The organism is Serratia sp. TSA_198.1 (genome assembly GCF_052686505.1).
This window is the reverse complement of record NZ_JBQZFP010000005.1, coordinates 112,692-228,034: the sequence shown is the minus strand read 5'-3', so window position 1 is coordinate 228,034 and position 115,343 is coordinate 112,692. Positions and strand designations below refer to the sequence as shown.

Below are 115,343 nucleotides of genomic sequence, written 5' to 3'. Positions count from 1 at the left end.
CTGCATCAGCACCGAGATGTCGTCGATCGCGAAGTGGTAATTGAGTTTGAAGCAGGGAGAGCGTGGCTGGGTGACCTGAATCAAGGCCTCGCCCCAGCGGAAGATATCACCCATAAACACGTTGTGTTCGGTCAGCCCCAGCGTGGAAATATTCTCGCCGAAAGCCGGCGCGCAGAACTGTTCCGCCTGTGCAGGAAACTGTTCCCGCCAGTGGGCGTAATGTTCGCGCGGATAGTGGCACAAAGCGCGGTCCGGCCCGCCGTGATAGCTTTTTTCCGCCTGCTCGTCGCCTTCCAGGCCGAGCGGGGTCAGCTTGATGGCGCCCTCCACCAGGCGTTTGGCGATGCCGCTGGGCCGCCCGCCGTCATAAGGCTGGATGGTGCCGATATAAACCTCAGGGTGATGCATATGCGCCTCCGTTCTTTGCGTCAGAGGTTCAGCATAGCCTGAGTTGATCGGGAGGGACAGAACATCCCGCCCGAAAATAACCGGGCGGGGAGGTGCATCAGAACGTGGTCCAGTTGTCTTGCGCTGCTGCTGACCGCGCTTTAATCACCGGGGCTTTTGGCGTGCTGGCTTTCGCCACGGCGGCGGGGGCTTTCTGCTCCGCCAGGCGGAATACCGAGACGCTTTGCAGCAGCATGTCAGCCTGCTCTTCCAGCGAGTCGGCGGCGGCGGCGGATTCCTCCACCAGTGCGGCGTTCTGCTGGGTGGTATGATCCATTTCGACAATCGCCTGGCCGATCTGGGCGATACCGCGGGTTTGCTCGTCGGAGGCGGCGGCGATCTCCGCCATGATGTCGCGCACGTGGGTCACCGAGAGGACGATTTGCACCCGGCTGACCGATTCGGCGATCAGCCCTTCGATCTCTTTTGCCGCCTGGGCACTGCGTTGTGCCAGATTGCGTACTTCGCTGGCCACCACAGAAAAGCCGCGCCTGTCATTTATAGAAATAAAAGAGATTTTATAGGAATTAATGCGACTAGAGCGGAAATTGAAAAGTGTCATCACCAAGAGTACCGAGGTTTCAAAGGTATCTATTTGAAGAAATTGGGTTAAGGAATATACTGAAGGTCATATATTCAAACCCTGTCATCAAAATGACTACCCGCTCAGCGCGAAACAATACTTCTGGCAACGTCATTGTGTACATCCGCGGCCCGAATGGCGGTCCTCGAACGGTAAGCCGCCGTTCAATCGCAGAATCAGCCATGAACAATGCGAAGACCTCCCTTGAGATTGAAGGACATCGTTACAGTGATTCCGATTGGTCAAAAATCATGAAAATCGCTGATCAGCTTGAAAATGTCATCTAAAAGCGGATTTACCCCTTAGTTCACTGAAGAACCAGAAACACTACATTGAATACAGCGACTTACTAACCCATAAGTTACGTCTTACAGATTGCCGACTTTGCAAATACATCATCATCTCGGCACGCATTCTTTATTGCATTAATTTCATTACCATTATCAAGTGGAGTCCAATAATTTTCAACGACCAGATATTTTTTCCTTTTCTTAGCATCTCTGAGATTAAAAACCGTCAGAATAGATTCTATCTTTGCCATATAATTATTTTCTGATTTCGTACTGTAATCTGCAAATACTACTATAGACTCAGGAACCATATAATCCCTTGCGACAAGAGGAGGGACACGGAAACTCACTTCGGATTTCGCATGTAATACATAACCATCCATTTCTTTGTATTCAAAAGCTGGCATATAAGTAGAGTTACCACCAGGCAATGTAACTCCATTTTCAGTAAACTCACCATATACTGACTTATTAATTTTAAATAGCAACTTCTGACTAAAATCGGGAGATATCCTAAACTTTTCTACAACTTGAGCAGTCGAGCTATCGTTAACAAGTTTGAATTCATAGCCTCTTCCCGAAGACTTAACATACTCAACTTGTACATCTCCCGTAAAAAAATCGAAGATGAAACCACCTATTACAGTAAGAATACCGGTTGCTGCTAACCATAGAATGATTCCATTCACTCTCTTACGCAGTGGATTATGTACAACTTCCATTGTTTTTTTACTTCTTCTCTGTACACGCCCCTGACCTTTTCGGCCTGTTTTTTTTACCTTTCCCATTTGATTCAACAGCCATCCTGTTCTTGTACAATTTATAACAACATCTGTCTTCGGCACTTGCCAGTGCCGCGGGAAATGTCCCTGTCGCCTTGTCATTTATAGGTATGAATTACATTTCATAAGAATTAATGCTACTGTCTCCGAAATTAAAAAACGTCATCGCCAAGAATACAGAGATGCCAAAGATATTTATTTGAAGAAACATCCCAGTGGTGGACAGTCAACTTACCATGCACCCCTTGTTGATAAAGTGTACCTAGGCGGAGCACTAAAGAAGCTTGGGCGGATATAAACAAATGAACTTCATCAGCATTTTTATTAAGCTGAGCGATAATGTTACTAATTTCAGAGGCAACCCTAGCTTGCTCCTCTTCATTTGGAAGGTTATCAAACCTGTAGCCTCCATCCAGTTTTAAGTGAAGAGTGTGGTTTCTTAATTCCTCGGGTATATCAGCATCATTAATTTTTAAGCTGAATGAAATGGCAACGCCAATTTTCCCATTTGCATCTGCTGTGATTACCGTAAAATCGGTGAGCACACTTCCCCTGAAAGAGGAAACCAATGCTCTTTTTGTAGGAAAATCGTCCAGTCTATGGTATTTATTTTTCGTTCTTTCGTGTTCAAAATGAGTTATCGGAAGGTGACCATCACGAAAACATGTACCGAGAGCGAATAGGTATGGCACACTACCTATAGCACAAATGTAGGCGTATTTAGTCTCCTTATGATAGACCCTTTCCTGAATTGTTCTCTGATAAAATGAAATATCTCTTAGAACAGAATTTCTCTGCCGTGAGTCAATTGTTGGGAATGTGATTGGGACAGTTTTAATCTTTTCATTTGAAGATAACGAGTCTACTGCAGCCGTTGGATTAAAGTTTGTAAAACCACTCGCGCTAATCAGTGCAATGTCTCTATTTTTCCCTTCCTTGATTATAAGATAAACAGCAAGCAGGCCCAATATAAAACCAGAAGCTATGAGTAAAATACCAATCCAGAAGACAAATTCTGAAAGAGTTTGGTAACCAAAAGATAGTGTGTCTATGAATGGGGCATATTTCTCAAGGAAACTCTTTGATACTTCCGCTTTAAACGATACTCCACCCACAGTAAGGACTACACCAAACCCTACGAACTTTATAGAAAGTTGAGCTATCCAATTCTTGGGTCTGATAAAATAATTTATAATTATTTTCACAATATGAAGAAGTTTACTCATCATTATATTCACCAAAGATTAAGAGGAGATGAAATAAACTTTCTATCCCACAGGAAAAACAACTTAATTTCTTTCTTTCCAACGATCACAAAAAACGTTTTTCTATCCTGATTACGACCAGAACAGGAGATCCAATCACGGAGGTCAACAGATGAAGGGGTTGGGTAGTTCTCAGGGTGTGTATGCCATGTCCCCATGTATCCAAGACGCCCTTCAGACTGCCAGTATGCATTATTGACCACCTCCTGATGCCCTTGATCCTTCATCGTGAAACTAACTCTAGTATGCTGGTCATCAGGCATAGGGGTTGTAATATCATCAAGCCAAAAAACCTCAGCGTCCAGACTTTTACTCCCAATAAGAACTCCAAACGCTTCGTGTGAATGGGGGCTAATCTGTCGATACGACTGCCAAATTTCTATCACACGATTGGAAACATATAACTCAAAATTTTCCGTAGAAAAAACACCAGGGTAATCAGTCATTGCATCTATCGCAAAAATCGTTATAAAGCGGTAAAAACTCCAATGAACGCATAAATGCGTAATACCGATCCGTCATTTCAAATCCTTCTGAAATTGCATCGGTCGCATCACCTTTCCAACTGATCCTCGATGACTCATTTAAATTACCTTGTAGATAACGTGTCGCTATCATCGAAGCTATGAGTGCTGTTTGTGTTGAAGATATGTAATTGTATGGTAAGAATGCCGTGCCACAGCCAGCATGATTTTTTGCTATATTTTGATTATCTTTCAAAAAATTAAGGTTAGAAGACAACCCTCTAGACATATTCTCTATATCAACATACGCACAGCTCATACATCCACGGCTTGAAGGGATGTCAATCGTGGCATGCCCCCCCACACCATAGCCTTCAACCCAAGTGTTAATTACAGGAGTTCGAACACCTTCTTTGCACATAAAGTCATGAAAAATACGTTCATGAGTTGGGGAGCCAATAGCAACAATAATGAGGTCGTATTCCTCAAGGCGAGCCTTATCTCGGAATTTCAGCAAAGGTACTGAAAAAATCCCTTTAGTCTCAAGCCAAGGATATTTTCGGCTAAGCTGAAATGCCAGTCCGGAAGTTTTGTGATAACCGACATAATCCAACGATAGTGAGTGTCTAAACATATTATCTAAAGAGAACATGTCTGGATCGCTTAAATCAAGTCTTCCAATACCTGTTGCAGCCATTTTATCTGCGATTTCACAACCTACAGAGCCACACCCCACAAGCAGCACTTTCTTATCTTTCAAAGCGTAATTAGCTCCACTTCTGGGCATCAAACGCTCTTTATTGAAAAGTGAGACGTCGATGGGAGCCAAATCCCAAAAGAGGAGTTCTTCTATCGTCAAGGGAAGTCTCTTTTTCCCTGATTGGTTGTTTTTCAAGGATAAGTAGATGCAGAACCACGTTTTTCCCGAGGGTGTATCTGCGTTGAATACAAGCCAAAACTCTTGTGCTCGCCATTGGCCATTTTTCTGAAGTAGGTCATTCTTAGTCTGCTCAGGTAAATGATGAATACACTGGGCATACCAATCGGCAAGCTCCTCCTTACACCAAGGAGCTGGATCCAATGTTGTCAGAGGAATAACATAACCCCTACCAGATGAGCTTTCTCGTATGGTAACTTGCGTATTGATAAACGAATAATTTTCCTTATCTTGTACAGCCTCGTCAGAACACCCAAAGTAGAATGTGTTTATCCCTGTATGTGCCATTCTGACTGGTTTCAGTATCCTCAGTATTTCTAATCTACCCTCGTTGGAAAAACATAAGAGCCTTTTGTTGGAATCATCAGTGATGCGGGCCCATCCAGCCTGGAACTCACGTAACAATTCGGAGTGATTCCATTCAGGATCTGTAACACAACGGTATAATAATGCTTCGTTACGCTTAAGTGACTCGATGAACGCCAATTCCGGACATTCGAAATTAACTGAGACTGAATCAGCAACATTGACACAAATATATCCGAAACTGGGGGCTGCATCGTCAACCATCAGATGAGCCAAGCGACCGTACTCGAGCGGGTCTTCTAGGAAGAATGCAGGGAGCATTTCCAGTTCTTGTACTTGGAAATGGATCAGCACAAACTCCCGCCCAGCAATAGTTAGGGGAATCCTAAGTGCATTGTAATTATTGATTTTTACGTCAGATACTTCGTATCCATTTGACTGTAAATAGTTAACAACCTCGGAGTAATTCATGCGCCTTGTGATGTTCCTACTGCACCTGCTGTAGAGTAGACGGCCTTACTGCCATTTGACGATGAACTACTCGAATTTGAACTTGTAGGAAAATCATCGCCGAAAATCTTTCTTAGCATGTTGCATTGCTCGGATTCGCTCTCTTCATCCTGAACCTGACGCAGTTTATCCCTCAAGCTAACAAGCTTGTTACGTAACTGGGTCCCAGTATTCATGCTACTACCATCAAAGATATCGCGGTACGACAATACAGGTAAATGGACCGAAACCTTGTAGTCTCCATCTCCATAATTTAAGAAGTATGTCGAGTTAATTACGGCAGATACTGTCGCTTCAAGAGCATCTAGATCGTTCGGAATGCCTTCATCGTTGACCCGGTTAGAAAGCTGTTCTTTGAACATGACGCAAAGACCGATAGAAAAAATTTTCCGGCTAACATCATCACTAAAGGTTACGTTTCTCCAGCGCTTGATGTAGCGCACGAGACGGCGGAACTGATACAGTTTCTTATCGCTGTGAGTCCCATAGTTAGCTGATTTATTTACCCAATCGATCAGTTCCTTGGGGGCACAAGGATTCCAAACTTTGTTCTGCTCACTTGAGTTATTTTTACCCACGGCTAGATCATAACTACCAAACACAGAGACTCGATAAACGGGGATATCGATGTGCAGGTCTTCGCTACTGTAATCAGCAGTCACACAGGGTTTCTTTATTTTGGCGTTTTTGAACCCACGCTTTTCAAGCAATTGCTGTATGACGCGCTTGGGAATCAGTGGATCTTCCGGAGCATCATCTTTGTCGATAACAATAGCTCTATCGATGTCAAAATCTTTCCCTTTTTCCTTGATGGCAGTGTAGGTAGCGAAAGAGCCTTGGACAAAATCATCAACCACGGGATAACCATTATCCTTAAATTCCTTGCGAATGGCATCGGTGATACTGTCATCTTTAGCCCTAGCCGCGGCATAGGCTTCGTCCTTTCTTCCCAATCGGATTTTGTCATCAAAATCGTTAAATTTACGCTGAATGCTCATTCTTTTCTCTGCATAGATTATGGTTTTCCTAATGACGTATATTTGGGCTAAAAACTCACTTTCAATAGGGATCGTCTGATTTTTATCACACTTGGAAATTGTGTAAAAAACAAGCAACTATGTGCTCTTAACTTGGAACTACGCTCTGAATTTTGGAATGGGAAATCCGCCAGCATACAGTCCGACATTGTTCGCGATTTTTTATGCCTCAAACTGACGTAATGATATCGATACTACATGACATCCTGGCTCTATAGTCTGGTGCTATAGTTACTACGAATAAAATACATTTCATTTAGGTATTCACAATGCCAAAGAGAACAGATAACAAATTGATTAAAAATGAAATTTCCCCCACTCGCTTAACGCTTAACCTACGCATTAGACCAGAGGATAAAGTCCTAATTGACAGGGCTGCGAGGGCTGCAGGTAAAAACAGAACAGAGTTTGTATTGGAAGCAGCACGCCGGGCAGCAGAAGAGATGCTGGCAGACTTCCGCGTCGTCAATGTAAGCCCAGACGTATATCAGCAATTTCTCGATAAATTGGATATACCCCCCCAAACTAATGAAATGCTCATAAAAACCATGCAGTCACAGCCTCCGTGGGAGAGTTAACCTTTGAAATTGAATACTCCAGAAAAACCACTTCAAAGCCATTGCTTTAATAATTCATAATAAAAATATATCTCAGACGAGATATTACCAGCTAGTATGGTTCAGAAGCCACCAAACCTCTTCTACTCTTGGGGACTATAATCAAGAGTAATAATAATACAGCTAACGATATCAATTTGATACATTCAGAAAGCAACCTTCAGTTATTAATGGGTGTTTAAGTTATTTTAGATCGACTTTGTTTTCATACAAAAAACAGTTGGATTAATCTTTTATTTTTAACCAACTCGGGATTTAATCCTAATTTAACCTGATTACGGTAAATAATACTCTCAGATTGTACTATTCAGATATAGTTGAGACTAATCAACAAAAAAAATACCTCTATACTCCAGAAAAAGTTATTGATATACATTCATCATTCTATATTAATAACTGCAAACAAGAGGTTGTTATGTCGGGTTCTGGTGGTGGTAGCTATGGCGGTCAGTTTAGTGATGATTTTGAAGTAACCTGTGAAAAGCTCGCGTTTACTGCCCAGTTGAGCTCACCGGTTGCTGCCATCGTTTCGCAGCTTAATCCTGGAGACATTCTCAATATCACCCAGCAAACTCAGTCAGGACTTTCGGTCATTGCCGTTTTTTACCATAGCCAGTTTGTGGGTGGTATAGCCTCTCCACAAACCCTGCGTATGCGTGACTGTCTGAATTTGGGAACACAGTATGTTGCGCAAGTTCTTACCGTTAACAACGGACAGGTTCAAATCAGAGTATATGCGATATGAGTAGTAAAAATGTGGCTCATGACGATGAACTCACAATTGTCGGGGGCGTATACCACGAACATTGCCTTCATCCAGGTTATCGAAACTTTTACGGGTCTGCTGGCCGTGCCGCGTCAGCACTCGCCCATTTGGCAGTCCCAGTACTCCTGCACACTTACGCCAATGATCGCAATGCTCAGTTAATTCGTGAACGGGCTCATTTTGACAAGTTCAAAGTGGACATCCAGAAATCTGATAGACCCATTTTTTTTCAGTACGATCACGGACTGGCAGAACCCCGAATTTATGGGCTCCCTGACAAACCGTCCCCAGAACTTAATGTCAGAGCAACAAACGTATTACGCTACGGGATGCTGGAAGGTACCGCTGTCGTGAATGCCGAGTTTGCCGTGTATGACCCTCAGAATGTCTCAGCTCCGGAATCCTTTCATGCAAATGGTTCAACGGCGAAGCATCTGGCGCTAGTTCTCAACAACTATGAAGCTTCTACTTTAAGTGAAAAAAGGGGATTACCAGCTGCTGAGCAAGCTATAGAACTTTCCAGGCAGAATAACGCACAGGTTATTATTATTAAGCAAGGACCAGCCGGAGCGCTGGTCTATGATAATGGTAAAATATCAACCGTTCCGGCTTATGAAACTGAACGGGTATTCAAAATTGGTTCAGGTGATGTTTTTGCCGCATACTTCTCGAACGCTTGGATGATCGAAAAACTCTCAGCCCATGAGGCCGCAAATAAAGCTTCCCGTGCCACTGCGTACTATTGTGAAAATAACCACTTTCCCTCTCCCGACCTTTTAAAGGAATTCACGCCAGCAGCGATTACGCTATCAGAAACCTTTATCGCCGATGGACAGCGTTCTGTGTATCTTGCAGGACCATTTTTCTCTCTTGCTCAGCTATGGCTGATTGAGCAAGCACGGCGAAACCTGACGGATTTGGGTCTGAAAGTATTCTCCCCTTACCACGATGTCGGGCATGGCAGTGCGGATGACGTCGTTCAAAAAGACCTAGACGGGATCCGCAATGCGGATATTATTTTTGCTGTAGGAGATGGGTTGGATTCCGGAACCATCTATGAAGTGGGTTTCGCATGCGCCAATAATATCCCGGTCATTTTTTATTCCGAGAATGAAAGTGCGGAAGATAAGAAAATGATGGAGGGTTCAGGGTGCATTCTGTGCGATGACTATGTAACTGCAATCTATAAAACACTCTGGGTGGTTTCTCAAAAATGAAAACAGCTTTGTTGCTATCAGGTGGAATGGACTCAGTTGCTATTGCATGGTGGAAACGTCCTGAAATTGCCATAACACTAGACTACGGTCAGCGTGCTGCACAGGCCGAAATCAGTGCAGCCACCGAGACGTGTAAAGCCCTCAACATTGAGCATCACATCATCAGAGTTGATTGCAGTTCCTTAGGTTCTGGAGATATGGCTGGTAAAATAGCAGATGCCAATGCACCTGCCAGTGACTGGTGGCCCTACCGTAACCAAATGCTCATCTCGTTGGCTGCAATGAAGGCCATCACGCTGAGTGTAACTCACCTGTGGATTGGAACGGTTAAATCAGACGGATTACATTTGGATGGCACGACCGGTTTCGTTAGGAGAATGAGTGACCTAATGTCATATCAGGAAGGTTCCCTTGTTGTAGAGGCACCAGCCATTGAATATTCAACTGTAGAACTGATCAGAGAGTCGGGGATTTCACCTGGCTCTCTTGCCTGGGCGCACAGCTGTCACAAATCAAATATACCCTGCGGTTCATGCCGGGGATGCAACAAGTATTTTCAGGTATTGGATGAAGTTGGTTATGACTTGGACAGACCTCGGTAATCCTTTACCCTATGTGGAACCAGTAGCTTACGAGCCCGTTAAATGGCGAACAAGTGATATCCTTTATCTGATGCCTCCATCGGAAGGATTTTCTTTGCCACCAATTGATGCAGTTATTGAAGCCCGTAGAACGAGACGACGCTTTGGCCCACCAACCCAATACACCCTCTCTCATTGGCTCTGGTTGGTAGGTAGAGAAATGGCAGTGGGACATTCCAACCTCGGTTTCCCCCTAGCCAGAAGGCCTGTGCCTTCAGCTGGTGCGATTCATCCCATTCATATTGCTATTTCACTTCCGGATAGAGATGGCTGGCAGCTGTATTTACCGGAACGTCATGCCCTGGCTCAGCTAAAAACACCCTATGAAAACAGGGTGTTCGTAAGGGAACATCTGATGCCGGTGATTGATGTTCAGAAAGGTGTCGTCGTTAGGCTGCTCGCGGAACATGGCAAGACGGCAGCCAAATACGAGCATTCAGCAAGCCTTGTTTGGCGGGACGCTGGCGTGCTAATTGGACAAATGGCACTGGTTGCAGAGGCATTAACGTGCAATTTCTGCCCGTTGGGTATCACCGGGCATGAATGGATCTCGGGATTAGAACTGCAAAACCGTTTGGCCGGAGTCGGACTTGCGATTCTTGGAGCGCGCTGAGCGTGGTTTCAATTTGCTCAGTGGCTGCCCTCGTAAGGATTCAATCAAACCAAATACCGTATCTGAGGATCCCTGCATTTCATACCAAATGACCGCATCAAGCTCCGAGGCTTTTACGCCCATTGCTTCACTCAACTGTATGAAGCAGCTTTCAAGCTCCAAGTAGTCACGCTCAACAGTCAGGTTTTCCGGAAAGAAACCACCCAGCAGGCCAGCCCGAAGGATATGGATGTCGAGGATGGCAACATCATCTGCCTTCAACCAGTTGCGAGCCACCCAAGATGCTGTTTTATAGCCAATTCCTGGGGATAATAGCAGCCAGTCACGTAATTGACGGCCAGAGCCCAACGGTGTGTCTTCAGATGTCAGCCTGCTCAGCGCTGCAGCCAGATAATGTGATTTCTGTCGTGCGAATCGATAGCGTACCGATTTGGTCCCGATATCAATTGGTTCAGATAACCACTCGTACAGTTGTTCTTCTGGAGGTACTTCCTGTTCAAATGCACCGAGCCGTTTCAGCTTATTGAAGGCCGCAATACCAATAGCTGCTGGAATACCATGACCGCCCAGCAAACAGGCCCCCACTTCTTCCTTCAGTGTCCGCCCCAACTTATAGTTAACGGCGTTAATCTCCAGTCGCCGGGCAAGGACTTGATATGCCCAGTAAGCTGGTGACGGAAATGCGCTGATCGCTCCCCATTGAACACCTGGAATAATATCCTGATCTGGACCTGGGAAATCGAAACTAGCCACCGTAGGTCCTATAAATACAGCTCCACGTTGTGTCATACAGCCTCCAGACCATATTTGGAATTTATCCATTGAATTAGTTCGCTACGCTCTGTCGGTTCCATTTGGTCAATGCGGTCGTACAGACGGGTACGACGACGTGCAAAGGTCTGACGTTCGCGATAGGTACGCCCTTGATAGCGCGAATCATGTAATTTTTGTGGGGGATCAAAATTCATCCACACACACTCTTCCCGGATGCCTGAGTGCGTTTTTGCGTTGAAGCTCTCCCGACGCCACCCCTTCAACAACTGATCATAAAGAGGATTTTCATAACCGGAAATCATGACGTAACACGGAAGTTTGATGAGCAGTGCCAGAAACTGGTGATGATCGTCATCCGAATATTCATGTCGATATATCCGGCTTCTTTTTCGGGAGCTCAAAACATAGGGTGGGTCAGCGTAGATAAGCTCTCCACCCTGAAACCTAAATTCATCAAGAACGGTTAAAGCATCGGCCTGAATAAGCTCACAAAGGCCATTTTTCTCATCGCGCCAGTGCTGGATTACCAAGCTGTCGAGATCGATACCGATATTCCTTTCTGCCGGTAACTTATTACGCATGACAGCGCCGCCACCTAAGTGGGTCTCAATGTAAGTGTGATGCTGAGGCATCATATTAATGATGCGCTGGAAGCATTTGCCTTTTCCGCCTGGATATCTCATATGCGAATCATCGTCATTTTTGACGATGATGTCAATATCTAGTCCTCCAAATATAACGCCATTTAGGGCTAATTTCGGCTCATCGCCGCCACCGCATTCAGCAACTGGCCCAGCTCGTCGCGGCGGGTACTGGTTTGCGCCAGTTCGTCCTGCATAAAGGCGTTGACCAGCGTACCGACCTCCTGGGCGCTGTCCCCCAGCCGTTGGCTGATCTGCCGTTCCTGTTCATAAGCCGGCAGGTAAGCTTCGATTCGGTTTTTGTAGTCGTCGAGCGCGCTCAACAGCGGTTGCAGCAGGGGGCGCTGGGCATCGCTAAGCCGTCGGCTGAGGGCGTTTGCCGTGCTGCGCGCGTCATCAATCGCCGCTAACAGCGGCGCTTCGGATTCGCGGTTCAGGCTCAGCAACAGGCCGCGCGCGCCGTAGCGCACCAGGGTCAGCTTCTGATTCAGCTGCACAAAAGCCAGTTGCAGGTCGCCATTGGTCAACTGGCGCTCTACCTGATTCAGGCTGTCTTGCACTTCCGACATGTTCCAGCTTTGGCGTACCGCATCTTTTGCCGCCACCGCCTTTTCGAAGGCGTTTTGCTGCTGCTGGTATTCGCCGATCAAGACCATCAGCCGCTGCAGGTCTTGCCGGTTTTTGGCATCCCAGTCCAACGCCTGGCCCTGTTTGATCAAGCGTACCGCGTTTTCTATATTGGCGCGGTTATTCTTCAGGTACTCCGGCCGGTAGGTCTGGCCGAACAGCGCCCGGTTATATTTGGCCTGATTGATTTCGTCATTCAGCCGGTTGCTGAAATCGATGCGGTCGGCGCGGGATTCGATGATATTCAGGTATTGTGCGCCGGTGCCGGCGATGATCGCCGTCAGCAGTAGCATCAGACCAAATCCGAGGCCGAGTTTTTTACCCACGGTGAGATGAACGAACTTTCCTGCCAGTGTTTGCAATGCCGCCATATTATTTTTCCTTTGCGGGCGAACGTCTATTGAACAAACCATCGGCAAAGGGCGGTCAAACTTTAGCGGATTTTGGGTAAAAAAATGCCCGCTTCACGCGGGCATCATCAGTGTTGGGGGCGAATTACTTCTTCGCAGCGAAGCGTGCTGCCGCTTCGTCCCAGTTAACCACGTTCCAGAATGCTTTGATGTAGTCTGGGCGTTTGTTCTGATATTTCAGGTAGTAAGCGTGTTCCCACACGTCCAGGCCCAGGATTGGGAAGCCTGAAGCGCCGGCAACGGCTTCGCCCATCAGCGGGCTGTCCTGGTTAGCGGTAGACACCACGGCCAGTTTGTCGCCTTTCAGCACCAGCCAGGCCCAACCTGAACCGAAGCGGGTCGCTGCGGCTTTCTCGAACTCTTCCTGGAATTTCTCGACGCTGCCGAAATCGCGCTCGATAGCAGCTTTCAGATCGCCACCCAGCGTGGTACCGATTTTCAGGCCTTTCCAGAACAGGCTGTGGTTAGCGTGGCCGCCGGCGTTGTTACGCATGAAAGTGCGCTTGTCGGCTGGCACTTTATCCAGATCCTGGATCAGCGCTTCAACGCTCAGCGAAGCCAGCTCAGGGTACGCTTCCAGCACGGTGTTCGCGTTGTTGACGTAAGTCTGGTGGTGTTTGGTGTGATGGATTTCCATCGTCTGCTTGTCGAAATGCGGTTCCAGTGCGTCGTAGGCGTACGGCAGGGATGGCAGTGAATAACTCATAATCATCATCTCCAGTGGGGTATGGGCGGCGCAAGGTGCGAGCACCGCGTAAGCAGTCGGATCATTATAGTTAATTAAATGATCTTGAAAATGATTATCAATGCCCTACTTAGTGTAGGGGATTAAATTAATCCTCAATGCGCTGCGGGTGAGTAAACACCGTGGCGCGGCCGGGTTTGCTGAAACCGACCAGCGTCAGGTTGCTGCGCTCGGCGATTTCCACCGCCAACGAGGTGGCAGCGGAAACCACGAACAGGATCTCGACGCCGCACATCGCGGATTTTTGTACCATTTCATAGCTGGCGCGGCTGGAGACCAGGATCGCGCCCTGTTGCCAATCTTGCTTCGCGCGCACGCCGAGCAACTTGTCGAGCGCTACGTGGCGGCCGACGTCTTCGCAGCCGCCCAGCAGGTCACCCTGCGGCGAAATCCAGCTGGCGGCGTGGGTACAGCCGGTGAGCTGCCCGACGCTCTGCACCTGCTTGAGCTGCCTCAGCGCGTGGTCGAGGTTGGCGAGAGAAAAGCGTTGGGTGAACGGCAGCGCAGGCAGCGGGCGGAAGATGTCCGCCAACTGTTCGATGCCGCACACGCCGCAGCCGGTGCGGCCCGCCATGGCGCGGCGGCGCTCCTTCAACCCGGCAAAGCGGCGGCTGGAGAGCTCAATTTGCACCTCCAGCCCGTTACAGGTTTGGTTAATCTCTATACTGTAGATATCGCGCGGTGACTCGATAATGCCTTCGGACAGCGAAAAGCCGAGGGCGAATGCCTCCAGATCTTTTGGCGTGCACATCATCACCACGTGAGAGATGCCGTTATAGACCAGGGCGACCGGCACTTCTTCCGCCAGCCAGTCCGGCTGTGCGGTGGCGAGCTGCCCGCGCTGATAAACCTGGGCCTGGGTCACCCCTGTGAGCGGGGTCTCATTTATGTGCTGCTCTGGGTTTATAGTGTTCACTTAACTGGCACCTGTTTGTAACAACCCCATATACGCTGTGGTAATATTGCCGCGTAAAAACAAGATGGATTTTAGCGCTTCCCGCTTCAAGGGGGAAAGCGCCATTTGAAACAATGTGACAATCGAGAGTGAAAGGAGACCCCCATGCAGGTCAGCAGAAGGCAGTTCTTTAAGATCTGCGCTGGCGGTATGGCAGGAACGACGGTAGCCGCACTGGGCTTTGCCCCGGAAGTGGCGTTAGCGGAGACCCGGCAGTACAAACTGCTGCGCGCCCGTGAAACCCGTAATACCTGTACGTATTGTTCCGTCGGCTGTGGGCTGTTGATGTACAGCCTTGGTGATGGCGCCAAAAACGCCAAAGAAAGCATATTCCACATTGAAGGGGACCCGGATCACCCGGTAAACCGCGGCGCGCTTTGCCCGAAAGGCGCGGGGCTGGTCGACTTCATCCACAGTGCAAGCCGTCTCCAGTTCCCGGAGTATCGTGCGCCAGGGTCAGATAAATGGCAGCGCATTACCTGGGACGATGCCTTTACCCGCATCGCCAAGCTGATGAAGGAAGACCGCGACGCCAACTTCGTGAAAACCAACGAACAGGGCGTCACCGTCAACCGCTGGCTGAGCACCGGCATGCTGTGTGCCTCCGCTTCCAGTAACGAAACCGGTTATTTGTCGCAAAAATTTAGTCGCGCTCTCGGCATGCTTGCCGTAGACAACCAGGCGCGTGTCTGACACGGACCAACGGTAGCAAGTCTTGCTCCAACATTTGGTCGCGGTGCGATGACCAACCACTGGGTTGATATCAAGAACGCGAATTTGATTATCGTCATGGGCGGTAATGCGGCGGAAGCGCATCCGGTGGGGTTCCGCTGGGCGATGGAAGCCAAAATTCACAATAAAGCCAAGCTGATCGTCATCGATCCGCGCTTTACCCGTACCGCATCGGTGGCGGATTTCTACACGCCGATCCGTTCCGGGACCGACATCGCTTTCCTGTCGGGCGTCCTGCTGTACCTGATGACCAACGACAAAATCAACCGCGAATACGTCGAGGCCTACACCAACGCCAGCCTGCTGGTGCGGGAAGACTTTACCTTCGACGACGGCCTGTTCAGCGGCTATGACGCGGAAAACCGCAAATACGATAAAACCACCTGGAATTACCAGCTGGATGAAAACGGCTTCGCCAAGCGCGACGTCACGCTGCAGGATCCGCGTTGCGTGTGGAACCTGCTGAAACAGCACGTCAGCCGCTATACGCCGGAGGTGGTGACCAACGTGTGCGGCACGCCGAAGGAAGATTTCCTCCAGGTGTGTGAATACATCGCCGAAACCTGCGTGGCGGATAAAACCGCATCGTTCTTGTACGCCCTGGGCTGGACCCAACATTCGGTCGGCGCGCAGAACATTCGCACCATGGCGATGATCCAGCTGCTGCTCGGCAACATGGGCATGGCGGGCGGCGGCGTCAACGCGCTGCGCGGCCACTCCAATATCCAGGGTCTGACCGATCTGGGCCTGCTGTCGCAAAGCCTGCCGGGCTATATGACGCTGCCGTCGGAAAAACAGCCGGATCTCGACACCTACCTGAAGGCCAATACGCCGAAGGCGCTGCTGCCGGGCCAGGTGAACTACTGGAGCAACTACCCGAAATTCTTCGTCAGCTTGATGAAGAGCTTCTACGGCGACAAGGCGCAGAAAGACAACGGCTGGGGCTTTGATTGGTTGCCGAAGTGGGACAAAGGTTACGACGTGCTGCAGTACTTCGAGATGATGTCGCAAGGGAAGGTCAATGGCTATTTCTGCCAGGGCTTTAACCCGGTCGCGTCGTTCCCGAACAAAAACAAGGTTGTGGCCTCGCTGTCGAAGCTGAAATTCCTGGTGACGATAGACCCGCTCAACACCGAGACCTCCAACTTCTGGCAGAACCACGGCGAGTTCAACGACGTCGATCCGTCGAAGATTCAGACTGAAGTGTTCCGCCTGCCGTCCAGCTGCTTTGCCGAAGAAAACGGCTCGATCGTCAACTCCGGCCGCTGGCTGCAGTGGCACTGGAAGGGCGCGGATGCCCCGGGCGAAGCGCTGAACGACGGGGAAATCCTGGCGGGCATTTTCATCCGCCTGCGCGAGATGTACGCACGTGAAGGCGGCGCGGTGCCTGAACAGGTGCTGAACATGACCTGGGATTACCTGACGCCGGAAAACCCGGCTTCGGAAGAAGTGGCGATGGAAAGCAACGGCAAGGCGCTGGCGGACATTCTCGACGCCGACGGCAAAGTGCTGGCGAAGAAGGGCGAACAGCTCAGTACCTTCGCTCACCTGCGCGACGACGGCACCACCGCCAGCGGCTGTTGGATCTTCGCCGGCAGCTGGACGCCGGCCGGCAACCAGATGGCGCGGCGCGATAACGCCGATCCGTCCGGCCTCGGCAACACGCTGGGTTGGGCCTGGGCCTGGCCGCTCAACCGCCGCATTCTGTATAACCGCGCTTCGGCCGACCCGCAGGGGAAACCCTGGGATCCGAAACGTCAGTTGCTGGAGTGGGACGGCGCCAAGTGGGGCGGGGTGGATATCCCGGACTACAGCGCCGCCGCGCCGGGCAGCGACGTCGGGCCGTTTATCATGCAGCCGGAAGGCATGGGCCGTCTGTTCGCCACCGACAAAATGGCGGAAGGGCCGTTCCCGGAACACTACGAGCCGTTCGAAACGCCGCTCGGCACCAACCCGCTGCACCCGAACGTGGTGTCCAACCCGGCGGCGCGCGTGTTCAAGGACGATCTGGCGGCGATGGGCAAATCCGACAAGTTCCCGTATGTCGGCACCACCTATCGTCTGACCGAGCACTTCCACTACTGGACCAAGCACGCGCAGCTCAATGCCATCGCGCAGCCGGAGCAGTTTGTGGAGATCGGCGAGAAGCTGGCGGAGAAAAAAGGCATCAAGCACGGCGATACGGTGAAAGTCAGCTCCAACCGCGGCTATATCAAGGCCAAGGCGGTGGTGACCAAGCGTATCCGTACTTTGCAGGTGAACGGCCAGGAAGTCGACACCATCGGCATCCCGATCCACTGGGGTTACGAAGGGGTGGCGAAGAAAGGCTTTATCGCCAACACGCTGACGCCGTTTGTCGGCGATGCCAACACGCAAACGCCGGAGTTCAAGGCGTTCCTGGTTAACGTGGAAAAGGTGTAACGGAGACGAATTATGGCAATGCAATCTCAGGACATCATTCGTAAATCCGCCACCAATGGTTTCACGCCGGCCCCGCGCGCCCGTGACCACCAGGAAGAAGTGGCCAAACTTATCGATGTCACCACCTGTATCGGCTGCAAGGCCTGTCAGGTGGCCTGTTCCGAATGGAACGACATCCGCGATGAAATCGGCAGCAACGTCGGGGTTTACGATAACCCCGCCGATCTGACCGCCAAGTCGTGGACGGTCATGCGCTTCTCCGAAGTGGAGGAAAACGGCAAGCTGGAATGGTTGATCCGCAAGGACGGCTGCATGCACTGCGCCGATCCGGGTTGCCTGAAGGCTTGCCCGTCGGAAGGCGCAATCATTCAGTACGCCAACGGCATCGTCGACTTCCAGTCCGAGCACTGCATCGGCTGCGGCTACTGCATCGCCGGCTGCCCGTTCGACGTGCCGCGCATGAACAAGGACGACAACCGGGTGTACAAATGCACCCTGTGCGTCGACCGCGTTGATGTCGGCCAGGAACCGGCCTGCGTGAAGACCTGCCCGACCGGCGCGATTCATTTCGGCACCAAGGACGCGATGAAGCAGATTGCCGCCGAACGCGTCGGCGAGCTGAACTCCCGGGGGTATCAGAACGCCGGTCTGTACGATCCGGCGGGCGTGGGCGGCACCCACGTGATGTACGTGCTGCACCACGCCGACAAACCGCAGCTGTACCACGGTTTGCCGAATAACCCGACCATCAGCCCGGCGATCACGTTCTGGAAAGGCGTGTGGAAACCCCTGGCGGCCATCGGCTTTGCCGCCACCTTTGCAGCCAGCGTGTTCCACTATGTCGGCGTCGGGCCAAACCGCGTCGAAGAGGAAGACAACGACGAGCTGCACGATGAGGAGACGCGCAAATGAAGAAGGAAAAGCGGATTCAGCGCTACAGCGCGCCGGAGCGGATCAACCACTGGATTGTGGCGTTCTGCTTTGTGTTCGCGGCCATCAGCGGGCTGGGGTTCTTTTTCCCTTCCTTCAATTGGCTGATGAACATCTTAGGTACGCCGCAGCTGGCGCGCATCCTGCACCCCTTTGTCGGGGTGATCATGTTTGCGGCCTTCCTGCTGATGTTCCTGCGCTACTGGAAGCATAATCTGATCAACCGCGAAGACATCGTCTGGGCCAAAAACATCCACAAAATCGCCATGAACGAGGAAGTGGGCGACACCGGGCGTTATAATTTCGGTCAGAAGTGCGTATTCTGGGCAGCTATCATCAGCCTGGTGCTGCTGCTGGCCAGCGGTGTGGTGATCTGGCGGCCGTACTTTGCGCCGTCGTTCCCGATACCGCTGATCCGCATCGCGCTGCTGGTGCATTCGCTGGCGGCGGTCGGCCTGATCATCGTGATAATGGTGCACATTTACGCCGCGCTGTGGGTAAAAGGCACTATCACCGCGATGGTCGAAGGCTGGGTGCCTGCGGCCTGGGCTAAAAAACATCATCCGCGCTGGTACCGAGAGGTCCGCGAGAAACAACAGGAAGACAAACCCTGATGAGCATCCGCATCGTTCCTAAAGAGCAGTTAGGGGCACAGCGCGAGAAGTCCACAACGGCGGAGACAATTCCGCCGTTACTTTTCGCCAATTTGAAAAGCCTCTACAGCCGCCGCGCCGAACGCCTGCGCAAGCTGGCGACGGACAACCCGCTGGGCGACTACCTGAACTTCGCCGCCCAACTGGCCGAGGCGCAGCACCATGCGCTGCACGACAACCCGTTGCAGTTGGATCTGACCGAAGCGCTGCAGCAGGGCGCGGCCAGCGGCAAGCCGCCGCTGGATTTGAGCGTCTATCCGCGCAGCGAGCATTGGCACCGGCTGCTGGGTTCGCTGATCGCCGAGCTGCGTCCGCAGGCGCCGGAACACATTCTGGCGGTGCTGGATAACCTGGAAAAGGCGTCAGCGCATGAGCTGGAGCTGATGGCCGACGCCTTGCTCAACCGCGAGTTCGGCAAGATCGGCAGCGAGAAAGCGCCGTTCATCTGGGCTGCGCTGTCGCTTTACTGGGCGCAAATGGCAAGCCTGATCCCCGGCAAGGCGCGCGCGGAATATGGCGAGCATCGTCAGTTCTGCCCGGTGTGCGGCAGCATTCCGGTCTCCAGCGTGGTGCATATCGGCACCGTCAGCGGCCTGCGCTATTTGCACTGCAACCTGTGCGAAAGCGAGTGGCACGTGGTGCGGATAAAATGCAGCAACTGCGAGCAAACCCGCGATCTGAATTACTGGTCGCTGGACAGCGAGCTGGCGGCGGTGAAAGCGGAAAGCTGTGGCGACTGCGGCACTTACCTGAAGATTTTGTATCAGGAAAAAGATCCGCATATTGAAGCGGTGGCCGACGATCTGGCCTCGCTGGTGCTGGACGCCAAGCTGGAAGATGAAGGTTTTGCCCGCAGCAGCATTAACCCGTTCCTGTTCCCGGGGGAGTAAATCGCAAAACGCCGGTATTTGCCCCTTACGAGTGGTCAGATGATTAATTTCAGACTGTGCATCTGGCATTCACGGGGGCGAGTTGCTACGTTTACGCAATGACGCGCAACGCGAAAGAAAAGGGACGGACGATGTTGAAGACCATTGCGAAACTCACGGCGATCGCCGTTCTGGCGATCGGGCTGTCGGCCTGTGACAACAAGGAAGACACCAAACCGGCAGTACCTAAGCCGGACCCCAAGCCGATCGTGACGCAGCCCATTGCGCCGCCACCGCCACCGGTGGAAAGCGAACCTGTGGGGCTGAAGGTATCGCTGCAAAGGGGTAACGTGACCTTTTTACTGCCGGCGGGGTTTAGCGATCAGACCCAGAACAGCGGCATCGTCAACGACAGCAAATCCACCATTCAGCGTTTCCTCGACGGCAAGACACGCCAGAGCACCGTCTCTTCTGAAGTGGTCCCTCCTGATGACATGAAGCTCAACACCAGCGATAAAATGCTGAAAGATCTGACGCAAAGCATCATCACCGAGCTGGCCGACCGCTATCAGAATATCAAGACCACCAAAGAAGAGAACTTCAGCGTCGGCAAGCAGAAGTTTCATCGGCTGGATACCGAGCAAAGCGTCAATGGGCAAAAGGTACTCTCCACCTTTGTGCTGACGGTATTGAATAAAAGGGTGGTGACGTTGCAAATGCTGTCACCGGCCAAAACGCCGGAGGCGCACCAGGCGCTGGTTCAGCGGATTATCGACACGCTGGTGGTGAAATAACAACGCTGTGATTCGACAGCTCGGGGGGAAGACGGATGAAGCTGATTGGCAGTTATACCAGCCCTTTTGTACGCAAGATTTCCGTGATGTTGCTGGAAAAGGGGATCGCGTTCGAATTCGTTAACGATCCGCCGTATGAGCCGGGCAGCCGGGTGGTGGAGCTGAATCCGCTCGCCAAGGTGCCGGTGCTGGTGGCCGATGACGGCGTAGCTTATTACGACTCGCGCGTCATTGCCGAATACCTCGAACTGCTTCCCGCCGGCCCGGCATTTTTGCCCGCCGATCGCACGGCTGCGCTGCGCATTCGCCAGGTGGAAGCGCTGGCCGACGGCGTAACCGAAGCCGCCGCCACGCTGTTTCGCGAGAGCAAACGCGCGCCGGAAAAACAGGACGAAAACTGGATACTGCGCCAGCGCGACAAGCTGACGCACGGGCTGGACGCGCTGGAGAGGCTGGCGCAGGAAAAGGCGCTGCTGAACGCCGCCGAGCTGACGTTGGCGGACATCGCTACTGGCTGTGCGCTGGGCTACCTCAATTTCCGCCGCATCATGCCCAACTGGTGCGTCGAACGGCCTGCGTTGATCAAACTGGCCGAGCGGCTGTTTGCCCGCGAAAGTTTTGCCCGCACTTCACCCCCCTGAATTCCCTCACCCCGCTTTGGCGGGGGGTTGTTTTATGCCGCATCCTCACACAAAAAAACCGAGCGACCATGAGCACTGAATCCCACCTTCTTTACAGCCAGTTACCCGCCATCGACCGCCTGCTGCACGATCCCGCTATCGAACCGCTGGTGGCCCAATACGGCCAGACGCTGATTAGCGATCTGCTGCGCGAATTGCAGTTGCAGGCGCGTGAGACGATCAAGCAGCAGCAGCGGCTGCCCGATTGGTGCAGCGACTGGCCGCAGGCGCTCAGCGCCGGTTTGGCGCAACGGCAGCGTTCGGCGCTGACGCCGGTCTTCAATCTCAGCGGCACCGTGCTGCACACCAACCTTGGCCGCGCCCTGCTGGCGCAACCGGCTATCGAGGCGGTGAGCCATTCGATGGGGGCGGCGGTGACGCTGGAATACGATCTGGACGGCGCCGGGCGCGGGCATCGCGATCGCGCCGTGGCGGATTTACTGTGCCGCCTGACCGGTGCGGAAGATGCTTGCATCGTCAATAACAATGCGGCGGCCGTGTTGCTGATGCTGGCGGCGATTGCGCCCGGCAAGGAAGTGGTGGTGTCGCGCGGTGAGCTGGTGGAAATCGGCGGCGCGTTCCGCATCCCCGACGTGATGCGCCAGGCGGGCTGCCGGCTGGTTGAGGTCGGCACCACTAACCGTACCCACCTGAAAGATTACCGCAACGCCATCAACGAACAAACCGGGCTGCTGATGAAGGTGCATACCAGCAATTACAGCATTCAGGGCTTTACCGCCGCGGTGGATGAAGCCGAACTGGCGCAGCTTGGCACTGAATATGGCGTGCCGACCGCCACCGATCTGGGCAGCGGTTCGCTGATTGATATGGCGCAGTACGGCCTGCCGGCCGAGCCGATGCCGCAGCGGCTGCTGGCCGCCGGGGTGGATCTGGTGACTTTCTCCGGCGACAAGCTGCTGGGCGGCCCGCAGGCCGGGATTATCGTCGGCAAAAAGGCGCTGATCGCCCGGTTGCAGCAGCATCCGCTTAAACGCGCGCTGCGTGTCGGCAAGCTGACGCTGGCGGCGCTGGAAGCCACGCTGCGTCTCTACCAGCAGCCTGAATGGTTGGTGGAGCGACTGCCGACGCTGCGGCTGCTGACCCGCCCGCAGCAGGCGATGCAGGCCGCAGCCGAACGCTTGCTGCACGCGCTGGAACCGCAGTTTGGCGAACGCTTCCAACTGCGCGCCGAACCGTGCTGGTCGCAGATTGGCAGTGGCTCGCTGCCGGTGGACAGGTTGCCCAGCTACGCATTGACCTTTACGCCGCTCGACGGCCGTGGGGCGACGCTGGAAGCGCTGGCAGAACGCTGGCGCCGCCTGCCGCAGCCGGTGATCGGCCGGATTAACGACGGCCGGCTGTGGCTGGATCTGCGCTGCCTTGAGCAGGAACAGGCGCTGATTGAGGCGTTGAACGCATGATTATCGCCACCGCCGGCCATGTCGATCATGGCAAAACCACCCTGTTACAGGCGATCTCCGGGATCAACGCCGATCGCCTGCCGGAAGAAAAGCGCCGCGGCATGACCATAGATCTGGGCTATGCCTACTGGCCGCAGCCCGACGGCCGGGTGCTGGGTTTTATCGACGTGCCCGGCCATGAAAAATTCCTCGCCAATATGCTGGCGGGCATCGGCGGCATCGATCATGCGCTGCTGGTGGTGGCCTGCGACGACGGCGTGATGGCGCAAACCCGTGAACATCTGGCGATCCTGCGGCTGAGTGGGCGTCCGGCGCTGACGGTGGTATTGACCAAGGCCGATCGGGTGGACGAAGCACGGGTTGACGAGGTGCGGCGGCAGGTTAGCGATGAACTGGCGCGGCAGGGCTGGCCCGATGCGCCGCTGTTTGTCACCGCTGCGGTGCGGGATCGGGGGATTGACGCCCTGCGCGCACATCTGCTGGCGTTACGGCCTGATGAGCATGCGCTGACGCGCCGTTTCCGGTTGGCGGTAGACCGCGCCTTCAGCGTGAAAGGGGCGGGTCTGGTGGTAACAGGCACCGCGCTGGGTGGGCAGGTGGCGGTAGGGGATACGCTGTGGCTGACCGGTGCGGACGTTCCGGTGCGGGTACGCGGTCTGCACGCGCAGAATCAACAGGTTGAGCAGGCGCAGGCCGGGCAGCGCATCGCACTGAACATCAGCGGTGACGTCAGCAAAGAGCAGGTGGCTCGCGGTGACTGGCTGTTGGCGAAAAAGCCGTTGCAGGCGGCAGAACGCATTCTGGTGGCGCTGGATGCCGACCAGCCGATAAAGCATTGGCAACCGCTGCATCTGCATCACGCCGCCAGCCATATCACCGGCCGGATTGCGTTATTGAATGAACACCTGGCGGAACTGATCCTCGATCGCCCGTTGTGGCTGGCGGACAACGATCGGCTGGTGCTGCGCGATATCGGCGCCCGCCAGACCCTGGGCGGCGCACGGGTGCTGAGTTTGACGACGCCGAAACGCGGTAAACGCCAGCCGGATTACCTTGCCTGGTTGGCGGCATTGGCGCAGGCCGGCGACGATCGCCAGGCGCTGGCGCTGCACCTGCCCAATGGGCCGCTGGATCTGGCGATGTTCGCCTGGGCGCGGCAACTGACCGAAGGCGGTCTGGCCGAGCTGTTGGCGGACCATGAATGGCTGATTGCCGGCGAGTGGGCGTTGGCGCAGGAGAATGCACAGCAGGGCCAACAGCGCTTGCTGCAAGTCCTGTTCGAGTATCACCAGCAGCATGCCGATCAGCTTGGGCTGGGGCGAGCGCGTCTGCGGCGTATGGCGTTGCCTTCGTTGCCTGAAGCGCTGGTATTTATGATGATCGATCGGTTGCTGGCCGCCGGCAGCGTGCGTAATACGCGCGGCTGGCTGCACTTGCCGGAGCATGGCCTGGCGTTCAGCGCGGAAGAACAGAGTCTGTGGAGCCGTATTGCGCCGCTGTTCGGTGACGAAGCCTGGTGGGTGCGCGATTTGGCCGCGGAATTGGGCGAAGAAGAGGCCCCCGTGCGGGCGACGCTGCGTAAAGCGGCGCAGTTGGGTCACATCGCGGCGGTGGTGGTGGACCGTTACTATCTCAGCCGGCGTATCGAACAGTTCGCTGCGCTTATCCGCGAGTTGGATGCGACGCAGGGCAGCGCCAACGCCGCCGATTTCCGCGACAGGCTCGGCGTCGGCCGCAAGCTGGCGATTCAGGTGCTGGAGTTTTTCGATCGCAGCGGCTTTACCCGCCGCAAGGGCAATCAACACCTGCTGCGCGATAGCGGGCTGTATACCCGTCATACTTGAAGTTGCCTCTGTGTTGGCTGCGAGCACTCACCCCAGTCACTTACTTGAGTAAGCTCCTGGGGACTCATGCTCTTGCCGCGTTACTCGGCAAAGCCTCGCCCCGTTGGGGCCAGCCCAAGCGCTGTTCAACAAAGCCGTGGCTTTGTTGTGATGCAACTCCAATTATTTTGGGTATAGCCGTGTATTTTGATTAAGTCTCGAGGTCATCAGGATGAATACTGAAGGTTTATCGCCACTGTCCGTAGGAAAAGATGATGAAAAGTATGACGGGCCTGTGCGAGAGAAAGAACAGAGGTGCTTGACGCTAGAGGCACTTAGTGATGTTGAACAGATGAATATTATTAGCCATGAGGCGGTACTGGCATGGGCTATGAGTTTGAGAACTGATTCACCAGACTGATAGTGTTAAATCCTGTGTAAATCTTGAAACACGGAAAGAGATATTGTCTCTTCCCGTGTCGTTAACCCGGCGCTTGTTACAGCGCTTGGTTAGGCGCAGGCGTTGCGTCGCCGCTGCGGCGTTTGCTGAGGAACAGCGCCACCAGCGCCAGCCAGCACAGGCCGCTGATCAGGTTAAACAGGTTGAACAACCCGCTGCCGCCCCAGACATAAGCCACTTTCGCCAGCTCGATGCCGACGGTAAACACCAGCATGCTCAACATGCCCATGGTGGCGGAGACCGTCCCTTTGCTGACGGCGCTTGAGAACAGCGTCAAGCGGTACAGCCCGGCGTTGGCCAGCCCGATACCGAAGGCGTACAGGCTCAACCCGGCGGTCATCCACAGATAGGCATGGCTGGAGAACAGCGTAGCCAGCGCCGCGATCAGCAGCCCCAGCATCATAGGTAGCGCGCCCAGCTTGATCAGGCGCTCTACGCTGTTTTTGCCGGTCAGGCGTGCCAGCGTCAGGTTGCCGAGGATCAGCGCGCCGAACACCGGGATCTGCAACAGGCCGTAATCCAGCGTCGACAACGATTCGCCGCTGATCAGGATCACCGGCGACTGGGCAATCCAGGCCAGCAACGGCAGGCTGGCGAAGCCGATGGCCAGCGCCCCGCAAACAAAGCGGCGGTTGCTCAGTACCTGGCGATAGTCGCGCCACAGGTTGGCGGCCGAGAATTTATCGCCCTGCAGCGAGGCGGTTTCCGGCATCGCCTTCCACAGGCCGTAAAAGGCGATCGCCGCCAGCGCCGCGAACAGCACGAACATGCTCTGCCACGGCGCGACGTGGATCAGCGCTGCCCCGGCCAGCGGCCCGAGCAGCGGGGCGATCAGCGCCACGTTGGCCATCAGCGCGGTGATTTTTATGCACACCGATTCCTCGAAGGATTCCTGTATCGTGGCGTAGCCGACCGCGCCGATAAAGCACAGGCCAATGCCCTGCAGGAAACGCATAAAGATAAACTGCTCGATGTTGGTCACCAGCAAAATGGCCAGACAGGCGACGATAAAGAACGCCACGCCAGCCAGCATCACCGGGCGGCGGCCACGTCGGTCCGACAGCGGGCCGAGCAGCCATTGCAAGAAAATGCCGCCGGCCAGATAGGCGGTCATGGATGTCGGCACCCACTCTTCGCCGGCGTTGAACTCCGCCACCACCGCCAGCATACCGGGCTGGATCATATCGTTGGCGATATAGGTGGCAAATTCGAACAGCACCAGACAAAGAGGGAATAAAAGCGCCTGTCGGCCCAAGCGTGCCGCAGGTGGTAATGTCGTTTTCATATTTATAGTACTGATAGTGAAGAAGAAAAAAGGAACTGCCAGGGCGGGAAGCGCAAACTGAGCGAGTTATGGCGGCTATTTTGCCGCCAATTGTTCACCTTAGCAACGATAAGGTGTTGTTTCAGCACATTCTGATATTTCGCTTTTGGGTTGTCGCCGCGCCCTGCGCTCTATAACCTCTTATTAACAGATCAATATGACACAACGTCGGGCACCGTTTTGAGCACTAAAATTGGCTGGATAGATAACCTGCGCGCGGTGGCGTGCATGATGGTGGTGATGATCCACGCCACCACCTATTACGTCACCAACGGCTTGGCGGTGGGGGAACATAACTGGGACATCGCCAACGTGCTGAACGGCATGTCGCGCGTGTCGGTGCCGCTGTTTTTCATGATTTCCGGCTATCTGTTTTTCGGCGAGAAAAGCGCCGGCAAAAAACATTTCATCCGTATCGGCTGCTGCATCCTGTTCTACAGCCTCATTGCGCTTGCCTATATTGCGGCCTTCACCAAAATCGGCTTCTGGCCGTCGCTGCGCGGCATGCTGCAAAAACCGGTGTTTTATCACCTGTGGTTCTTCTATGCGATTGCGGTGATTTACCTGCTCTCGCCGCTGATCAGCGTCAAACCGGTCTCGCGCCGTTATCTGGCCGGGGTACTGGTGATCCTGGCGGTGATTGCCAACCCTAATACCGGTGCGGTGACCGTCGGCAACGCTCACCTGCTGCCGGTCAATCTGTATATCTACGGCGATACCTTCTATTACCTGCTGTACGCGCTGGCCGGGCGGGCGATTGGCATGATGGACACCGGGCGGCGTGGCATCAGCTGGCTGGCGGCGCTGGGTTTTGCACTCAGCGTGGCGTTGATCGTTCGCGGCACCAAAAGCCAGATGTTCATCAACGGCAGCTTTGCCGATACCTTTTACATCTACTGCGGCCCGCTGGTGTTTATCGCGGCGGTGTCGCTGCTGGTGTGGTTTAAGAACTGCCTGCCGGATCCGATCGGCTGGCTGGGCATTTTTTCCCGCCATTCGCTGGCGATCTACGGTTTTCACGCCATTATCGTCAACTTTATGCGCAGCCGGCATCTTGAACTCACCGCCCATCCGCTGTTGGATATCTTCTGGGTATTCGGTGTGGCGCTGGCGCTCAGCCTGCTGCTGTCGATGGGGCTGCAAAAGCTGGACGTTCGAAGGCTGGTGTCATAACGGGTTTTGCCCGCGCTGTTGCGCACGCCGCAGCTGGCGGCCGGACGAGAACCCGGCAGCCAGCGCCGCTTTTTCAAGCCCGTAGCCTTGTTGCAGCCGCTGTTGCGCCACGGCCAGCCGCAGCTGTTCATGATATTCCCGCACGCTGATGCCGATATGGCTGCGGAACAGCCGCGCCAGATGGCGGCTGCTGACGTGGGCTTTTTCCGCCACCTGCGGCACCGACCATTCGGCCTCCGGCTCGGCGGCCATCACGTCCTGGGCGCGGTGGACCGCCGGGTGCAAATGATTGCGATAGCGCAACCACGGCGAAAGCTGCGGGTCGTCGCCGGAACGGCGGAAATACACCACCATTTCGCGGGCGACTTCCGTTGCCCGGGTTGCGCCGCACTGGCGGTTAATCAGGTGCAGCGCCAGATCGATACCGGCGGTAATGCCGGCGCTGGTGTAGACGCTGCGGTCTTCGACAAAAATGCGGTTTTCTTTCACCAGCGCCGCCGGTGCCTGCAGGCGCATGCGTTCGAGCACGTCATGGTGAGTGGTGCACTGGTAGCCGTCGAGCAAGCCTGCCTGCGCCGCCAGCAACGCGCCGGAACACACGCAGACCAGCGTGATGCGCTGGCTTTGCAGATCGGGTTGCAGCGCCGCCAGCCAGCGGCGAGCCTGCTCGGCTTGCGGATTGGCAAAGTAGCGCGCCGAATCGCTGACTCCCGGCACCACCAAAATCGCGCCGTCTTCCAATCGGGCAGGCAGCGGCTCCAGCCGGCTCAGCGTCATGCCGATGGAGCAGGTTATCTGCGGCTCCGGGCCGATGTAATGCAGGCTGAACGTTCCGGCCAGGCGCAGGGTTTCGGCCGGGCCGCTGACGTCCAGCGACAGCACCTGGGGCAGCATCAGAAAGTAGACGGCCTGCGGCATTATGACTCCTGTGACAGTTGCGCCAGCACCTCATCCACGCTGGCGAGCTGGGCGAAACGGTCGACCAGCACCGTCTCAGTATGCCGCTTGAGCTGTTCGGTGGTAAAGATCTGGCCGTCGGGGTGTTGCATCGGGAATGTCAGGGTCGCCTCGGTGACGAAGGTCACCCGATAGCCGAGATCGCTTGCCACGCGGGTGGTGGTTTCGCAGCATTGCTCGGTACGAATGCCGGAGATAATCAGGTGATTGATCTCCCGTTCACGTAGCCAGGCGTCCAACCCGGATTCGGTCAGCGCGTTATGCACCTGCTTGTGCACGGTAACGTCCGCCTGGTGGTTGAGGAACGGCAGACGTTGCACAAAGCCGGACGCCAGCGAGAATGGCCCCTGCGGGGACACGTGGAACACGTCGACCAGCGCCACGCCCTGCCGACGGCAGCCTTCAATTAATGTTGTGATCGCCTGCTGGAAAGCGGGCAGATCGTCCTCTTGCCAGAAAGGGCGATGCTGGAATGATTGCTGAACATCGATGATCAATAATGCGCTATGTGACATTTTCGGCCTCCGCCTGTGGGGTGTAACGCCATACTGCGCCGTTATCCTGCAGGGAAGAAGGCCAAAAACGGCCATCATGATGGCATCAGCGGACCAGCATCAGGCTTTGCTGACCTGGCCGGCGACCAGACGCCCCCGATGGAAGGTAGCGCGGCGTGCAGGCAGGCGGGCCACCGCCTCGGCGGAGCAACTGGCGTCGATCAACACGAACTCCGCGCTGTCGCCGGCTTTGGGCCATGCGCGTTGGCCTTTGTCGTTCAGCGGCAGCACGCCGCCGGTGGAAATGGCCAGGGCGCGCGACAGATGGAACTCATCCGAACCGCGATACAGCTGGGCGTAGAGATTGGCTTTTTCCAGAATGTCGCCGGTGCCGAACGGTGACCAATGGTCGATCACGCTGTCGGTTCCGGTCATCACAAATACCCCTTTTTCGCTGAGCTGCGGCAGCGGCATCATCAGCCCGCCGATCGGCACCGTGGAGGCGATGGTGATTTGCTGCGCCGCCAGGCGGGTGGCGGTTTCCGCCAGCTCATTCGGGTTCAGCGTGGTCAGGGCGAACGCGTGGCTGATGGTGACCTTACCGCGCAGCGCCGGGTTTTTTTCTACGGTGGCGATCATGTAGTTAATCGCCGCTACCCCGGCGGGGCTGGTTTCATGCAGGTGGATATCGACGCCTTTGCCGGTGTCGAGCGCAATCTGGAACATCGCGTCCAGCGACGCCTCCATTGCGCCGTCGACGTTGGTCGGATCCAGCCCGCCGACGTATTGCACGCCCATCTGCATGGCCTCGCGCATCAAGCCGTCGACCTTAGAATGCAACAGGCCGTGCTGCGGGAAGGCGACGATTTCGCAGCTGAAATCCGCCTGGTGGTTTTCCAGCGCACGTTGCAGGTGCTCCAGGCTTTTCAACCCGCTGACCGGATCGATATTGCAGTGGCTGCGCGCTACGGTGCTGCCTTTGGATTGCAACAGGGCGATCAGGTTTTCCGCGCGCTGTTGCGAGGTCGGCAGCAGTTTGGGGATCAGCGTTTGTTCCAGCGCGATCATGTCCATGATGGTTTTGCCCTGGCGTGGGCGCGGTGCCTGCCACGGGCCGCTGTAGAAGGTTTTGTCCAAATGGATGTGCATGTCGCGAAACGCCGGCAGCAGCAACTGACCCTGGGCCTGATAGCGCGGCACGCCCGCGATCGGCGCCGTATCCGCCGCGTGGATGGCGGCGATTTTGCCGTCTTTGATTTCCAGCTGGTAGAGCGCGGTACGGGTGCCGATCACCGTATCGCCATCGTATTCGAAACCCTCCTCCAGCCGTACGTCGCTCAGCACGTAGTGATGGTCGGTCAGGGTCATGGGTTTGGCCTCCGGCGCACAGTGGCCGCCAGCCTGCGGTGCAGCCTGCGCCACGCCGCCGGTCAGCCCGATTACCGCGCAGGCGGTGGTTAGCTTGCCGGTTTGGCTGAGGAAAGCTCTGCGGCTTTGTTGTTGGTTTTTTTCCACGTTCAGTTCCTTAATCCAGAGGTGAGGTATGTCAAAAAACACCCACCAATTTAGGAGAGGAACCCGCAGGTTGGCAGCGACATTTGCCACTGGCGACTATTCGATTTGGTAATAATGAGGGGGCAGGGTTACTGCCCCCAGGGCGTTACATCAGCGGCAACAAACAGGTATACAACTCGCGGAAGGTGCTGCGCCGCGCGGCGTAGTGCCGATGGCGTTCGGCATCCGGTTCGTGCAGCTGTTCCAGCGGCAATTCGGGCAGCAGGTCGCTCAGCGGGCGCTGCGGATTCAGGGCGATCTGCGCCAGACGCGCGGCCCCCAGCGCCGGGCCGACGTCGCCGCCGGTGCGGTATTCCAGCCGTTGGCCGCTGATATCCGCCAGCATCTGCCGCCAGAACGGGCTGCGTGCGCCACCGCCGATCAAGGTGATGCTCGAAGGTTGCAGGCCGCTGGCGTGCAGCACGTCCATGCCGTCCGCCAGGGCAAAACCGACGCCTTCCAGCACCGCCCGCGCCAGATCGTTCGGCCCGTGCTGGTGAGTGAGCCCCCAGAACGCCCCTTTGGCGTTGGGATTGTTGTGTGGCGTGCGTTCGCCGGAAAGGTAAGGCAAAAACCACAGCGGGGCTTCCGCCGGAGGGGCTTGTTCGACGTTGCGCAGCAGGGTGGTGACGCTGTCGACGTTGGTCAGTTTGCAGACCCAGTCCAGGCAGGAGGCGGCGCTGAGCGTCACCGACATCAGGTGCCAGGTGTCGGGCAGCGCATGGCAGAAGCTGTGCACCGCGCTGGCCGGGTTGCTGAGAAAGCCGTCGCTGACCGCAAAGTAAACGCCCGAGGTGCCGAGCGACAGCATGGCTTGCCCGGCCTGATACAGCCCAACGCCGATCGCCCCGGCGGCATTGTCGCCACCACCGGCCACCACCGGCACCGGCGGCATGCCCCAGCGCCTGGCCAGCTCGATGTGGGTCTGGCCGGTGATTTGATTGCCTTCGAACAGCTGCGGCATGTGGCGGCGCGACAGGCCGCAGGCAGCCAGCATCTCGTCGCTCCAGTCGCGCTGCGCTACGTTAAGCCACCCGGTGCCTGCGGCGTCCGACATATCGCCGGCGAATTCGCCGGTCATGCACCAGCGCAGATAATCTTTGGGTAACAGCACCTTATCGATCTGGCTGAACAGGTGCGGTTCGTGCTGTTGCACCCACAGCAGCTTGGGTGCGGTAAAGCCGGGCATCATCAGGTTGCCGGTAATTTGCCGCGATTGCGGCACCGCCCGCTCCAGCGCCTGGCACTGCGCGGCGCTTCTGCCGTCGTTCCACAGAATGGCCGGGCGCAGCACCCGTTGGCGGTCATCCAGCAGCGTGGCGCCGTGCATCTGGCCGCTGAGGCCAATGGCCTTCACCTGTTGCAGACTGTGCTGCTTGCCCAGCGCCAGCATGGCGCGATCGGTGGCGTGCCACCAGTCCTGCGGCGCCTGTTCTGACCACAGGGGATGGGGGCGGGAGATGGGCAGCGGTTCACTCTGGCTGGCGAGCAGTTGGCCCTGCTCACCGAGCAAAATGATTTTTACGCCGGAGGTGCCGAGATCGATGCCGATGTACATGATTGAGATCCTTTAAGGCGCGGCGGACGGTACGCCGCGCGGGTCAGTTAACCGAACAGGTAGCGGTTCATCAGGTTCTCAAGCTGTTCCTGACGGCCGCTGGCGTGCTGCGGCGCCAGTGCATGCTGTTCAGCGTACTGCGCCAGGGCTTCCAGCGACAGTTTGCCCTGCAAAATTTGCTGGCCCAGCTCACCGTTCCAGCCGGCGTAACGTCGGGCGACCTGCTGAGGAAGCCGGCCGTCGGCAGTCATTTTGGCCGCCACTTTCAGCGCCAGCGCCATCGTGTCCATCGCACCGATATGGCCGTAGAACAGATCGTATTTGTCGGTGCTTTGGCGGCGGACCTTGGCGTCGAAGTTCAGGCCACCGGTGGTGAAACCGCCGGCCTTGAGGATTTCGAACATCACCAGAGCGTTCTCCTCCACGCTGTTGGGGAACTGGTCGGTATCCCAGCCCAACTGCGGATCGCCGCGGTTGGCGTCGACCGAGCCGAAGATACCGAGCGCGATGGCGGTGGCGATTTCATGGTGGAAGGAGTGCCCGGCCAGGGTGGCGTGGTTGGCCTCGATATTGACCTTGATCTCCTTCTCCAGCCCGAACTGCTTCAGGAAGCCGTACACCGTGGCGACGTCGTAGTCGTACTGGTGCTTGGTGGGTTCCTGCGGTTTGGGTTCGATCAGCAACGTGCCCTGGAAACCGGTTTTGTGTTTGTGCTCCACCACCATTTGCATAAAGCGGCCAATCTGCTCGCGCTCCTGGCGCAGATCGGTATTCAGCAGGGTTTCGTAACCTTCGCGCCCGCCCCACAGCACGTAGTTCTCGCCGCCCAGTCGATGAGTGGCGTTCATGGCGGTGAATACCTGCGTGGCCGCCCAACTGAACACTTCCGGATCCGGGTTGGTGGCCGCGCCTGCGCCGTAGCGCGGATGGGTAAAGCAGTTGGCGGTGCCCCACAGCAGCTTCACGCCGCTGCTTTGCTGCTTTTCCGCCAGCACGTCGGTCATCACCGCAAAGTTATTCAGATACTCTTTCAACGAAGCGCCTTCCGGCGACACGTCGACGTCGTGGAAGCAATAGTAAGGCACGTTCAGCTTGTGGAAGAATTCGAACGCCACGTCGGCCTTGCGTTTTGCCAACGCCAGCGCATCGCCCGGCTGCTGCCAGGGCCGATCAAAGGCCCCGACACCGAACATGTCCGCACCGTTCCAGCAGAAGGTGTGCCAGTAACAGGCGGCGAAGCGCAGGTGATCGGCCATACGTTTGCCGAGCACCAACTCATCGGGATTATAGTGGCGGAAAGCCAGCGGGTTATTGCTGTCGGGGCCTTCGTAGCGAACTTGCTCAAGCTGATCAAAATAGGATTGCATTTTCGACTCCTGGGTAGCGATGCCCGGTTTACGGGATGCATTTATCTTCGGAGTTAGAACCCTGTGGCTCAATTACGTTATTTCACTCTTAAATTCACAGAATTATTAAATGTGCGGTAGATCTCATAATAGGGCGTTTAAGCGCGTTTCATTTGAATTTTATGGCGCGCGAAGGTTTTTTTCAGGGGGAAAGCATGACCGCCATCATAAAAATAACATTAAACCAAAAAACATAATTCGCCGGTAAAAATCTGTAATTGCCGAATAGTAAATAACCGACAACAATCCGCTCTAAGCTGATTCACCGGCCCGTTTCAATTACCTTCCTTATACGTTGAATAACAAAGGTATATAAAATGAAATTAAAACCCCTGTTCCTTTCGGTCTGCGCGCTGCTGGCACTGGCCAGCCAACCGGCCCTGAGCAAAGAAATCAAAATCGGCATGGCGATCGACGATCTGCGCCTGGAGCGCTGGCAAAAAGACCGCGATATTTTCGTCAGCAAAGCCAAAACATTGGGGGCGGACGTTTTCGTTCAATCGGCCAACGGCAATGAAGAAACCCAGATGGCGCAGATAGAAAACATGATCAACCGCGGCGTCGACGTGTTGGTGATCATTCCCTATAACGGCCAGGTGCTGAGCAACGTCATCAGCGAGGCCAAGCGGGAAGGCATTAAGGTATTGGCCTACGATCGCATGATCAATAATGCCGATATCGATTTCTATATCTCCTTCGATAACGAAAAGGTCGGTGAACTGCAGGCGCAAAGCCTGGTGCAACGGGTGCCGCAGGGGAATTATTTCCTGATGGGCGGTTCACCGGTGGATAACAACGCCAAACTGTTCCGTCAGGGCCAGATGAAGGTGCTGCAACCCTTGATCGACAGCGGGAAAATCAAGGTGGTGGGCGATCAGTGGGTTGATGGTTGGCTGCCGGAAAACGCATTGAAAATCATGGAAAATGCGCTGACCGCCAACAGCAATCATATCGACGCCGTGGTGGCCTCCAACGACGCGACCGCCGGCGGGGCGATCCAGGCGCTGGCCGCACAGGGGTTGGCGGGCAAGGTGGCCATCACCGGCCAGGACGCCGATCTGGCGGCGGTGAAACGCATCATGGCCGGTACCCAGACCATGACGGTCTACAAGCCGATCAGCAAGTTGGCCGATGAGGCGGCGAGCATTGCCGTGCAACTGGGCAAAGGCGAAAACCCCAAATCCAATGCGACCTTGAATAACGGCGTCAAACCGGTGCCGGCCTGGTTATTGACGCCGATCCCGGTGGATAAATCGAATATCGACAGCACTATTATTGCCGACGGTTTCCATAAAAAAGCCGATCTTAATTAATACCGATATCCGGTGACGCGGAGGGAATAATGCCCTGCCTATTGGAAATGAAAAATATCACCATGCAATTCGGCGCAGTCAAGGCCGTGGATAATGTCAGCCTGCAACTGGAGGCTGGCCAGGTATTATCGTTATGCGGTGAAAACGGGTCGGGAAAATCCACGCTGATGAAAGTGCTGTGCGGAATATATCCGCACGGCAGTTATCAGGGCGATATTTATTTTTCCGACGATGTGTTAGCGGCAAAAAATATCCGCGACACCGAGAAAAAAGGCATTGCCATCATTCATCAGGAACTGGCGTTGGTGAAGCAGATGACGGTGCTGGAAAACATGTTTCTCGGCAACGAACAGTGTCGCCGTGGCGTGATGGATTACGACGCCATGTACCTGCGCTGCCGGCGCATGCTGGCGCAGGTCAAGCTGGAGGTGGATCCCAATACCCGCGTCGGCGAGCTGGGGTTGGGGCAGCAGCAACTGGTGGAGATCGCCAAGGCGCTCAACAAGCAGGTACGGCTGCTGGTGCTGGATGAACCGACGGCGTCGCTGACCGAAAGTGAAACCGCCACGCTGTTGGCGATCATTCAGGATCTGCGCGATCACGGCATCGCCTGCATTTACATTTCGCACAAGCTGAACGAGGTGAAAGCGATCTCGGATCTGATCTGCGTGATCCGCGACGGCAAGCATATCGGCACGCGGCCGGCGGCCGAGATGAGCGAAAAAGACATTATCGCCATGATGGTGGGCCGCGAACTGACCGAGCTGTATCCGCAACAGCAGCATGCGATCGGCGACGTGATTTTGCAGGTGGACAACCTGACCGCCTGGCACCCGGTGAACCGCCACGTCCGCCGGGTGGATGAGGTGTCGTTCAGCCTGCGGCGCGGCGAAATTCTTGGCGTCGCCGGGTTGGTCGGCTCCGGCCGTACCGAGACCATGCAGTGCCTGTTCGGCGTCTATGCCGGCCGTTGGCAGGGCAGCATCCGCATTAACGGCCAGCCGGCCGTTATCAATAATTGCCGACAGGCGATGCGCCACGGCATCGCCATGGTGCCGGAAGACCGCAAGCGCGACGGCATTGTGCCGGTGATGGGCGTCGGGGCGAATATGACGCTGGCGGCGCTGAGCGATTTCAGTGGCGCATTGACGGTGATCGACGACGCGCAGGAGCAGGCGACCATTCGCCAGTCGCTGGCGCAACTGAAGGTGAAAACGTCGTCGCCCGAGCTGGCGATCGCCAGGCTGAGCGGCGGCAACCAGCAGAAGGCGATTTTGGCCAAATGCCTGCTGCTGAAGCCGAAAATCCTCATTCTGGATGAGCCGACACGCGGTATCGATATCGGCGCAAAACAGGAAATCTATAAATTAATCAATCAGCTGGTACAGCAGGGTATCGCGGTGATCGTGGTGTCTTCGGAACTGCCGGAAGTGCTGGGCCTCAGTGACCGCGTGTTGGTGATGCATCAGGGGCGTATCAAGGCGTCGCTGGAGAACCGGGGTTTGACCCAGGAACAGGTGATGGAAGCCGCATTGAGGAGTGAAACCGATGTCGAAAAGCACGCAGTCTGACGCGATAACGCAGGAAATTACCGAGAAAAAGCCCATCCTGAAGCTGAAATCCATCAATTTTCAGGTGCTGGTGATGCTGGCGGCGATCGCCGTCATTATGCTGTTCTTTACCTTTACCACCGAGGGCGCCTATCTCAGCGCGCGCAATGTCTCCAACCTGCTGCGCCAGACGGCGATTACCGGCATTTTGGCGGTGGGCATGGTGTTCGTGATTATTTCGGCGGAGATCGACTTGTCGGTCGGTTCGATGATGGGGCTACTGGGCGGGGCGGCGGCGATTTTTGACGTCTGGCTCGGCTGGCCGCTGCCGCTGACCATTGTGGTGACGCTGCTGGCCGGCCTGCTGTTGGGCGCCTGGAACGGCTGGTGGGTGGCGTACCGCAAGGTGCCGTCGTTTATCGTCACGCTGGCGGGCATGCTGGCCTTTCGCGGCATTCTGATCGGCATCACCAACGGCACCACGGTCGCGCCGACCAGCGGCGCCATGTCGCAGATCGGCCAAAGCTATCTGCCGAGCGGTGTGGGTTTTGGCATCGGCGCCGTCGGGCTGATGTTGTTCGTCGCCTGGCAATGGCGGCGACGCAGCCGACGTGCGCAGCTCGGGCTGCCGGTGGCCGCCGCGACCGGCGACGTGACCCGGCAAAGCCTACTGGCGGTGGTGGTGCTGGGGGCCATTTATCTGCTCAATGATTACCGCGGCGTACCCACGCCGGTACTGATCCTTACCGCGCTGATGCTGGCGGGGATATTTATGGCCACCCGCACCGCTTTTGGCCGCCGGATTTATGCCATTGGCGGCAATATCGACGCCGCGCGCCTGTCGGGGGTCAATGTCGAACGCACCAAGCTGGCGGTGTTCGCCATCAATGGCCTGATGGTGGCGATTGCCGGGCTGATCCTCAGTTCGCGGCTGGGCGCCGGCTCGCCGTCGGCGGGCAACATCGCCGAGCTGGATGCCATCGCCGCCTGCGTGATTGGCGGCACCAGCCTGGCCGGCGGCATCGGCAGCGTAGCCGGCGCGGTGATGGGGGCGTTTATCATGGCGTCGCTGGATAACGGCATGAGCATGCTGGACGTGCCGACCTTCTGGCAGTACATCGTCAAGGGCGCGATCCTGCTGCTGGCGGTGTGGATGGACTCCGCCACCAAGCGCCGGGCGTAAGAATCGCGTTTGAGCTCACAGTTATGAGGTAATGCTTTCTGCTCTCGAAGATAGCTGTGCTATCCCAGAGAGCAGTTTATATATCGGGGATGCCGCATGTTCGCGAAGCGCTTTCGCATTACGTTACTGTTCAACGCCAATAAAGTGTATGACCGCCAGGTGGTCGAGGGTGTCGGCGAGTATTTACAGGCTTCACAGTGTGACTGGGACATCTTTATCGAAGAGGATTTTCGCTGCCGTATCGACAACATCAAGGACTGGCTGGGCGATGGGGTGATTGCCGATTACGACGATCGCGAGATTGAGCGGTTGCTGCATAACGTCAATGTGCCGATCGTCGGCGTTGGCGGCTCCTATCACCGTGAAGAGGATTACCCGCCGGTGCACTATATCGCCACCGATAATCAGGCGCTGGTGGAGGCGGCGTTTATGCACCTGAAGGAGAAGGGGGTCAATCGCTTTGCCTTTTACGGCCTGCCGGCGGAGGGCGGCAAACGCTGGGCGCAGGAGCGCGAACAGGCTTTCCGCCAGCGGGTGGCGGCGGAGCAATATCAGGGCGTGGTGTATCAGGGCATGGCTACCGCGCCGGAGAACTGGCAGTACGCGCAGAACCGGTTGGCGGATTGGGTGCAGACCCTGCCGCAGCAGACCGGCATCATCGCCGTGACCGACGCGCGGGCGCGCCATTTGCTGCAGGTGTGCGAGCACCTGGATATTGCGGTGCCGGAGAAACTCTGCGTGATCGGCATCGATAACGAAGAGCTGACGCGCTACCTGTCGCGGGTGGCGCTGTCGTCGGTGGCGCAGGGCACCCGCCAGATGGGTTACCGCGCCGCCAAGCTGCTGCATCAGTTGCTGGACCGCCGCGAACTGCCGCTGCAACGCATTCTGGTGCCGCCGGTGAAGGTGATTGAACGCCGCTCCACCGATTTCCGCTCGCTGCGCGATCCGGCGGTGATTCAGGCCATGCATTACATCCGTCATCACGCCTGCAAGGGTATCAAGGTCGAGCAGGTGCTGGATGCGGTCGGCATGTCGCGCTCCAACCTGGAAAAACGCTTTCGGGACGAGACCGGCGAAACTATCCACCATATGATCCATCAGGAAAAGCTGGAGCGCGCCCGTAATCTGCTGACGGCGACCTCGCTGACCATCAACGAGATCTCCCAGATGTGCGGCTACCCGTCGCTGCAGTATTTCTATTCGGTGTTCAAAAAAGGCTATGACGCAACGCCCAAAGAGTACCGCGAACGCCACGGTGAAACCGGGTATTAGTTGCCTTTATGTAGCCTTAAAGGCTACATTCGTAGCCAATAAAGCTACATAAAGAGGCGTTATGTACCATCCTCTGCTCGACATCCTGTTCAGCGAATATCGGCGAAAAGTGCTAAGTCTGCTGCTAACTCAGCCGGAGCAAGCGTTTCATGTGCGTGAAATTGCGCGCCGGACCGCAACTCAGGCCGGCACTCTGCATAAAGAGTTGAATAAACTGGCGCAGGGCGGCATTTTGCTCAGGCAGCAACAGGGGAATCAAATTTGTTACAGGGCTAATCCCGACTGCCTGATTTTTACTGAGCTGGCGGCCGTTTTCCGCAAAACTTCCGGGGTTGTCGGGTGTTTGCAACAGGCTTTGTCCGGGCTCAACGCCGAGCTTGAATTGGCCTTTGTTTTTGGCTCAATCGCCAGTGGTAAAGCTAATGCAGACAGCGACATAGATGTTTTGATCGTCGGCGATGTGTCTTTCACGGAGATTATCAAAACTTTTTATCCGCTACAGGAGACGCTGGGCAGGGAAATTAACCCTAAGTTGTACTCTCCAGCAGAATGGCAGTTGGCTTTGGCTGAGGGTTCTGCGTTTATTCAGGACATTATGAATAAACCGCAATTATGGATTTTGGGAGACAAGGATGACATTGGACAATCTGGTCGGCATCGGCCTGGAGGCGATACCGCCTGATTCGGGCGCTATTAGAAAATTACTCTCCGCCGCTGCACGTAATAGGCGGGATGCCAGTATTACGCAGCTCAGCAATGAAAGCCGTTTTGACACGGCGTATAAAGCGGTCATGCAAATGGCCAATGCGGCTTTGCAGGCGCAAGGCTTTCGGACGTTGACCAGTAAACCAGGCCATCACCAGATTGTGATTCAATCTTTGCCGCTTACTGTGGGGATCCCCCGTGAAACCATGATTTGTCTGGATAGTTTGCGAAAACAACGCAACATTGCGGATTATTCAGGTGATTTGGTCACAGATGCGGCGGTGCAGGCTTGTCTGGAACAGGCCGAGGCATTATGGCTGGCGGTCAATGACTGGCTTCGACTCAAACATCCCCAGCTTTTGGAATAACGTCCCTCACACCAACCCGCAGAACGCCTTCAGGCGCTCGGCCAGCGCCGGGGTGGCGGCGGGTGCGCTGTCGCGGTAGTAAAGCGCCAGCTCGAAGCTGCCGACCGGCGGTAACCCTTCGGCGATGCCCAGCACCCGGTGGCTCGGTAACCGGCAGCCGGCCGGCAACAGGGTGACGCCCAACCCGGCGGCGGAGGCGGCGGTGAGTGCCGCCAGGCTGGCGCTGCTGTAGCCGATGCGCCAGCGTTTGCCGAGGTTATCCAACGCCTGACACAGCTCCTCACGGTACAGGCCATTAAGCGGAAACACCGCCAGCGGCACCGGGGATTGTTCGATCGCCGGAAAGGCCAGGCTGTCGAGCCACAGCAGCGGTTCCGGCCTGGCTGCGCGCGGCGGCTGGCTGCGACGCTGCTTGACCAGGATCAGATCCAGCTCTTCGCGGGCGTAGGCGCTGTGCAGATCGGCGCTCAGGCCGCTGGCGACGTCGAGGCGCAGGTGCGGGTGCGCCCGGCTGAATTCCGCCAGCAGCTCGGTGGTCGGCACCGCGAAATCCTCCGGCATCCCCAGCCGCAATACCCCGTCGCGCCAGATACCGGTCAGCGCGTCGTGCGCCTCTTCATTCAGCGCGATAATCCGCCGCGCATAGCTCAGCAGCTTGACGCCCTCTTCGGTCAGCAACACCTGATGGGATGAGCGCTCAAACAGTGGCTTGCCGAGCATCTCCTCCAGCCGCCGCACCTGCTGGCTGACGGTCGATTGCGACAGGAACACCCGATCCGCGGCGCGGGTGAAGCTGCCGCTGTCACAGACCGCGACAAAGCTGAGCAATAACTGCGGATTGAACATCGGGTAACGATTCATTTTCCCACTGCCGGCTATTTCATTATTTAATTTCCCAATACTAGCGGCGATGCCTACAGTAACGCAACGCTGTGGCGCACAGGCTGTGACGCTGCACTCTTCATCCCGCAAGACCAGGATTATGCCGTGTTAAATCATTCCGTTTCCCCCGCCACCCCGCGCCGCTGGTTTAACCCGCTGCTGTGGGCGCTGGTGCTGATTGGCCTGAATATGCGGCCCTTGTTGACCTCTGTCGGCCCGCTGCTGCCGACGCTGCGGCAGGCCACCGGGCTGAGCTTTGGCGGCGCTGCGCTGCTGACCACTTTGCCGGTGCTGATGATGGGGCTGATGGCGCTGGCGGGCGGGGCGATCAACCGGCTGTTCAGCGAACGGACCAGCGTGGTGCTGAGCCTGCTGGCGATCGGCCTCGGTGCTGCCTGGCGCGAACTGGCTCCGGGCAGCACGCAACTGATGCTGAGCGCGGTGCTGGGCGGCCTGGGGATTGGGGTGATTCAGGCGGTGATGCCCGGCATTATCAAGCATCACTTTCTCAGGCAGATGGCGTTGGTGGCCGGGCTGTGGTCGGCGGCGCTGATGGGTGGCGGCGGGCTGGGGGCGGCAATAACGCCGTGGCTGATCAGCACCGGGCATGACTGGTACAGTGCGCTGGCCTGGTGGGCCGCACCGGCGCTGGTGGCGTTGATCGCCTGGTGGCCGGTCAGCCGTGGGCTGGCTCGCCTTGCGCCATCCGGCGCTACTGCCGGTCCAAACCTGTTGTTCAGCCGCCGCGCCTGGCTGCTCGGCGCTTATTTTGGTTTGATTAACGGCGGTTATACCAGCCTGATCGCCTGGCTGCCGCCGTATTACATGCAGCTTGGCTGGCAGCCGCAGGCCAGCGGAACGCTGCTGGCGCTGATGACCTTCGGCCAGGTGATTGGCGCGCTGTTGCTGCCGGCGGTGGCGCGGGCGCAGGATCGTCGGCCGCTGTTATGGTTGGCGCTGGTGATGCAACTGATCGGTTTTATCGGCCTGATTTACCTGCCGCAGACGCTGCCGTGGCTATGGGTACTGATCGCCGGCCTGGGGCTGGGCGGTGCCTTCCCGCTGTGCCTGGTGCTGGCGCTCGATCATATCCCGCACCCGGCGGCGGCGGGGTGGCTGGTGGCGTTTATGCAGGGCATCGGTTTTCTGTTGGCGGGGGTGACGCCGTATCTTTCCGGCCTGCTGCGCGATTACAGCGGCGGCTTTACGCTGGATTGGCAAATCCATGCGCTGCTGGTGGTGGTGTTGATCGCCATCACCGGGCGTTTTCATCCGCGCAGCTACCGGCAGGCATTTAGCGAATAATATTTCTGTCATTGCGGCTCCCTATAGTGACGTTGCTTTTACCTCGGGGCGATAACAACAATTAGGGAACCATGACATGCACATCACCAAAACCCGTTTGGCGCTGTTGGCCGGCTGTATGGCATTAAGCGGCAACCTGTGGGCCGACGCGCAGCCGGCGCAGGCGATACTGGCCGGGCATGCGCTGCTGCCGGTTAAATCCAGCATCTCCGTGCCACAGGATGCGCCGTCCGATTTACGGCAAAGCGGCAAATACACCAGCGGCCAACGTGTCACCGAATTGGGCAGCGTGGCGGGCAAATCTGCCGATCGCATGACCGGCATCGGCCTGCCGATCAACGGCCAACCCTTGCAGGGCCATTCCGGCATCAAGCACATGCCCGACGGCACTTACTGGGTGCTGACCGACAACGGCTTTGGCAGCAAGGCCAACTCGCCGGACGCCATGCTGTATCTTAATCACTACAAAATCGACTTCAGCACCGGCACGGTCACGCCGCTGAAGACGGTATTCCTGCACGACCCGGACCAGAAGGTGCCCTTCCATATCATCAATGAGAGCACCGAAAAACGTTACCTGACCGGCAGCGATTTCGATCCGGAAAGCTTCCAGTTCGCCGACAATGCGTTGTGGATCGGCGACGAGTTCGGTCCTTACCTGATCAAGGCCGATCTGGACGGCAAGGTGCTGGCGGTGTTCGACACCAAGGTGGACGGCAAGGTGGTGAAATCGCCGGACAACCCGACGCTGACTCTGCCGGGCGCACCGGACGGCAAACAGAACTTCCAGGTGGCGCGTTCCAAGGGCTTTGAAGGCATGGCGGCGTCGCCGGACGGCAGCAAACTCTACCCGCTGCTGGAAGGCGCGCTGTGGGACGGCGAGAAGTTTGAAAACGTCGACGGCAAACGCTACCTGCGGGTGCTGGAATTTGACGTGAAACAGCAGGCATGGACCGGCCGCAGCTGGCAATACGTACTGGAAGATAACCAGAACGCCATCGGCGATTTCAATATGATCGACGCCACGCACGGCCTGGTGATTGAGCGCGACAACGGCGAAGGCACGCCGGACAAAGCCTGCGCTGCGGGCGCACCGACCGACAACTGCTTCAGCCAGGTGGCGAAGTTCAAACGGGTGTATAAAATCGCCTTTTCGGACGCCAACGTCGGCAAACCGGTGGAAAAACTGGCGTATATCGATCTGCTGAACATTCAGGACCCGAACAAGCTGGCGCGCAAGCCGCTCAATAACGGCGTACTGACCTTCCCGTTCTTCACTATCGAGAATGTTGATGTGGTAGACGACAGCCATATTATCGTCGGCAACGACAATAACTTCCCGTTCTCCTCCAGCCGCCAGCCGAACGTGGCGGACGATAACGAATTTATCCTGCTGGACGTGAAAGATTTGCTGAAGCCTTAACCCCGCCGGCCTCCGGTATCGCTGCCGGGGGCCATCGCTATTCCCTCTTAGCGCCAGGGATAAACTGCGCTATAATCAGCCTCTTGCTTCTGACTCCCGAAGGAAGATCCTCGTCCCCGGTGGGGCGGCCGGACTTCAAATCCGGTTGGGGCCGCCAGCGGTCCTGGGCAGGTTCGACTCCTGTGATCTTCCGCCAACGCAAGCCAGTGGAGAGATAATGCACTACCTCGCAGAGATTCCACTGCAACCAGAAACCCTGACGTTAGCCGGGCTTCCAGGGGGGATATCGCTTGAGGTAGCGGCCTAATAACTTAGGCTTTCTCCTTATCCAGGTAGTCGTCGGGGCTAAAATGGCCATTACGGTGGCGGAAATTGTGGGCGAAACTAGGCCAGATCAGCGTTAATTTGCGGCTACGGGGATCCAGATACCAACTTTTACACCCCGAGCTTAACCAGACGGTTCCTGCGGCACTGTCTTGCATCGAGTCTGAATAATGCGATTGCGCGGCCGCCAAAGGCTCTAATGGCCCATGATCCGTTTTTTCGACCCAGTTAAGCGCTTCCAAAATATATTCAACTTGGCTCTCAATAATATAAACAATGGAATTATGACCAAGCCCGGTATTTGGCCCATTGATAATAAAGAGATTTGGAAAGCCATTCACCGTGGTGGAGGCATTGGCTTCCATACCAGACTGCCAATGTTCAGCCAAACTGCGGCCATCACTGCCATGCACCAGGGTTGCATAGGGAGGGGTAGCGGCCTCAAAGCCTGTGCAGAAGATCAGTACATCCAGTTCAACACGTGTACCGCTGGCCGCAACAACCGTTCCACCATTGATACTTTCAAGCGCTGTATCTTCCAGTGTCACATTATCGCGCAGGAATGTTGGATAGTAATCGTTAGATAGCAAGACCCGTTTACAACCAATCTCGTAGTCAGGGGTTAATTTAGCCTGTAATTCCGGATCAGGAATCTGTTGGGCCAGGTGGAGAAGTGCCTGTTGTTTATTTTCGGCCAAATAGCGCGGCACGCCTCGCCGGGAAGCGAAAGTATTTTCTAACATCCAGAAGATACTTTCACGAAGCTTGCGCATTTCTGTCCTATCACGGCGGAACAAACGCTTTTCAGCATCGGTGAAGACATGATTGGGGCGCGGTATAATATAAGGCGCACTTCGTTGAAATACCGTCATGTGTCCTGCTATCTTGGCCACTTCGGGCACGAGCTGAATAGCCGAGGCACCGGAACCGACGATGCCGATACGTTTCCCTTCAAGCACTGCTTCATTACGCCAGCGGGCAGAATGGAATACTTGCCCCGTGAACCCTGAAAGGCCAGGAATATTCGGCAAGCTCTCATCAGCCAAATGCCCGGTTCCTGTGATCAGAAATTTTGCCTGTATTTCACCTTGGGCAGTGGATATTCGCCAACAGGCAGTGGCCGTATCCCAGAACGCATGTTTTACTGCCGCATTAAAGCGAACATGCGGAATGAGCCCTTCCTCTCTGGCCACGCTTTTCATGTAGGCATGGATTTCGGCACCAGGAGAAAATAGCCTTGACCATTCGGCGTTAAGACGAAATGAAAACGAGTAAAGCGGTGAGGGAACATCACAGGCCACACCCGGGTAGGTATTATCACGCCAAGTACCGCCGATGTCGTTAGCACGCTCAAGAATGACAAAGTCTTCACGCCCCGACTGTTTCAACCTGGCGGCCATACCGAGTCCGGCAAAACCGGTACCTATGATAACAATATCAAAGAAGGTTTTCGCAGTATCTCTCATGATTGGCTCCTTAAGGGTGATCAGCTGGCACTATAGAACCCGCAGGGAAACGGGCAGGGTTTTCGTTGAATTGATCGACCATTTGGCTCAATTGCCCAGGTCGTTCAAACACGACTCCATGACCACTGTCGATCTCTTGGTATCGGGCATCGTCTATTGCGCCAAACAGCAATTTGCTGTGCCATAAGGGAACCATCTGATCCTGCCGACAACCCACAATCAATGTGCGGGCGCGAATACGGCCAATTTGATCGGATATATCTATCCGACGATTAAGCGCCATTTGTTGGGCATCAAACGCGGTGGGCCGAATTTTTTCGCGCATTATGCGTAGGTGTTCAGGGGGGAGCATAGTGTAAAAAGCATGGCTGAAGGCACAATACAAAGTAAAATCGGCAAGAGTTTTGCTGCCAGATTGATACAAGTCTTGCCATACAGAGTTTCGCAAGGACTGCTGAACGTCCGTTTTCATCCAACCGGCGATCAACACCAAATTTCTTACCAAGTCAGGCCGTTTCGCCGCAACGGTCGCAACAGCCACGGCCCCAAGAGAGTAGCCGACTAACGTGGCCGGAGTATCGGGTAATAGATGCTCAATCACCCTGGTGATCTGATTTTCAAGATCCTCTAAAGTGACCTCATCCTTGCCGGGAACAGGTGAAAAATCCAGTGCAATCACCCTTTGGTTCAATTCCAATATCGGAAACAGATAACCGTAATGCAACTGAGCATTTCCGCCGGTACCATGTACCAAAACAATGGGGTCGCGGGAGAAAGAGGACACCTCTGAACTACCCGAATCGTAATAATTCACAGGGGAGCCTTGCACATAAACCGTACCGTTCTTCGCCTTCTTCGATAAGGGGATCGCAGCGGCTTGGTATAGATCGTTCATGTTGACCTTCCTTATAATTATATTAAAAGTCCACATAATGGACTTTTAATATTGTCATATTCAATTCGTATAGTTCACATTAACACTAGATCTGCGCTAGCATCGTGTCAACGCCCAAGAATTAGAAAGTGAAATATTTGATTGACTTTGTCTTTAAATTTAATTAATAGTCCGCATGGTGGACTTTATGGAGAAAACAATGAGCAATAAAGGTCAGGTCATCATGAGGATTGCCGCCGTACTTAAAGCCATTGAGAGGGTAGGTCATGCGGGGGCTCGTTTGCGCGATTTGGCTGAAGAGACGAAGATAGCCCGGCCTTCAGTTCACCGATTACTGCAAGAGCTGACTCAGGTTGGTTATGTACAACCCATAGCCAGCCATCGCTATCAACTTGGCCCTGAGCTGTATGCGTTAGGATTGGCTGCTCCTTCTCCTACGCTCGATCTACTCGCCATAGAAAAACTACTGAAAGAGCTTGCCAAATTTACGGGTGACACGATCTATCTGGGCATACAACAGCATCGTGCTGTGCGTTACTTGTTGCGTGTGGATGGGGATTACCCTGTGAGGGCCCAGTTGGTAGAAGCAGGGCAAACAGTACCGCTTGGTAATACGTTGAGCGGTATAGCGCTTTTGGCTAATTACCCGGAATCCGAAATTCCCCTATTTGTTATTCAGGGCTTTCCCCCCTTCGCCGAGAACTCCCCCTATTCGCTACCCGCTCAACGGGTTAAGGCATTAGAAGGACAATGCAGACAATTGCGAACAGAGGGCTATTGTTACAGTCGAGACCTGGTCTGGCCAAGTGTTGCGGGGCTAGCCAGTGTTGTTCCTGTACGGGTGGGAAAACCCTATTTGGCCGTGTCGATCTCAGCTATCAGCGACAGGTTGCCACCTGACCGCGCACAGCAATTAGCCCCCCATCTTTTGCGGACGGTTAAACAGATAGGGGAATTAGTCGACCTCGATCAGTCGTCAGAGACGTCGTAGCGAAATTCCTGGTGGCGTGCATTACAAGGGCACTACTGTCAGACTCGAAACAAGCGCTTCCAACAACGTTAATCCCGCGAGGGTAGTCGTCACTATAGGAATAAGCAGCGTAAAAAAATTGGAATTGCCGAGTTCGCTAACCTGGAGCAGCGGAATGCGCTTTGAATTTGACGGCACGTAAAATGTAATATTAAAGTTCATGCCAACCGCTGAATATGGGGCCAACATTGCAAAGCAAAGCGGATTGGCTGCTTCACGCATCCGCTTCTACGAATCGGCCGGCTTACTTCAAACCGTAGCACGGCGGTCCAATGGTTACCGAGATTATCCACCCGATGCGTTGTTGATTCTGCGAATCATCACGAGCGCCCAGAATGTAGGTTTCTCATTGGATGAGGTCCGTACCATCCTGCCGGCCGATCTGTCGAATTGGCAACATGAGGTTTTACTGGGGATATTACGTCGAAAAATAACGGATATCGAAGCAATTGAAGCGCGCCTGGCGAAGAACAAAGCCCATTTAATCGCGCTGGTAGGTGATATTCAAAACAAACCGGAAGGCATGGATTGCAAGGATAACGCCAAACGACTGTTCATTAACGCTGTTCGATGATATCAGACAAAGTTAGCCTCAGAGGAGGCTAACTACTGCTTGAGCTGTCGCTTTTGCGGACTGAGGATTCTGTCCCGTCACCAGTCGGCCATCAACAACGACCTTCGGTGTAAACGGAAACAGATTCTTTTCGTAGTAAGCGCCATGCAAACGCATACGCGCCTCCAGGTTGTAAGGAACCTCCTTAGCCACACCAGCCAAGATTTCTTCACGCCATGAATATCCGGTAATACGTCGGCCAGTGACCAGCAGGCTCCCATCGGATAGTCTGGTATTAAGCAGACCAGCATAACCGTGACAAACGGACGAAACGATCCCGCCACGTTCGTAAATATCACGGGTGATGGCCTGGAGCTGTATGTCATCTGGGAAATCCCACATGACACCGTGGCCACCGGTGAAATAAATGGCATCGAAGGTTGATGCATCAATAACCTCCGGCCGGGCAGAGTTTTCAAGAAGTTTAGACAAAACTGGATCATTCAGGCCCTCACGTGCCGATTTGTCGAAATGAGGCCATTTGAGCGAACGCGGCTCTATCGGCACTTTTCCGCCCCGCGGGCTGATGATTTCTTGTTCGTACCCTTCGTGCGAAAAGACATCATAGGCGTGCGTCAGCTCGGAAAGCCACAATCCGGTTAGATGAGAAACGTCATCATAATGGCTGGTGTTGGTGACAACATGCAGGATGCGTTTTCTGTTTTTATCTTTCGTACTCATTTGCTTCTGGCTGTCTTGCTGCGTTAAGTTGTTGCGCAAATTGCTGTCTGTTAATTTCATAGTAGTTTCCTTAAAAATTTTAACAATCAAGGTTCATTGTCAGCTTTCCACTGGAGCGGCAAGTCAGGCACTTGCGCCCAGAGCTGGTATAAACGATGCAAGGCTGGACCGGGCACTTGGCCGACGTCGGCCATGTTTTCTTCCATTGCGGCTTTTGCCAAGAGGTTGGGAAGGATGCTGCCGTTGGGTAGGCTGAGCGTGGTAAACATCAGGGCGGATCCTTAATCAAGAAGAGAATCCATGCATACTAAGATTAAAGTTAACTTTAAGGTCAAGCGAAATGAAAATAAGGGAGCTGGCAGAGCGATCAGGTATCGCCGCATCGGCCATACATGACTATGAGCAACAGGGTTTATTGCCTATGGTACATGTTGAGAATGCTAAGGCCATCAGGTTGGAATAATTGTGCTGTAGAGACTGGATGATATTGACATCATCGATAGGAATGCCCCATTTCTTCAAGGATGTACAGTTTGCACAGCCGAGAGATGAGAGATTACTTATTAAGAATTTTATTTTAAACACAAAAAATCACAACGCGAATAGTGTGCATGGTTTTCACATAAACTTTTTTTAATGAAAACTCGGGAAGCGCAACGCAGACAGGGAGTTGTTCAATTATGCAGGTACGGCCTGAATTAAAAAAACAGTCGGCAATGGTGATCACCTACTACTTCATGACAGGGTTTAAGCAATTCGGTGTGCCTGTAGTCGCTATTCGCCGCATGTCACGCTTCAGACCTGACGTACGGCTCATCAAACAAGCATGGGGTGCTAATATTTCTTCTATAAAGCCGTTAAAACGATAAAATATTAGCACTTTTAGTGTTGGGTTTAGATACGGCAGGGTAGTCTGCATTTGGCCCGCATAAAAATTAAGACACCCACGGTCGGTGTCTTTTTTGCAGGTTTCGCCATCAAATCAATAACGCATAGCGGGCAAACTAGGATTGATAAACATTGCCTTTATGCATCTGCAACAGGTGGTTGTCCGCCTGTTCGCTGAGTTCTAACAGGGCAGGGAGCATATGCGCGGAGGCTTTGAGCCAGGCGCTGATTTGCTCCCTGCTGCTTGTTGAGCTCTGTTCCCCGTTTTCCAGCGATTCCGCCAGATACAATAAGCCATGACATAACCCTTCTGCGGATTCCTGAGCCACGGCGCTGAGATCGCACAATTGGATATCGCTGAGTTTGCAGAATTGCAGGTCGGCAATGAGGTTGCGGAAGATGGAGATAGAGGATGCGGTGTTTTCAAATGTCGTGTTCATAGTGTTTTTCCGAGATAGTAGTGGTTGCTACCATCACGCGAGGTTCCAATCTCGGGTGGTGGCCCAGACAGGTTTGGAACCCCGGCTCTCAGAAAAACCGGTCAACCTTGCGGTTGCCCTGCCTGAGCCACCAAAGAGAGTGTGCACGTAGGCGCTGAAAAAACACAAGGTTTTTCAGTTCTGAGATAATCGAGGGTTCCAATCCCGACTGCGGATTTTGCCGCAGCAAGAAGACTTTATCCCGGCGATAACGCGCAGGAAACAGGCTGGATGGATTTACAGGGATTTGTTGCAGGGATTGGAATCTGGCTCGCAATTTATGATTACCTTACCGACCTTATTATCTCCGGCGCCTGTACAGGGTGGGGCAATATTACCGGCAGGATCAACTCCTTGCTCTGAGCGGCTAACATTGATTCCAGAGCGCTATTCTTCACGAGAATTTTTATTTAAATATTATCATCATGATAAATTTAATTACGCCGCCATGATTCTCAATGCAATGATTACAAGTGCAATAATAATGGGTTATCCCATGATAATAAAAAACTACTCCGTATTTAAATAAACTCATCACGTTTCTGTATCAAAAAGCGTTCATCCGTGCGGATAAGGAAGCATGATGAGAAAAGAGCGACGTTTGACGCAGGAATAGTTCCTTTTCGCCTGCACGCGACGCGATATTTGCCTGGGATATCACGCCGTGCATTGACCCACTATACTTTGTATGCCTGAAGCGCTGGAGAATGGAATGCGCTGTCGCCTGCGTCAGGGATGTTTCCCAGCCCTGAGATTCAGGACACCTGGCCAGAAAGCGAGATCGGGCTGATACTGATTGACTCCATGATGGCTGAGGTTGATTGCCGTTCCAGTGAGGGAGGTAATGAACCGATTCTGATTAAAAACACAGCGGCTAGCTCAAAGGACATTGAGCTTAACCGTCGACACAGTAAACCGGAGCACATATGTTCGAGCCATGCTTTCCAGAGAATGAAGCCGAACGTCTGTCGGTTCTGAATTCGTTGAATGTATTGGACACGAATTCAGTGGAAAAATTGGACCGCATCACGCGGCTGGCCGCAAAATATTTTGGCGTCAGCATTGCGCTGATTTCTCTGATAGATCGTGATCGTCAGTGGTTTTTGTCGCGCTTTGGTCTGGATGCCAGGGAGACACCACGCAATATTTCTTTCTGCGGGCACGCCATTTTGCAGCGAGAGACCCTGGTGGTGCCCGATACCGCAGTCGACCCCCGTTTTTTCGATAACCCTCTGGTCACCGGTGGCCCAAAGATTGGGTTCTACGCCGGGCAGCCCTTGCTCTCGCTGGATGGCCTGCCGCTGGGCACGCTGTGCATTATTGACAGCCGTCCTCAATCCTTTTCCCATGACAGGGCGCACGACTTACGGGATTTTGCTGCGGTAATCGAAGAACACCTGCATGGTGTTGAGCGTGATATTTATACCGAAAGCCTGAAATCTAACCTGCAGCGCACTGAAGCCTTGTTTGAACAGACATTTTCTCAGGCGGCGGTAGGCATGGCCCTGGTCTCGCTGGAAGGGTATTGGTTGCGCGTCAACCCACGCATTTGCGAAATGCTGCAGTATTCTGAACGGGAATTGCTGGAGCGCACGTTCCAGGACATCACCCATCCGGACGATCTGCATATCGACCTTGGCCTGCTGAAACAGTTGCTAGCCAACGAGATAGCAACCTATTCGATGGAAAAACGTTATTACCGCGCAGATGGCTCAATTATTTGGGTCCAACTCACTGTTGCCCTTAACCGTTTGCCAAACGGTAATCCCCACCATTTTATCTCGGTCATCGTGGATATCAGCGAGCGTAAAGCGGCTGAGGCCGATTTGTTCGCGTTGCAGCATGAGCTGGAAGAGCGGGTCGAACTGCGTACCCACGAGCTCAGCGTGGCCGTCAATAAACTCAATCTCGAAATTGACAGCAGAGTCCTTACCGAACATCAACTTAGCGCGGAGAAAGAACGTCTACGCGCCATTACCGACAATATGCCGGCCCTGATCAGCCAGATCGACAACGAGGAACGTTATCTTTTCGCCAACAGCGCTTATAAGACCTGGTTTGGCCTGGATGAAGCGCGCCTCAAGGAAATGACGGTACGGGAGTTGATAGGAGAGGCTGCTTATGCGACGGCCAAACCTGTGATCGAAAGAGCGTTATGCGGGGAAACCCTAAGCTTTGAGAATGAACTCCAGACGCGGCAAGGGTTATTGATGGTCCATACCACATTGGTGCCCTGTGAAACGCAGGGTTTCTATATTTTGTCTATGGACATCACTGAGCTTAAACGCTTGCAGCAGCGGCTGGAATACGATGTCACCCATGACATGCTGACAGGCTTAACCAACCGACGCGCTTTCCTGCGCCGGCTGGCCGGCACATTGCAGCTCTGTTGCCCCCAGCAGCAGATGGCGCTGTTGTTCATCGACCTTGATGGTTTCAAAGCCATCAACGACACTTTCGGCCATGATTTTGGCGATCTGATCCTGAAGACTTTCGCCAAACTGCTCAGCGCCTGTGCCGGCACCAACAACAGTGCGTCGCGGTTAGCCGGGGATGAGTTTACGGTGATCCTGTGGCCGCTAATGGATCCGGAGCGCCAGGTCAGTGAATTTTGCGAGAAGCTGCTCACGCAGCTGGCGGCGATAACGCAAATTGGCAATCAGAAGGTGACCCTGTCCGCGAGTATCGGCGCAGCGATATCCTCAGACGGCAATATCAGCGCTGAAGCGTTATTGACCAAAGCCGATGACGCCATGTACCAGGCGAAGTCCGCAGGCAAAAAGACCTATACGATCCGCTAGGTGAACCGTCTTTATCGGCTTTGATGGGGGATTACAGGCATGCTAAGACACCTCAGTAAAAACGAAGATGAACGACAAGCCACGATCGATGCCCTGGAAGGGCTTGATACCAGCCATAATGACGCTATCCATAATGTGTTGGATCTGACGTGCAGGCTTCTGCAAGTGCCCGGCTGTTTTATCTGTCTCTACGGCTCAAAAAAAATCTGGATCAAGGCAAAAATCAATACCGAACTGCAGGATATCGATTTTAACAGCCCGCTCTTCAACTTTGTTCGGCATAGCGGTAAACCGCTGATCTGCAAGGATACCCAGCGGGACAAACGTTTCGCATCAGACCCGATGGTCACCGGCCCTGCCGCGATTCGTCACTATGTCGCCATGCCTATACGTACCCGCGAAGGCTATATTATCGGGGCGTTATGCATCACCGACAAACAACCGCGTTTTTTTTCGGCCGTCAGGGTCGGTTTGCTCAGTAATATGACCACCATCGTCATTGCGCTGATTGAGGCACAAAGTGAGATCGGTTTGGTCGATGCGGTAACGCGTTTCCCTAATCGCCAGAGGTTAATGAGAGAGATCGGTAATCTGTCGTCGGCCTCCGGTGAATATGCCTTGATTCTGCTCGATACGATCGACATTAAATACGCCTACGAAATGGCGCGCTCTTTCGGTCTCTCGGCCGTGGAGCTGGTGTTGGTGGATATTGGGCATTTTCTAAAAGGCACCTTTCTTGGTGAACAACTTTTATACAGCATTTCCCCGGGACGCTTCGCCACCATTATCGATGCCCAAAAAATACACCCGGCAATAGGCATGCTGGAAACCTGCGCAGAGCGGATCCGCCATGAAGTGCGCGGTATCGTGCCGTTGAAACTGGAGCTTTATGCCGGCTACACCCTGTTCTCGGTCCAGGAAAGCAACCCGCAGGAGGTGTTGCGCGAAGCGACCAGCGCCTTACATGACGCAATAGATGAGAGCCTGACCGTCTCGGCATATAACGTATCGAAGGATGCCATACGTAAATACAAATTCAATTTGCTCAATGAACTGGCGGAAAGTCTGAAACAAAGGGCCGGTTTGTATCTTGAGTATCAACCCAAAGTTGAGCTGATCTCCAAGCAGATTGTTGGGGCGGAAGCGCTGCTGCGCTGGCAGCATCCGGTATTGGGCGCCATTCCTACCGGTGATTTTATTCGTCTCGCAGAGAACACGTCGCTGATCAAACCCCTCACCGAGTTTGTGATTTCACAGGCGACTCGCGAGGTCTTCAGGTTGCGTCAGGCAGGGGTCAATATACCTGTATCGATCAATGTCGCCGCCGAAAACTTTGCCGAGAAAAACTTTTCGGGCAGGCTGGACGACGCACTTGGCCACTATAACCTGCAACCCCAAGATATCGAGCTCGAATGTCTGGAATCACAGCGGATCCTCGAAAGCGGTGAGGCGTTAGCCTGTTTGCAGATGCTTAAGGACAAAGGTTACACCATTGCGCTGGATGACTTCGGCGCTGGCTACAGCAATCTAAACTACCTGCGTCATATCCCCGCCAACGTGATTAAGCTGGATGGTTCTTTGATCAAAAACTTGAAAACGGACAACGAGAGCCGAATTGTGGTGCAAAGCATTATTGATATGTTACATCGGCTTAATTATGTCGTGTTGGCCGAAGGCGTAGAAGATCAAGAGTCACTGCACTACCTTGAGCAATATGGTTGCGATATCGCTCAGGGATTTTATTTCTCCCCGTCAGTCAGCCTGGAGAAACTGTGCGTGTTGTTTAATACCCACCCTCAGCGGTTAAAGATATCCTGACTGTATACACCGGTTTTTTCCGGGGTGCTGGCCGCTGGCCAGAGAGGTATGGTGCAGATGAATTTGAAAGGATAGGTTAACAATGCTAAAGTAAGTTTCCCGGCTAGCAGTGGCTTTTTGCATGCCCTGTCTGACCGGAAAATTTTCCCTGGTGTTGGCTATATTGGCTACCTGACCGTACAGGTCAGGTTTTTTTTACCATCGCCTAACGAAGTTTATTATATATCGCGGGTTACTATATATAAGCTGTACTTAAGTCTAGGTTCTTCCCTCTAAAGGGTAAAGCCGGATCGCCACGGAGCGTGCATGTTTTCTACCCTCAATGAAAATCCAATCATAACGGGAACGCTTCGGGAGCATATCGACAGGAAGTTATCATCACTCGGTAGCCCGGCATATGCCTACACGGTTGTCAGGAAGAATAATCCGTCAGATGTTCTCATTATCTCCAGTTACCCTGACGAATGGGTGGATCTCTACCGCACCAATAATTTCCAGCTCACTGACCCGGTGATACTGACTGCGTTCAAACGCGCCTCGCCTTTTGTATGGGGCGAAAATATCACCCTGATGTCAGATAAAATATTTTCCCTCTCTAGGCGATACAACATCGTTAACGGCTTCACTTTTGTATTGCATGACCCTATGAACAACCTGGCATTGCTGTCTGTCATCATCGGCAGCAACGGACAAGGGGCGCTGGAAAAGCGGCTCTCGTCCGATAGCGGCGCTCTGCAGATGTTACTGATTGATTTTAATGAACAGACGTATCGTCTCGCCGGATCGGTCTCCTCCGGTATAAGCGAGCATCATGCGGGCGTGTGCAAACCCATTTTCACTCCACGGGAGAATGAGGTGCTGTATTGGTCCAGCATGGGGAAAACCTATGGAGAGATTGCTGCCATCGCGAGTATTTCCGTGAGTACGGTGAAGTTTCATATGGGCAATATTGTGGTTAAACTGGGCGTCAGCAACGCCCGTCAGGCTATCCGATTGGGCGTTGAGTTGGGGCTTATTACACCGGTAGCGACAGCGGCCAGATAATAAGGAGGCCCATCTATTGAGCCCATTGAAGGCCGTTTTGGCTTTACCCTGCGGATGGGCAGGTCTCCGCCAACTGCGTCAACTCCTCGTTCTCCTGCTTGAAGGTCACTTTGCCCTGATCCAGCGTGACCACAAAAATGCTGTCGAAGTCGCTGCCCGGCCATTTGGGCACCTGATTGGCGTCGCCACCGCGTGCGGCAACGATGTTTTTCACCGCCTTGTCGAGGTTCTTGTGTTCCCAGGCGATAAAGACGCGCGAGTTCTGGTATTTTTCGCTGAGCAGCTCTTGTTCAAGCCCGGCGATGTCGTCGGCGTGGAACTGAATGTTGATGGGTAACTCTGCACGCACGGCGGTGGGCATAATGGTCGATAAAGCGCGCAGCGAACTGCCGCTTTTGTTCTCCTTCGGCCCGGCGGCAAAGATAAAGTCCGGCTTGCCGTAGCGGCTCAGCAGCACCTGCGGTAATGCCAGTGCGCGGTTCAACCCCTTACAGGTCAGCTGGCCGCTGTTGTTGGCGGGTTTCTCCCCGTGCCGGACGAAGATCAGCGTTTCCTGCGCCTGTGCGCTCTGGCTGCACAGCAGCAATGCCGCCAAACAGCCCAGTATGTTGTGGCCTATCTTATTGCGCATCTTTACCCTCAACCTTCATGCAATGGTTCGTTGATTTTCTTGCGCTTTGCGTCGCATAACTCGTTATCATAACCGGCGTAACAAATAGGGCCGGCCGCCATATCGACGCTGACGAGTCGCCTCTGGGATAATTAAATACTGACCTAAGGAAGGATTTACAATGAAAAATATTTTCTTTTTTGACGCGATGCTGACACCGAAAATCATCACTGCCGTTTACTGGCTGTGCCTGCTGGGCATTCTTGTTGGCGGCATTGGAGCGATGTTCTACGGGGAGTTCTTCCGTGGCCTGTTCGGGATTATTCTCGGCGGCGTGTTTACCCGCGTCTGTTTTGAAATGATCATCATTGCATTCAAAAATAACGAATATCTGCGCAAAATCGCCGAAAAGCCGTAATTTAGCCATACTGTCAGGCGCCAGGGTAAGACCGATGATCAGGCGCCTGTCAAAAAATGGGGGTGCTAATGTGCCCCATATCACCGTTTCTGAAGCACCAGGCATTAAGCGGACTTCCCCCATATGCTAAACTAAATAATGCCGCGCAGAACGCCCCCGTCCACCCGCACGGCGGTACCCGTAGTGGCAGAAGCCAGCTCGGAACTGAGATAAACAATCAGGTTGGCCACCTCTTCTGAACTTGCCATCCGGCCCAGTAGTGAGGTCGCGCGTTCATTGCGAATAAAGATACGCCCTGCTTCATCCAACGGCACAGATTGGTCCGGCACCATTTCTCGTACGAAACGTTCGACACCTTCGCTCATGGTTGGTCCAGGCAATACGCTGTTTACCGTCACATTTGTGTTGCGTGCCGCTTCGGCAAAGCCGCGCGCCAGCGTTAACTGTGCGGTTTTGGTAACGGCGTAATGCACCATCTCTGGCGGAACCTGTATTGCCGATTCGCTGGACACAAAAACTACTCGCCCCCAGCCCGCATTTTGCATTTTCGGGATATAATGCCGGGTGAGACGCACGCCGCTCATAAAGTTGACGTTGATAAATTTGAACCACTCTTCATCGTCAATTTCCACCAACGGCTGGGGGGCAAAAATCCCGGCGTTGTTCACCAGAATGTCCACCTGAGGCAGTTGTTCAATTAACGCCGCACAACCTGCCGCCGTGCCTACGTCGGCTAGAATTCCCTTGCTGGGATCGCTGATATTGAGGCGTTTCAGCGCTGCGGCTAATTTCTCTGGGTTGCGCCCATTAATATAGACATCGGCCCCGCTCTCCAGAAGCCCCTTCGCCGCTGCAAAACCAATGCCGGAAGTGGCGCCAGTAACAAGAGCCTTACGTTTGGAATTATCGATAACCATACTCACCTCAGTTAAACAGTAGGAACAATGCCGCCTTCCATCAAAATATTCGAACCGGACATAAACGCTGCTTTTTCTGAAGCCAGATAAAGGATCAGGTCAGCAACTTCTTCCGGAGTGCCCAACCGCCCGGCCGGCATGCCGATCTGGCTAAGGAATTGCTCCAGCGCGCTTTCGCGATCGGTGCCGTATTTTTCTGCCAACGTGTCGAGAATGCCGCCCGGCGCGTCATAGACCGCCGTGCGGATAAAACCGGGGGAGACCACGTTGGAGCGAATACCAAGCGGGGTGAATTCGCGGGACAGCGCTTTTGAAAGCGCCACCACCGCTGCTTTGAACACGCTGTAGTCTGGCAGCAGCGGGTTTGGCATCACCGACGCTTCCGACGCTGTGTGGATGATCACACCGCTTTTCTGAGCCAGCATGTGGGGCAGCGCTGCGCGCGCGGTGCGTACGTAACCGAGAAAATTCAGATTGAAGGTTTCAAGCCAGTTTTCGTCTTTGACGCTAAGAAAACCGTTACGCACTTTGATTACCGCGGCATTATTGATTAATACGTCAATCCTGTCGAAATGGCGGATAGTTTCATCCACGATATATTGCGCGGCATTAGGCTCGGCCAGATCTGCTTCTAACGGCAGAAAGGTTTTGCGGTTTTGAATAGCTTCGAATGGTACCGGATTGATGTCCGCACCTACTACATTGGCGCCGGCTTCCAGCATTTTGCTTACCACACTGGCGCCAATGCCTGAGGCTGCGCCAGTAATAAGTACGATTTTATTCGATAAACTCAGTTCCATTTACGCTCTCCGTGACTGGTTACAGGGGGGATGGCAAAGGCGTTTTTTAATTGTTCAGCGGCGAAAACAATGGCGTCATCGGCCACCGGAAATTTATCCGGCATAAGAATGAAATCATGAATGCTGTCATTCCAACACTTGAGGGCGACAGGTACGCCTGCCTGTTTTAATTTTTCGGCATAGGTATGGGCGTCATCTCGCAATATGTCGTACTGGGCGGTAACAATGGTTGCGCTGCATACCTCTTTGAGCCGGTGCGCTTGCAGAGGGGAGATCAGTGGATCGCTTTTGTCATAGTGTTCAGGCAGATAAGTTTGCCAAAACCACTGCATCATTTCTCGGCTTAAGAAATAACCCTGGTCGTACTCACGTGCTGAGACGGAGTCAAAGCCATAATTCAATACCGGGAATAATAGAACCTGATGACAGAGCGTCGGGACTACATCCCTGCTGGCCTGAGCCAATACCGCGGCAAAGTTTCCGCCTGCGCTGTTACCGCCGACGGCAATGCGTTCAGAGTCGATATCCAGGGCGGCAGCGTTGTGATAAACCCAGTTCAAGGCTTCGAATGCATCTTGCAAGCCGGTAGGGAAAGGGTATTCCGGTGCCAGTCGGTAATCGATGGAAACCACTACGCATTGGGCACAATAGGCCAGGCCTTCGCAAACAGAATCGCTCAGTGCGGGTGTGCCAATAACAAAACCGCCGCCATGAAAATAGACCAGTACAGGTAAGGTTCCGCTAATATTGAAAGGCTTATAGAGTCGGGCAGAGATTTTATTTCCGGTAAGGTTAATCTCTATATCTACTTTATTAACATTCTGTTGATAACTGCCTTCAGTAAAACGGTCCGGAAAGCTGTTTCGAAACTCGACGGCATCCAACTGAGTAAAATCAACCGGTGCCTTGCTATTTTGTTCGGAAAGAAACTCTCTCAATATTTCATTCATTTTTTAGCCTTATACATTAACGTTCAGTTGCAGACTCGGCGGCGATAATGACGGGTTTCTTTTCCGTCCTGGCCAACTGACGCATTACGGGTAATTCGACATAACGATAAAGCAGATAGCCCCCAACCAGAGACGCCAGCAGGCATACCAGAATGATCGATAGCGATGCCGCCAGGCCATAAAGCCTGTCTGCCATCATCTGTTTTGCCGCAATCAGTACCAGGTAATGAACCATGTACATACCGAAAGAAATCTCCCCCAACCAGACGATCAAGCGGGTATTAATCAGCGTTTTTTTTCCAGCCAGATCACCTTGTGCGGCGGCGGTAATCAGCAGGCACAGTGGAATAAAAGTGATGAAATTCAGCGAGTACTGGAAAGGAACAAAATAGGTGGCTATATAGGCGACCAACACCAGCAATACGGTACCAGGCAGCGAGAGAGAAAGGCGCCGGCCAGTCTGCAGCAAACGCGCCATGATCATACCAGCCATAAACTCATACAGGCGGAACGGCGGAAAGTTATAGGCTAACCACCATTGGTTTTCCGACAGAGGCCATTCTTTGAGCTGCGGAGTGCCATCTACCCAGTGAGTAATGGCAAGCTGGGTTAGCGCTAACCCGATGAAAACTGCCCCCAGTGCGGATGGCAGCCAATTGGCGGGTAATTTGCTCACCAGCATAAAAATGGCTGGGAACAGCATGTAGAACAGCATTTCAGAACAAAGCGTCCAACTGGGCTGATTGACGCTGACAAAAATATCAATGTTGTTCGACCAGGAACTGAGCAGCAGCAGGTTCGGTAACCAGGCGTTGCTGTCCGAAACGTAACTTCTGAAGAACGCCAGCATCAGCGCCCAGGTCACCAGATGATTGGGAAAGATCTTCCCCAATCTTTTCAGCCAGAAACGGCGGTTGCTCTGTTGTGGGTTTGCCGACCAAGTCAGCACAAATCCGCTGAGAATAAAGAAGAATGAAACACCAAGCCAACCCGCATTTTTGAATATCAGGGCGTAATTATCGGCAACCTGCATATCTTCAAAAGGATTAAGCATCTTGCCGAGTGATGCATGGAACAGAAACACTAGCAGTGCCGCGAAGATCCTCATGCCAGTCAATGAGGTTAGATTCTTGGGGCGCTGCGCGTTAATCGTATTATTGCTCATCATCCGATAACCTCATTAACCGTGCATAAGGAAGGCGTTAGCAGTTGTTTTCCAACACCAACGCCCGTTTTTGTCGTACCGCATAAATAGCGATCAGCAGGCCGATGCCGGTGGTCATGGCTCCTACCCAGTTAGGCGAGACGAAACCGTAACCTGCATCGATTGCCATACCGCCCAGCCAGACGCCGCCGGATGCCCCTAAATTGAACGCCGAAATATTGGCGGCAGAGGCTAGGGTTGGGGCGCCGGTAGCTTTCTCCATCACGTACATTTGCAATGGCGGGATGGTGCCAAAGCCAATGGCACCAAGCAAAAACACTGTGATGATGGCTAATGGTTTGATGTGAATGGTGTAGGTGAACAACAGCAGAACAAGGGTCAGCAGAATCAGCAGGGTCAAAATGGTGGGTACCAAGGCGCGGTCGGCAAATTTGGCCGCCACAATGTTGCCGACCACCAGGCCAACACCGTAGATTGACAGGATCCAAGCCAGATTTTCTGGCGCAAAACCGGCTACCTCGGTCATCATCGGAGAGATATAGGCAAAAGAAGCCAGCAGCCCGCTAAAACCGATGGCGGTGACGACCAAAGCCAGCCAAACCTGTGGGCGTTTGAAGACCGCAATTTCATCCATAATATGGCTGCGCTCGGCCAGCTGTTTTGGCACCAGTGCAGCCAACCCGGCAAAGCCAATCACCCCAAGCACGGCAATCGCCCAAAATGCGGCGCGCCAGCCGAAGTGTTGCCCCACGTAGGTGCCGAGCGGAACGCCAACCACATTCGCCAGCGTCAGGCCGGTGAACATCAGAGCGATGGCGCTGGCCTTCTTGTTGGGTGCCACCACTGTGGTGGCGACGACCGCACCGATACCGAAAAAGGCACCATGGCAGAATGCGGACAATACGCGACCAAACATCAACTCTTCAAAGGTGACGGCCCTGGCGGAGACAATGCTGCCGGCAATGAATAACAGAATCAGAAATACCAAGGTATGTTTGCGGTTAAAGCGGGCCAGCAAGATGGTCAATATGGGGGCGCTGATCACCACGCCTAACGCATATCCAGAGGTTAGATAACCGGCTTGTGGAATCGTAATATGAAGGTCCCGGGCAATATCCTGCAATAGTCCGGTAGTGACGAACTCTGTTGTGCCAATAGCAAAAGCGCTAATAGCCAACGCCAATAATGCAAGTGGCATATCATACTCCTGAGAAGGGAAATACTATGGAGATAATAATGCCCAGCCTAGAAAGTTTGCGCCATACATTGTTTGGAACATCACTTGTGAAGCTCTGTCACAACGAAATTTTATTTTTAAATAACCGAATGGTTATCCAGTTCGGTTATATGTAATAACTATTGTGATTTATTTATTTTATTCTGACAAAACTCTATGAGAAAGTTGGAAAACATGGATATTCTTATTGGTACCGAGTTGCGGCCGGTACGAACAATTTGAATTGGGCTAATAGGTTCATGCCATTCCGGTAATATATTTACTAACTCGCCATTTGCGAGGTATTTTTGTACGCTCCAGGACTCGCGTAATGCGATGCCATGGCCTTGCAGAGCCCAATTGAGTAACGCCATACCATCGTCGGAGCTCATGGCTTTTTTGATTGGCATGCGTCGAACCTCGCCATTTTCGGTATTTTCCAGCGTCCAGAATGCCGAGTTGTAGCCCGGGTAGGCAAACACCAGGCCACTGAGGGCGGAAAGATCTTGAACATGGGTCGGAGGAGTAATTCGGGCTAGGTAGGATGGGGAACAGACCAATACCCGGTGCTGCTCAAACACCTTGCGCGCCACCAGTTGCGAGTCTGAAAGTTGGCCGGAACGAACGGCCAGATCGATACCGTCGGAATAGATATCCACCACCCGGTTAGAGCTATCCAGATAGAAACTAACATCTGGGTGTTCCCGCTTAAAATTCTCAATAGCCTCGATCAAAAAATAGTCATTGAAGGTCGAGGGGCTGCTGATGGCGATGTTACCGCTGAGGCTTTGTCTGCCCTGTTCGGCAATGCTGTAGGCTTCACGAATACTGCTCAGCCCCCTTTTAATACATTCATAAATCTGCAATCCTTCATCGGTAACGCGAATACGCCGGGTACTGCGCTCAAACAGCGTTACGCCCAGCGAGCCTTCAAGCCGCCTTATTTGTTTACTTATTGCCCCAGCCGTAACGTTTAATGAACGAGCCGCGCTTGAAAAATCACTGCTGTCGACCACACGGATAAAAGCCTCCAGGTCATCCAGATTTTTCATTCAATATGTTCCTTTCCAGCGTAAGAGTTTTTCCAAAATATCGCTTTCAACTAGCCCTGACTTCGTCTTCAATGGAAATATAGCCCATAAATTGAATGTCATGTTCTGTTTTTATGTTTTTTTTCACATAAGTAATAATCAATAAAACGCTACTTCTATTTATCATCCATTCCAGGAGCAAGATAATGAAGAAAATTGCTGTGATTTTAGGTACTCGGCCTGAAGCTATCAAATATGGCCCCGTAATAAATGCTTTAAAAGATGACAAGCGTTTCGAAGTATTTATTATTTCAACCGGGCAGCATAAAGAAATGCTCGACGATGCGCTTGCTGTATTTGGCATCCAGCCGGATTACAATTTGCAGGTGATGCAGCCGGGGCAAACGCTGGCACAAATCACTTCACGCATTACTGATGGCTTGGCTAGGTTGTTGCCGCAGTTGAAGCCGGACGCCCTCACGGTCCATGGCGATACCGGCACCACCCTGGCCGCTGCGCTATCGGGATTCCACCATCATATTCCGGTGATTCACATTGAGGCCGGGCTGCGCAGCGGCAATATAAGTTCTCCGTTCCCAGAAGAGGGCAACAGAAAGCTGGTGGCGCAAATAGCTTCGCTGCATTTGGCTCCTACACCGGGCAATGCAGCAAATTTGATCCGTGAAGGAATAGCGGAAAACCGTATTGTCATCACCGGCAATACCGTGGTAGATGCTCTGCATTGGGCGATTGGTCAGCCGGTCCCGGCTGACAGTGGGCTGTTGGAGGAATTACAACAGGATACACGCAAAATCATACTGGCTTCTGCCCACCGTCGTGAGGCCTGGGAGAAGATCCCCGAGATTGCGGATGCGATCCGCCAGATCGCCCAGCGCCCGGATGTGCGTGTTGTGATCCCGATGCACAAGAACCCGATTGTCCGGCAAGCTTTACAAAGCGCCCTGGCCGACACGGACAATGTGGATCTGATTGAACCGTTGAATTACCTCGATTTCTGCCGGTTGATGAACCGTGCGGACATTATTCTCTCCGACAGCAGCGGAGCGGAAGAAGAGGGGCCAACGCTCGGTAAGCCAACCTTGATCCTGCGTTCTCTGACTGAACGGCCGGAAGCCACTCACTCAGGTTCCGCGGTTTTGGTTGGCAATTCGGGTGAGCTGATTATCCACCACGTCAATCGTATTCTCGACAACCTTGCCGCCTTCAAAAGCGCCAATATCCAGACGGATCATTATGGCGACGGCTTGGCGACCCAGCGGGTGATTGGTGCCATGGCCAACTTTTTCGGCCTGGGTCCGGCGGTGCAGCCATTCTATTGCGGCTGCGAAATGAAGCCGATGCGTTACTTCATTAACAGCGCCGCCTGATATGTGGGGAAATACCATGGATCTGACGGCAGTCACCAGCCGTAGCACTCGTTTCTCTCATCCAGCACTGCCCAGTGTTTTGCTGGTAGGTGGGGCAGAGCGTTATTTGAACGGTCGCCATCTTATCGTCAACTTTAACCCGCAGGCGCTAAAGCTCAATAATCGCGGGCAAACACAGCTGCCGGCATTTTCTTCCGTCATCCGCTGCAATGAGCTGATTGCCCCGGCGCAAAGTTGCCTGATCTTTGAACTGCCGGTCGACCCAGCAGCAGGTGCGGTTATTGGCTGGGAACAACAGGAGAGTTATCCCGGAAGGCGCTATGGCACCGAGAGTGTCGAAGCGGTGGCGTTTTTCCGATCGCCGCCCGACGAGATCGCTATCCTGTCTTTCCCTCCGCAAGCGTTAGCGGCGGGCAGTGACGCGACCTACGAGAGCCAGCGCTTTAGCCTGCGCGCTAACCTGTGGTTTGCCGAACCTGGCACCCACTGCGGTATTCACAACGAGCATTCTTTTATCGAAATCCATACCCAAATTTTGGGGGTTGGCCGCATGCAGATCTTCCAGAGCGACGAATTGGCTTCACTTTGTGAAGACCTGCTGCTGGCCCCTGGGGCAACGACTTCACAGGCATTTTGCCAAATCAGCAATAGACAGCACTACAGCTATCCCTACCACCAATATTACGCTGACACACCCAGTGTGTGGCTGGCCCTGGAATATCACGCGTTACCCAATGACGAGGCAGAGCATGTCCGATAATGAAAAACCTACGCCGCTGACCATCCCGGAATTTACCAAAGAAGTGGTCGCCAAAAGCTTACGCGATGGCTATTGGCTGGAAGCGGCTGATTTGAATCAGGATGGTAAAACCGATCTGTTTGGTTACGGCCTGACTCTGGGCGAGCTCTATTGGTATGAAAACCAAAGCCCGGAATGGAAGAAGCACCTTATCGTCGACAAAATCAAAATGCCGGTCGGTGCAGATTACGCTGACATTACTGGCAACGGCTACCCGGACGCCATTGTCTGCTATGAACTTTATGGGCCTATCGGCACCATTTATGATCCTGATACCGCCGGTGGCAAGATTGACTGGATTGAAAATCCGGGGGCCGATCTGAGTAAAGGCGAGCGTTGGAAACGGCATTATGTCGGGCGTACCACCGGGATGCATCGCCTGCGCGCTGGGTATTTTACCCAAAGCGAGAAAATCGAGATCTTGGGGTTCCCGATTGTTGCGAAGGAGGATGTGCATGCAGTGCTGCCGGTGGTGTTGTTCACCCAGCCTGATGATGTGCTGGATGCCGAAGAATGGCACATGGAGGTGATTGACGACAGTACATTCCGCATGATCCATGGCGCCGAGAAAAAAAGCGGCCTGATCCCCGGCTCTGGCAGAGATTCCGTGGTGCTGGCCTCCGATGAAGGAGTCACCTGGTTGTATTACGATGACAGTGTACATGCCTGGCGACGCGTCTTGATCGGTACCGGTGAATTGACGCAGTTTGAGAAAACCGGCTTCAAGGGCAGCGGCGATATGGACGTTGGCCGCATCGGAAATGATGCTTTCAGCTACGTGGCGGCGATCGAGCCTTTCCATGGCAACACCGTGGCGGTGTATTACAAGAAGGATGATGCCCAACCGCAGGATGCACAATGGCACCGCGTATTATTGGATATTTATGGCGATCCGAATGAAAACGGAGAAGGGCCAGGGCATCAGGTGGTTTGCGCTGATTTCGACGGTGACGGCGAAGACGAGTTTATTATCGGCCTGCGTGGCCCCTGGCCGTGGCAGGGGGTGTTCTATTACAAGGCGATTGATATCAGCAACGGTATTTTCGCCAAATGGCGCATTTCCGATGAGTCGGTAGCGCGTATCGCCATTGCCGACTTCAAGAACCGAGGAAAGATTGATTTCGCCACCATCGCCTATTCGGTGCCGAACTACTACGTGGCGAAGGATGCCAAGATCGTGGTGCACTACAACGACATCCCGTTGGTGAACCAGCGCTGACTGCCGTCACTCAGTGGTTGAAAGCTATTTAAAATCGCCGGGCTCGACCCGGCGTTGTTTATTATCCGGGCACACCGCTGCCCCTGAGCGCCTTTAGCGCCTATAATCGCTGCTGGATAACCGTGAATTCAGGGGTGAGTATGCCGTCCAGGGCGATAATCAAAGGGATCAAACGGCTGACGATTGTGGTCGTCACCGTCGTATTCACGTTGCTTGCTGTGCGGGTTTACGACACCCAACGCGGCCCGGCGCTGGAGCCGTGGCACACTTTTGTGCCGCACGAGTTGGCTGCCGCCGAGCTGGATAAGGCTGACTGGCAAGCGTACCTGGTCGCCGAAAACCGGGTGTTCGACGAGGTGAAGGCCAACGTCACCGACAAACTTTCCGCCAGCGAGCGCATTCCGCTCAACCGCTATTTCGACGGCAGCCCTGTGTATCCGCCGCACTTCGCCCAGGACTGGAACCGCTCTTATGAGCTGTTGCCGCAGGGCGAACCGCGTGGTGCGGTGGTGCTGCTGCACGGCCTGACCGATTCCCCTTACAGCCTGCGGCATATCGCCGAAAACTACCGGCAGCGCGGTTTTGTGGCCGTCGGCATTCGCCTGCCGGCGCACGGTACGGTGCCGGGGGCGTTGACCGATATCGAATGGCGCGATTGGCTGGCGGCGACGCGGTTGGCGGTACGCGAGGCACGCAGTAAAGTCGGGGGCGACAAGCCGCTGCATATCGTGGGCTTTTCTAACGGCGGTGCGCTGGCGATGAAATATGCGCTGGACGCGCTGGAAGACCCGAAACTGGCGGCACCGCAGCGGCTGATTCTGATTTCGCCGATGATCGGCGTCACCAGCTTTGCCCGTTTCGCCGGCATCGCCGGTTGGCCGGCGGTATTCCCGGCGTTTGCCAAAGCGGCGTGGCTAGGGGTGCTGCCGGAGTTTAATCCGTTTAAATACAACTCGTTTCCGGTGAATGGCGCACGCCAGTCTTATCTGCTCAGCAATAGCCTGCAACAGCAAATCGCCCGTGCGGCGCGTGACGGCAAGCTGGGCGCATTGCCGCCGGTGCTGACCTTCCAGTCGGTGATGGATTCCACCGTCAGCACCCGGGCGGTGATCCGTGCCTTATACAACGAATTGCCGGCGAACGGCAGCGAACTGGTGCTGTTTGACGTCAATCGTACAATCAACTTCGGGCCGCTGCTGCGGCCAAACGCGGCGGCGGCGGTTAGCCAGTTGTTGCCCGCACCCCCGCGCCGTTACCAGACGACGGTAATCGCCAATGCCTCACCGGAAAGCAGTGAGGCGATTGCCCGCATAACGGCCGCCGGGGAAACCACGGAAACCGTGCAGCCGCTGGGGATGACTTACCCGGCGGATATTTATTCGCTGTCGCATGTGGCGCTGCCGTTCCCGGTGAGCGATTCGCTGTATGGGCGTTTCCCGGCGCAGCGCGATGAGTTCGGCATCAGCCTGGGCACTATCGCTGCGCGCGGCGAACGGTCGGTGTTGGTGGTCGATCTCGATTCGTTGATGCGTATCGCTTCCAACCCATTCTTCCCCTACCTGCTGCAGCGTATCGACAACAAACTTTAGGCGAAGCCCAGAATGCTGAACGCATCGTCTTGCGGGTAGTAGCCGAGCAGGCGGCTGGTCTCTTCCAGCGACAGCCGCTTATAGCGGTTGTTGGAGACGCCGTGTACCACCGCATGGTGCACGCCTTCAATGCGGACGCAGCGTTCCAGCAGATCGGCGGCGTCGCGGTGGCTGAGAAAAGCGCTCATGTCACGGGCGCTTAGCTGCTCGCCGGCTTCCAGCGTGGTGAAGTTGGCGATGCGTACCGACAGCGCGGAAAGCCCTTCCTGATGGGCAAAATAGGCGGCGATGCCTTCGCCGAACGCTTTGCTGACGCCGTACAGGTTTTTCGGTTTGGGGGCGTCTTCCGGCCGTATCTGATAATCCAGCGGATAACCTTCCACCGCCTGCGCGCTGCTGGCGAATACCACGCGTTTGCAGCCGGCGTCTTTCGCCGCACGGAAAATATTGTAGGTGCCGAGGATATTGTTATCCTTCAACGAGTGGCAAAAATCGGCGTCGGGGGAGGGATCGGCGGCCAGGTGCAGCACGGTATCGATATTGGCGCAGGCCGCACGGCAGGCTTCGAGATTGGCAATGTCGAAGCTGATCACTTCATCGCCGGGGTGCAGGCCAGTCAACAAGTTGATGTCCCTTTCCGCCAGCCGCAGTTGATAGCGATCGCCCACCGATTGACGGAATGCCGTGGCGACCCGGCCACCCGCGCCGGTAATCAAAATTCGTCCAAACTCAGTACGCAATGTCATGATCACAGCTGCCCATAAAGTAAATTACGCGGTGATCAGTAATAATCCCCCGCGTGACTTTTGTCCAGCATTCAATTAGCCATTCTGATGTTTCATGTTGCCAGTGGGCATTTTTTTCCGATGAGATCGCTCAGGAAAGTCATGACCGTGCGGATGGCGGTGGAACGCGCCAGATCGGGGTAGGTGACCAGCCATAACTCGCGCGTTGGCGGCGCTATCGACGTCGGCAGGGCAACCAGCGCCGGGTCGTCATCAGCGACAAACGTCGGCAAAACTACCGCACCCAGCCCCGAACGAGCGGCTTCTTGCAGAGAGAACAGATCGCTGGCCTGAAATACCACCGGGCGGCCCTGCAACAGCTGTTGCAACCACTGTTGGTGCGGCTGGTTGCTGTAGTGATGGTCGTAGGCGATAAAGGCCCGCGCCGCTTCCGGCAGGGCGGCGTGCTGCGGGGTAGCGTACAACCTGTAGCGCATCATGCCGATGCGTTGCACCAGCAAATCCGGTTGCTGTGGCCGCACCATGCGCACCGCCACTTCGGCGTCGCCGCGATCCAGCTCGGCGATGGAGGCTTCGCCGGAGAGCACCAGCGTAATATGCGGAAAAGCCTGGTGAAACTCGGTGATATGGGGTGCGATGACCCGTGCGGCGATCGACGGCGGCGCGCTGATACGCACCTGGGCCTGCGGCGTTTCACCGGCGCTGCGGGCATGGCGAGCAATGGCGTGACTTTGATTTTCGATCTCTGCCGCCAGCCCGGCCACCCTTTGGCCGTCCGGGGTCAGCGGTGTGCTGCGCGGCAACCGGAGGATCAGCCGCAGCCCGAGCGCCTTCTCCAGCGCCGCCACCCGCCGGCCGACCGTCGCGTGGTCACAGCCCAATTCCCTTGCTGCCGCCGACAATGAGCCGGTGCGTGCCAGCACCACAAAGTGTTTTAAATCCTGCCAATCGAACATCAGTGAATTCCTGCACAGTGTTGCCGCGATTTTATGGAATATTCACACAGAGTAGGTTGTGTTTCAATGCCGTTATCTCTTCAACTAAATTGAATTATTCAATTAGGATATCTTATGGATTTGCAATTGCGGGATCGTATCGCGCTGGTCACCGGCGCCAGCGAAGGCATTGGTGCCGGTATGGTTCGGGTTCTGGCGGCACAGGGGGTCACCGTGGTGGCGACCGCCCGCCGTGAGGAACGTTTGCTGGCTCTGGCCGATGAGGTTGAACGAAGCGGCGGTACGCGGCCCTATGCGATCGCGGTGGACATCACCGACGCGGCGGCGCTCGACAGCATGCTGGCGCAGGCGGCACGCCTGGCCGGGACGATTGATATCCTGATTAATGCGGTCGGTGGCGCTCGTCCGACCGCGTTGAGCGAAGGTGACGCCGGTTGGGAAGAGGCGTTCGCCCTGAACTTTACGCCGGCCCGCCGGGTGACCCACGCGTTGTTGCCCGGCATGCAGGCGCAAGGCTGGGGGCGAATCATCAACATCAGTGGCTCGATGGAACCGCGCAGCCTGAATGCCGCCACCGCCGCCAAGGGCGCGCTGCACCTGTGGGCCAAGGGGCTGGCAAGCGAGCTGGCGGCGCAGGGCATCACCGTCAATACGCTGCAACCCGGGCGAATTAACAGCGAGCAGGTACGCGAAAAACTGCACCCGACCGAGGCCGCACGCCAGGCGTTCATCAAGCAGAATATCCCGATCGGCTACTTTGGCGAGCCGGAGGACATGGCTTATCTGGCGGCGTTTCTTTGTTCCCCGCTGGCGCGCTATATCACCGGCGCCGTGATCCCGGTAGATGGCGGCATGCACTATTTTGCCCATTGAGGCCGTTTTGCACGCCGGATCACAGTTCCACTCTTTGCTGCCGGAAAGCCTTGCCGTGGCGAAAAACGGAGTGTTAACGTCATAGCTCAGCCGATTTAGGGTTGTCACTGCTCCGGCAGGCAAAACCTAAACCTCGTGCTTCTGTTCCCCCTTTGCGGGTGCAGGGCCATGAGGTTTAGGTTTTTTTTTGCGCTGAATTCCGTCACGGCGATTGGCCATCGTTGTGCAGGAGCGGCAGAACATCGTTTGCAAGGATAACGCTATGAAATATGACACATTAGCCAGTGAAATTTTGGCCGGCGTCGGTGGCCGCGACAACGTGAAAAGCCTGGTGCATTGCGCCACTCGCTTGCGTTTTAAGCTGCGTGACCGCCAGCGCGCCGATGCTGCGGCGTTGAAAGAAAACCCCGGTGTCATCATGGTGGTGGAGAGCGGTGGGCAGTTCCAGGTGGTGGTGGGTAACCATGTGGCGCAAGTCTATAACGCGGTCAATCAGGCCGCCGGTCTGGGCGATGGCACGGCGGCGGATGACGCGGGCGATGGCAAGCAGGAAAACCTGTTCAGCCGCTTTATCGATGTGGTGTCGGGCATTTTTACCCCGCTGCTGGGGGTGATGGCCGCTTCGGGGATCCTGAAAGGTTTTCTGGCGCTGAGCCTGGCCTGCAACTGGCTGTCGGGGGACGGCGGCACCTATAAAATGTTGTTTGCCGCCAGCGACTCGCTGTTCTACTTCCTGCCGATCATGCTGGGCTATACCGCCGGGAAAAAGTTCGGCGGCAATCCGTTCGTTACCATGGCGATCGGCGGCGCGCTGACCCACCCGCTGATGATGGCGGCGTTTGAAGCCGCGCAGCAGCCAGGCGCAGTGCGCGAGTATTTCCTCGGCATCCCGATGACCTTCATCAATTACAGCTCGTCGGTGATCCCGATTATTTTCGCCGCCTGGGTTTCATGCCGGCTGGAGCCTTTGTTTAACCGGGTGATCCACAGCGCGCTGCGCAACTTCATTACGCCGCTGTTGTGCCTGGCGATCACCGTGCCGCTGACCTTTTTGCTGATCGGCCCGGCGGCAACCTGGCTCAGCCACCTGCTGGCCAACGGTTATCAAAGTATCTATGCCTTTAACCCGATCATTGCCGGTGCCTTTATGGGGGCGATGTGGCAGGTGTGCGTGATCTTCGGCCTGCATTGGGGTCTGGTGCCGTTGATGATCAATAACCTGAGCGTGCTCGGCCGCGACACCATGGTGCCGCTGCTGTTACCGGCGGTAATGGGCCAGGTGGGCGCCACGCTGGGCGTGATGCTGCGTACCCGCGACGCCAAACTGCGGGCGCTGGCTGGGTCCGCCATCGGCGCCGGGGTGTTTGGCATTACCGAGCCTGCGGTCTACGGTGTGACCTTGCCGAATAAACGGCCCTTTATCTTTGGTTGTATCGGCGGTGCACTCGGCGGCGCGGTGATCGGCTATTTCCATACCGCCACATACTCTTTCGGCCTGGTGAGCGTCTTCACCTTTGCGCAGATTATTCCCGCCGGCGGCTTCGATGCCACGGTGTGGGGGGCGATTGGCGGCACCCTGTTGTCGTTCTGTTTCGCTGCGGTAGCCAGCTATCTGTTCGGCGTGGTGCCGGCAGAGGAGGCTGCACCACAGGAGCCGAAACCCGTCACACCGCTGAACCGCAAGGAGATTGTCGTCAGCCCGATCGCCGGCGAGGTGATGCCGTTGGCACAGGTCAACGACGCCACCTTCGCCAGCGGGTTGCTGGGCAAGGGCGTGGCGATCGTCCCGTTGCAAGGGCGGGTAGTGTCGCCAGTGGCGGGGCACGTGGTGTCATTGTTTAAAACCAAACACGCGATTGGCATTGAGTCGGAGGACGGGGCGGAAATCCTTATTCACGTCGGCATCGATACCGTCAAGCTCGACGGGCTGCATTTCACCGCCCACGTGCAAGAAGGGGATTGGGTCAAGCCGGGCGATCTGTTGATTGAGTTTGACCAGGCGGCGATCCACGCCGCCGGCTTTGATACCACCACGCCGATCATCGTCAGTAACAGCGATGACTACATCGACGTGTTGGCAGGCGGCCAGGGCAGGGTGCAGGAACAGGCGCCGCTGCTGACTTTATTACGTTAACCAAGGAGAAAGCGATGAGCAGCAAATTTCCAGACCATTTTCTGTGGGGCGGCGCGGTGGCGGCAAATCAGGTGGAAGGGGCTTACCAGACCGACGGTAAAGGATTGTCGACTTCCGATCTGCAACCGCAGGGCATTTTCGGTGCGGTGACGCCACGGGTTGACGGCGACAGCGGCATCAAGGACGTGGCGATCGACTTCTACCATCGTTACCCGCAGGACATCGCGCTGTTCGCGGAAATGGGCTTCAAGTGCCTGCGCACTTCCATTGCCTGGACGCGCATTTTCCCGCAGGGCGATGAGGAAACCCCCAACGAGGCCGGGCTGGCGTTTTACGATCGGCTGTTCGATGAAATGGCCAAATACGGCATTCAACCGCTGATTACCCTGTCGCACTATGAGATGCCGTACGGGCTGGCGAAAAAGTACGGCGGTTGGGGCAATCGCAAGACCATCGGCTTCTTTGAGCGCTATGCGCGAACTGTGTTTGAACGCTATAAGCACAAGGTGAAGCACTGGCTGACCTTCAATGAGATCAATATGTCGCTGCACGCCCCGTTCACCGGCGTCGGTCTGCCGGAGGGCAGCAGCAAGAGCGAGATTTACCAGGCGATCCACCATCAACTGGTCGCCAGCGCCAAGGCGGTGAAGGCCTGCCATGAGATTGTACCGGAAGGCAAAATCGGCAACATGCTGTTGGGCGGTATTTTGTATCCGCTGAGCTGCCGACCGGAAGACCTGCTGGAAACCCAGCGCCAGAACCGCGACTGGCTGTTCTTTGGCGACGTACAGGCACGCGGCGGTTATCCGGCCTATATGAAGCGCTATTTCCGTGAAAACGGCATTCAGGTCGAGATCACCGCCGAGGATCAACAGGCGCTGCGCGAGACTATCGATTTTATCTCATTCAGCTACTACATGAGCGGCTGCGTCACCACCGACGAGGCGCAGAACGAGACCGCCCGTGCCAACATTCTCAACATGGTGCCGAACCCGCATCTGGCCAGTTCGGAATGGGGCTGGCAGATAGACCCGATTGGGCTGCGCTACCTGCTCAACGTGCTGTATGACCGCTATCAAAAGCCGCTGTTTATCGTGGAGAACGGGCTGGGCGCCAAGGACCGCATTGAAGCCGACGGCAGCATCAACGACGACTATCGCATCAATTACCTCAATGACCATCTGGTGCAGGTGGCGGAAGCGATTGACGACGGCGTGGAGGTGATGGGTTACACCAGCTGGGGGCCGATCGATCTGGTCAGCGCCTCTAAAGCCGAGATGTCCAAGCGCTACGGCTTTATTTATGTCGATCGCGACGATGCAGGCAACGGCAGCCTGGAACGTCGCCGCAAAAAGAGTTTCTACTGGTATCGCGATGTGATCCAGAGCAACGGTAACAGCCTGAAAGACCAAGGCTAAATCTGAATGCCCGCCCGGCGGCAATCGTCGGGCAATCACCTTTATTCACTGCTGCCAATTATGGGGAATTCTCGCCCAGGGAATGCTGTTGCCCGCAGTCAGCGTTTTATATGCGGAGAAATATAATAATGAAATATCCATTACCTCACACCGGGACACTCGCGGCACTGCTGCTGTTTTGCAGTAGCGTGCAGGCGGAAACGTTGCAAACCGGCAAAGACGTCGAAGCGCCAACCGCCAAATGGGATGGCGTGGCGCTCGGTTTCGAACCGCCTTCGCCAGGGTTGCTGGGCGATATGCTGGGGATCAGACCGATCCTCGAAGAGAATGGCTTTCACTATAACCTCGGTTATCTCAGCCAGCTGTCGTATAACGCCGGCGGTGGGTATAACCAGGATAAGCAGGCTTCGTATATCGATCAGTTCTCGTTGACCTTCAGTCAGGATTTGCAGGCGCTGACCGGCATCCCGGACGCGGCCATTGAGGGCAATATCGTCAACCGCAACCACGACAATAACCTGACGCGCGATCGTCTGCAGGATCCGCGCGCCAATCCGACCGATCTGTCGCAGGAAAGTTATGGCGGCCAGTCGATCACCCGGCTGGGCTGGCTGACCTTCAGCCGCAGTTTTCTCGATCGCCGGCTGCAATGGCGCGTCGGCATGATGAACAAGGTGCAGGATTTCGATCAGATCATTCCCTGCGATTTCCAGACGCTGGCGCTGTGCGGCGGCAAGTCCGCCAACTCGCTGACCTGGTATAACTGGAACGTGCACTACTGGGGCACCACCCTGCAATACAAACTGACCGACGGGCTGACGTTCAAAACCGGCGTGATGGAGCAGAACCCGAACGCCACGAGCCGCGGCCATGCCTGGAGCACCACCACCAAGGGCAGCAAGGGCTTTTTACTGCCGATGGAACTGGAGCTGAAAACCAATGCGGTCAATCAGTTGCCGGGGGTGTACAACATCGGTGTCCTGTTCACCAACGCCAGGCAGCAGGATCTGTATGAAGGGGTTTCCGGTGGGGCGGGCGCGACCGATCCGAACGGGTATCGCAACCACAACCGTACCTGGTTCCTGTATAGCGGTTTTAACCAGCAGGTGACGCGCCACCCTGATGACGCCAGCCGGGGTTTGAGCCTGTTCTACAGCCTGGGGCTGGCGGATCAACGCACCAACTATATGCACTATTCCACCTCGACCGGCATTCGCTACCACGGCCTGTTCGACGCGCGGCCGGACGACTGGCTGGGGCTGGGGGTGTCTATGGTCAAGCTGAGCGATCATTACCGGGATAATCAGCGTTATATGAATCAAATCAACCAGGTTACCGATTATCAGGATCCCAACTATCGCCCGGTGCCGGGGCATTCGGTGACGGCGGAGCTGTTCTATCGCTTCAACGTCACCCCTTGGTTACAGTTGCAGCCGGGTCTGCAATACTGGCATCACCCGGCGGGCGTCAGCGAAACGCAGGACGCCTGGGTGACGGCGTTGAAAACGGTGGTCACGTTCTGACGGCTACGCCGCATCGCTTTCCCGGTAACGCTGGCGCGCATGTTCGAACCAGCTTGCCGGGACGTTATGCGGCGGCAATTGGAGCCTGGTCAGCCCTTGTTCGACGATATGGCTGGCCTGTCGCCACAGCGTCGGGTCGCCTTCGGTCAGCACTTCCAGCAGCCGCTGTTTTTCAATCAGATAGGTTCGGGCAAAGTGGCTGTCGTATTCCAGCAGCGAACGGGTATTGTCGATCAGGTCCGCCAGTTTGATGGTTTTAGCCTGCGGCGAGGCGCCGGCGCTGTGCCGCCGATCGCGGTTTTTGCGTTCAAAGCGGTTGCCGCCGCCGGTGCCGCTGACGTTGGTCAGCATGCCCACCAGTTCAGCGACCTGCGGCCCAAAATGGCTTGCGATATCCCCGAGGGTGGTCGGCGTATCTTCCACCGTGTCATGTAGCCAGGCGGCGGCCAGCATCGCTTCGCTGTGCGGTACGCTGCTGACGATCTCCATCACCGCCTGTGGGTGAACAATGTAGGGGTCATTGGTGTATTTGCGGCGCTGATCGATCGCCGCATGCGCTTTGGTGGCGTAACGGCGCGCACGTTCTACCAGTGTGGTTGTCATATCCTTTCCCTCCGCACAGCACCCTGCTGTGGCATCCCCTGCATTAAAAAATGTAGCACATCGCGTAAAAAATAGTTTGCGATTGCATCGTGCACTATCTATATTTACCTCATGAAAACCAAAGACACCGAACAACCCACTGCGAAAAACCTGCTGCTGCTCGACCAGCAGATGTGTTTTGCCCTGTACTCCGCCAACCTGGCGTTGAACAAGGTGTATCGTAAACTGCTGAGCCAACTCGAACTCACCTATCCGCAATACCTGGTGATGTTGGTGCTGTGGGAGCGGGATGAAATCAGGGTAACGGACATCGGCGAACGGCTGTTTCTCGATTCCGCCACCCTGACGCCGCTGCTGAAGCGGCTCGAGACCGCCGGTCTGCTGGTGCGTTATCGCGCCACGACCGATGAGCGGCAGGTGATCATCGCCTTAACCGAAAACGGCCGCGCGCTGCGTGAAAAAGCGCAGGCGGTGCCGGAAGCGGTGATGTGCGCCACCGATTGCAGCCTCGACGAAATAGTGAATATCAAGCAGCAGTTGGAAAAGCTGCGCGGCAAGCTGATCGACCAGATTTGATGGCCAGTGCCAGAAGCACGATCGCCGATCGTGCACTACACTGAGTTAAGCGCACAATATAAGTAGTGCACGATTTAATCGTGAAAGATAGAGCAGTGACGGCGTTCAGCCTACTGAAGCCGATGTCATACCTCCAACCCAGAAATAAGGAACGATTTATGTCCATTGAAAAAGTTGTTTACCGCGCTCATGCAACCGCCACCGGTGGCCGCGATGGTCGTGCGACCTCATCCGATGGCGTGCTGGATGTGAAACTGGGCGTGCCGAAAGAAATGGGCGGCGCGGGCGGTGAAGTCACCAACCCGGAACAGCTGTTTGCCGCCGGTTATTCGGCCTGCTTCCTTGGCGCGCTGAAGTTTGTCGCGGCGAAAGAAAAAGTGAAGATCCCGGCCGAGGCCAAAATCGACGGTACCGTCGGTATCGGTGAAATCCCCAACGGGTTCGGCATCGAAGTGCAACTGGATATCACCCTGCCGGGCATTGAACGCAGCGTAGCCGAAGACCTGGTGAAAAAAGCCCATGTGGTGTGCCCATACTCCAACGCCACCCGCGGCAATATTGATGTAACTCTTAACGTTAAATAACGTTTTCGCCGACACCACGGAAAAAATGGAGGGATACCCCTCCATTTTCCCTTCTGCCCCGCATTTATCGTCATCACAAAAAACGGCAAAAAATGCCTGCTTTTTGAGAATTCACTTGATTATTACCCCCAAAATAGCGCTTATTGCCGATCGGCTGAACCTGCAGCCGCATCCAATGTCTGACTGATTCAGAACTGTTAAAGCTCCGGAGCCACCGCGTTACATGAACAAAGTTAAATCGCTATCACAGCAGAATTTATCGTTATTGTTAGCGATTTATATCGGCATCTTTTTGAACCTTTCCGTTTTTTATCGTCGTTTTGATTCGTTTTCGCACGGTATTCAGGGCATTAAGGTTATCTCTGCGGTCACTGAAGTTATCGCTATCGTTCTGTTCACCTTCTTCATTATGCGGCTGATATCGCTGGGCGGCCGGCTGTTTTACCGCATTATCGCTTCGCTATTGGTACTGATTTCCGTTGCCGCCAGCTATTACATGACGTTCTTCAACGTGGTGATTGGCTATGGCATCGTCGTCTCGGTGATGACCACGGATATCGACCTGTCGAAAGAAGTGGTCGGGATGCATTTCGTCCTGTGGATGGCGGTGCTCAGCGCATTGCCGCTGCTGTGCATCTGGAAAAACAACCTGCGCTACACGCTGATCGAACAGCTGAAAACTCCCGGGCACCGGGTGAAACCGCTGATGGTGCTGGTGGCGGTGGTGGCGTTGGTCTGGCTGCCGCTGCGCATGCTGGACAAAGAGCAAAGTGCACAGGAAAAAATCACTAACGTCGATCTGCCAAGCTACGGCGGCGTGGTGGCGCATTCCTACCTGCCATCCAACTGGATCTCGGCGCTGGGGCTGTTTGCCTATACCCGCTACGACGAAAGCCTGGATCAGGCCAACTTGTTCGATCCGGCCAAGAATTTTACCTATGTGCCGCCGGCGGATATCGATGACACCTACGTGGTATTCATCATTGGTGAGACCACGCGTTGGGATCATATGGGCATTCTCGGCTATGACCGTGATACCACGCCAAGGCTGTCGCAGGAGAAAAACCTGGTGGCGTTCCGCGGTGAATCCTGCGATACCGCCACCAAGCTGTCGCTGCGTTGCATGTTCGTGCGCGAAGGCGGCACGTCGGACAACCCGCAGCGCACGCTGAAAGAACAAAACGTGTTTGCGGTGCTGAAAAACCTGGGCTTCACCTCCGAGCTGTTCGCCATGCAGAGCGAGGTCTGGTTCTACAACAATACCGAAGTGGACAACTATTCGTTCCGCGAGATGATCGCCTCCGAGAAACGCAACGACGGCAAATCGGTCGACGACATGCTGCTGGTGGACGAAATGAAAGAGTCGCTGTCGCGTTACCCGAAAGGCAAGCACATGGTGATCTTGCACACCAAAGGCTCGCATTATCTCTATTCGCAGCGTTATCCGCGCAGCTACGCGCGCTATCAGCCGGAGTGCATCGGCGTTGACGATTTCTGTTCTAAAGATCAGCTGGTTAACGCCTTCGATAACTCGGTGCTGTATACCGACAGCTTTATCGCCAATGTGATCGACCAGGTGCGCGAGAAGAAGGCGATTGTGTTCTATTCGTCCGATCACGGCGAGTCGATAGGCGAGAATTCACACCTGCACGGCACGCCGCGCGAAATGGCGCCGCCGGAGCAATTCCGCGTGCCTATGATGGTATGGGCCTCCGACAAGTTCCTGGAAGACCCGCAGCATCGCAGCGCGTTTGAGCAATTGCAGGCGCAGCAGCGCATCGGCAAGACCCACCGTCACGTCGAGCTGTTTGATACCATTCTCGGTTGTCTCGGTTACACCTCGCCGGATGGCGGCATCGTGGATAAAAACAACTGGTGCAACATCCCGCAGCAAAAAGCGGCGGCGACCCCGCTGTAACATCCCCATGCCGGGCGCGGCTGCGCCCGGCGTTAATATCCCCGTCATACTTGAAGCTGCATCTGTGTTGGCTGTGCCCGTGATGCAACTCCAATTATTTTGGGGATGTATTCTCTTCAATACCTTTCCTTCATCAATTCATCCGGCTCAGGCTGCGGTATACTTGCGCACTTTCCCCCTCGGACCGGAGATTTCCATGACCCTGCGCGTGGCGTTTATTGACGATCATGACATTGTGCGATCGGGCTTTGTACAACTGCTGTCGCTGGAGGCGGATATTCAGGTGGTCGGGGAGTTCAGCAGTGCGGCTCAGGCGCGCGCCGGCTTGCCGGGCCTGGAGGCGGAAATCTGCATCTGCGACATTTCGATGCCGGACGGCAGCGGGTTGGACCTGCTGGCGGACATTCCCTCAGGGATCCGGGTAGTGATGCTGTCGATGCATGACAATCCGGCACTGGTGGAGCTGGCATTGGAGCGCGGCGCCTGCGGTTTTTTGTCCAAGCGCTGCAAGCCGGAGGATTTGATCACCGCAGTGCGCACCGTCGCCAGCGGTGGCGTGTACCTGATGCCGGAAATCGCCCAACAGCTGGCGCGGGTGAAGGTCGATCCGCTCACCCGCCGCGAACGCGAAATCGCGCTGCTGCTGGCGCAGGGGCAGGAAGTGCGGGAGATCGCCGTTGTGCTGGGGCTGTCGCCGAAAACGGTGCACGTGCATCGCGCCAATTTGTTCGCCAAGCTGGGCATCAATAACAACGTCGAGCTGGCCAAGCGGATGCTGAATCTGTGATGCAACGCCTGATCACCCAATTGGCGCTGTTCTTTATCTACGCCACCAGCGCCTTTTGCCTGTGGGGCATAGGTACTGCGCTGATCGACCCGCCGTGGCAGGCGCTGTTGCTGTTCCCGTTTGGTCTGCGGATGGGCATTTTGCTGCAAAGCCCTTACCGTTTCTGGCCAGGAATTTTGCTGGCCGATCTGCTGCTGATGGTGCTGCTGGCGGATCAGTTCGGCTATGGCCCGGCACTGTGGGCTTCGGTCGTGGTGCTGGCGCTGACGGTGCTGCTCAGCCTGCTGGCTTCCCCCTGGTTGTTGCGCCATCAGCAAAGCGACAGTGAATGGCAATGGCCGCTGCTGCAGGGCGCGGTAGTCGCGGCGGCGGCCCTGTTGCAGGCCATGGTGTGGCAACTGGTGAACGGCGAGGGCGCGCGTGCGCTGCTGCTTGGCCTGGCGGGCGGTTTCACCATTGCGCCGACCTGCCTGCTGCTGTGGCACTATCTGGCGCGGCAAATCTGGGTACCGCTCGAGCCGGGCCTGATCCATAAACCGGTGACGCTGCGTCTGCGTCATCTGGCCAGCTATCTGCTGCTGTTTGCGCTCAGTATCTGGTTGCAGCAGCAGGTGAACGCCGCCGAGCTGCGCCGCTTCGCGCCGTTCTGCCTGGCTATTCCGATTGTCTTTATGTCCTACCGTTATGGCTGGCAGGGCGCGCTGCTGGCGACGCTGCTCAACGGCGTGGTGCTGGTGGCCAACGAGCCGCCGCAGCCTGAATCACACCGCGATCTGCTGCTGTCGCTGCTGGCCCAGAGCCTGACCGGCCTGTTGCTCGGTGCGGGCATCCAGCGCCAGCGCGAACTGAACCAGCAACTGCGGTTGCGGCTGACGGAAAACCGCCAACTGGCGCGTGCGCTGGTCACCGCAGAGGAACAGACCCGGCGTGAGGTGGCGCGGGAGCTGCACGACGAGGTCGGCCAGACCATCACCGTTATCCGTACCCAGGCCAGCATCGTTAAACGCCTGGCACCGCAGCCGCAGGTGATTGGCTGCGCCGAAGTCATAGATACGCTGGCGCTGCGGGTCTATGACGGCGTGCATGACGTTCTGACCCAGCTGTGGCCGGCGGCGTTGAATAACCTGCCGCTGTCGGCGGCGGTGGCGGCGATGCTGCGTGAATCATTGCCGCAAGATGCCTCGTTGGTTAGCGTGATGCAGTGGCAGGTGCCGGATGAGTTGCTGGACGAGACGCTGAAGATCACATTGTATCGGGTGTGCCAGGAGGGGGTGACCAACGTCTGCCGCCACGCGGCCGCCAGCCGGATTGAGCTGGATGCGCGTCTTGGCCGTCGCAAAGGGCGGCCGCCGCAAATCCTGCTGACCATTCGCGATAACGGCGTGGGTATCGATCTGGCCAGCCACGAGCCGGGCTACGGTCTGCGTGGCATGCAGGAGCGTATCAGCGCGCTGGGTGGCCGGCTGCGGCTGACGTCAGAACAGGGCACCTGTTTGAATGTGATCTTACCCACAGTTTCACTGACAGAGGGGCAAAACTAGGAAATACTCCTAGCCACGTCGGGAATCCGGCGTAAGCCATTCGCGCACGCGCGCAGCATGATAGCGGCACTTTTCCCCTTCTTCTGAGGTTTCACATGTGGTCTTTCCTTAAAAGCCGCCAGGATGTGCCGCAGGTCACCGATCAAAAACAGATCGATGCCAGCTATAAATACTGGCGTATCCAGCTGATGTGGACGATGTACATTGGCTATGCCGCGTTTTACTTCACGCGTAAAAGCTTCAACTTCATCATGCCGGCAATGCTGAGCGATCTTGGCCTGACGATGTCCGATGTCGGTATCCTCGGCACGCTGTTTTACATTACCTACGGCTGTTCGAAGTTTATCTCCGGTATGATCAGCGATCGCTCGAACCCGCGCTATTTCATGGGGCTGGGCCTGATCATGACCGGGATACTCAACATCTTCTTCGGCCTCAGCTCGTCGCTGTTGATGCTGGGCACGCTGTGGATCCTCAACGCCTTCTTCCAGGGTTGGGGCTGGCCGCCATGCTCCAAAATCCTCACCAGTTGGTACTCCCGCTCCGAGCGCGGCGGCTGGTGGGCTATTTGGAACACCTCGCACAACTTTGGCGGCGCGCTGATCCCGCTGCTGGTCGGCTTTATCTCGCTGCACTTCAGCTGGCGCTACGGCATGATCATTCCGGGCATCATCGGCGTGGCGCTGGGCCTGCTGATGTGCTGGCGCCTGCGTGACAAGCCGTCCACCATGGGCCTGCCCAGCGTCGGCAAATGGCGCAACGACGCCATGGAGCTGGTGCAGGAATCGGAAGGCCAGGGGCTGACCAACCGGGAAATCATCAAGCGCTACGTGCTGACCAACAAGTACATCTGGCTGCTGGCGGTCTCTTACGTGCTGGTGTACATCGTGCGTACCGCGATCAACGACTGGGGCAACCTGTACCTGACGCAGGAGAAAGGCTATTCGCTGATGACCGCCAACTCGGCGATCTCGCTGTTCGAAGTGGGCGGTTTTATCGGCTCGCTGGTGGCCGGCTGGGGTTCTGACAAGCTGTTCCGCGGTAACCGTGGGCCAATGAACCTGATCTTTGCCATCGGTATTTTCCTGTCGGTTGCGGCGCTGTGGATCATGCCGGGCGTCACCTTCCTGTTGCAGGCCGCCTGCTTCTTTGCCATCGGCTTCTTCATCTTTGGCCCGCAGATGCTTATCGGCATGGCGGCGGCGGAATGTTCGCACAAGGATGCCGCTGGCGCGGCAACCGGTTTTGTCGGCCTGTTCGCTTACCTTGGCGCGGCGCTGTCCGGTTATCCGATCGCCCGGGTGATGGAAATCTGGCACTGGAACGGTTTCTTCGTGGTGATTTCCATCGCCGCCTGCCTGTCCGCGTTGTTCCTGTTGCCGTTCCTGCGCGCCCAGTCGCCGGCGCTGAAAACCGCCAAGGCATAACGCAAAAGCGCTGCACAGGCTCTGTTGCAGCGCTTTATGCCGTTTTTATCGCCACTTGACGGGCGCAGTTGAAAAAGTCATTGACGCCTATGATGGCCGGCAGTAACATGCGCCCCCATCGGCGAGTAGCGCAGCTTGGTAGCGCAACTGGTTTGGGACCAGTGGGTCGGAGGTTCGAATCCTCTCTCGCCGACCACATTTAAGAAACCTGCTTTTTAAGCAGGTTTTTTTTCGTCTGTCGTTTGTGCCGTTCAGGCGGCCTTACCGAACACGAATTCGAAATGTATTTCGTCGTAAGGGAACACAATCTTCGTCCCTTTCTTCTCTAAAACGCCGGCATTCAGTAGCGCTTGAACATCCGTATGCACAGCTTTGAAATCCCTGCTTACCCGCCTGGAAAGTTCGCGGATTGACATCGGCTCAGCACCGGTCATTTCTCTGATAAGCGCCATGCGGTTAGTGTTCAGCAAAACATAGGTCATTGTTTCGATATCTGGAAATGTCAGCACGCTTCCCATATCCGCGCCAGATAATGCTTTGGAAAAATCGGTTTTAAGCCTGTTGATCGCCTGTTCGGCAGGCAGTACATTTACCATCAGAATGCTCATAGCGGCCTCCTTAGCTGGTTTACTTCGGTAACAAAATCATCAACCAATTGGTTGATGTCAATAAACTCTATGGGTACCTCGGCTGCGCCGAGATGTTTGTGGTCGCCTTTACCTGCTTCGTTGTCGTAGCGCAATACGCACACATCTTGTACAATATAGGCCAAACGGTACTTGTATCTGTGGTTGCTTCCTCTTACCGAGGGGGTTACGTCCCAGACAACCAGGCTGAGCAAACTGCTTCTGTCCAGCCAGATGCGTCTCTTCATTATGAGTATTGCCGGCATTTAACATTCCTTGTTGATGTTTAAGCTACCATCAAGTTTATTTTGATGTCAACGATGACATCAATCCCATAAAAAACATTCATCCTTTCTCACTAATTAATTTACTCTCCTTATTCCTGGCTGCTTCTGTTATTCATATTTAAATAAATTCACCGTTGCCCAATAAAACCCGGTTGATAGCGCTATTGTGTTGTCGGCGGTTTTATCTATAGTCTGAGTACATACAGCGGGATTAATTAATTCCTGTTGTGTGGCAAGATATTTAATATTTTTTACTTTAATCGGCCAGGATTATTGCGGAATTATTTTGCTCCGGCAATAGGCGGCCGTCATTAACTCTTTTACGTTTATCCTCTCGGAATAAAGGAATCAGTTATGCGCAAATTTAATAAACCGCTGTTGGCCTTGCTGATCGGCAGCACGCTGTGTTCTGCGGCGCAGGCCGCTACGCCGGGCAAGCCCACGCTGGCCTGGGGCAATACCAAGTTCGCCATTGTCGAGGTTGATCAGGCGGCGACGGCTTATAATAATCTGGTGAAAGTAAAAACTGCCGCGGATGTTTCCGTTTCATGGAATTTATGGAATGGCGATACCGGCACCACGGCAAAAGTGTTATTAAACGGCAAGGAAGTCTGGAGCGGTGCCTCAACCGGCGCTTCGGGCACGGCAAACTTTAAGGTGAATAAGGGCGGCCGTTATCAAATGCAGGTGGCATTATGTAATGCCGAGGGCTGCACCGCCAGCGACGCGACAGAAATTGTGGTGGCGGATACCGACGGCAGCCATTTGGCGCCGTTAAAAGAACCGTTACTGGAAAAGAATAAACCTTATAAACAAGACTCCGGCAAAGTCGTCGGTTCTTATTTCGTTGAATGGGGCGTTTATAACCGTAACTTCACCGTCGATAAAATTCCGGCGCAGAACCTGACGCACCTGCTGTACGGGTTTATCCCGGTCTGCGGCGGTGACGGCATTAACGACAGTCTCAAAGAGATCGAAGGCAGTTTCCAGGCGCTGCAACGTTCCTGCCAGGGCCGTGAAGACTTCAAGGTGTCGATCCACGATCCGTTCGCCGCGCTGCAGAAAGGGCAAAAGGGCGTCACCGCCTGGGATGACCCCTACAAAGGCAACTTCGGTCAGTTGATGGCGCTCAAACAGGCGCGTCCCGATCTGAAAATCCTGCCGTCTATCGGTGGCTGGACGCTGTCCGATCCGTTCTTCTTTATGGGCGATAAGGTGAAGCGCGATCGCTTCGTCGGTTCGGTGAAAGAGTTCCTGCAGACCTGGAAGTTCTTTGACGGGGTGGATATCGACTGGGAATTCCCGGGCGGGCAGGGCGCTAACCCGAAACTGGGCAGTGCGCAGGACGGGGCGACCTATGTGCAGTTGATGAAAGATCTGCGTGCCATGCTGGATCAGCTTTCGGCGGAAACCGGCCGGAAGTATGAGCTGACCTCCGCTATCAGCGCCGGTAAGGACAAGATCGACAAAGTGGATTACAACACTGCGCAGAACTCGATGGACCACATCTTCCTGATGAGCTACGACTTCTATGGCGCTTTTGATCTGAAAAATCTGGGCCACCAGACCGCGCTGAAAGCGCCGGCCTGGAAACCGGACACGGCTTATACCACGGTTAACGGCGTCAATGCGTTGCTGGCGCAGGGCGTGAAGCCGGGCAAAATTGTGGTGGGTGCGGCCAAATACGGCCGTGGCTGGACCGGCGTGAGCGGTTACCAGAACAACAATCCGTTTACCGGCACCGCCACCGGGCCGGTGAAAGGCACCTGGGAAAATGGCATCGTGGATTACCGTCAGATCGCCAACGAGTTTATGAGCGGCGAATGGCAGTACAACTATGACGCCACTGCAGAAGCGCCTTATGTGTTCAAGCCATCTACCGGCGACCTGATCACCTTCGACGATCCGCGCTCGGTACAGGCGAAAGGCAAGTATGTGCTGGAGAAGCAGTTGGGGGGATTGTTCTCCTGGGAAATTGACGCCGACAACGGGGATATTCTGAACAATATGAATACCAGCCTGGGCAATAGCGCCGGCGCTCAATAATTCGGTTGTAGCACGTTGCCGGGGGATATCCTTTCGCCCCCGGCTTTTTGACAGACGAAAGTTTTTTCACGCCGCACAGATTGTGATGTCACAGGGCGCAAAAAAGACAACTCCGCCTTACCCTTTCGAGTGAGTAATCAGCATTTCATCCTGTTTTTAACCCAGATAACGAAAATAACCGTTCAGATATTCATCATTCAGCAACAAACTTTTTTAGTTTTTTCTCGGAGTTAAATACCAATAACTTTTCGAAAGGCAGCCTATCGAGCTAAAAATGACCGTATAGCATAATTTTTAATGCTGTAACTGTTAAAGAAAGGTTTTTTTTATGTTTGTTTGCTGTTTCTCACAGTCTGCGTAAATCCCCACTGGTTATATTGACGACACCCCAAACAGTTGGCAATTTGGTAGTCTCAGGGGTAAGAGCTAGAGTTGTTTGAGTGAATTCCACGCGCTCAGACGCCCCGCCGGGATACGTTCCCCCGGCCTCTCACGCGCGATTATCCCTTCTGCCTTCGGGCGCTGACTGCACAGGCCGTGCAATAAAAAATATAGGGTCTGGCAGTAATACACACATCACATCACATAACGGAGCACAGCGATGACAAGTTCCTTGGGAAAAACAGGGATTCTGAAATTCGGGATTGGGCTGATTGCGTTGACCGTAGCGGCCAGCGTACAAGCCAAAACGTTGGTTTACTGTTCTGAAGGGTCCCCGGAAGGGTTCAACCCGCAGCTGTTCACCTCGGGTACCACCTATGATGCCAGCTCGGTGCCCATCTATAACCGTTTGGTCGAATTCAAAATCGGCACCACCGAACTGGAGCCGGGCCTGGCCGAAAAATGGGACGTCAGCGAAGACGGCAAAACCTACACTTTCCACCTGCGTAAAGGCGTGAAGTGGCAGAGCAACAAAGACTTCAAACCGACCCGCGATTTTAACGCCGACGACGTGGTGTTCTCGTTCGAACGTCAGTTGGACACGAACAATGCCTATCATAAAGTCTCCGGCGGCAGCTATGAGTACTTTGAAGGCATGGACATGCCGAAGCTGATCGCCAAAATCGAAAAAGTGGACGATAACACCGTGCGCTTCGTGCTGAACCGTCCGGAGTCACCGTTCCTGGCCGATCTGGGCATGGACTTCGCGTCCATCCTGTCAGCCGAATACGCCGACAACATGATGAAAGCCGGCACGCCGGAAAAAGTGGACCTGAACCCGGTCGGTACCGGCCCGTTCCAGCTGCTGCAATACCAGAAAGACTCCAAAATCCTGTACAAGGCATTTGACGGTTACTGGGGCACCAAGCCGAAGATCGACCGTTTAGTCTTCTCCATTACGCCTGACGCTTCCGTGCGTTACGCCAAGCTGCAGAAAAACGAGTGCCAGGTGATGCCTTTCCCGAACCCGGCTGATATCGCTCGTATGAAGCAGGACAAAACCATCAACCTGATGGAAAAACCGGGGCTGAACGTCGGCTATCTGGCGTTCAACGTCGAGAAAAAACCGCTGGATAACCTGAAAGTGCGTCAGGCGCTGACCCTGGCGGTCAACAAGCAGGCGATCATCGACGCGGTGTATCAGGGGGCGGGCCAGGCGGCCAAGAACCTGATCCCACCGACCATGTGGGGCTATAACGACGCGGTGAAGGATTACACTTACGATCCGGTCAAGGCCAAAGAACTGCTGAAAGAAGCCGGTATGGCTGACGGTTTCGCCATCGATCTGTGGGCGATGCCGGTACAGCGTCCGTATAACCCGAATGCGCGTCGTATGGCGGAAATGATCCAGAACGACTGGGCGAAAATCGGCGTGAAAGCCAAAATCGTGACCTATGAATGGGGTGAATACCTCAAGCGCGCCAAGGCGGGCGAACATCAGACGGTGATGATGGGCTGGACCGGCGACAACGGGGATCCGGATAACTTCTTCGCCACGCTGTTCAGCTGCGCCGCAGCGAAAGACGGCTCCAACTACTCCCGCTGGTGCTACAAGCCGTTTGAAGATCTGATTCAACCGGCGCGCGCCGAACCAAACCACGACAAACGCGTAGAACTGTACAAACAGGCTCAGGTCGTGATGCACGATCAGGCTCCGGCGCTGATTGTTGCCCACTCCACCGTTTATGAGCCCGTGCGTAAAGAAGTGAAAGGCTACGTCGTGGATCCGCTTGGCAAGCATCACTTTGAGAACGTCTCTCTAGATTGATTCTGGCCCTTCGGCCGGGGTGCACAAAAGGACTTGGCAGGGGCGCAACAGGTTGCGCTTCTGCTGAGTCGTCCCCGGCGTATGGCATCAGGGTTGTTCAAAGTGTGTGAGCTTTAATAAGCCTGGCGGACGATGAGCTGCCGGGCATTGATACAGAGAGTTCGGGATATGTTGCAGTTCATACTCCGACGTTTGGGGTTAGTTATCCCAACGTTTATCGGCATAACTTTGCTGACTTTTGCATTCGTCCATATGATCCCCGGTGACCCGGTGACCATCATGGCCGGGGAACGCGGGATCTCCGCAGAACGCCATGCGCAGTTGATGGCGGAAATGGGGCTGGATAAGCCGCTCTATCAACAATACTTCCATTACGTATCCAACGTGCTGCATGGCGATTTGGGTACCTCCCTCAAAAGCCGCATCTCGGTGTGGGAAGAGTTTGTTCCACGCTTTAAAGCCACGCTGGAGCTCGGTTTCTGCGCGATGATCTTCGCCGTGCTGGTGGGCATTCCGGTAGGGGTGCTGGCGGCGGTCCGGCGGGGGTCGATATTCGATCATACCGCGGTGGGCATTTCGTTGACCGGCTATTCGATGCCGATTTTCTGGTGGGGCATGATGCTGATCATGCTGGTGTCGGTGCAGCTAAACCTGACGCCGGTATCGGGGCGCGTCAGCGATACGGTGTTCCTCGATGACAGCTTGCCGCTGACCGGCTTTATGCTGATCGACACCCTGATTTGGGGCGAACCGGGCGACTTCACCGATGCGGTAATGCATATGATCCTGCCGGCCATCGTGCTCGGCACCATTCCGTTGGCGGTCATCGTGCGCATGACGCGCTCCTCGATGCTGGAAGTGCTCGGCGAAGATTACATCCGCACCGCACGCGCCAAGGGCGTGAGCCGTATGAGGGTGATTGTGGTGCATGCGCTGCGCAACGCGCTGTTGCCGGTAGTGACGGTCATCGGCTTGCAGGTCGGCACCATGCTGGCCGGCGCCATTCTGACCGAAACCATCTTCTCCTGGCCGGGCCTGGGGCGTTGGCTGATGGACGCGCTGCAACGCCGCGACTACCCGGTCGTTCAGGGCGGCGTGTTGTTGGTCGCCTGTATGATTATTCTGGTTAACCTGCTGGTAGACGTGCTCTACGGCGTGGTCAACCCGCGTATTCGCCACAAGAAATAAGGGGCGCTCTAATGTCTCAAGTCACTGAGCCTGTTGTTAAAGGTGCGCCGAAGCCCATGAGCCCGTTCCAGGAGTTCTGGCACTATTTCAAGCGCAACAAAGGGGCCGTTGTCGGCCTGGTTTATATCGTTTTGATGTTTGTGATTGCTATTGGTGCCGGCGTACTGGCACCGCATGCCCCGGCGGATCAGTTCCGCGACGCGCTGCTCAGGCCACCGGCCTGGCAGGAAGGGGGCAGTTGGCAGTATTTCCTCGGTACCGACGATGTGGGCCGAGATGTGCTGTCGCGCCTGATGTACGGCGCGCGGTTGTCACTGCTGGTCGGTTGCCTGGTGGTGGTGCTGTCGCTGATCATGGGCGTGGTGCTGGGCCTGCTGGCCGGCTACTTCGGCGGCGTGGTGGATGCCGTCATCATGCGTATCGTCGACATCATGCTGGCGCTGCCAAGCCTGCTGCTGGCGCTGGTGCTGGTGGCGATCTTCGGCCCGTCGATCGTCAACGCCTCGCTGGCGCTGACCTTCGTCGCCCTGCCGCACTATGTGCGTCTGACCCGCGCGGCGGTGCTGGTGGAAGTGAACCGCGACTACGTCACTGCCTCACGCGTGGCGGGCGCAGGTGCGATGCGCCAAATGTTCATCAACATTCTGCCAAACTGCCTGGCGCCCTTGATCGTCCAGGCCTCTCTTGGCTTCTCGAACGCCATTCTGGATATGGCCGCTCTCGGCTTTCTGGGCATGGGTGCGCAACCGCCAACGCCGGAGTGGGGCACCATGCTCTCCGACGTGCTGCAGTTCGCCCAAAGCGCCTGGTGGGTCGTGACCTTCCCCGGCGTGGCGATTCTGCTGACGGTGCTTGCATTCAACCTGATGGGGGACGGCTTGCGTGATGCTCTCGACCCCAAACTCAAGCAGTAACAGAGGACGAGAGAGATGGCGTTATTAAATGTAGACAAGCTTTCGGTGCACTTCGGTGACGAAGGGACACCGTTCCGCGCGGTCGACCGTATCAGTTACAGCGTTGAGCAGGGCCAGGTGGTCGGCATCGTCGGCGAATCCGGCTCCGGCAAGTCCGTCAGCTCGCTGGCGATCATGGGATTGATCGATTTCCCCGGCAAGGTGATGGCCGAAAAACTGGAGTTTAACGGCCAGGATCTGCGCAAGATTTCCGAAAAAGAGCGCCGCCAACTGGTGGGCTCGGAAGTGGCGATGATCTTCCAGGACCCGATGACCAGCCTGAACCCGTGTTACACCGTCGGTTTCCAGATTATGGAAGCGTTGAAGGTACACCAGGGCGGTAGCCGCAGTACTCGCCGCCAGCGGGCCGTGGATCTGCTGACCCAGGTGGGCATTCCCGATCCGGCCTCGCGGCTGGACGTGTACCCGCATCAGCTTTCCGGCGGGATGAGCCAGCGCGTAATGATCGCCATGGCGATTGCCTGTCGGCCCAAGCTGCTGATTGCCGATGAACCGACCACGGCGCTCGACGTGACCATCCAGGCGCAAATTATCGAACTGCTGCTGGAGTTGCAGCAGCGCGAGAATATGGCGCTATTGCTGATCACCCACGATTTGGCGCTGGTATCCGAAGCGGCGCACCACATCATCGTGATGTACGCCGGTCAGGTGGTGGAATCCGGCAAGGCCGCAGAGATTTTCCGCGCGCCGCGCCACCCTTACACTCAGGCACTGCTGCGCGCACTGCCGGAATTCGCCGCCGACAAGGCGCGTCTGGCATCGCTGCCGGGCGTGGTGCCGGGCAAATATGACCGTCCTGGCGGGTGTCTGCTCAACCCGCGCTGCCCGTACGCCAATGAGCGTTGCCGCGTTGAAGAGCCGGAACTGCGCAGCATTCCCGGCCGCCAGGTTAAATGTCACACACCGCTGGATGATGCGGGGAGGCCGACCGTATGAGCCAGAATCAACCCTTATTGCAGGCGATTGACCTGAAGAAACACTATGCGGTCAAGAAGGGGATATTTGCCCCGGAACGGCTGGTCAAGGCGCTGGACGGCGTTTCCTTCACGCTGGAGCGCGGTAAAACGCTGGCGGTGGTGGGCGAATCAGGCTGCGGCAAATCGACCCTTGGCCGCCTGCTGACGATGATCGAAGTGCCGACGGCCGGTGAACTTTACTATCAGGGGCAGGATCTGCTGAAACCGGACGTCACCGCCGAGAAGCTGCGGCGCCAGAAGATCCAGATTGTGTTCCAGAATCCTTACGGATCGCTCAACCCGCGTAAAAAGGTCGGGCAGATCCTCGAGGAACCCTTGCAGATCAACACCACGCTGACCAGCGCGGAGCGCCGTGAAAAGGCGCTGGAGATGATGGCGAAGGTCGGGCTGAAAACCGAGCATTACGATCGTTATCCGCACATGTTTTCCGGCGGCCAGCGTCAGCGCATCGCCATCGCGCGTGGGCTGATGCTGAACCCGGACGTGGTGATCGCCGATGAACCCGTGTCTGCACTCGATGTGTCGGTGCGTGCGCAGGTGCTGAACCTGATGATGGACCTGCAGCAGGATTTGGGGCTGTCTTATGTGTTCATCTCGCATGATTTGTCGGTGGTGGAGCACATTGCCGACGAGGTCATGGTGATGTATCTCGGGCGTTGCGTGGAGAAGGGCAGTAAAGATGCCATTTTCAACAACCCGCGCCATCCGTACACCCAGGCGCTGCTGTCCGCCACGCCGCGGTTGAATCCGGATATGCGCCGCGAACGTATCAAGTTGACCGGCGAACTGCCCAGCCCGATGAACCCGCCGCCAGGCTGTGCATTCAATGCTCGCTGCCGTCGCGCCTTCGGGCCATGCACCCAGTTGCAACCGCAGCTTAAGCAATACGGCGACCAGATGGTGGCTTGTTTTGCGGTCGATCAGGATGAAAATCCTGCGGCATAACTTTGTTATCGCTGATAATTAATGAAAATGCCGGCATTTACGCCGGCATTTTTTTCTAATGCCCTGAGTTATTAACTTTATTTATTGAATAATTATTTATTTTATTACCGTTATTCTTAATAAATATTATCTATATTCGGAATTTCCTTAGTGCCATGACGTTCGTCATCTCTCAATTAATTAGTCCGATATTTAATGACTGATAGTGCAGCGCCATCGTCATGTTTCTATTCCTCCGGTTATAAAAAAGCACGCCCGAAGGCGTGCCTGATAATTAACTGGGGGGTTGGCTGTACGCTTACTGCGGATAAGGCACCCAGTCGCCGCCGTTGAGGCGAATGTAAGGTTTACCCTGATATTGCATCACGATGGCGTTGTCATTCTCCGAGATAACCGGCGTTTGCGGCAGATTCTGAGTCAGCGCTTGCCAGTCTACGCTCGGCGCGGTGAAGGCTTTACCGTCGACCAGACGGGACACCAGCTCTGAAAGCGCCAGATAGCTGCTTGGCGTTTTAACTTGCAGTGGGCCGCCCTGATGCGGCGCTTTCATGCCCACCAGTTTGATGCCGACCGGCGTATGGGTAATGCTCGGGCTTGGGATATCACGCAGGCCGGACATCTGCATTTTGTCCCCCACCAGCGCCGCGCCGTGTTCCGGCACAATCACTACCATCACTTTGCGCCCGGATTTTTCCAGTTGTTCCAGGAAGGCATTCAACTGGTCAAACAGCTTTTGCGCCCGCGGCTGATAATCCGCGCTCTTGTTCGAGCCGACGAAACGGTTGCCGTCATGCAACGGAATGACGTTGAAGAAGGTGGCGCTGCGGGTATCTCCGGCCTTCTGCTGTTGATCCAGCCAGCGGGTGAGCAGCTCCAGATCGTTGTAAATCGGTTCGCCGTCGAAAGAGGCCAACTCATTGCCGATACCGGCTTGCGACATCAGCGGTGCCTGCATATCGGCCAGCTCGCGCAGATTTTTCAGGTAGTCGCCGAACACGCCCGAGTGGTCCAGCATCAGTTGCTCTTTAAAGCCCAGCTTGGCCAGATTATCAAACAGGTAGCACTGCTGGTTTGCCGCCTGATAGAGATCGTGGTGGGAGGTTTGACCGCAACTGGCGCGCAGCAGGCGGATCGCCGCCGGGCCGCTGTAGGCCGTCGCCGAGTTGAAGTTATCGAACATGATGTCCATCTTCGACCACAGTGGGTGATTCTGCAGTTTCACCGCATCCATATCGGCCCAGGCCAGTGAACAGATGTTGATCACCAGCAGATCAAACGGCTGAGCGTCGGCGGGCAGGGTGGCCGGGAAGGCGGTGGTGCGGGCTTTTTCCTTATCGTAAAACTGATTCAGATAGGCCGTCAGGTTGGCGCTGGTCGGCGGCGCGCTGTCGGTCGGGGCGTTATCGCTGCCTGCTGCGGCCGGCGCCGTCGTTGCCGGCGTGGTGGTGGCTGCGGTGGTGTTGGCGGGCAACAGCGACACGGCCGGGCCGGCGATAGTCAGGACATTCAGCCACACCAGCGCCCCCACGGTGAAGACCGTGACGCGTACCCACTGGGCCAGGAACAGGTAGGCAATCAGCATCACGAAGGCGGCGCCGATCATCTGCCAGTTGATAAAACGGGTCACCAGTTCCAGCAGGTATTGGGCGCTGAAGCCGGTCAACTGCGAACCCTGGCTGATAATGCTGTTAATGCCCGGCAGCCAGGTATCGTAATAGAACAGAGCGATACCGACAGGAATGGCGACGTAGTGCCGCCAGCGGTGCAGACGCATCGCCGGTATCGGCATCAGCAGGAACGCCATGAACACCAGGTTCGGCAGCGGGTGGAAATTCAGGTAGCCGAACCACAGCAGGCCGAATTTGGCCAGGAAGTAGTAGTTCCAGCCGCCGAGTCCGCGCCAGTAGCGCCACAGGGAGTTATCGGTTTGGGTGTTGTTTTTTGGCTTCATGGCTGTTTTTTACGCTTAATCTGAGATGAAGAACCTTCGCGCACCCATAACCCGGTGGGTTTTAAATAGCGCGGTGATAAAAACAGGTTTTGCCAATATTGACGCCAGCGCGGGAAACGGCGATGAAAGAAGTACCCCAGCGGAATGAAAATGATCGCGCACAGCAGGATCAACTGCACGATATCGTTAAGGTTCAGCATGCTTGTTCTCCTGTGCGCCGGTAGTCAGCGTGAAGGCCACCGGTTGACGGCGCTCCTGCGGGCTGTCAGCCACGGCGACGCTCTGGCGCGGCGCGGATGGCTTGGTGGCCTGCGGCGCTAACGGAATATTGGCGCTGTGCGCCAGCCGTTTGATTTCTGAAGTAATATCCACATCCTGGTGCCACATGACCCGGTTGCTGAACGCCTCGTTCACCGGCAGGCGGAAGATAAATTTCAGCGCGGTGTCCAGATCGTTAATCCGGCACGTGGAGAGAAACAGCACCAGCCGGCCTTGCACCACGGTCATCACGTCACCGAAGCGGCGCAGATGACACAAGGTCATCGCCTGTTCGGCGCGCAGCCCCGGCGCAGGACGCAGCGCCACCATCACGCCTTTGCCGTCTTCCGGCAGCAGCGTGTTTTCCATCAGCGAAATGACCGCCTGGCTGAAGTCGTCCGGGCGCATATAACCTTTCAATTGCAGCGGTCGCAAGCCGTGCAGCAGGGCGTCGATATCCGCCGGAACATGGCGTGAGAAGCGTTGCCCCTGGATGCCTTCCAGCATGGTCAGAAAACGCGACAGCGGCGCAACGTGCGGCACCGTCAGGTTGGCACCGCAGGCCAGCAGCAGGCGTTCATCGCTGTAGCGCAGGCTGGCGCTCATCTCGCGCACCACGATCTTCAGCCCGTTGCCGCGGTGGCGGCGCAGGCTGTGAATTTGATGGGCCAGCACATCGATCTCATCGCTTTGGTACAGCGCAAATATCAGCGTCGCCGAGAGCGTCAGCATGCCGTGCTGAGCCAGTTGTTCATTGCTTTCCAACAGTTGCCAGTGGGCCGATAGCGGCGGTGCGCCCTCAAGAATGCTTTGCTGGGCCAGGTAGAGACCTTCGTCGCTACGTATCGAGGTGGGCGAGGCTTGGTTGTTGTCATCGTCACCCTGCCAGCCGTTTTCACCGACATACAGCGTTAGCAATTGGTTGGCGTTGATGCCGTTTCCCGTGCACCACCAGTTAACCAGATACTGCGCGCTGTCTTGCTGCCATTGCAAACTGGACAGGCCGTTAAGAATGCGGTGCTGGGGGCTGAGCTGCCCTTTGAGTTTATTCACGCCGCTGCCATGGCTGAGGATCAACAGGGTACACCCTTGCCGCCGCAACCAGTTGCCGGTGTTGCGGGCCCAGTCGCGCAACTCTTCGGTGGTGAAGGTTTGCCACAGGCTTGCGTGGGCCAGCAGGATTAATAAGCGGTTCTGCGGTTTTAAGGCGCGCATCAGGTCATCGCAGAAATGCGTTAGCGCCGCTTTTTTTTCCGGTAACTGGTACAGCGGAATTTTTTTCAGCGCGGGGGAGGCCAGCTCCGCCAGCAGTTTGTCGGGTTTTTCTCCACTGCAGATCAGCGCGACCTGGCTGGTTGCGGCCTGGGCAGCCAGGGTTTGTTGGCAGAGCAGAGTGGCATCAGTTTGACGGTCGACATTCACCCAATAGAGCCCGGGGGACTGCATCACTGACAGTTCTTCCCAAATCTGCCGAATACCTAATGAGAAAGATTGCGCCATAGGATATTTTTCTACTTTCGTTGAAAGTGTCGTTGCGGCCAACTGAGTAATGCTAGTCAGTCATCGTATCATTGGGATCAATAATAACAAATCTGACAATCTGTGTAATAATATCTGTTAGGAATCATCTTATTGGCCATGTCTTTTTTTTACGTTGCTATAGTTAATTAACATTAGCCTATTTTTAAAGGCGGCAGAATGAATAATCAATTAACGCGCTTTCAAACCGTGGCACCGTCGGAAACTCAGGATGATCTGCTGGCCCTTAGCGAGGCATTTTCTCTGCCGACATTAAGTTATGTCGATATTTCGCGTCAGGAACGATTAACTCAGATGATGACGCGCTGGCCGCTGCTGGCCGAATTGGCGCAGATAACGGGGAGTCGCTAGTTTATGCCAGTGATTGCTCTGCAGGGTCTGCGAGGCGGAATGGGCACGACGTCAGTGACGGCGGCGCTCGCCTGGGCATTACAACAGTTGGGGGAATCGGTGCTGGCGATTGATTTCGCGCCGGATAATCTGTTACGCCTGCATTTTAATATGCCGTTTGGGCTGGCGCGCGGCTGGGCCCGTGCTGAGCAAGACGGCGGCGACTGGCAGCAGGGCGCGATGCGCTATTGCGAAAAGCTCGACTTTCTTCCTTTTGGCCGGCTAACGGCCACGGAACGACTGAATCTGCAATCCCCCGCCCACTGGCAAGATAGGCTGGCGCAGTTGGCCGCCGGCGGTCAATATCACTGGATCCTGCTCGACGTGCCGGCAGACGACAGCGTACTGGCGCGTCAGGCGTTGGCGCTGGCAGACAGCATCTTCATGCTGATCGCCCCGGACGCCAACTGCCAAATCCGCCTGCATCAACAGGCGTTGCCGGAAGGCTGCCGCTTTCTGATTAACCAATATTTCGCTGCCAGCCAGTTGCAGCAGGATTTGCATCAGTTGTGGTTGCAAACTCTGGGCGGCCTGTTGCCGGTGGCTATCCACCGCGATGAGGCGATGGCCGAGGCAATGGCGGTGAAGCAGCCGTTGGGCGAGTACCGCCCGGAAAGTCTGGCTGCCGATGAGGTGCTGACGCTGGCCAACTGGTGTCTGATCAATCTCAAGGATGCGGCACCATGAGCCGGGTGATGAGTCTGTTGCTGGTGCCGCCGGTCCATCAGGCGGTGCAGACGCGCTATCGAACCTACCGCCGTAACGGATCCTCGGCCTTTAGCGCTTTCTTTGCCACGCTGTTGGTGGCGGTGGGCTGGGTTTTCCTGCGTTTTGAATCCCCGGACTGGCAGCGGGTGCGCGCCAGCCGCGCCTATTGGTTCCCGCATTTATCCTTCAGCCGCCCGCGCCCTGCGGATGGGCTGCGTTGTCTGTTGCAGGGGCTTTGGCTGCTGCTGTTTCGTACCGGCCGCTCGCCGATGGGCCGTCATTATTTCGCCGGTTGGCACCGTCTGCAACTGCGTTACGCCAACTGGCTGCAAAGGCTCCCGCACCGGTTGCAAAGCGCCGGGGTAGAGCAGCGTTCGGTGGAACGCCTGAGCCAGATGAGCCGGCGCATGCGCCGCGTGCTGTTTATTATTGTCGGCGTGCTGGCGGCGATCCTCGCCATGCTGTGCATTTCGCAACCCTTCGATTTGCCGGCGCAGTTTGTGTTTGTGGTGCTGCTGTGGGGCATTGCGATGGTGGTGCGCCGGGTACCGGGCCGTTTGCCGGGGCTGATGCTGATCGTACTGTCGCTGACCGTTTCCTGCCGCTACCTTTGGTGGCGCTACACCGCCACGCTGAACTGGGACGATCCGCTCAGCCTGACCTGCGGCCTGCTGCTGCTGGCGGCGGAAACCTATGCCTGGGTGGTGTTGGTTCTGGGCTATTTCCAGACCGTCTGGCCGCTTAACCGCCAGCCGGTGCCGCTGCCTGCCGATAGCGCGACCTGGCCGACGATCGATCTGATGGTGCCGACTTACAACGAAGATCTTGGGGTGGTGAAACCGACGATCTACGCCGCGCTGGGTATCGATTGGCCGAAAGAGAAGGTCAATATCTACCTCCTCGATGACGGCAACCGACCGGAATTCAAAGCCTTCGCCGAAGAGGTGGGGGTGAAGTATATCGCCCGGCCGACCCATGAGCATGCCAAGGCCGGTAACATCAACAACGCGTTGAAGCAGGCCACCGGCGAGTTTGTGGCGATCTTCGACTGCGACCACGTACCGACCCGCTCCTTCCTGCAATTGACCATGGGCTGGTTTTTTAAAGACAAGAAGCTGGCGATGTTGCAGACCCCACATCACTTCTTTTCGCCGGATCCGTTTGAGCGCAACCTCGGGCGTTTCCGCCAAACCCCGAACGAAGGCACGCTGTTCTACGGCCTGGTGCAGGACGGCAATGATATGTGGGATGCGACCTTCTTCTGCGGATCTTGCGCCATCCTGCGCCGCAGCGCGCTGGATGAGATAGGCGGCATCGCGGTGGAAACCGTCACCGAAGATGCCCACACCTCGTTGCGTTTGCATCGTCGCGGGCACACCTCGGCCTATATCCGTATTCCGCAGGCCGCCGGGCTGGCGACCGAAAGCCTGTCGGCGCACATTGGCCAGCGCATTCGTTGGGCGCGCGGCATGGTGCAGATTTTCCGGTTGGATAACCCGCTGTTCGGCAAGGGGCTGAAACTGGCGCAGCGGCTGTGTTACGCCAACGCCATGTTGCACTTCTTGTCCGGTATTCCGCGGCTGATTTTCCTCACCGCGCCTTTGGCGTTCCTGCTGCTGCACGCCTATATCATTTTCGCCCCTGCGCTGGCGATCGCGCTCTATGTGTTGCCGCATATGATCCATGCCAGCCTGACCAACTCGCGCATTCAGGGTAAATACCGTCACTCTTTCTGGAGCGAAATCTACGAGACCGTGCTGGCCTGGTATATCGCCCGCCCTACCACGGTGGCGCTGTTCAATCCGCACAAGGGTAAATTCAACGTGACCGCCAAAGGCGGGCTGGTGGAAGAGGAACATGTCGATTGGGTGATTACCCGCCCTTACATGTTCCTGGTGGTGCTTAATCTGGCCGGCCTGATCTTCGGCGCCTGGCGGATGGCCTACGGCCCGACGGACGAAGTCATGACGGTGATCGTCAGCCTGGTGTGGGTGCTGTACAACATGACGATTCTCGGCGGCGCGGTGGCGGTGGCGGTAGAGGCCAAGCAGGTGCGCCAGGCGCACCGCGTGGAGATTGCCATGCCGGCCGCGATAGCCCGCGCCGATGGTCACCTGTTTCCTTGCACGCTGCGCGACTATTCCGACGGCGGGGTAGGGATTGAAATGCGCGTGTCGGATGCGCTGAAAGACGGCGACAAGGCATCGCTGCTGCTAAAACGCGGCCAGCAGGAATACAGCTTCCCGTGCGTGGTCACGCGCGCCTTCGGCAGTAAGGTGGGGATCCGCATGGTCGATCTCACCACCCGTGAACATATTGATTTTATTCAGTGCACCTTTGCCCGCGCCGATACCTGGGCGCTGTGGCAGGACGGGTTCCCTGAAGATAAACCGATCGAAAGCCTGCGCGACGTTCTGGCGCTGGGCTTCCGGGGTTACCTGCGCATGGCGGACTATGCGCCGCCGATGGTGCGCAGCCTGCTGGTCGGATTCACGACGATGATTGCGTGGATAGCGTCATTCATCCCGCACGGTGTTGGCAGGAACCCGGCTTTCAGCCAAAAAGAGACAGTGGTATAGGCAAACCGCCCCGTTCACTTGCCTGGCTCCCAGGCTCTAACATTGATGATGATACGATGACGAGAAAAATAACCTGGTTTACCGCCCTGGCCTTAGGCATCAGCACCCTGTCTCAGGCTGAAACCGCCACCGCGCCCACCGTCGTCGCGCCACCGGCGAGTGTACCGGCCGATGCACCGGTCACCACGCCCATGGGAACGGCCGCACCGCAGGATGCGAATGCGCCGGTCCGCGACGTGCAATTGCCGTTTGCCCAGATAGCGCCGCCGCCGGGGACCTTTACCCTGCGCGGCACCCGACCGGATGGCCAGGTTGAGTTCGGCGTCCGCAGTGACGAAGTGGTGTCGCAGGCGACGCTCGATCTGGAGTTCACGCCTTCGCCGTCGCTGATCCCGGTGGAGTCGCACGTCAAGGTGTACCTCAATGACGAACTGATGGGCGTGACCCCACTCACCAAAGAACAGCTCGGCAAGCCAAATCGTATCCAGATGGCGATCGACCCGCGCTATATCACCGATTTTAACCGCGTGCGGTTGGTGTTCGTCGGCCATTACCAGAACATCTGCGAAAACCCGGCCAACAGTACGCTGTGGCTCGACGTCAGCAAGTCCAGCTCGCTGAATTTGCGTTTCCAGACGCTGCCATTGAAAAACGAGCTGTCGCATTTCCCGGAACCCTTCCTGGACAGCCGCGACAACCGGTCGTTGACGTTGCCGATGGTGTTCGCCGGTTCGCCGGACCTCACTCAGCAGCGTGCGGCGGGTATGTTGGCCTCGTGGTTCGGCAGCAAGGCGCAGTGGCGCGGCCAGTCGTTCCCGACGTTGTATAACAAACTGCCGGACCAGCACGCCATCGTCTTCGCCACCAATAAGCAGCGCCCGGATTTCCTGCGCGATTACCCGGCGGTCAACGGGCCAACGGTGGAGATGATCAGCCATCCTGACAATCCCTACGTCAAACTGCTGCTGGTGCAGGGGCGAGATGACAACGATTTGATCACCGCGGTAAAAGGCATTGCGCAGGGCAACATTCTGTTCCGCGGCCAGAACGTCACGGTGGATAAGGTTGAACAACTGGCGCCGCGCACGCCATACGATGCGCCTAATTGGGTGCGCACCGATCGGCCAATGACCTTTGCCGAGTTGCAACAGTACGCCGAACAGCTGCAAACCAGCGGTATCGAGCCTGGCCCGATCTCGCTGACCATGAACCTGCCGCCGGATCTGTTCCTGATCCGCAGCACCGGCATCGATATGCACCTGAAATACCGCTATACCGCGCCGCGCATTCAGGACGGCTCGCGCCTGAGCGTTAGCCTGAACAACCAGTTCGTGCAGGCCTATTCGCTGGTGCCGGAACACGAACAGGGCGCTCAGCTGCTGCGCCTGCCGCTGACCCAGGGGCTGATCGACTCCGACAAGAGCGTCAATATTCCGGCGCTGCGGTTGGGTGCCAGCAACCAGATGCGGTTCGACTTTGATTACACCACGCTGTTGGCCAGTGGGGCGGAAGGGCGTTGCGAGACGTATTCGTTCACTCAAAACCACGCGGTCATCGACGGTTCGTCGACCATTGATTTCTCCGGTTACCGTCACTTTATGGCGATGCCGGATCTGCGTGCCTTCGCCAATGCCGGTTTTCCGTTCAGCCGTCTGGCCGATCTGTCGCAGACGCTGGTGCTGGTCAACAAACAGCCGCAGCCGGCGCAGGTCAGCGCCATGCTGAACGCACTGGGGATCATCGGCGCCCAAACCGGTTACCCGGCGTTGGCAATGACGCTGAGTGACGATTGGTCGCAGGCCAAAGATCGCGATGCCGATATTCTGATGATCGGCACTATCCCGCCGGAACTGCGGGACGACAAAAAAATCAGTCTGCTGGTGGATGCCACCCAAAGTTGGGTGAAACAGCCAACGCGTCAGTTGCCGCTGCCGGCCATGGAGGTGCTGCCGGAGGACACCAAACCCGACAGCCAGACCACCATCAGTTCCGAAGGCGCGATGTCGGCGATTATCGGCGTGCAGTCGCCGTTTAACGATCAGCGCAGCATTGTGGCGCTGCTGGCCGACAGCCCGCGCGGCTATGATCTGCTGAACACGGCGCTGTTGGACAGCGGCAAGCGTGCGGCGGTGTTTGGCTCGGTGGCGGTGATCCGCGAATCGGGGGTGAACAGCCTGCGCGTAGGCGACGTTTATTATGTCGGCCACCTGCCGTGGTGGGAGCGCATCTGGCACGCGTTGTCGACCCATCCGGTGTTGCTGGCGGTGATTGCGGTGGCGGTGGTGGTGATTCTGGCGCTGATGCTGTGGCGTGGTCTGAAGGCCTTTAGTCGCCGTCGCCTGTCGCCTGAAGATCGGGATTAATCACCATGTCTGCAACGCTGAAACGCCTGACGTTCGGTATGCTGCTGCTGTGCGCATTCGGCGCGGCGGCGGCCTGCGAGTGGCCGGCCTGGCAACAGTACAAGCAGTTTTACATCAGCGACGAAGGACGGGTGATCGACCCGAGCAGCCCGAACCGCATCACCACCTCGGAGGGGCAGAGCTACGGCCTGTTCTTCGCCCTGGTGGCGAACGATCGGCCGACGTTCGACAAGCTGCTGGAGTGGACTGAAAACAACCTGGCGGCGGGCGATCTCAGCGCCCATTTGCCCGCCTGGCTGTGGGGCGAGGACGATAAAAAGCGCTGGACGGTGCTGGACACGAATACGGCGTCCGATGCCGATCTGTGGATTGCCTACAATCTGCTGGAAGCCGGTCGTTTGTGGAAAAGCCGGCGTTATCAAACCCTGGGTACGCTGCTGTTGCAGCGTATCGGCCGCGAAGAAGTGGCCGATATCCCCGGGCTGGGGCTGATGCTGCTGCCGGGCAAGGTCGGGTTCGTGGCGCAAGATCGCTGGCGGCTCAATCCGAGCTACCTGCCGCCGCAGCTGCTGGCGCGTTTTGCCGCCCTGAACGGCCCATGGCGAGCGATGCAGAAAACCAATCAGCGGTTGTTGCTGGAAACCGCACCGCACGGCTTCTCCCCGGATTGGGTGGTGTGGCAGGCCGGCAAAGGCTGGCAACCTGATACCGTGAAACCGGATGTCGGCAGTTACGACGCCATCCGGGTTTATCTGTGGGTCGGTATGTTGGCGGACGATGACGAGCATAAAGCCGCATTGGTCAAACAGCTGCTGCCGATGGCGCAATCGACCGCACAACAAGGCGTTCCACCGGAAAAAACCGACACCGCCAGCGGCAAAACCAGCGGCGACGGCCCGGTGGGTTTCTCCGCGGTCATGCTGCCGATGCTGGCCAATCAAACGGCTGCGCTGGACGTCCAGCGCCAACGCATCAATCAACACCCTCCGGGCGACGATGCCTATTTCAGCGCCTCTTTGACGCTGTTCGGCCAGGGATGGGATCAACAACGTTATCGTTTTAATCGGCAGGGTGAACTTCAACCCGCCTGGGGCGGCCAATGCGTAACTTCAAAATAAACTGGCTGGGTCTGGTGCCTTTAAGCCTGGCAATGCTGCCGCAGGCGCAGGGGGCGGAAGCCGTCGCGCCGGAACAGTGGTTGCTGGAACAGGTGCGCGTCGGGGAGGCCAGTAACAAGGATGAACTGGTGCGCCAGTCGCTTTATCGGCTTGAACTGATGGATCCGAATAACCCGGACGTGATTTCGGCGCGCATGCGCCTGGCGTTGCGGCAGGGCAATCAGGCGTTGGCGCAGCAGCAACTGGATAAGCTCAAGCAGATTGCGCCGCAGTCCAGCGCTTATCGCCAGGCGGAAATGAACATGCTGCTGACCCAGCCGGAAACCCGCCAAAAACTGCAACAGGCGCGGCTGATGGCCACCGCCGGCCGTTTGCCGGAGGCGAAAGCGCAGTATGATGACCTGTTCCATGGCGATCCGCCGACGCTGGAACTGGCGGTGGAATACTGGCGTCTGGTTGCTCGTCTGCCGGGTCAGCAAGCGGCTGCGCTGAAGCAGTTACAGTCATTGGATCAACGCTATTCCGGTAACGTGCCGCTGCGCATGTCGATGGCGCGGATGTTGTTCAGCCAGGATCGTGACGCGCAGGCCTATGATTTACTGCAAAAAGTGGCCGCCGATCCCGCCGGACGCGGCGATGCCGCCGATCTGTGGCTGGAAAAGGTCAAAGCCATGCCGGTCAGCCCGCAAAGCGTAGCGGCCCTCAACCGATTCCTCGGCGTATTTGAAACCGGCGATCAGGCGGTGAGCGCCCGGCAGGAACTGGCCCGGCAGCAAGCGTTGTTGTCGGATCCCACCTATCTGGCGCGGGTGCGCGGGTTGGCGCAGGTGGACAAGGGCGGCAGCCGTGCGGCGATCCCCGAACTGAAAAAAGCGCTGGCGGCCTCGCCCAATGATGCCGAAGTGCTGGGGGCGCTGGGCCAGGCCTATTCACGCGCCGGTAATCGCCCACAGGCGTTGAGCTTGTTCCGTCAGGCGCTGCAGGCCGATAAAGGTGGCAATAACAGCAGTAAATGGCAGAGCCTGATTAAGAGCAACGCTTACTGGCTGGCGATTGACGAAGGCGACAAGGCGCTGAAAGCCGGCAATCTGGCATTGGCTCAGCAGAAATACCAGCAGGCGGGTCAGATTGACGGCCGCGACAGCAGTGCGGCGCTCGGCCTGGGTGACGTTGCGGTGGCGCGTAAAGATGACGCCGCTGCGGAACGTTATTATCAGCAGGCGCTGAGGCTGGAGCCGGGTAACGGCAGTGCGGTGCGCGGTCTGGTGAATATCTACCAGCGTCAGTCGCCGGAAAAGGCGCTGGCCTATCTCAATAGCCTGCCGCGCAGCCAGCAAAACAAGCTGCGCAGTACGCTCGACGGCCTGCAGCTCGATATGCTTAAACAGCAGGCTGACGACTTGGCCGGGCAGCAGCAATGGTCTCAGGCGGCGGAAAAATACCGCCGCGCCCAGTTGATGGACCCTGATGACGTCTGGCTGACCTATCACTATGCGCAGACGCTGCATCAGGCCGGGCAACCGCAGCAGGCGGACGCCTTGTTCAGCCGGTTGGCGCAGAAACAGCGTGACAACCCGCAGCAGGCCTATGCCTATGCGTTATACCTCTCCGGCAGCGATCGCGACCGGCAGGCATTGGCGCAACTGAATACCTTGCCCGCCGCGCAGTGGAACGACAACATGCGCGAGCTGGCGCAGCGGCTGAAAATGCAGGCGACGCTGGAACAGGCCGAACGGCTGCGTGCGGCAGGCGACGAACCTGGCGCGGTAGCCTATCTGCGCCGACAACCGGCGGATACCCGTATCGACCTTCAGTTGGCCGATTGGGCGCTGGCGCGGGGTGAATATGATGCCGCGCTGGCCGATTATCAGCGGGTGCGGGCCCGTGAGCCGAACAACCCGGATGCGCGGTTGGGTGAGATTGAGGCCTATGTGGCACAGGGCAAACTCAGCGAAGCGCGTCAGCGCCTGCAAACCGAACCGCAGGAGCCGGAACCTTCCAGCAATAGCGGGCGGCGAGTGGCCAATGCCTGGTATGCCGTTGGGGAGCCGCAGAAAGCGAGCGATATCTTTACCCGGCTGAAAACGGCGGCGCAGCAGGAGCCGGCGGGGCAGGCGAAAGCGCTGATTTACCGCGACGCGGCCAGAATTGAACGTGAACAGCGGCAGCCGGAATTGGCGCAACAGGATTATAAGCAGGCGATGGTCGCCAGCGGCATTACGCCAACTGTGCCGCAGGATAACGACAGTTACACTTATCTGACGCGCAACAACCCGAGTGACGACTGGCTCAAGCGCGGCATTCGAGCAGACGCGGCGGATTTGTACCGCCAGCAGGATGTCAACGTCACGCTCGATCACGATTACTGGCGTTCCAGCGGTACCGGCGGCATCTCCGACTACAAAGCGCACGACACCATGTTGCAGGTGGACATGCCGCTGTACGACGGGCGGGCCTTCTTGCGGACCGATACCGTGCAGCTGGATGCCGGTAGTTTCTCCTCCGACAGCAGCGGCAAATATTACGAAACCTTCGGCACCTGCCATACCCAGGGCTGTAGCGGCGATGAACATCAGAAAACCACCGGCACCAGCGTGGCGGCCGGTTGGAAAAACGACCGCTGGGCAGGGGACATCGGCACCACGCCGATGGGCTTTGAGGTGGTCGACTGGGTAGGCGGGCTGGCCTACAGCAATGACTGGAACCACATTGGCTGGACGCTGGCGGCGTCACGCCGGCCGATTTCCAGCTCGCTGCTGGCGTTTGGCGGCACTAAGGATCCGAACACCGGCACCACCTGGGGCGGCGTGCGTGCCACCGGGGTGAGCCTTAGCGCCAGCTACGATCGCGGCGAAGCTCACGGCGTCTGGGCTGACCTCAGCGCGCACCAACTGACCGGCAAAAACGTCGAAGATAACCAGCGCGAGCGCTTTATGGCCGGTTATTACTACAAGCTGATCAACGAAGATAACCGCCGCGTCACCGTCGGGCTGAACACCATGCTGTGGCACTATCAAAAGGATTTGAGCGGTTACTCGCTCGGCCAGGGGGGGTATTACAGCCCGCAGCAATATATGTCGCTGGCGGTGCCGGTAAATTATCGCCAGCGTACCGAGAACTGGTCGTGGGAACTGGGCGGATCGGTATCGCTGTCCCATTCGAAAACCAACAGCCAACGGCGTTATCCGCTGCAGGGGCTGATACCGGATTCATTGCCGGACAAGTTCGCGGTGGAAGACGGCAGCTCCTCTTCCGGCGTGGGTTATACTTTGCGGGCGATCGTTGAGCGCCGTCTCAGCTCGCACTGGACACTGGGCGCCGGCATTGATATTCAGCAGGCGAAAGATTATACACCGAGCCATGCATTGATTTATCTCCGCTATTCGTTGGCTGGCTGGCAGGGCGATCTCGATTTGCCGCCGCAGCCGCTCACGCCTTACGCAGACTTCAAATAACCCGGCTCAGTCAGATTCGGAGTGTCGTACACAGGGTAGTTTTGCTACCCTGTGTTAAGGCTGCGTCCTGCCATTTTCCGCCACCGGCACGCATGTGCCGGGGCGAGATAGGGCCTTTCGATTAAGAAAAGACTGAAACCCGCAGTTTTCTTGGTTCTGCCATGGGTATGGCAAGATAAAAACGGCAGACAATCGAGTATACTCGGACCGGTCCGAAGGGGGGGTAGAATGCTTCTTAACCTCTTTTTTATTTCAGCCCGAATTAGCGGAGAGCAGGTTTGCGGGTCAGGCGTTCATTAACGATTAAACAGATGGCAACGGTGTCCGGCGTGGCGCTGGTGACGATCTGCATATTTATCGTGATCCAGTTATTCCACTTTGTGCAGCAGCGCAGGGATGACTATGCCCAGCAACTGGAAAACATTGCGCATTCCGTACGCCAACCGCTAGCGGAAGCCGTACTGCGCATGGACGTGCCGGAAACCAAGCGGGTGCTGAATACCCTGCTGCCGGTGGGCATATTGACCCGTGCGGATATCGTGCTGCCGAATGAATTTCAGGCACTGCACGCCAACTTCCCGCCGGAACGCCCGGTGCCTACGTTGATCGCCCGTCTCTTCGAGCTGCCGATCCAAATTTCCGTTCCGCTCTATTCGCTGGAGCGCGTGCCCGCCAATCCGCAGCCTCTGGCCTATCTGGTGCTGCAGGCCGATTCGTTTCGCATGTACCAATTCATTCTCAGCATGTTGTCGACCATGCTGTCGACCTATTTGCTGCTGGCGTTGATTCTGTCGGTCGCCATCAGCTGGTGTATGAACCGGCTGATGGTGCATCCGCTGCGCGCCATGGCGAAAGAGCTGGAAAATATTTCGCAGGACGAAGCGCCGTATCACCAACTGATGCTGCCGGCCCTGCACCAGGACGATGAACTGGGGTTGCTGGTGCGCAATTACAACCGCAATCAGCAGCGGCTGGCCAAAGCCTATGCCGAGATGAGCCGCCTGAGCACGCGCCACCCGGTAACCGGGCTACCTAACCAGGCGCTGTTTACCGCCTTGCTGGAACAGCATATCGCCTCCAGCCTGCGGCCCGATCGTTTTAACCTGCTGGTCATCGGCATTGAGACGCTGCATGAGGCATCCGGCGTGCTCAATCCGGCGATGCGCGAAGCGCTGTTGCTGGCGTTGGCGAAGACGCTGCGTGAATGTCTTGATGAGAACGGCGTGCTGGCGCAGTTGAGCCACACCGAGTTCGCTATTTTGGCCAAAGGTATCGAGCGACCGTTCCACGCCATGCAGTTGGCGCGCCGTATCATGGCGCAGATCAATGCGCCGCTGAGCCTGCAGGAAATGCCGTTGCGGCCAAGCGCCAGCATCGGCATCGCCCACTATCTCAATGTCGGGGAGAGTGCGGAACAGCTGCTGCGCAGCGCCACTTCGGCGATGATGTCGGCGCATCGTGAAGGCAAGAACCAGATCCTGTTCTTTGAGCCAAGCCTGACGGAACGCACCCAAAAGCGCCTGACGCAGGAAAGTGAAATCCTGCACGCCATTGAACAACGCCGTTTCACCCTGTTTTTGCAGCCGCAGATGGACATGCAGTCCAATGCGGTGATCGGCGCCGAGGCGCTGCTGCGTTGGCAGCAATACGACGGCAGTTTTACTCTGCCGGCAGACGTCATTCCGTTAGCCGAGGAGCTTGGCGTGATTGTGCCGCTCGGCAACTGGGTGCTGGAGGAGTCCTGCCGCATTCTGGCGGACTGGCAGAACAGAGGCATTACGCTGCCGTTGGCGGTCAACATTTCGGCCACCCAGATGCAGCATGAAGACTTTATTCCACACCTGAAGAGCATGTTGGCGCAGCATCATATTGATCCGCGCAAGCTGCTGCTGGAAATTACCGAAACGGTGCGCATTGACGATCTCGATCGCGCGTTGGCGTTGTTGCGGGAACTGCACGACCTGGGGCTGTCGATTGCGCTGGACGATTTTGGTATGGGATATTCCAGCCTTAATTACCTTAACCGCCTGAAATGCCTGCCGATCGATTTGATTAAAATCGACAAGAGTTTTATTCAGGGATTGCCGGCGGATGACGCGATGGTGCGTATCGTCAGTTCGATTTCTGAGGTGCTGCATCTGCCGGTGATGGCTGAAGGCGTCGAAAATGCCGGGCAGCGCGACTGGCTGTTGCAGCACGGTATTCACAGTGGTCAGGGGTTCCTGTTTGCCCGTCCGTTGCCGCGCGCGGAATTTGAAGCGCAGTTCTGCCAACCGCCAGCTTAAGCTCTCCGCCTTTGCCTTTCTCTTCGGGCGGCGCGTGCGTCGCCCGTTGCCTATCCTGCCCAAAAAGCGTTGATTATCAGCTACCCCTTTTGCGTTAGTGCAAAGAAATAGTTACGCAATTCGCCGCCTTACATTCGGGCTGGCGCGTTTCAGCTCTTAAATTCGTATCAACATGTGTCTGTGGCTGCAACAAATTATTTCCATGTTGTTATGTGGGTGTTATTTTCCGCGCAAGCGATGAACAGGCGAGATAACTAGACTACCGCCTGGTGCGTGTCTTCCCCCCCAAAGGATGTTCATATGAAAATCACTATCTTTAAGAGCCTCTATTTTCAGGTGCTGACGGCGATTACGCTGGGCGTCCTGCTTGGCCATTTCTATCCTGAGATTGGCGCACAGATGAAACCTCTGGGCGATGGATTCGTTAAGCTGATCAAGATGATCATTGCGCCGGTGATTTTCTGTACCGTGGTGACCGGCATCGCGGGCATGGAGAGCATGAAAGCCGTAGGCCGCACCGGTGCTATCGCACTGCTCTATTTTGAAATTGTCAGCACCCTGGCGCTGCTGATTGGCCTGCTGATCGTCAACGTGGTACAGCCGGGTGCGGGGATGAATATCGATCCGGGTACGCTGGATGCCAAAGCGGTGGCGGTATACGCCGAACAGGCTCAGCAGCAGGGTATCGTTCCGTTCCTGCTGGACATCATTCCCGGCAGCGTCATCGGCGCTTTCGCCAGCGGCAACATTCTGCAGGTGCTGCTGTTTGCCGTGCTGTTCGGTTTCGCCCTGCATCGCCTGGGTGATAAAGGTCAGTTGATCTTCAACGTGATCGACAGCTTCTCGCGCGTTATCTTCGGCATCATCAATATGATCATGCGCCTGGCACCGCTGGGTGCTTTCGGGGCAATGGCGTTCACCATCGGCAAGTATGGCGTGGGTACGCTGCTGCAACTCGGCCAGTTGATTGCCTGCTTCTATATTACCTGCGTGCTGTTCGTGGTGGTGGTGCTTGGCACCATTGCTCGCGCCAATGGTTTCAGCATTTTCAAATTTGTTCGCTATATCAAAGAAGAGTTGCTGATTGTGCTCGGGACCTCTTCTTCCGAGTCGGTGCTGCCGCGCATGCTCGACAAAATGGAAAAGTTGGGCTGTAAAAAATCTGTGGTGGGGTTGGTTATCCCGACCGGTTATTCCTTTAACCTGGACGGCACCTCGATCTACCTGACCATGGCGGCGGTATTTATCGCTCAGGCGACCAATACCCATATGGATATCGTGCATCAGGTGACTCTGCTGGTGGTGCTGTTGCTGTCCTCGAAAGGGGCTGCCGGGGTGACCGGTAGCGGCTTTATCGTGTTGGCTGCCACCATTTCCGCAGTGGGCCATCTGCCGCTGGCCGGCCTGGCATTGATTCTGGGCATTGACCGCTTTATGTCCGAAGCCCGCGCGCTGACCAATCTGGTCGGTAACGGCGTGGCAACCGTGGTAGTGGCGAAATGGTGCAAACAGCTGGATGAAAAACAGCTGAAAGACACCTTGTCCAACAAGCACGGCGGAGGTGCCGATAAAACACTGCCTTCTGCCTGATTTTAGCTTCAAATCACCGGCTGCGGCCGTGGCCGGTGATGTTTTATTCCTCCGAGTAACTCATTCTTGCATTAAAAACCCGACTATCCATTATTTTTCACTTCAATGAGTGACATCCGCAAAGGCATGCGGTCTAACAGAGTGGTACACTTTCCGCTTTCCGCCCCACTGTGAAACTCAGGGCGTATTTGTAGGCTGTACGACACAGCCTAATATTCCGGTGAATGGAATATCCGCATTTGTATACAGAAATTGGATAGTAATTAAGTAGGGGTTCACATGCAGGGCACCAGAATTCATCTTATAGTCGGTGGGCTGTTGTTGGCTGCCGCCAACGGCAGCGTGCAGGCTGAAGCACTACAACCCGATCCTGCCTGGCAGCAGGGTAAGCTCGACAACGGGTTTTCATGGCAGATACTTGATACGCCGCAGCGACCGAGCGATCGCGTCGAGCTGCGGTTGATGGTCAATACCGGCTCGCTGGTGGAGTCTTCCCAGCAGATCGGTTTTGCGCACCTGCTGCCGCGCCTGTCGCTGGCGCGCAGCGAAAGCTTTACGCCTCCGCAGTTGCGCTCGCTGTGGCAACAGAGTGTGGACAGCGAGCGGCCTTTGCCGCCGGCGATCAGCTCTTACGATTTCACCCTTTACAACCTCAGCCTGCCGAATAACCGCCCAGATTTGCTGAAAGAAGCGCTGGCGTGGCTTTCCGATACCACCGGCAAACTGGCGATCGACGAACATACCGTGCATGCGGTGATGAACTCCAGCGTCGACCCGGTCGGTACATTCCCGCCGAATCCCAAAGATGCCTGGTGGCGTTATCGCCTGAAAGGCTCGACGCTGCTGGCGCACGATCCGGCCCAGCCGGTGAAACGGCCGGTGAATATCGATCAACTGAAGAAGTTCTACCAGCAATGGTATACGCCGGATGCGATGACGCTGTACGTGGTGGGTAAAGTGGACAGCCGCAGCCTGGGCGAGCAAATCAACAAAGCTTTCTCGCCGCTGAAAGGGAAACGCGAAACGCCGGCAACCATGCCGACGTTGACGCCGTTGCCGCCGCAGCCGGTCAGCCTGATCAGCGAGCAGGTGAAGCAGGATACGTTGTCGATCATGTGGGACGCGCCATGGCACCCGATCCGCGATTCGCAGAACCTTAGCCGTTACTGGCGCAGCGACATCGCCCGCGAGGCCCTGTTCTGGCATCTTCAGCAGGTGCTGGAAAAGAGTGACCAGAAAAACCTGCATCTGGGCTTCGATTGCCGCGTGCAGTACCAGCGTGGCCAGTGCGGCATTCACCTTGATACGCCGAACAACAATCTGAACAACAGCCTGGGCTTTATCGCCCGCGAGTTGGTCAACGTGCGTAACAATGGGTTGTCGCAGGACGAGTTTAACGGCCTGTTGGCGCAGAAGAACGATCAACTGAGCAAGTTGTTCGCCACCTACGCCCGCACCGACACTGACGTGCTGATGAGCCAGCGTCTGCGTTCGCAACAAAGCGGCGTTGTGGACATCGCGCCGGAACAGTATCAGAAGCTGCGTCAGGAGTTCCTCTCCGGATTAACGCTGGAAGCGCTGAACCAGGAGCTGAAGCTTCAGCTCTCGCAGGATGCGACGCTGGTATTGATGCAGCCGAAGGGCGAGCCGGAAATGAGCATGAAGCAGTTACAGGAAACCTATAACGGCATTATGGCACCGGCACCGGCGGTGGTGACGGAAGAGGCCAAGCCGACCGACACCGCTCCGGCACCGGACACCAGCGCACAGTAAAAGCGGAGGGGGGCGGTCAGCCCCCTCAGTTGCGGTACAGCACCTTGATGATGTGGTAGCCGAACTGGGTTTTCACCGGACCATAAGGTTTCAGCAGCGGGATGCTGAACACCGCTTTATCAAAGGCCGCCACCATGGTGCCCTTGTTGAATTCGCCCAAGGCGCCGCCGTTGCGCTTTGACGGGCAGCTTGAATATTTGCGCGCCAGCGTGTCGAAGCTGACGCCGCGCTTAAGCTTGGCCAGCAGATCGTTGGCCAGTTTTTCGTTATCTACCAGAATGTGCAGGGCGCACGCCGTCTTTGCCATGGTATTGCCTTATCGATACAGAAATTGTGCCGAGTATACCCGTTAAATCTCATCGGCGCTTTCTGCTACAATCCCCTTCCACGTGATAAAGTCGAGCAATAAAGCGCCATGCGATTAAACCCCAGCCAACAACAAGCCGTCGAATTCGTTACCGGGCCTTGCCTGGTGCTGGCCGGTGCAGGTTCCGGCAAGACGCGCGTCATCACCAATAAAATCGCTCACCTGATCCACAACTGTGGGTATCAGGCGCGGCATATCGCCGCCGTGACCTTTACCAACAAGGCGGCGCGTGAGATGAAAGAGCGTGTGGCGCAAACCATGGGGCGCAAAGAAGCGCGTGGGCTGATGATTTCCACTTTCCACACGCTGGGCCTGGAAATCATCAAGCGTGAATACGCTGCGCTGGAGATGAAGTCCAACTTCTCGCTGTTTGACGATCAGGATCAGCTGGCGTTGTTGAAAGAGCTGACCGAAAAATGGCTGGAGAATGATAAAACGCTGGTGGCGCAGCTGATCTCCACTATCTCCAACTGGAAAAATGACCTGGTCGATCCCAAAAAGGCCATGGAGCTGGCGCGCTCCGAGCGCGACAAGCTGTTCGCTCATTGCTACGGCCTGTATCACGCCCATATGAGGGCGTGTAACGTGCTGGATTTCGACGATTTGATCCTGCTGCCGACCTTACTGCTGCAGCGTAATGAAGAAGTGCGCGAGCGTTGGCAAAACCGTATTCGTTATCTGCTGGTGGATGAGTATCAGGATACCAATACCAGCCAGTATGAACTGGTAAAACTGCTGGTGGGTAACCGCGCGCGCTTTACCGTGGTGGGGGACGATGACCAGTCGATCTACTCCTGGCGCGGCGCGCGGCCGCAAAATCTGGTGCTGCTGAAGGAAGACTTCCCGGCGCTGCAGGTGATTAAGCTGGAGCAGAACTACCGCTCCAGCGAACGTATCCTGAAAGCGGCGAATATTCTGATCGCCAATAACCCGCACGTATTTGAAAAACGGCTATTTTCCGAGTTGGGTTACGGTGAAGAGCTGAAAGTGGTGACCGCGAATAACGAGGATCACGAGGCCGAGCGAGTCGTGGGGGAACTGATTGCCCACCACTTCGTGAAGAAAACCAATTACGGCGATTATGCGATCCTTTATCGCGGTAACCATCAGTCGCGGCTGTTTGAAAAAATGCTGATGCAGAACCGTATTCCTTACAAAATTTCTGGCGGCACCTCGTTTTTCTCGCGGCCGGAAATCAAGGATCTGCTGGCCTATCTGCGTGTGCTGACCAACCAGGATGACGACAGCGCTTTCCTGCGTATCGTCAATACGCCAAAGCGTGAAATTGGCCCGGCGACGTTGCAAAAGCTGGGTGAGTGGGCCAATCAGCGCAACAAAAGCCTGTTTCGCGCCAGTTTCGATCTGGGCCTGAGCCAGCATTTGACCGGCCGCGGGCTGGAGTCTCTGCAACGCTTCACCCATTGGCTGGACGGTATCGCCCAACTGGCGGAGCGTGAGCCGGTGGCCGCGGTGCGCGATCTGATCCACGGTGTGGATTATGAAAGCTGGCTGTTTGAAACGTCACCCAGCCCGAAAGCCGCCGAAATGCGCATGAAAAACGTCAACACGCTGTTTGGCTGGATGACGGAAATGCTCGAAGGGAGCGAGCTGGATGAGCCAATGACGCTGACCCAGGTGGTGACGCGCTTTACCCTGCGGGACATGATGGAACGCGGTGAAAGCGATGAAGAGCTGGATCAGGTTCAATTGATGACGCTGCATGCCTCCAAAGGGCTGGAGTTCCCTTATGTGTTCCTGGTGGGGATGGAGGAGGGATTATTGCCGCATCAGAGCAGCATCGATGAGGATAATGTCGATGAAGAGCGGCGTTTGGCCTATGTGGGGATCACCCGCGCCCAAAAAGAGCTGATTTTTACGCTGTGCCGCGAGCGCCGCCAATATGGCGAGCTGGTACGGCCGGAACCGAGCCGTTTCTTGCTGGAATTGCCGCAGGATGATCTGGCGTGGGAAAGCGAACGTAAGGTGGTCAGCCCGCAGGAACGGATGCAAAAAGGGCAGAGTCATTTGGCCAATATTCGCGCGCAGCTGGCCAAGGCCAAAGGCGAAGGCTAAAAAGAAAGGGCGCTTGGCGGCGCCCTTGTCATATCAACGTTGTTCTTCCAGCATCAGCGGCCAGTGCACATAGCTTTGCCAGTGGCTTTCCTGATCCAGCGCCTCTGCACGCAGCGGGTGCTGTTCCAGCCAGCCTGAAGGCAGGATCACCGTCAGTTCGTCATCGTTATTGGCGCGCAGGCGCACCGCAGGCAGCGTGTCGTCGCGGCGTCGGCTGGCAAAGATGATGGCCAGCCGCAAAATGCGGCATAAACGTTGCGCCATACGCGGCGGCAGGGCGTTTTGCTGGCTCAGCAGCGGCAGATCGATAGGGTTGCTCTGGTTTTGCAGCAACGTAGCCAACAGCTTTTTTTGCGCCGGTGTGAAACCGGGTAAATCCAGATGACGGATCAGGTAGGCGGCGTGTTGCGGCGCCTGCTTGAAATCAACGCTGAGGCCGATTTCGTGGATCAGACAGGCGCTGTGCAATAACTCGCGACATCGTGCGTCCAGCTGCCACTCATTGCTCACCTGCTGCGAGAAGTTGGCAGCCAGT

Annotated in this window: 99 protein-coding genes, 2 tRNA genes and 2 pseudogenes (2 of these 103 cut by a window edge); 62 read left to right on the top strand and 41 right to left on the bottom strand. The window is 55.8% G+C overall.

Annotated features, from left to right (window positions below; genetic code table 11):
* From yiiM to ACUTSW_RS19740, 7 genes and pseudogenes are all read right to left on the bottom strand, one after another.
* Window positions 1-408: the 5' portion of a 6-hydroxyaminopurine reductase gene (gene yiiM, locus ACUTSW_RS19770; RefSeq protein ID WP_445585172.1), read on the bottom strand. 264 nt of this gene lie to the left of the window's left edge; the window shows 408 of its 672 coding nt (coding positions 1-408); it begins with the start codon at window positions 406-408; the stop codon falls past the left edge of the window.
* 97 nt (window positions 409-505) lie between these two features.
* Window positions 506-937: pseudogene (locus ACUTSW_RS19765) on the bottom strand (methyl-accepting chemotaxis protein); the annotation flags it as partial.
* 454 nt (window positions 938-1,391) lie between these two features.
* Window positions 1,392-2,108, bottom strand: coding sequence for a hypothetical protein (locus ACUTSW_RS19760; protein WP_445585171.1), 717 nt, complete (start codon window positions 2,106-2,108; stop codon window positions 1,392-1,394).
* 146 nt (window positions 2,109-2,254) lie between these two features.
* Window positions 2,255-3,331 (bottom strand): SAVED domain-containing protein, encoded by a 1,077-nt coding sequence (locus tag ACUTSW_RS19755; protein WP_445585170.1) that lies wholly within the window; start codon window positions 3,329-3,331, stop codon window positions 2,255-2,257.
* Between the two features lie 5 nt (window positions 3,332-3,336).
* On the bottom strand, window positions 3,337-3,813 hold the full coding sequence (locus ACUTSW_RS19750; RefSeq protein WP_445585169.1) for a Mov34/MPN/PAD-1 family protein: 477 nt from the start codon (window positions 3,811-3,813) through the stop codon (window positions 3,337-3,339).
* Window positions 3,806-5,545, bottom strand: a complete 1,740-nt coding sequence (locus tag ACUTSW_RS19745) for a ThiF family adenylyltransferase (RefSeq protein WP_445585168.1) — start codon at window positions 5,543-5,545, stop codon at window positions 3,806-3,808. The genes ACUTSW_RS19750 and ACUTSW_RS19745 overlap by 8 nt, the downstream gene beginning before the upstream one ends.
* Window positions 5,542-6,582, bottom strand: a complete 1,041-nt coding sequence (locus ACUTSW_RS19740; RefSeq protein ID WP_445585167.1) for a nucleotidyltransferase domain-containing protein — start codon at window positions 6,580-6,582, stop codon at window positions 5,542-5,544. Before ACUTSW_RS19740 ends, ACUTSW_RS19745 begins: the two co-directional genes overlap by 4 nt.
* Before the next feature lie 308 nt (window positions 6,583-6,890).
* On the opposite strand from ACUTSW_RS19740, the gene ACUTSW_RS19735 reads away from it, so the two are divergent.
* From ACUTSW_RS19735 to ACUTSW_RS19715, 5 genes are all read left to right on the top strand, one after another.
* Window positions 6,891-7,199: a type II toxin-antitoxin system TacA family antitoxin gene (locus ACUTSW_RS19735; RefSeq protein WP_445585166.1), complete on the top strand. Its 309-nt coding sequence runs from the start codon at window positions 6,891-6,893 to the stop codon at window positions 7,197-7,199.
* A gap of 337 nt (window positions 7,200-7,536) precedes the next feature.
* Window positions 7,537-7,983: a hypothetical protein gene (locus ACUTSW_RS19730; RefSeq protein WP_445585165.1), complete on the top strand. Its 447-nt coding sequence runs from the start codon at window positions 7,537-7,539 to the stop codon at window positions 7,981-7,983.
* Window positions 7,980-9,221, top strand: a complete 1,242-nt coding sequence (locus ACUTSW_RS19725; RefSeq protein WP_445585164.1) for a PfkB family carbohydrate kinase — start codon at window positions 7,980-7,982, stop codon at window positions 9,219-9,221. The genes ACUTSW_RS19730 and ACUTSW_RS19725 overlap by 4 nt, the downstream gene beginning before the upstream one ends.
* A complete protein-coding gene (locus tag ACUTSW_RS19720; RefSeq protein ID WP_445585163.1) occupies window positions 9,218-9,823 on the top strand; it encodes a 7-cyano-7-deazaguanine synthase in 606 nt (201 codons plus the stop codon). The genes ACUTSW_RS19725 and ACUTSW_RS19720 overlap by 4 nt, the downstream gene beginning before the upstream one ends.
* Window positions 9,801-10,475, top strand: a complete 675-nt coding sequence (locus ACUTSW_RS19715) for a dehydrogenase (protein WP_445585162.1) — start codon at window positions 9,801-9,803, stop codon at window positions 10,473-10,475. Before ACUTSW_RS19720 ends, ACUTSW_RS19715 begins: the two co-directional genes overlap by 23 nt.
* On the opposite strand, the gene ACUTSW_RS19710 is transcribed toward ACUTSW_RS19715, so the two are convergent.
* The 5 genes and pseudogenes from ACUTSW_RS19710 to fdhD all read right to left on the bottom strand — a co-directional run bounded on the left by ACUTSW_RS19710 (window position 10,419) and on the right by fdhD (window position 14,588).
* A complete protein-coding gene (locus ACUTSW_RS19710) occupies window positions 10,419-11,264 on the bottom strand; it encodes an 8-oxoguanine DNA glycosylase (RefSeq protein ID WP_445585161.1) in 846 nt (281 codons plus the stop codon). The two genes, ACUTSW_RS19715 and ACUTSW_RS19710, sit on opposite strands and share 57 nt — an antisense overlap.
* The gene (locus ACUTSW_RS19705) at window positions 11,261-11,932 is read right to left on the bottom strand and encodes a DNA adenine methylase (protein WP_445585160.1); all 672 of its coding nucleotides are present in this window, start codon (window positions 11,930-11,932) and stop codon (window positions 11,261-11,263) included. Before ACUTSW_RS19705 ends, ACUTSW_RS19710 begins: the two co-directional genes overlap by 4 nt.
* Before the next feature lie 71 nt (window positions 11,933-12,003).
* Window positions 12,004-12,888 (bottom strand): annotated as a pseudogene (locus tag ACUTSW_RS19700) (methyl-accepting chemotaxis protein); the annotation flags it as partial.
* Between the two features lie 124 nt (window positions 12,889-13,012).
* A complete protein-coding gene (gene sodA / locus ACUTSW_RS19695) occupies window positions 13,013-13,633 on the bottom strand; it encodes a superoxide dismutase [Mn] (RefSeq protein ID WP_004950661.1) in 621 nt (206 codons plus the stop codon).
* Between the two features lie 127 nt (window positions 13,634-13,760).
* Window positions 13,761-14,588 (bottom strand): formate dehydrogenase accessory sulfurtransferase FdhD, encoded by an 828-nt coding sequence (fdhD, locus tag ACUTSW_RS19690; RefSeq protein ID WP_434462048.1) that lies wholly within the window; start codon window positions 14,586-14,588, stop codon window positions 13,761-13,763.
* 144 nt (window positions 14,589-14,732) lie between these two features.
* On the opposite strand from fdhD, the gene fdnG reads away from it, so the two are divergent.
* The 8 genes from fdnG (at window position 14,733) to selB (ending at window position 24,971) form a co-directional block, all read left to right on the top strand.
* On the top strand, window positions 14,733-17,780 hold the full coding sequence (gene fdnG, locus ACUTSW_RS19685; protein WP_445585159.1) for a formate dehydrogenase-N subunit alpha: 3,048 nt from the start codon (window positions 14,733-14,735) through the stop codon (window positions 17,778-17,780).
* Window positions 17,781-17,792: 12 nt separating this feature from the next.
* Entirely contained in the window at window positions 17,793-18,692 is a 900-nt protein-coding gene (gene fdxH, locus ACUTSW_RS19680) for a formate dehydrogenase subunit beta (protein WP_445585158.1), read from the top strand.
* Window positions 18,689-19,324: a formate dehydrogenase cytochrome b556 subunit gene (gene fdoI / locus ACUTSW_RS19675; protein ID WP_212556834.1), complete on the top strand. Its 636-nt coding sequence runs from the start codon at window positions 18,689-18,691 to the stop codon at window positions 19,322-19,324. Before fdxH ends, fdoI begins: the two co-directional genes overlap by 4 nt.
* Entirely contained in the window at window positions 19,324-20,253 is a 930-nt protein-coding gene (fdhE, locus tag ACUTSW_RS19670) for a formate dehydrogenase accessory protein FdhE (RefSeq protein WP_004950679.1), read from the top strand. The genes fdoI and fdhE overlap by 1 nt, the downstream gene beginning before the upstream one ends.
* A gap of 131 nt (window positions 20,254-20,384) precedes the next feature.
* The gene (locus ACUTSW_RS19665) at window positions 20,385-21,026 is read left to right on the top strand and encodes a DcrB-related protein (protein ID WP_445585157.1); all 642 of its coding nucleotides are present in this window, start codon (window positions 20,385-20,387) and stop codon (window positions 21,024-21,026) included.
* Window positions 21,027-21,061: 35 nt separating this feature from the next.
* A complete protein-coding gene (locus ACUTSW_RS19660) occupies window positions 21,062-21,667 on the top strand; it encodes a glutathione S-transferase (protein WP_445585156.1) in 606 nt (201 codons plus the stop codon).
* Between the two features lie 68 nt (window positions 21,668-21,735).
* The gene (gene selA, locus ACUTSW_RS19655; RefSeq protein WP_445585155.1) at window positions 21,736-23,127 is read left to right on the top strand and encodes an L-seryl-tRNA(Sec) selenium transferase; all 1,392 of its coding nucleotides are present in this window, start codon (window positions 21,736-21,738) and stop codon (window positions 23,125-23,127) included.
* A complete protein-coding gene (selB, locus tag ACUTSW_RS19650) occupies window positions 23,124-24,971 on the top strand; it encodes a selenocysteine-specific translation elongation factor (protein WP_445585154.1) in 1,848 nt (615 codons plus the stop codon). The genes selA and selB overlap by 4 nt, the downstream gene beginning before the upstream one ends.
* 476 nt (window positions 24,972-25,447) lie before the next feature.
* Here selB and ACUTSW_RS19645 read toward each other — a convergent pair whose 3' ends face one another.
* The gene (locus ACUTSW_RS19645) at window positions 25,448-26,695 is read right to left on the bottom strand and encodes an MFS transporter (protein ID WP_062869140.1); all 1,248 of its coding nucleotides are present in this window, start codon (window positions 26,693-26,695) and stop codon (window positions 25,448-25,450) included.
* Between the two features lie 219 nt (window positions 26,696-26,914).
* Between ACUTSW_RS19645 and ACUTSW_RS19640 the strand changes: the two genes are divergently transcribed.
* Complete coding sequence (locus ACUTSW_RS19640; protein WP_445585153.1) at window positions 26,915-27,907, top strand: acyltransferase; 993 nt, start codon at window positions 26,915-26,917, stop codon at window positions 27,905-27,907.
* Here the strand turns inward: ACUTSW_RS19640 and ACUTSW_RS19635 are convergent.
* The 5 genes from ACUTSW_RS19635 to xylA all read right to left on the bottom strand — a co-directional run bounded on the left by ACUTSW_RS19635 (window position 27,902) and on the right by xylA (window position 33,837).
* Window positions 27,902-28,825 carry a GlxA family transcriptional regulator gene (locus tag ACUTSW_RS19635; RefSeq protein WP_445585152.1) on the bottom strand — a complete coding sequence of 308 codons (924 nt, stop codon included), beginning with the start codon at window positions 28,823-28,825 and terminating at the stop codon, window positions 27,902-27,904. The two genes, ACUTSW_RS19640 and ACUTSW_RS19635, sit on opposite strands and share 6 nt — an antisense overlap.
* On the bottom strand, window positions 28,825-29,379 hold the full coding sequence (locus ACUTSW_RS19630) for a cysteine hydrolase family protein (protein ID WP_445585151.1): 555 nt from the start codon (window positions 29,377-29,379) through the stop codon (window positions 28,825-28,827). The genes ACUTSW_RS19635 and ACUTSW_RS19630 overlap by 1 nt, the downstream gene beginning before the upstream one ends.
* A gap of 99 nt (window positions 29,380-29,478) precedes the next feature.
* A complete protein-coding gene (locus ACUTSW_RS19625; RefSeq protein WP_445585150.1) occupies window positions 29,479-30,873 on the bottom strand; it encodes an amidohydrolase family protein in 1,395 nt (464 codons plus the stop codon).
* Window positions 30,874-31,018: 145 nt separating this feature from the next.
* The gene (gene xylB, locus ACUTSW_RS19620; protein ID WP_445585149.1) at window positions 31,019-32,470 is read right to left on the bottom strand and encodes a xylulokinase; all 1,452 of its coding nucleotides are present in this window, start codon (window positions 32,468-32,470) and stop codon (window positions 31,019-31,021) included.
* Window positions 32,471-32,517: 47 nt separating this feature from the next.
* The gene (xylA, locus tag ACUTSW_RS19615) at window positions 32,518-33,837 is read right to left on the bottom strand and encodes a xylose isomerase (protein WP_006322931.1); all 1,320 of its coding nucleotides are present in this window, start codon (window positions 33,835-33,837) and stop codon (window positions 32,518-32,520) included.
* A 356-nt stretch (window positions 33,838-34,193) separates the two neighbouring features.
* Here xylA and xylF point away from each other — a divergent pair, with 356 nt between their 5' ends.
* From xylF to ACUTSW_RS19585, 6 genes are all read left to right on the top strand, one after another.
* Entirely contained in the window at window positions 34,194-35,189 is a 996-nt protein-coding gene (gene xylF, locus ACUTSW_RS19610) for a D-xylose ABC transporter substrate-binding protein (protein WP_445585148.1), read from the top strand.
* Between the two features lie 29 nt (window positions 35,190-35,218).
* On the top strand, window positions 35,219-36,760 hold the full coding sequence (locus tag ACUTSW_RS19605; RefSeq protein ID WP_062869147.1) for a xylose ABC transporter ATP-binding protein: 1,542 nt from the start codon (window positions 35,219-35,221) through the stop codon (window positions 36,758-36,760).
* Window positions 36,738-37,922 (top strand): xylose ABC transporter permease XylH, encoded by a 1,185-nt coding sequence (gene xylH / locus ACUTSW_RS19600; RefSeq protein WP_445585147.1) that lies wholly within the window; start codon window positions 36,738-36,740, stop codon window positions 37,920-37,922. The genes ACUTSW_RS19605 and xylH overlap by 23 nt, the downstream gene beginning before the upstream one ends.
* Window positions 37,923-38,018: 96 nt before the next feature.
* Window positions 38,019-39,197 carry a D-xylose utilization transcriptional activator XylR gene (gene xylR / locus ACUTSW_RS19595; RefSeq protein ID WP_445585146.1) on the top strand — a complete coding sequence of 393 codons (1,179 nt, stop codon included), beginning with the start codon at window positions 38,019-38,021 and terminating at the stop codon, window positions 39,195-39,197.
* 61 nt (window positions 39,198-39,258) lie between these two features.
* Complete coding sequence (locus ACUTSW_RS19590; RefSeq protein ID WP_445585145.1) at window positions 39,259-39,879, top strand: nucleotidyltransferase domain-containing protein; 621 nt, start codon at window positions 39,259-39,261, stop codon at window positions 39,877-39,879.
* Complete coding sequence (locus ACUTSW_RS19585; RefSeq protein WP_445585144.1) at window positions 39,830-40,270, top strand: DNA-binding protein; 441 nt, start codon at window positions 39,830-39,832, stop codon at window positions 40,268-40,270. Before ACUTSW_RS19590 ends, ACUTSW_RS19585 begins: the two co-directional genes overlap by 50 nt.
* A gap of 6 nt (window positions 40,271-40,276) precedes the next feature.
* Here ACUTSW_RS19585 and ACUTSW_RS19580 read toward each other — a convergent pair whose 3' ends face one another.
* Window positions 40,277-41,131: a LysR family transcriptional regulator gene (locus ACUTSW_RS19580; RefSeq protein WP_197929030.1), complete on the bottom strand. Its 855-nt coding sequence runs from the start codon at window positions 41,129-41,131 to the stop codon at window positions 40,277-40,279.
* A gap of 126 nt (window positions 41,132-41,257) precedes the next feature.
* On the opposite strand from ACUTSW_RS19580, the gene ACUTSW_RS19575 reads away from it, so the two are divergent.
* From ACUTSW_RS19575 to ACUTSW_RS19565, 3 genes are all read left to right on the top strand, one after another.
* A complete protein-coding gene (locus ACUTSW_RS19575) occupies window positions 41,258-42,457 on the top strand; it encodes a cyanate transporter (RefSeq protein WP_445585143.1) in 1,200 nt (399 codons plus the stop codon).
* A gap of 76 nt (window positions 42,458-42,533) precedes the next feature.
* Window positions 42,534-43,880 (top strand): esterase-like activity of phytase family protein, encoded by a 1,347-nt coding sequence (locus ACUTSW_RS19570; protein ID WP_445585142.1) that lies wholly within the window; start codon window positions 42,534-42,536, stop codon window positions 43,878-43,880.
* A 101-nt stretch (window positions 43,881-43,981) separates the two neighbouring features.
* Window positions 43,982-44,076, top strand: a tRNA-Sec gene (locus tag ACUTSW_RS19565).
* A gap of 115 nt (window positions 44,077-44,191) precedes the next feature.
* Here the strand turns inward: ACUTSW_RS19565 and ACUTSW_RS19560 are convergent.
* A complete protein-coding gene (locus ACUTSW_RS19560; RefSeq protein WP_445585141.1) occupies window positions 44,192-45,670 on the bottom strand; it encodes a flavin-containing monooxygenase in 1,479 nt (492 codons plus the stop codon).
* A 10-nt stretch (window positions 45,671-45,680) separates the two neighbouring features.
* A complete protein-coding gene (locus ACUTSW_RS19555) occupies window positions 45,681-46,565 on the bottom strand; it encodes an alpha/beta fold hydrolase (RefSeq protein WP_445585140.1) in 885 nt (294 codons plus the stop codon).
* A gap of 199 nt (window positions 46,566-46,764) precedes the next feature.
* Between ACUTSW_RS19555 and ACUTSW_RS19550 the strand changes: the two genes are divergently transcribed.
* Together ACUTSW_RS19550 and ACUTSW_RS19545 are read left to right on the top strand one after the other, a co-directional pair.
* Window positions 46,765-47,556, top strand: a complete 792-nt coding sequence (locus ACUTSW_RS19550) for an IclR family transcriptional regulator (protein ID WP_445585139.1) — start codon at window positions 46,765-46,767, stop codon at window positions 47,554-47,556.
* A 199-nt stretch (window positions 47,557-47,755) separates the two neighbouring features.
* Complete coding sequence (locus ACUTSW_RS19545; RefSeq protein ID WP_445585138.1) at window positions 47,756-48,169, top strand: MerR family transcriptional regulator; 414 nt, start codon at window positions 47,756-47,758, stop codon at window positions 48,167-48,169.
* An 18-nt stretch (window positions 48,170-48,187) separates the two neighbouring features.
* Here the strand turns inward: ACUTSW_RS19545 and ACUTSW_RS19540 are convergent, their stop codons facing one another.
* Both ACUTSW_RS19540 and ACUTSW_RS19535 read right to left on the bottom strand, forming a co-directional pair.
* The gene (locus ACUTSW_RS19540) at window positions 48,188-48,949 is read right to left on the bottom strand and encodes a type 1 glutamine amidotransferase domain-containing protein (RefSeq protein WP_445585137.1); all 762 of its coding nucleotides are present in this window, start codon (window positions 48,947-48,949) and stop codon (window positions 48,188-48,190) included.
* A 26-nt stretch (window positions 48,950-48,975) separates the two neighbouring features.
* On the bottom strand, window positions 48,976-49,158 hold the full coding sequence (locus ACUTSW_RS19535) for a hypothetical protein (protein WP_445585136.1): 183 nt from the start codon (window positions 49,156-49,158) through the stop codon (window positions 48,976-48,978).
* A 71-nt stretch (window positions 49,159-49,229) separates the two neighbouring features.
* Between ACUTSW_RS19535 and ACUTSW_RS19530 the strand changes: the two genes are divergently transcribed.
* Window positions 49,230-49,352, top strand: coding sequence for a MerR family DNA-binding transcriptional regulator (locus ACUTSW_RS19530; protein ID WP_445585135.1), 123 nt, complete (start codon window positions 49,230-49,232; stop codon window positions 49,350-49,352).
* 541 nt (window positions 49,353-49,893) lie between these two features.
* Here ACUTSW_RS19530 and ACUTSW_RS19525 read toward each other — a convergent pair.
* On the bottom strand, window positions 49,894-50,217 hold the full coding sequence (locus ACUTSW_RS19525) for a hypothetical protein (RefSeq protein ID WP_445585134.1): 324 nt from the start codon (window positions 50,215-50,217) through the stop codon (window positions 49,894-49,896).
* 217 nt (window positions 50,218-50,434) lie between these two features.
* On the opposite strand from ACUTSW_RS19525, the gene ACUTSW_RS19520 reads away from it, so the two are divergent.
* The 4 genes from ACUTSW_RS19520 (at window position 50,435) to ACUTSW_RS19505 (ending at window position 55,919) form a co-directional block, all read left to right on the top strand.
* On the top strand, window positions 50,435-50,785 hold the full coding sequence (locus ACUTSW_RS19520) for a hypothetical protein (protein ID WP_445585133.1): 351 nt from the start codon (window positions 50,435-50,437) through the stop codon (window positions 50,783-50,785).
* Window positions 50,786-51,182: 397 nt separating this feature from the next.
* Window positions 51,183-53,057, top strand: a complete 1,875-nt coding sequence (locus ACUTSW_RS19515; protein ID WP_445585132.1) for a diguanylate cyclase domain-containing protein — start codon at window positions 51,183-51,185, stop codon at window positions 53,055-53,057.
* Between the two features lie 39 nt (window positions 53,058-53,096).
* Window positions 53,097-54,875: an EAL domain-containing protein gene (locus ACUTSW_RS19510; RefSeq protein ID WP_445585131.1), complete on the top strand. Its 1,779-nt coding sequence runs from the start codon at window positions 53,097-53,099 to the stop codon at window positions 54,873-54,875.
* A 306-nt stretch (window positions 54,876-55,181) separates the two neighbouring features.
* Window positions 55,182-55,919 (top strand): helix-turn-helix transcriptional regulator, encoded by a 738-nt coding sequence (locus ACUTSW_RS19505; protein ID WP_445585130.1) that lies wholly within the window; start codon window positions 55,182-55,184, stop codon window positions 55,917-55,919.
* Between the two features lie 43 nt (window positions 55,920-55,962).
* Here the strand turns inward: ACUTSW_RS19505 and ACUTSW_RS19500 are convergent, their stop codons facing one another.
* Entirely contained in the window at window positions 55,963-56,550 is a 588-nt protein-coding gene (locus ACUTSW_RS19500; protein WP_445585129.1) for a histidine phosphatase family protein, read from the bottom strand.
* A gap of 160 nt (window positions 56,551-56,710) precedes the next feature.
* On the opposite strand from ACUTSW_RS19500, the gene ACUTSW_RS19495 reads away from it, so the two are divergent.
* Entirely contained in the window at window positions 56,711-56,947 is a 237-nt protein-coding gene (locus ACUTSW_RS19495) for a DUF4282 domain-containing protein (protein ID WP_445585128.1), read from the top strand.
* A gap of 131 nt (window positions 56,948-57,078) precedes the next feature.
* Here the strand turns inward: ACUTSW_RS19495 and ACUTSW_RS19490 are convergent, their stop codons facing one another.
* The 6 genes from ACUTSW_RS19490 to ACUTSW_RS19465 form a co-directional block, all read right to left on the bottom strand.
* Complete coding sequence (locus ACUTSW_RS19490; protein WP_445585127.1) at window positions 57,079-57,864, bottom strand: SDR family NAD(P)-dependent oxidoreductase; 786 nt, start codon at window positions 57,862-57,864, stop codon at window positions 57,079-57,081.
* 11 nt (window positions 57,865-57,875) lie between these two features.
* Window positions 57,876-58,664 (bottom strand): SDR family NAD(P)-dependent oxidoreductase, encoded by a 789-nt coding sequence (locus ACUTSW_RS19485; RefSeq protein ID WP_063199001.1) that lies wholly within the window; start codon window positions 58,662-58,664, stop codon window positions 57,876-57,878.
* Window positions 58,655-59,614 (bottom strand): alpha/beta hydrolase, encoded by a 960-nt coding sequence (locus tag ACUTSW_RS19480; RefSeq protein ID WP_445585126.1) that lies wholly within the window; start codon window positions 59,612-59,614, stop codon window positions 58,655-58,657. Before ACUTSW_RS19480 ends, ACUTSW_RS19485 begins: the two co-directional genes overlap by 10 nt.
* Before the next feature lie 16 nt (window positions 59,615-59,630).
* On the bottom strand, window positions 59,631-60,782 hold the full coding sequence (locus ACUTSW_RS19475) for an acyltransferase family protein (RefSeq protein ID WP_445585125.1): 1,152 nt from the start codon (window positions 60,780-60,782) through the stop codon (window positions 59,631-59,633).
* A 34-nt stretch (window positions 60,783-60,816) separates the two neighbouring features.
* Window positions 60,817-61,977 carry an MFS transporter gene (locus tag ACUTSW_RS19470; protein WP_445585124.1) on the bottom strand — a complete coding sequence of 387 codons (1,161 nt, stop codon included), beginning with the start codon at window positions 61,975-61,977 and terminating at the stop codon, window positions 60,817-60,819.
* A 158-nt stretch (window positions 61,978-62,135) separates the two neighbouring features.
* The gene (locus tag ACUTSW_RS19465; protein ID WP_445585123.1) at window positions 62,136-63,047 is read right to left on the bottom strand and encodes a LysR family transcriptional regulator; all 912 of its coding nucleotides are present in this window, start codon (window positions 63,045-63,047) and stop codon (window positions 62,136-62,138) included.
* Window positions 63,048-63,232: 185 nt separating this feature from the next.
* Between ACUTSW_RS19465 and wecB the strand changes: the two genes are divergently transcribed.
* The 4 genes from wecB to ACUTSW_RS19445 all read left to right on the top strand — a co-directional run bounded on the left by wecB (window position 63,233) and on the right by ACUTSW_RS19445 (window position 68,021).
* Window positions 63,233-64,414, top strand: coding sequence for a non-hydrolyzing UDP-N-acetylglucosamine 2-epimerase (gene wecB / locus ACUTSW_RS19460; protein WP_445585122.1), 1,182 nt, complete (start codon window positions 63,233-63,235; stop codon window positions 64,412-64,414).
* Window positions 64,415-64,430: 16 nt separating this feature from the next.
* A complete protein-coding gene (locus tag ACUTSW_RS19455; RefSeq protein WP_445585121.1) occupies window positions 64,431-65,174 on the top strand; it encodes a hypothetical protein in 744 nt (247 codons plus the stop codon).
* A complete protein-coding gene (locus ACUTSW_RS19450) occupies window positions 65,164-66,432 on the top strand; it encodes an FG-GAP repeat domain-containing protein (RefSeq protein WP_445585120.1) in 1,269 nt (422 codons plus the stop codon). Before ACUTSW_RS19455 ends, ACUTSW_RS19450 begins: the two co-directional genes overlap by 11 nt.
* A gap of 140 nt (window positions 66,433-66,572) precedes the next feature.
* Window positions 66,573-68,021, top strand: coding sequence for an alpha/beta hydrolase (locus tag ACUTSW_RS19445; RefSeq protein ID WP_445585119.1), 1,449 nt, complete (start codon window positions 66,573-66,575; stop codon window positions 68,019-68,021).
* Here ACUTSW_RS19445 and ACUTSW_RS19440 read toward each other — a convergent pair.
* Together ACUTSW_RS19440 and ACUTSW_RS19435 are read right to left on the bottom strand one after the other, a co-directional pair.
* Window positions 68,018-68,767 carry an NAD-dependent epimerase/dehydratase family protein gene (locus ACUTSW_RS19440; RefSeq protein ID WP_445585118.1) on the bottom strand — a complete coding sequence of 250 codons (750 nt, stop codon included), beginning with the start codon at window positions 68,765-68,767 and terminating at the stop codon, window positions 68,018-68,020. The two genes, ACUTSW_RS19445 and ACUTSW_RS19440, sit on opposite strands and share 4 nt — an antisense overlap.
* Window positions 68,768-68,859: 92 nt before the next feature.
* Window positions 68,860-69,723, bottom strand: a complete 864-nt coding sequence (locus ACUTSW_RS19435) for a LysR family transcriptional regulator (RefSeq protein WP_445585117.1) — start codon at window positions 69,721-69,723, stop codon at window positions 68,860-68,862.
* 114 nt (window positions 69,724-69,837) lie between these two features.
* Between ACUTSW_RS19435 and ACUTSW_RS19430 the strand changes: the two genes are divergently transcribed.
* The 4 genes from ACUTSW_RS19430 (at window position 69,838) to ACUTSW_RS19415 (ending at window position 75,671) form a co-directional block, all read left to right on the top strand.
* Window positions 69,838-70,596, top strand: a complete 759-nt coding sequence (locus tag ACUTSW_RS19430; RefSeq protein WP_445585116.1) for an SDR family NAD(P)-dependent oxidoreductase — start codon at window positions 69,838-69,840, stop codon at window positions 70,594-70,596.
* Window positions 70,597-70,858: 262 nt separating this feature from the next.
* Window positions 70,859-72,730, top strand: coding sequence for a PTS beta-glucoside transporter subunit IIABC (gene bglF, locus ACUTSW_RS19425; RefSeq protein ID WP_445585115.1), 1,872 nt, complete (start codon window positions 70,859-70,861; stop codon window positions 72,728-72,730).
* A gap of 14 nt (window positions 72,731-72,744) precedes the next feature.
* A complete protein-coding gene (locus ACUTSW_RS19420) occupies window positions 72,745-74,148 on the top strand; it encodes a glycoside hydrolase family 1 protein (RefSeq protein WP_445585114.1) in 1,404 nt (467 codons plus the stop codon).
* A gap of 128 nt (window positions 74,149-74,276) precedes the next feature.
* Window positions 74,277-75,671, top strand: coding sequence for a carbohydrate porin (locus tag ACUTSW_RS19415; protein ID WP_445585113.1), 1,395 nt, complete (start codon window positions 74,277-74,279; stop codon window positions 75,669-75,671).
* Between the two features lie 3 nt (window positions 75,672-75,674).
* Here ACUTSW_RS19415 and ACUTSW_RS19410 read toward each other — a convergent pair whose 3' ends face one another.
* Window positions 75,675-76,274 (bottom strand): HD domain-containing protein, encoded by a 600-nt coding sequence (locus tag ACUTSW_RS19410; protein ID WP_004950792.1) that lies wholly within the window; start codon window positions 76,272-76,274, stop codon window positions 75,675-75,677.
* Window positions 76,275-76,385: 111 nt separating this feature from the next.
* Here ACUTSW_RS19410 and ACUTSW_RS19405 point away from each other — a divergent pair, with 111 nt between their 5' ends.
* The 7 genes from ACUTSW_RS19405 (at window position 76,386) to ACUTSW_RS19375 (ending at window position 83,303) form a co-directional block, all read left to right on the top strand.
* Window positions 76,386-76,850 carry a MarR family winged helix-turn-helix transcriptional regulator gene (locus tag ACUTSW_RS19405; protein WP_063199059.1) on the top strand — a complete coding sequence of 155 codons (465 nt, stop codon included), beginning with the start codon at window positions 76,386-76,388 and terminating at the stop codon, window positions 76,848-76,850.
* Window positions 76,851-77,008: 158 nt separating this feature from the next.
* Window positions 77,009-77,434, top strand: coding sequence for an organic hydroperoxide resistance protein (locus tag ACUTSW_RS19400; RefSeq protein ID WP_004950797.1), 426 nt, complete (start codon window positions 77,009-77,011; stop codon window positions 77,432-77,434).
* A 223-nt stretch (window positions 77,435-77,657) separates the two neighbouring features.
* Entirely contained in the window at window positions 77,658-79,352 is a 1,695-nt protein-coding gene (gene eptB / locus ACUTSW_RS19395; RefSeq protein ID WP_445585112.1) for a kdo(2)-lipid A phosphoethanolamine 7''-transferase, read from the top strand.
* Window positions 79,353-79,548: 196 nt separating this feature from the next.
* Window positions 79,549-80,139 (top strand): transcriptional regulator UhpA, encoded by a 591-nt coding sequence (gene uhpA, locus ACUTSW_RS19390; protein ID WP_004950803.1) that lies wholly within the window; start codon window positions 79,549-79,551, stop codon window positions 80,137-80,139.
* The gene (gene uhpB / locus ACUTSW_RS19385; RefSeq protein WP_063199068.1) at window positions 80,139-81,680 is read left to right on the top strand and encodes a signal transduction histidine-protein kinase/phosphatase UhpB; all 1,542 of its coding nucleotides are present in this window, start codon (window positions 80,139-80,141) and stop codon (window positions 81,678-81,680) included. The genes uhpA and uhpB overlap by 1 nt, the downstream gene beginning before the upstream one ends.
* A gap of 95 nt (window positions 81,681-81,775) precedes the next feature.
* Window positions 81,776-83,107 (top strand): MFS transporter, encoded by a 1,332-nt coding sequence (locus ACUTSW_RS19380; protein ID WP_445585111.1) that lies wholly within the window; start codon window positions 81,776-81,778, stop codon window positions 83,105-83,107.
* A 119-nt stretch (window positions 83,108-83,226) separates the two neighbouring features.
* A tRNA-Pro gene (locus ACUTSW_RS19375) sits at window positions 83,227-83,303 on the top strand.
* Between the two features lie 55 nt (window positions 83,304-83,358).
* Here ACUTSW_RS19375 and ACUTSW_RS19370 read toward each other — a convergent pair.
* Complete coding sequence (locus tag ACUTSW_RS19370; RefSeq protein ID WP_325987379.1) at window positions 83,359-83,715, bottom strand: HVO_A0114 family putative DNA-binding protein; 357 nt, start codon at window positions 83,713-83,715, stop codon at window positions 83,359-83,361.
* A complete protein-coding gene (locus tag ACUTSW_RS19365; protein WP_445585110.1) occupies window positions 83,712-83,999 on the bottom strand; it encodes a toxin-antitoxin system TumE family protein in 288 nt (95 codons plus the stop codon). Before ACUTSW_RS19365 ends, ACUTSW_RS19370 begins: the two co-directional genes overlap by 4 nt.
* A 375-nt stretch (window positions 84,000-84,374) precedes the next feature.
* Here ACUTSW_RS19365 and ACUTSW_RS19360 point away from each other — a divergent pair, with 375 nt between their 5' ends.
* From ACUTSW_RS19360 to dppF, 6 genes are all read left to right on the top strand, one after another.
* Window positions 84,375-86,066: a glycosyl hydrolase family 18 protein gene (locus ACUTSW_RS19360; RefSeq protein ID WP_445585109.1), complete on the top strand. Its 1,692-nt coding sequence runs from the start codon at window positions 84,375-84,377 to the stop codon at window positions 86,064-86,066.
* A 601-nt stretch (window positions 86,067-86,667) separates the two neighbouring features.
* On the top strand, window positions 86,668-88,275 hold the full coding sequence (gene dppA / locus ACUTSW_RS19355) for a dipeptide ABC transporter periplasmic-binding protein DppA (RefSeq protein WP_445585108.1): 1,608 nt from the start codon (window positions 86,668-86,670) through the stop codon (window positions 88,273-88,275).
* A gap of 168 nt (window positions 88,276-88,443) precedes the next feature.
* Complete coding sequence (gene dppB, locus ACUTSW_RS19350) at window positions 88,444-89,463, top strand: dipeptide ABC transporter permease DppB (RefSeq protein ID WP_013811014.1); 1,020 nt, start codon at window positions 88,444-88,446, stop codon at window positions 89,461-89,463.
* A gap of 11 nt (window positions 89,464-89,474) precedes the next feature.
* Window positions 89,475-90,377 carry a dipeptide ABC transporter permease DppC gene (gene dppC, locus ACUTSW_RS19345; RefSeq protein ID WP_020438278.1) on the top strand — a complete coding sequence of 301 codons (903 nt, stop codon included), beginning with the start codon at window positions 89,475-89,477 and terminating at the stop codon, window positions 90,375-90,377.
* 15 nt (window positions 90,378-90,392) lie between these two features.
* Window positions 90,393-91,373, top strand: coding sequence for a dipeptide ABC transporter ATP-binding protein (gene dppD, locus ACUTSW_RS19340; protein WP_445585107.1), 981 nt, complete (start codon window positions 90,393-90,395; stop codon window positions 91,371-91,373).
* Entirely contained in the window at window positions 91,370-92,359 is a 990-nt protein-coding gene (gene dppF / locus ACUTSW_RS19335) for a dipeptide ABC transporter ATP-binding subunit DppF (protein ID WP_004950828.1), read from the top strand. The genes dppD and dppF overlap by 4 nt, the downstream gene beginning before the upstream one ends.
* 298 nt (window positions 92,360-92,657) lie before the next feature.
* Here the strand turns inward: dppF and bcsG are convergent, their stop codons facing one another.
* From bcsG to bcsE, 3 genes are read right to left on the bottom strand one after another with little or no spacing between them, the layout of a single operon-like run.
* Entirely contained in the window at window positions 92,658-94,310 is a 1,653-nt protein-coding gene (gene bcsG / locus ACUTSW_RS19330; RefSeq protein ID WP_445585106.1) for a cellulose biosynthesis protein BcsG, read from the bottom strand.
* Window positions 94,307-94,510: a cellulose biosynthesis protein BcsF gene (bcsF, locus tag ACUTSW_RS19325; protein WP_004950833.1), complete on the bottom strand. Its 204-nt coding sequence runs from the start codon at window positions 94,508-94,510 to the stop codon at window positions 94,307-94,309. The genes bcsG and bcsF overlap by 4 nt, the downstream gene beginning before the upstream one ends.
* Window positions 94,497-96,068, bottom strand: a complete 1,572-nt coding sequence (bcsE, locus tag ACUTSW_RS19320) for a cellulose biosynthesis protein BcsE (RefSeq protein WP_445585105.1) — start codon at window positions 96,066-96,068, stop codon at window positions 94,497-94,499. Before bcsE ends, bcsF begins: the two co-directional genes overlap by 14 nt.
* Window positions 96,069-96,266: 198 nt before the next feature.
* Here bcsE and bcsR point away from each other — a divergent pair, with 198 nt between their 5' ends.
* From bcsR to ACUTSW_RS19275, 9 genes are all read left to right on the top strand, one after another.
* Window positions 96,267-96,458 carry a cellulose biosynthesis protein BcsR gene (bcsR, locus tag ACUTSW_RS19315; RefSeq protein ID WP_062869197.1) on the top strand — a complete coding sequence of 64 codons (192 nt, stop codon included), beginning with the start codon at window positions 96,267-96,269 and terminating at the stop codon, window positions 96,456-96,458.
* 3 nt (window positions 96,459-96,461) lie between these two features.
* Entirely contained in the window at window positions 96,462-97,184 is a 723-nt protein-coding gene (gene bcsQ, locus ACUTSW_RS19310; RefSeq protein WP_063199092.1) for a cellulose biosynthesis protein BcsQ, read from the top strand.
* The gene (gene bcsA, locus ACUTSW_RS19305; protein ID WP_445585200.1) at window positions 97,181-99,784 is read left to right on the top strand and encodes a UDP-forming cellulose synthase catalytic subunit; all 2,604 of its coding nucleotides are present in this window, start codon (window positions 97,181-97,183) and stop codon (window positions 99,782-99,784) included. The genes bcsQ and bcsA overlap by 4 nt, the downstream gene beginning before the upstream one ends.
* A 56-nt stretch (window positions 99,785-99,840) precedes the next feature.
* Window positions 99,841-102,147, top strand: a complete 2,307-nt coding sequence (gene bcsB / locus ACUTSW_RS19300; RefSeq protein WP_445585104.1) for a cellulose biosynthesis cyclic di-GMP-binding regulatory protein BcsB — start codon at window positions 99,841-99,843, stop codon at window positions 102,145-102,147.
* 5 nt (window positions 102,148-102,152) lie between these two features.
* Window positions 102,153-103,265: a cellulose synthase complex periplasmic endoglucanase BcsZ gene (gene bcsZ / locus ACUTSW_RS19295; protein WP_062869201.1), complete on the top strand. Its 1,113-nt coding sequence runs from the start codon at window positions 102,153-102,155 to the stop codon at window positions 103,263-103,265.
* Window positions 103,247-106,720 (top strand): cellulose synthase complex outer membrane protein BcsC, encoded by a 3,474-nt coding sequence (gene bcsC, locus ACUTSW_RS19290; RefSeq protein WP_445585103.1) that lies wholly within the window; start codon window positions 103,247-103,249, stop codon window positions 106,718-106,720. Before bcsZ ends, bcsC begins: the two co-directional genes overlap by 19 nt.
* Before the next feature lie 278 nt (window positions 106,721-106,998).
* A complete protein-coding gene (hmsP, locus tag ACUTSW_RS19285) occupies window positions 106,999-109,005 on the top strand; it encodes a biofilm formation regulator HmsP (protein WP_062869203.1) in 2,007 nt (668 codons plus the stop codon).
* 300 nt (window positions 109,006-109,305) lie between these two features.
* Window positions 109,306-110,595: a dicarboxylate/amino acid:cation symporter gene (locus tag ACUTSW_RS19280; protein ID WP_004950857.1), complete on the top strand. Its 1,290-nt coding sequence runs from the start codon at window positions 109,306-109,308 to the stop codon at window positions 110,593-110,595.
* Window positions 110,596-110,874: 279 nt separating this feature from the next.
* Window positions 110,875-112,368: a M16 family metallopeptidase gene (locus tag ACUTSW_RS19275; RefSeq protein ID WP_445585102.1), complete on the top strand. Its 1,494-nt coding sequence runs from the start codon at window positions 110,875-110,877 to the stop codon at window positions 112,366-112,368.
* 25 nt (window positions 112,369-112,393) lie between these two features.
* On the opposite strand, the gene ppiC is transcribed toward ACUTSW_RS19275, so the two are convergent.
* Complete coding sequence (ppiC, locus tag ACUTSW_RS19270) at window positions 112,394-112,675, bottom strand: peptidylprolyl isomerase PpiC (protein ID WP_004950862.1); 282 nt, start codon at window positions 112,673-112,675, stop codon at window positions 112,394-112,396.
* A gap of 108 nt (window positions 112,676-112,783) precedes the next feature.
* Between ppiC and rep the strand changes: the two genes are divergently transcribed.
* On the top strand, window positions 112,784-114,808 hold the full coding sequence (gene rep / locus ACUTSW_RS19265; protein ID WP_020438282.1) for a DNA helicase Rep: 2,025 nt from the start codon (window positions 112,784-112,786) through the stop codon (window positions 114,806-114,808).
* 33 nt (window positions 114,809-114,841) lie between these two features.
* On the opposite strand, the gene ppx is transcribed toward rep, so the two are convergent.
* Window positions 114,842-115,343: the 3' portion of an exopolyphosphatase gene (gene ppx / locus ACUTSW_RS19260; protein WP_062869206.1), read on the bottom strand. Its footprint extends 995 nt past the window's final position; the window shows 502 of its 1,497 coding nt (coding positions 996-1,497); its start codon lies off the right edge, out of view; its stop codon occupies window positions 114,842-114,844.

Bases quoted from the DNA above. Each gene is read 5' to 3' on its own strand.
- ACUTSW_RS19760 (WP_445585171.1), bottom strand. From the start codon at position 2,108: ATGGGAAAGGTAAAAAAAACAGGCCGAAAAGGTCAGGGGCGTGTACAG.
- ACUTSW_RS19755 (WP_445585170.1), bottom strand. From the start codon at position 3,331: ATGATGAGTAAACTTCTTCATATTGTGAAAATAATTATAAATTATTTT.
- ACUTSW_RS19750 (WP_445585169.1), bottom strand. From the start codon at position 3,813: ATGACTGATTACCCTGGTGTTTTTTCTACGGAAAATTTTGAGTTATAT.
- ACUTSW_RS19745 (WP_445585168.1), bottom strand. From the start codon at position 5,545: ATGAATTACTCCGAGGTTGTTAACTATTTACAGTCAAATGGATACGAA.
- ACUTSW_RS19740 (WP_445585167.1), bottom strand. From the start codon at position 6,582: ATGAGCATTCAGCGTAAATTTAACGATTTTGATGACAAAATCCGATTG.
- ACUTSW_RS19735 (WP_445585166.1), top strand. From the start codon at position 6,891: ATGCCAAAGAGAACAGATAACAAATTGATTAAAAATGAAATTTCCCCC.
- ACUTSW_RS19725 (WP_445585164.1), top strand. From the start codon at position 7,980: ATGAGTAGTAAAAATGTGGCTCATGACGATGAACTCACAATTGTCGGG.
- ACUTSW_RS19720 (WP_445585163.1), top strand. From the start codon at position 9,218: ATGAAAACAGCTTTGTTGCTATCAGGTGGAATGGACTCAGTTGCTATT.
- ACUTSW_RS19715 (WP_445585162.1), top strand. From the start codon at position 9,801: ATGACTTGGACAGACCTCGGTAATCCTTTACCCTATGTGGAACCAGTA.
- ACUTSW_RS19710 (WP_445585161.1), bottom strand. From the start codon at position 11,264: ATGACACAACGTGGAGCTGTATTTATAGGACCTACGGTGGCTAGTTTC.
- ACUTSW_RS19705 (WP_445585160.1), bottom strand. From the start codon at position 11,932: ATGAGATATCCAGGCGGAAAAGGCAAATGCTTCCAGCGCATCATTAAT.
- sodA (WP_004950661.1), bottom strand. From the start codon at position 13,633: ATGAGTTATTCACTGCCATCCCTGCCGTACGCCTACGACGCACTGGAA.
- fdxH (WP_445585158.1), top strand. From the start codon at position 17,793: ATGGCAATGCAATCTCAGGACATCATTCGTAAATCCGCCACCAATGGT.
- fdoI (WP_212556834.1), top strand. From the start codon at position 18,689: ATGAAGAAGGAAAAGCGGATTCAGCGCTACAGCGCGCCGGAGCGGATC.
- fdhE (WP_004950679.1), top strand. From the start codon at position 19,324: ATGAGCATCCGCATCGTTCCTAAAGAGCAGTTAGGGGCACAGCGCGAG.
- ACUTSW_RS19665 (WP_445585157.1), top strand. From the start codon at position 20,385: ATGTTGAAGACCATTGCGAAACTCACGGCGATCGCCGTTCTGGCGATC.
- ACUTSW_RS19660 (WP_445585156.1), top strand. From the start codon at position 21,062: ATGAAGCTGATTGGCAGTTATACCAGCCCTTTTGTACGCAAGATTTCC.
- selA (WP_445585155.1), top strand. From the start codon at position 21,736: ATGAGCACTGAATCCCACCTTCTTTACAGCCAGTTACCCGCCATCGAC.
- selB (WP_445585154.1), top strand. From the start codon at position 23,124: ATGATTATCGCCACCGCCGGCCATGTCGATCATGGCAAAACCACCCTG.
- ACUTSW_RS19645 (WP_062869140.1), bottom strand. From the start codon at position 26,695: ATGAAAACGACATTACCACCTGCGGCACGCTTGGGCCGACAGGCGCTT.
- ACUTSW_RS19635 (WP_445585152.1), bottom strand. From the start codon at position 28,825: ATGCCGCAGGCCGTCTACTTTCTGATGCTGCCCCAGGTGCTGTCGCTG.
- ACUTSW_RS19630 (WP_445585151.1), bottom strand. From the start codon at position 29,379: ATGTCACATAGCGCATTATTGATCATCGATGTTCAGCAATCATTCCAG.
- xylB (WP_445585149.1), bottom strand. From the start codon at position 32,470: ATGTACATCGGCATCGATCTCGGCACCTCCGGCGTAAAAATCATTTTG.
- xylA (WP_006322931.1), bottom strand. From the start codon at position 33,837: ATGCAATCCTATTTTGATCAGCTTGAGCAAGTTCGCTACGAAGGCCCC.
- xylF (WP_445585148.1), top strand. From the start codon at position 34,194: ATGAAATTAAAACCCCTGTTCCTTTCGGTCTGCGCGCTGCTGGCACTG.
- ACUTSW_RS19605 (WP_062869147.1), top strand. From the start codon at position 35,219: ATGCCCTGCCTATTGGAAATGAAAAATATCACCATGCAATTCGGCGCA.
- xylH (WP_445585147.1), top strand. From the start codon at position 36,738: ATGTCGAAAAGCACGCAGTCTGACGCGATAACGCAGGAAATTACCGAG.
- xylR (WP_445585146.1), top strand. From the start codon at position 38,019: ATGTTCGCGAAGCGCTTTCGCATTACGTTACTGTTCAACGCCAATAAA.
- ACUTSW_RS19590 (WP_445585145.1), top strand. From the start codon at position 39,259: ATGTACCATCCTCTGCTCGACATCCTGTTCAGCGAATATCGGCGAAAA.
- ACUTSW_RS19585 (WP_445585144.1), top strand. From the start codon at position 39,830: ATGACATTGGACAATCTGGTCGGCATCGGCCTGGAGGCGATACCGCCT.
- ACUTSW_RS19580 (WP_197929030.1), bottom strand. From the start codon at position 41,131: ATGAATCGTTACCCGATGTTCAATCCGCAGTTATTGCTCAGCTTTGTC.
- ACUTSW_RS19570 (WP_445585142.1), top strand. From the start codon at position 42,534: ATGCACATCACCAAAACCCGTTTGGCGCTGTTGGCCGGCTGTATGGCA.
- ACUTSW_RS19560 (WP_445585141.1), bottom strand. From the start codon at position 45,670: ATGAGAGATACTGCGAAAACCTTCTTTGATATTGTTATCATAGGTACC.
- ACUTSW_RS19555 (WP_445585140.1), bottom strand. From the start codon at position 46,565: ATGAACGATCTATACCAAGCCGCTGCGATCCCCTTATCGAAGAAGGCG.
- ACUTSW_RS19550 (WP_445585139.1), top strand. From the start codon at position 46,765: ATGAGCAATAAAGGTCAGGTCATCATGAGGATTGCCGCCGTACTTAAA.
- ACUTSW_RS19545 (WP_445585138.1), top strand. From the start codon at position 47,756: ATGCCAACCGCTGAATATGGGGCCAACATTGCAAAGCAAAGCGGATTG.
- ACUTSW_RS19540 (WP_445585137.1), bottom strand. From the start codon at position 48,949: ATGAAATTAACAGACAGCAATTTGCGCAACAACTTAACGCAGCAAGAC.
- ACUTSW_RS19535 (WP_445585136.1), bottom strand. From the start codon at position 49,158: ATGTTTACCACGCTCAGCCTACCCAACGGCAGCATCCTTCCCAACCTC.
- ACUTSW_RS19530 (WP_445585135.1), top strand. From the start codon at position 49,230: ATGAAAATAAGGGAGCTGGCAGAGCGATCAGGTATCGCCGCATCGGCC.
- ACUTSW_RS19525 (WP_445585134.1), bottom strand. From the start codon at position 50,217: ATGAACACGACATTTGAAAACACCGCATCCTCTATCTCCATCTTCCGC.
- ACUTSW_RS19515 (WP_445585132.1), top strand. From the start codon at position 51,183: ATGTTCGAGCCATGCTTTCCAGAGAATGAAGCCGAACGTCTGTCGGTT.
- ACUTSW_RS19510 (WP_445585131.1), top strand. From the start codon at position 53,097: ATGCTAAGACACCTCAGTAAAAACGAAGATGAACGACAAGCCACGATC.
- ACUTSW_RS19505 (WP_445585130.1), top strand. From the start codon at position 55,182: ATGTTTTCTACCCTCAATGAAAATCCAATCATAACGGGAACGCTTCGG.
- ACUTSW_RS19500 (WP_445585129.1), bottom strand. From the start codon at position 56,550: ATGCGCAATAAGATAGGCCACAACATACTGGGCTGTTTGGCGGCATTG.
- ACUTSW_RS19495 (WP_445585128.1), top strand. From the start codon at position 56,711: ATGAAAAATATTTTCTTTTTTGACGCGATGCTGACACCGAAAATCATC.
- ACUTSW_RS19490 (WP_445585127.1), bottom strand. From the start codon at position 57,864: ATGGTTATCGATAATTCCAAACGTAAGGCTCTTGTTACTGGCGCCACT.
- ACUTSW_RS19485 (WP_063199001.1), bottom strand. From the start codon at position 58,664: ATGGAACTGAGTTTATCGAATAAAATCGTACTTATTACTGGCGCAGCC.
- ACUTSW_RS19480 (WP_445585126.1), bottom strand. From the start codon at position 59,614: ATGAATGAAATATTGAGAGAGTTTCTTTCCGAACAAAATAGCAAGGCA.
- ACUTSW_RS19475 (WP_445585125.1), bottom strand. From the start codon at position 60,782: ATGATGAGCAATAATACGATTAACGCGCAGCGCCCCAAGAATCTAACC.
- ACUTSW_RS19470 (WP_445585124.1), bottom strand. From the start codon at position 61,977: ATGCCACTTGCATTATTGGCGTTGGCTATTAGCGCTTTTGCTATTGGC.
- ACUTSW_RS19465 (WP_445585123.1), bottom strand. From the start codon at position 63,047: ATGAAAAATCTGGATGACCTGGAGGCTTTTATCCGTGTGGTCGACAGC.
- wecB (WP_445585122.1), top strand. From the start codon at position 63,233: ATGAAGAAAATTGCTGTGATTTTAGGTACTCGGCCTGAAGCTATCAAA.
- ACUTSW_RS19455 (WP_445585121.1), top strand. From the start codon at position 64,431: ATGGATCTGACGGCAGTCACCAGCCGTAGCACTCGTTTCTCTCATCCA.
- ACUTSW_RS19450 (WP_445585120.1), top strand. From the start codon at position 65,164: ATGTCCGATAATGAAAAACCTACGCCGCTGACCATCCCGGAATTTACC.
- ACUTSW_RS19445 (WP_445585119.1), top strand. From the start codon at position 66,573: ATGCCGTCCAGGGCGATAATCAAAGGGATCAAACGGCTGACGATTGTG.
- ACUTSW_RS19440 (WP_445585118.1), bottom strand. From the start codon at position 68,767: ATGACATTGCGTACTGAGTTTGGACGAATTTTGATTACCGGCGCGGGT.
- ACUTSW_RS19435 (WP_445585117.1), bottom strand. From the start codon at position 69,723: ATGTTCGATTGGCAGGATTTAAAACACTTTGTGGTGCTGGCACGCACC.
- ACUTSW_RS19430 (WP_445585116.1), top strand. From the start codon at position 69,838: ATGGATTTGCAATTGCGGGATCGTATCGCGCTGGTCACCGGCGCCAGC.
- bglF (WP_445585115.1), top strand. From the start codon at position 70,859: ATGAAATATGACACATTAGCCAGTGAAATTTTGGCCGGCGTCGGTGGC.
- ACUTSW_RS19420 (WP_445585114.1), top strand. From the start codon at position 72,745: ATGAGCAGCAAATTTCCAGACCATTTTCTGTGGGGCGGCGCGGTGGCG.
- ACUTSW_RS19415 (WP_445585113.1), top strand. From the start codon at position 74,277: ATGAAATATCCATTACCTCACACCGGGACACTCGCGGCACTGCTGCTG.
- ACUTSW_RS19410 (WP_004950792.1), bottom strand. From the start codon at position 76,274: ATGACAACCACACTGGTAGAACGTGCGCGCCGTTACGCCACCAAAGCG.
- ACUTSW_RS19405 (WP_063199059.1), top strand. From the start codon at position 76,386: ATGAAAACCAAAGACACCGAACAACCCACTGCGAAAAACCTGCTGCTG.
- ACUTSW_RS19400 (WP_004950797.1), top strand. From the start codon at position 77,009: ATGTCCATTGAAAAAGTTGTTTACCGCGCTCATGCAACCGCCACCGGT.
- eptB (WP_445585112.1), top strand. From the start codon at position 77,658: ATGAACAAAGTTAAATCGCTATCACAGCAGAATTTATCGTTATTGTTA.
- uhpA (WP_004950803.1), top strand. From the start codon at position 79,549: ATGACCCTGCGCGTGGCGTTTATTGACGATCATGACATTGTGCGATCG.
- uhpB (WP_063199068.1), top strand. From the start codon at position 80,139: ATGCAACGCCTGATCACCCAATTGGCGCTGTTCTTTATCTACGCCACC.
- ACUTSW_RS19380 (WP_445585111.1), top strand. From the start codon at position 81,776: ATGTGGTCTTTCCTTAAAAGCCGCCAGGATGTGCCGCAGGTCACCGAT.
- ACUTSW_RS19370 (WP_325987379.1), bottom strand. From the start codon at position 83,715: ATGAGCATTCTGATGGTAAATGTACTGCCTGCCGAACAGGCGATCAAC.
- ACUTSW_RS19365 (WP_445585110.1), bottom strand. From the start codon at position 83,999: ATGCCGGCAATACTCATAATGAAGAGACGCATCTGGCTGGACAGAAGC.
- ACUTSW_RS19360 (WP_445585109.1), top strand. From the start codon at position 84,375: ATGCGCAAATTTAATAAACCGCTGTTGGCCTTGCTGATCGGCAGCACG.
- dppA (WP_445585108.1), top strand. From the start codon at position 86,668: ATGACAAGTTCCTTGGGAAAAACAGGGATTCTGAAATTCGGGATTGGG.
- dppB (WP_013811014.1), top strand. From the start codon at position 88,444: ATGTTGCAGTTCATACTCCGACGTTTGGGGTTAGTTATCCCAACGTTT.
- dppC (WP_020438278.1), top strand. From the start codon at position 89,475: ATGTCTCAAGTCACTGAGCCTGTTGTTAAAGGTGCGCCGAAGCCCATG.
- dppD (WP_445585107.1), top strand. From the start codon at position 90,393: ATGGCGTTATTAAATGTAGACAAGCTTTCGGTGCACTTCGGTGACGAA.
- dppF (WP_004950828.1), top strand. From the start codon at position 91,370: ATGAGCCAGAATCAACCCTTATTGCAGGCGATTGACCTGAAGAAACAC.
- bcsG (WP_445585106.1), bottom strand. From the start codon at position 94,310: ATGAAGCCAAAAAACAACACCCAAACCGATAACTCCCTGTGGCGCTAC.
- bcsF (WP_004950833.1), bottom strand. From the start codon at position 94,510: ATGCTGAACCTTAACGATATCGTGCAGTTGATCCTGCTGTGCGCGATC.
- bcsE (WP_445585105.1), bottom strand. From the start codon at position 96,068: ATGGCGCAATCTTTCTCATTAGGTATTCGGCAGATTTGGGAAGAACTG.
- bcsR (WP_062869197.1), top strand. From the start codon at position 96,267: ATGAATAATCAATTAACGCGCTTTCAAACCGTGGCACCGTCGGAAACT.
- bcsQ (WP_063199092.1), top strand. From the start codon at position 96,462: ATGCCAGTGATTGCTCTGCAGGGTCTGCGAGGCGGAATGGGCACGACG.
- bcsA (WP_445585200.1), top strand. From the start codon at position 97,181: ATGAGCCGGGTGATGAGTCTGTTGCTGGTGCCGCCGGTCCATCAGGCG.
- bcsB (WP_445585104.1), top strand. From the start codon at position 99,841: ATGACGAGAAAAATAACCTGGTTTACCGCCCTGGCCTTAGGCATCAGC.
- bcsZ (WP_062869201.1), top strand. From the start codon at position 102,153: ATGTCTGCAACGCTGAAACGCCTGACGTTCGGTATGCTGCTGCTGTGC.
- bcsC (WP_445585103.1), top strand. From the start codon at position 103,247: ATGCGTAACTTCAAAATAAACTGGCTGGGTCTGGTGCCTTTAAGCCTG.
- ACUTSW_RS19280 (WP_004950857.1), top strand. From the start codon at position 109,306: ATGAAAATCACTATCTTTAAGAGCCTCTATTTTCAGGTGCTGACGGCG.
- ACUTSW_RS19275 (WP_445585102.1), top strand. From the start codon at position 110,875: ATGCAGGGCACCAGAATTCATCTTATAGTCGGTGGGCTGTTGTTGGCT.
- ppiC (WP_004950862.1), bottom strand. From the start codon at position 112,675: ATGGCAAAGACGGCGTGCGCCCTGCACATTCTGGTAGATAACGAAAAA.
- rep (WP_020438282.1), top strand. From the start codon at position 112,784: ATGCGATTAAACCCCAGCCAACAACAAGCCGTCGAATTCGTTACCGGG.